Below are 115,343 nucleotides of genomic sequence, written 5' to 3' on the forward strand. Positions count from 1 at the left end.
CCACCGTCACTCTGTGCGCATCCACTGCTCCATCACCGTGAGGAGATGATCGGTGTCGACGGGCTTGGTGACATAGTCCGACGCGCCGGACTCGATGCTCTTCTCCCGGTCGCCCTTCATCGCCTTCGCGGTGAGCGCGATGATCGGCAGCCCCGCGAACTGCGGCATCCGGCGGATCGCCGCGGTCGTGGCGTAGCCGTCCATCTCCGGCATCATGATGTCCATCAGGACCAGCACCACATCGTCGTGCTGCTCCAGCACCTCGATGCCCTCCCGGCCGTTCTCGGCGTAGAGGACCTGCAGTCCGTGCTGTTCCAGGACGCTGGTGAGCGCGAAGACATTGCGGATGTCGTCATCGACGATGAGCACCTTCTCGCCATGGAACCCGCCACCGGGCTCGGTGGCCACCAGGTCCTGGCCGCCGACCAGCCACGGCTCGGCGGCCTGCTCGGCGGCCGCCCGCTGCCGCCGCCGGGAGAGGCCGGCGGCGCCGCGGGACCGGGGCAGGCTCGCGGGTCCGGCGCCGGGCGCCTGGGCCGCCGGCACGCCCTCGCCGGCCGGCTCCCCCATCTCCAGGCCGGGGCCGTGCCCCAGATCGCCGCCCAGGGCCGGCTCCGGGTAGCCCGGAGGCGGCAGCTCGCTGGGGTGCAGCGGCAGATACAGGGTGAACGTCGAGCCGCGACCCGGTTCGCTGGCCACGCTGATCTCACCGCCCAGCAGTCGGGCGATCTCCCGGCTGATGGACAGCCCAAGGCCCGTGCCGCCGTACTTGCGGCTGGTGGTGCCGTCGGCCTGCTTGAACGCCTCGAAGATCACCCGCATCTTGCTCGCCGCGATGCCGATACCGGTGTCGGTGACCGAGAAGGCGATCATCTGGTCGTCGGGGGCGCGCAGCGAGCCGTGCTCCAGGAGCTGTTCGCGGATCGTGTCCGGCACATCGGCGCCGGCCGGCCGGATGACCAGCTCCACGGCGCCGGTGTCGGTGAACTTCACCGCGTTCGACAACAGGTTGCGCAGCACCTGGAGCAGCCGCTGCTCGTCGGTGTGGAGCGTCGCGGGCAGCTCCGGGGAGACTCGCACCGAGAAGTCCAGGCCCTTCTCCGCGGTGAGCGGGCGGAAGGTCGCCTCGACGTAGTCGACCAGCTGGACCAGGGCGATCCGGGTCGGGCTGACGTCCATCTTGCCCGCCTCGACCTTGGACAGGTCGAGGATGTCGTTGATCAGCTGGAGCAGGTCCGAGCCCGCGCCGTGGATCGTCTCGGCGAACTCCACCTGCTTGGGCGAGAGATTGCCGGCGGCGTTGTCCGCGAGCAGCTTGGCCAGGATCAGCAGCGAGTTCAGCGGCGTCCGCAGCTCGTGCGACATGTTCGCCAGGAACTCGGACTTGTAGCGCATCGAGACCGCGAGCTGCTCGGCGCGCTCCTCCAGGACCTGCCGCGCCTCCTCGATCTCGGTGTTCTTCACCTCGATGTCGCGGTTCTGCCGGGCCAGCCGCTCGGACTTCTCCTCCAGCTCGGCGTTGGAGGACTGCAGCGCCTTCTGCCGGTTCTCCAGCTCCGCGGATCGCTCCCGCAGCTGCTCGGTCAGCTCCTGCGACTGCTTCAGCAGCACCTCGGTCTTGGTGTTGACGCTGATGGTGTTGACGCTGGTGCCGATCATCTCGGCGATCTGGTTGAGGAAGTCCTTCTGGATCTGCGCGAAGGGCTGGAAGGAGGCCAGCTCGATCACGCCGAGGACCTGTCCCTCGAAGAGCACCGGCAGCACGATCACATGGGCCGGGGCCGCCTCGCCCAGCCCGGAGGCGATCTTGAGGTAGCCCGGCGGCACGTTCTCCACCAGGATGGTGCGCTTCTCCTCCGCGGCGGTGCCGATCAGCGACTCGCCCGGCTTGAAGGAGGTCGGCATCGAGCCCTTGGAGTAGCCGTAGCTGCCGATGAGCCTGAGCTCGTAGTCGCCGGTCTCCGCGCCGTCCGCGCCCGCGCCCTGCTCCTCCTCGACCGCCGTGGCCAGGAAGAACGCGCCGTGCTGGGCGGAGACCACCGGGGTCAGCTCGCTCATGATCAGCCCGGCGACGTCCTCCAGCTCACGCCGCCCCTGCATCAGGCCGGAGATACGGGCCAGATTGCCCTTGAGCCAGTCCTGCTCCTTGTTGGCGAGGGTGGTCTCCCGCAGGTTGGTGATCATCGTGTTGATGTTGTCCTGGAGCTTGAGGATCTCGCCGGCCGCGTCCGCCTCGATCTTCAGGTTCAGATCGCCGCGGGTCACCGCGGTGGCCACCTCGGCGATGGCCCGCACCTGACGGGTCAGGTTGCCCGCCATCTCGTTCACCGATTCGGTCAGGTCCTGCCAGGTGCCGGCCACGTCCCGCACCCGGGCCTGACCGCCCAACTGGCCCTCCGTACCCACCTCGCGGGCCACCCGGGTGACCTCCTCGGCGAACGAGGACAGCTGGTCGACCATGGTGTTGATGGTGGTCTTCAGCTCCAGGATCTCGCCCCGGGCGTCGATGTCGATCTTCTTGGTCAGGTCGCCGTTGGCGATCGCGGTGGTGACCATCGCGATGTTCCGCACCTGGCCGGTGAGGTTGCTGGCCATCGAGTTCACCGACTCGGTGAGGTCCTTCCAGGTCCCCGCGACACCGGGCACCCGGGCCTGGCCGCCGAGGATCCCCTCGGTACCCACCTCGCGCGCCACCCGGGTGACCTCGTCCGCGAAGGACGACAGCGTGGTCACCATGGTGTTGACGGTGTCGGCGAGCTGCGCGACCTCGCCGCGCGCCTCGACGGTGACCTTCTTCGTCAGATCGCCGTTGGCCACCGCCGTCGCCACATGGGAGATGTTCCGCACCTGATTGGTCAGGTTGTTGGCCATCAGGTTGACGTTGCTGGTCAGGTCCTTCCAGATGCCGGTGACGCCCGGCACCCGCGCCTGACCACCCAACTGACCCTCGGTACCCACCTCGCGGGCCACCCGGGTCACCTGCTCGGCGAAGTCCGACAGCTGATCCACCATCGTGTTCACCGTGGTGACCAGCTCCAGGATCTCGCCCTTGGCGTCAACGGTGATCTTCTTCGACAGGTCGCCCTTGGCGACCGCCGTCGTCACCTCGGCGATGTTGCGCACCTGGGAGGTGAGGTTGTTCGCCATGCCGTTGACGGACTGGGTGAGGTCCTTCCAGGTGCCGGAGACCCCCTGCACCTCGGCCTGCCCGCCCAGGATCCCCTCGGTGCCCACCTGGCGGGCCACCCGCGTCACCTGCTCCGCGAAGGACGACAGCTGGTCGACCATGGTGTTCAGGGTGTTGCGCAGCTCCAGGATCTCGCCGCGCGCGTCCACGTCGATCTTCTGCGACAGGTCGCCGCGCGCCACCGCGGTCGCGACCTGCGCGATGTTGCGGACCTGAGCGGTGAGGTTGCCCGCCATGCCGTTCACCGAGTCGGTCAGATCACGCCACACGCCCGCGACCCCGGGCACCTGCGCCTGACCGCCCAGCCGCCCGTCCGTGCCCACCTCGCGGGCCACCCGGGTCACCTGCTCGGCGAAGTCCGACAGCTGGTCCACCATCGTGTTGATGGTGTTCTTCAACTCCAGGATCTCGCCGCGGGCGTCCACCTCGATCTTCTGCGACAGGTCACCGCGGGCCACCGCGGTGGTCACCTGGGCGATCTGCCGCACCTGCGAGGTCAGGTTTCCCGCCATGAAGTTGACGGAGTCGGTGAGGTCCTTCCAGGTGCCGGAGACGCCGTCCACCTTGGCCTGACCGCCCAGCCGGCCCTCGGTGCCCACGTCCCGCGCCATCCGCGTGACCTGGTCGGCGAAGGACGACAGCTGGTCGACCATGGTGTTCACGGTGTTCTTCAGCTGGAGCATCTCGCCGGAGACGTCGACGGTGACCTTCTGCGTCAGGTCTCCGTTGGCCACCGCGGTGGTCACCTGGGCGATGTTGCGGACCTGCCCGGTGAGGTTGCGGAAGGCGGTGTTCACCGAGTCGGTGAGGTCCTTCCACGTACCCGCCGCGCCCGGCACCTGGGCCTGACCGCCCAGTTCGCCCTCGACACCGATCTCCCGGGCCACCCGCGTCACTTCGGCACCGAAGGACTGGAGCTGGTCGACCATCGTGTTGACGGTGTTCTTCAACTCCAGCATCTCGCCGGCCACGTCGACGGTGACCTTCTGCGACAGATCACCGTTGGCCACCGCGGTGGTCACCTGCGCGATGTCCCGCACCTGGGCGGTGAGGTTGCGGAAGGCGGTGTTCACCGAATCGGTGAGGTCCTTCCACGTACCCGCGGCACCCGGCACCTGCGCCTGACCGCCCAGCAGACCCTCGGCACCCACCTCGCTGGCCACCCGCGTGACCTCGTCGGCGAAGGTACGCAGCGTCTCGGTCATGGTGTTGATGGTGTCGGCCAGCTGCGCGACCTCGCCGCGGGCGCTCACCGTGACCTTCTGCGACAGGTCGCCGCTGGCCACCGCCGTCGTCACCTGGGCGATTCCGCGCACCTGCGCGGTGAGGTTCCCGGCCATCAGGTTGACCGAGTCCGTCAGGTCCTTCCACACGCCCGCGACCCCGGGCACCTGCGCCTGGCCACCCAGTTCGCCCTCGGTGCCGACCTCCCGGGCGACCCGGGTCACCTCGGAGGCGAACGACGACAGCTGGTCCACCATCGTGTTCACGGTGTTCTTCAGCTCGAGCATCTCGCCGGCCACATGCACCGTGACCTTCCGCGAGAGATCACCCTTGGCCACCGCCGTCGTGACGAGGGCGATGTCACGCACCTGGGCGGTGAGCCGGGACGCCATCGTGTTGACGGAATCCGTGAGGTCCTTCCAAGAACCGGACATTCCGCGCACCCGCGCCTGCCCGCCGAGCTTCCCCTCGGTTCCGACCTCGCGGGCCACCCGCGTCACCTCGTCGGTGAACGCCGACAACTGGTCGACGAGCCCGTTGACGGTACGGCCGACCTTCAGGAACTCACCGCGCAGCGGATGCGGAGAAGAGGCGTCCGTTCCCTGCGCGCGCAGCTCCATCCGCTGCTCCAGGTCACCCTCGGCGACGGCCGACAGGACGCGGCCCACCTCGGAGACCGGCCGCACCAGATCGTCGACCAGCGCGTTCGACGCGTCGACGGCCGCGGCCCAGGCGCCCTCGCACGGCCCGATCTCCAGCCGCTCGGTCAGCTTGCCCTCGCGGCCGACCACCCGCCGGACCCGCGCGAGCTCCCCGGTGAGCTGGAGGTTACGCTCCGCGACCTCGTTGTAGACCTCGGCGATCTCGGCGAGCACATCGTCGCCGGACACCACCAGCCGCTTGCGGAAGTTCCCGTCCCGCATGGCCGTCATCGCGGTCAGCAACCGGTGCAGGGTCGCCGTCTCGACCTCGATCGTCGCACTGCGCTGTCTGCCCCGGGACTGTCCGCCCTTCGCGCGCGTGCTCTTGCCCCGCGCCGCTGCGCCAGACTCCACCGTGTCCCTCCCGCAGGGTCGACCATCCTCGTCGGGTTCTCTACTCAAGCTTTCCCAGTGTTTCACCCCGGCCCGGCCAGGCGATAACAGTTCGGCAGCATCGCACACCGGACAGTGCACTCTCAGGGTGGAAACACTCCCCACCGGCATTCGCGCGAGCGCTGGAGGTAAGTAACCTGGCATCCGGCTAGGGCATCGGAGGGGCGCTGCACATGGGTGATCGGATCGCCGAGACACAGCTGAGGAGACCAGTGATCACCGCACGGGCGGCCGCCACCTTCGAACCGATCGGGCGCTCCGTCGCCGCCGCCCGCGCCTTCGTCCGGGACACCCTGCAGGGCTGGGGGCTCACCGACATCGTCGATGACGCCGTGGTCCTCACCAGCGAGCTGGTCACCAACGCCGTGGTGCACGCCGGCACCGCCGCCGACGTCAGCTGTATCCGGGCGGAGAGCAGCGTACGGGTGGAGGTCGGCGACCGCTATCCGGAACGCGAGCTGCCGCTGGAGCACGCCGGGCGTAACTACGGCTCCCCCGATCGCGAGGGCGGCCGCGGTCTGCTTCTGTGCGCCGCACTCGCCTCCCGCTGGGGCGTGGAGTACAGCGCCGCGCACAAACAGGTCTGGTTCCAGCTGGACTTCCCCGACCGCCCGGCGGGCACCCGCTCGGCCGGCCCGGCCCTGCCGTCGGAGGCCCTGCCGCTGGCCGACACCCGTATCCATGTCGCGGTCATCCAGATCGACCGCACCGGCGCCGTCAGCGCCTGGAACGACGACGCCGCGGTGCTGTTCGGCTACGGACCGGAGCAGATCATCGGCAAGCCGCTGACCGACCTGGCGGCCTGGCCGCACACCCCCGGCACCGGCACCGGAATCGCCGAGGCACTCCAGCTCTCCCGCTGGGAGGGCAGCTACGGGATCCGCGGCGCCGACGGGCGCGTCGTCGCCGTCTACGCCTCCCATCTGCGGGTCCGCGACGCGGAGGGTGAGCCCTCCACTGTCTGTCTGCTGGTCCGCGACCACGAGCGGGCGGTGCTGCAGAGCCCGACCCGCGGCCCGGCCCCGGAGTCCGGCAGCAGCCCCGACCGCGGATCCCCCGCCGACGCCTTCGAGGTGTTCATCGGCTCTCCGGCCCCCGACGACCTGGACGGGCTGCTCCAGCGCACCGTCGAGCGCGCCCGGGACATGCTCGACGGCGACTCGGCCTATCTGCTGCTCGCCACCGACGACGAGACCGAGCTGGAGGTCCGCGCCTCCACCGGCCTGCCCTCCGCCCGCCAGCGCTTCGCCCGCGTCCCCGTCGAGGCCGGCACCGGACGCTACGGCTCCGCCCGGATGCCCGCGGTCCACGAGGACCTCAGCGTGGTGCCCGGCGCGGTGCCGCTGCTCGCCAACACCGGAATGCGCTCGGTCGTCACCGTGCCGCTGAAGGTGGAGGGACGGCTCACCGGTTCCATCGGCGTCGCCGCCGAGGCCCCCGGCCGCTACAGCAACGAGGAGGCGCTGCGGCTGCAGTTCGCCGCCGACCGCATCGCGCTCGCCGTCGAATCGGCCCGGCTGACCGAGCTGGAGCGGCTGCGCCGCGGCTCCCTGTCCTTCCTGGTGGAGGCGTCCGACCTGCTGGCCGGCACCCTGGACCGCGACCAGACGCTGGCCCTGATGGCGCAGATGACCGTGCCCACGCTGGCCACCTGGTGTGCCGTCTACACCATCGCCGACCCCGCCTCCGATCCGGAGCTGAGCTACGTCCTGCACGAGGACGAGGACCGCATCGACGGCCTCAAGGCGCTGCTGGCGAAGGTCGATCCGCCGGATCCGGTGCCCACTCCCGGCGCCCGGGTCTGGTCCGCGCCGGGCGACGCCGCGCACGCCGCGGCGCTCCGCACCACCCTGCGCAGCCTCAACCTGGGCGATGCCGCCCGTCCTTCGTCCGGCCCGGGTGCCACGCTGGCCACGGCTTCCGCGGTCGGCGGCGAGACGGTCGTCCTGCCGTTGGTGGCGCGTAACCGGGTCATCGGCATGCTGACCCTCGGCAAGCCCGCCGACGAGCACTTCCGCCAGGAGATCCTGGAGCTGGCCGAGGACCTGTCCCGCCGGGCCGCGCTCGCCCTGGACAACGCCCGGCTCTACTCCGAGCGCACCGCCATCAGCCAGTCGCTCCAGCGCAGCCTGCTGCCGCCGGAGCTGCCCGAGGTCCCGGGCGTGGAGGTCGAGGTCATCTACCGCGCCGCCGGCGAGGGCAACGAGGTCGGCGGTGACTTCTACGACCTCTTCCCCATCCGCGATGGCGCATACGGCTTCGCCATCGGAGACGTCTGCGGCACCGGGCCGGAGGCCGCCGCCGTCACCGGCCTCGCCCGGCACGCACTGCGGCTGCTGGCCCGTGAGGGCTTCGGCGGCCCCGCCGTGCTGGAGCGGCTCAACGCCGCCATCCTGGACGAGGGCGCCCGCAGCCGTTTCCTCACCCTGCTCTACGGCGAACTGTGGCCCCAGCCCGATGGCAGCGCGATCCTCAAGGTGGTGTGCGCCGGGCATCCGCTGCCGCTGCGTCTGCGCCCGGACGGCCGCGTGGAGGCGGCCGCCGAACCCCAGCCGCTGCTCGGTGTGATGGACGACCTGGAGTTGTACGAGCAGACGGTGACGCTCGATCCGGGCGACGTTCTGCTGTGTGTCACCGACGGGGTGACCGAGCGGCGCGAGGGCACCCGAATGCTCGGCGACGACGGCCTGATGGACGTCCTCACCACGTGCACCGGGCTGACCGCCGGCGCGGTCGCGGCCCGGGTGCTGCGGGCCGTGGAGCGCTTCGCGGCCGATCCGCCCTCCGACGACATGGCGATTCTCGCGATGCGGGTGCCCGAGCCGCAGATCCAGGAATCCTGAACACGAAGAAGGCCCCCGCCATATGGCGGGGGCCTTCTTCTTTTACCAGAGCCCCAATACGGAATCGAACCGTAGACCTTCTCCTTACCATGGAGACGCTCTGCCGACTGAGCTATTGGGGCGGGCCAACGGAGTAAATACTACCCGAACTTTCGAGCGCTCAGAACCAGCCTCCCCGCCCTCCCAGCAGCCCTTCCGTCTCCTGCCGCCGTCCTTGCCGTCCGGGTCGGTTCAGGCAGCGTGCTGCAACAGTCCGCCCAGCGCGTTGCACGCCGATACGACCCGCTGCAACTCCCGCCGCGACATGACTCCGTCGACGGGCAGGGCCAGGCATTCGTCCGCGGCCCGCTCGGTCGCCGCCAGCCACACATCGCGCTGGAAGCGCTGTGTCCGGTGCACCGGTGTCTGCACCGGGACGTGGCACACGACGCCACGGGATCGCAGCGCCCTGGCGAACGCGTCCCGGTCGGGGCGTCCGTTGCCGGGCACCCGGACCACGTACTGCTGATAACTGTGTTCGACGCCTCGGGCGACCTGGGGCGGGATCACGCCGCGCAGCTTGCTGTCCAGTACGGCGGCGTGGGCCTGGCGGCGGGAAATCTCGTCGGCCGGCTCCTCCAGCGCGCCGTGGCCGATGATGTTCAGGCCGTGCCGGGCGCCTACCTGGTGGATGCGGGGCATGTCCGCCGGATGGCCGAAGGTGTGCACGGCGATCACGGCGACGGTCCGCGGAGTGACCGCCGCGGCGACGGCATCCGGGTCTATGCAGTACGTGGTGGCGTCTATGTCCACGAACACCGGCCGGGCGCCGGCCAGCAGCACGGCTTCGGCGGCGTCGGAGGTGCCGTAGGACGGCACGATCACCTCGTCGCCGGGACGCACGCCCGACTCTGTCAACTCGCGTCGCAGTTCATCCGCAGGAGTCCCCATGGGCGGCATCGTGCCCAGGCAACGTGAACACCGGGTGACCCGCAGCGCAACGCGAGTAAGCCCTGCCAGGAACCAAAGGTCCCCGACAGGGCTTACTCTCACAATTTGTTCGGCGGCGTCCTACTCTCCCACAGGGTCCCCCCTGCAGTACCATCGGCGCTGAAAGGCTTAGCTTCCGGGTTCGGAATGTAACCGGGCGTTTCCCTAACGCAATGACCACCGAAACACTATGAAGATATCGAACTCCAGCCAGCAAAGGCGAATTCGTTACTTCAGAACTAACACAGTGGACGCGAGCAACTGAGGACAAGCCCTCGGCCTATTAGTACCAGTCAACTCCACCGGTTACCCGGCTTCCATATCTGGCCTATCAACCCAGTCGTCTACTGGGAGCCTTACCCTCTCTAGGAGGTGGGAGTCCTCATCTCGAAGCAGGCTTCCCGCTTAGATGCTTTCAGCGGTTATCCCTCCCGAACGTAGCCAACCAGCCATGCCCTTGGCAGAACAACTGGCACACCAGAGGTTCGTCCGTCCCGGTCCTCTCGTACTAGGGACAGCCCTTCTCAAGACTCCTACGCGCACAGCGGATAGGGACCGAACTGTCTCACGACGTTCTAAACCCAGCTCGCGTACCGCTTTAATGGGCGAACAGCCCAACCCTTGGGACCGACTCCAGCCCCAGGATGCGACGAGCCGACATCGAGGTGCCAAACCATCCCGTCGATATGGACTCTTGGGGAAGATCAGCCTGTTATCCCCGGGGTACCTTTTATCCGTTGAGCGACGGCGCTTCCACAAGCCACCGCCGGATCACTAGTCCCGACTTTCGTCCCTGCTCGACCCGTCGGTCTCACAGTCAAGCTCCCTTGTGCACTTACACTCAACACCTGATTGCCAACCAGGCTGAGGGAACCTTTGGGCGCCTCCGTTACCCTTTAGGAGGCAACCGCCCCAGTTAAACTACCCACCAGACACTGTCCCTGATCCGGATCACGGACCCAGGTTAGACATCCAGCACGACCAGAGTGGTATTTCAACGACGACTCCACACACACTGGCGTGCATGCTTCACAGTCTCCCACCTATCCTACACAAGCCGAACCGAACACCAATATCAAGCTATAGTAAAGGTCCCGGGGTCTTTCCGTCCTGCTGCGCGAAACGAGCATCTTTACTCGTAATGCAATTTCACCGGGCCTATGGTTGAGACAGTCGAGAAGTCGTTACGCCATTCGTGCAGGTCGGAACTTACCCGACAAGGAATTTCGCTACCTTAGGATGGTTATAGTTACCACCGCCGTTTACTGGCGCTTAAGTTCTCAGCTTCGCCCCGTCGAAACAGAGCTAACCGGTCCCCTTAACGTTCCAGCACCGGGCAGGCGTCAGTCCGTATACATCGCCTTACGGCTTCGCACGGACCTGTGTTTTTAGTAAACAGTCGCTTCTCGCTGGTCTCTGCGGCCACCCCCAGCTCAGGAAGTAAATTCCATCACCGGAAATGGCCCCCCTTCTCCCGAAGTTACGGGGGCATTTTGCCGAGTTCCTTAACCATAGTTCACCCGAACGCCTCGGTATTCTCTACCTGACCACCTGAGTCGGTTTAGGGTACGGGCCGCCATGAAACTCGCTAGAGGCTTTTCTCGACAGCATAGGATCATCCACTTCACCACAATCGGCTCGGCATCAGGTCTCAGCCTTAACGTGTGACGGATTTGCCTACCACACGGCCTACACCCTTACCCCGGGACAACCACCGCCCGGGCTGGACTACCTTCCTGCGTCACCCCATCGCTTACCTACTACCACCTTGGGTCAGCGGCTCCACCACTCCCCCTCACTCCGAAGAGATCAGAGGCGGCTTCACGGCCTTAGCATTAATGGGCTCGATATTGGGCGTTTCAAAGCGGGTACCGGAATATCAACCGGTTGTCCATCGACTACGCCTGTCGGCCTCGCCTTAGGTCCCGACTTACCCTGGGCAGATCAGCTTGACCCAGGAACCCTTAGTCAATCGGCGCACACGTTTCTCACGTGTGAATCGCTACTCATGCCTGCATTCTCACTCGTGAACCGTCCACAACTACCTTCCGGCGCTGCTTCACCCGGCACACGACGCTCCCCTACCCATCACAGTCCCCGTTGGGGGTATGTACTGCAATGACACGACTTCGGCGGTACGCTTGAGCCCCGCTACATTGTCGGCGCGGAATCACTTGACCAGTGAGCTATTACGCACTCTTTCAAGGGTGGCTGCTTCTAAGCCAACCTCCTGGTTGTCTCTGCGACTCCACATCCTTTCCCACTTAGCGTACGCTTAGGGGCCTTAGTCGATGCTCTGGGCTGTTTCCCTCTCGACCATGGAGCTTATCCCCCACAGTCTCACTGCCGCGCTCTCACTTACCGGCATTCGGAGTTTGGCTAAGGTCAGTAACCCGGTAGGGCCCATCGCCTATCCAGTGCTCTACCTCCGGCAAGAAACACACGACGCTGCACCTAAATGCATTTCGGGGAGAACCAGCTATCACGGAGTTTGATTGGCCTTTCACCCCTAACCACAGGTCATCCCCCAGGTTTTCAACCCTGGTGGGTTCGGTCCTCCACGAAGTCTTACCTCCGCTTCAACCTGCCCATGGCTAGATCACTCCGCTTCGGGTCTTGAGCGCGCTACTACATCGCCCTATTCGGACTCGCTTTCGCTACGGCTTCCCCACACGGGTTAACCTCGCAACACACCGCAAACTCGCAGGCTCATTCTTCAAAAGGCACGCAGTCACGACATACAAGCAAGCTTGCATGCGACGCTCCCACGGCTTGTAGGCACACGGTTTCAGGTACTATTTCACTCCGCTCCCGCGGTACTTTTCACCATTCCCTCACGGTACTATCCGCTATCGGTCACCAGGGAATATTTAGGCTTAGCGGGTGGTCCCGCCAGATTCACACGGGATTTCTCGGGCCCCGTGCTACTTGGGAAATAAGCAAGCAAGCCGTACAGATTTCAGCTACGGGGGTCTTACCCTCTACGCCGGACCTTTCGCATGTCCTTCGCCTATCCATACGGTTTCTGACTCGCCCAGCCGCCGGCAGACGACTGAAGCTCACTCCCACAACCCCGCATGCGCAACCCCTGCCGGGTATCACACACATACGGTTTAGCCTCATCCAGTTTCGCTCGCCACTACTCCCGGAATCACGGTTGTTTTCTCTTCCTGCGGGTACTGAGATGTTTCACTTCCCCGCGTTCCCTCCACATACCCTATGTGTTCAGGTATGGGTGACAGCCCATGACGACTGCCGGGTTTCCCCATTCGGACACCCCCGGATCAAAGCTCGGTTGACAGCTCCCCGGGGCCTATCGCGGCCTCCCACGTCCTTCATCGGTTCCTGGTGCCAAGGCATCCACCGTGCGCCCTTAAAAACTTGGCCACAGATGCTCGCGTCCACTGTGCAGTTCTCAAGCAACGACCAGCCACCCGTCACACACCACAAAACTTGCGATGCTTTACCGGGGCCGGCGTTTGAAGGGCAAGCAAACGCTCGCACCCTCAGACACCCAACAGCGTGCCCGACACGATCCCCCTCCCCGCGTCCCGTTCCACGCCCCGAAGAGCAGTACTAGGAAGACGGATCAGACGATCCTGCCGAGTAGTCAACGTTCCACCCATGAGCTGACCGTGCGAGACATTCGCTCGCAGACGGTGCTGTGCTCCTTAGAAAGGAGGTGATCCAGCCGCACCTTCCGGTACGGCTACCTTGTTACGACTTCGTCCCAATCGCCAGTCCCACCTTCGACGACTCCCTCCCACAAGGGGTTGGGCCACCGGCTTCGGGTGTTACCGACTTTCGTGACGTGACGGGCGGTGTGTACAAGGCCCGGGAACGTATTCACCGCAGCAATGCTGATCTGCGATTACTAGCGACTCCGACTTCATGGGGTCGAGTTGCAGACCCCAATCCGAACTGAGACCGGCTTTTTGAGATTCGCTCCACCTCGCGGTATCGCAGCTCATTGTACCGGCCATTGTAGCACGTGTGCAGCCCAAGACATAAGGGGCATGATGACTTGACGTCGTCCCCACCTTCCTCCGAGTTGACCCCGGCAGTCTCCTGTGAGTCCCCATCACCCCGAAGGGCATGCTGGCAACACAGAACAAGGGTTGCGCTCGTTGCGGGACTTAACCCAACATCTCACGACACGAGCTGACGACAGCCATGCACCACCTGTACACCGACCACAAGGGGGCACCCATCTCTGGATGTTTCCGGTGTATGTCAAGCCTTGGTAAGGTTCTTCGCGTTGCGTCGAATTAAGCCACATGCTCCGCCGCTTGTGCGGGCCCCCGTCAATTCCTTTGAGTTTTAGCCTTGCGGCCGTACTCCCCAGGCGGGGAACTTAATGCGTTAGCTGCGGCACGGACAACGTGGAATGTCGCCCACACCTAGTTCCCAACGTTTACGGCGTGGACTACCAGGGTATCTAATCCTGTTCGCTCCCCACGCTTTCGCTCCTCAGCGTCAGTATCGGCCCAGAGATCCGCCTTCGCCACCGGTGTTCCTCCTGATATCTGCGCATTTCACCGCTACACCAGGAATTCCGATCTCCCCTACCGAACTCTAGCCTGCCCGTATCGAATGCAGACCCGGGGTTAAGCCCCGGGCTTTCACATCCGACGCGACAAGCCGCCTACGAGCTCTTTACGCCCAATAATTCCGGACAACGCTCGCGCCCTACGTATTACCGCGGCTGCTGGCACGTAGTTAGCCGGCGCTTCTTCTGCAGGTACCGTCACTTTCGCTTCTTCCCTGCTGAAAGAGGTTTACAACCCGAAGGCCGTCATCCCTCACGCGGCGTCGCTGCATCAGGCTTTCGCCCATTGTGCAATATTCCCCACTGCTGCCTCCCGTAGGAGTCTGGGCCGTGTCTCAGTCCCAGTGTGGCCGGTCGCCCTCTCAGGCCGGCTACCCGTCGTCGCCTTGGTAGGCCATCACCCCACCAACAAGCTGATAGGCCGCGGGCTCATCCTGCACCGCCGGAGCTTTCCACCACCAACCATGCGGTCAGTGGTCATATCCGGTATTAGACCCCGTTTCCAGGGCTTGTCCCAGAGTGCAGGGCAGATTGCCCACGTGTTACTCACCCGTTCGCCACTAATCCCCCACCGAAGCGGGTTCATCGTTCGACTTGCATGTGTTAAGCACGCCGCCAGCGTTCGTCCTGAGCCAGGATCAAACTCTCCGTGAATGTCTACCGGTAATCCGGTTGCACACTCGCGTTGAGCGGAACCAAGGAGAGGAATAGTCCCCTCGGTTCACAGCGTCCTCGCTGTGTTTTTTCTTCAAAGGAACCTCGTCCCAGACCATCAGGCCCGGAGACGGGGTATCAACATATCTGGCGTTGACTTTTGGCACGCTGTTGAGTTCTCAAGGAACGGACGCTTCCTTCGTACTCACCCTCTCGGGCTTTCCTCCGGGCGCTTCCCTTCGGTGTTTCCAACCTTACCAGATCCGTTTTCCGTTCCCCTGCTTCTCGAAAGTTGCAGTCGGTCGGAATTCATTTCCGGTGGCCGTTGGAGGGCCTTTGCCTTTCGGCTGTTCCGACTTTATCAGAATTCTCTGAGCCGGATTTCCATCCCCACCGGGGGCGAGCGAGACGCCAGCAGGCGTCCGCCGTTCCCTGTGAGGTGGAGCCGTAAACGTAACGGAGCGGGGCGCCCGATGCAAATCGAGCGCCCCGCTACCTGAGCCGTCGTCAGACCTCTACGACGACAGGGAGGATCATCGGGCGTCGCCGGTAGGTGTCGGAGACCCACTTGCCGATGGAACGGCGTACCAGCTGCTGCAGCTGGTGGGGGTCGACGACGCCGTCGGAAGCGCTCTTGGCCAGGGCCTCCTCGACCTTCGGCATCACCTCCGCGAATGCCGCGTCGTCAATGCCGGAGCCCCGGGCCTGGATGTGCGGGCCGCCCACGATCTTGCCGGTCGTGCTGTCGACGACGACGAAGACGGAGATGATGCCTTCCTCGCCGAGGATGCGCCGGTCCTTCAGCGAGCTCTCGGTGACATCGCCGACCGAGAGCCCGTCGACGTAGACGTAACCGGCCTGGACCTTGCCGACGATCTTGGCGATGCCGTCGACCAGGTCGACGACCACGCCGTCCTCGGCGATGACACAGCGGTTCTTGGGCACACCCGTGAGGGCTCCCAGCTCGGCGTTGGCGCGCAGGTGCCGCCACTCGCCGTGCACCGGCATCAGGTTCCTGGGCTTGCAGATGTTGTAGAAGTACAGCAGCTCGCCGGCCGAGGCGTGGCCGGAGACGTGCACCTTGGCGTTGCCCTTGTGGACGACGTTCGCGCCCCAACGGGTGAGGCCGTTGATCACCCGGTAGACGGCGGTCTCGTTGCCGGGGATGAGCGAGGACGCGAGGATCACGGTGTCGCCCTGGACGATCCGGATCTGGTGATCGCGGTTGGCCATCCGGGACAGCGCCGCCATCGGCTCGCCCTGGGAGCCGGTGCAGACGAGCACGATCTCGTCGTCCGGCAAGTCGTCGAGGGTCTTCACGTCCACCACGAGCCCGGCGGGGACACGCAGGTAACCCAGATCGCGGGCGATGCCCATGTTGCGGACCATCGAGCGGCCGACGAAGGCGACCCGGCGCCCGTACTCGTGCGCGGCGTCGAGGATCTGCTGGATGCGGTGCACATGGCTGGCGAAGCTGGCCACGATGATGCGCTTCTGCGCACCCGCGAAGACCTGGCGGAGCACCCCGGAGATGTCGCGCTCGGGCGGTACGAAGCCCGGGACCTCGGCGTTGGTCGAGTCCGACAGCAGCAGGTCGATGCCCTCCTCACCGAGCCTGGCGAAGGCCGGGAGGTCGGTGAGCCGGCGGTCCAGCGGCAGCTGGTCCATCTTGAAGTCGCCGGTGTGCACGGCCATGCCCGCCGGGGTGCGGATGGCGACCGCGAGGGCGTCCGGGATGGAGTGGTTGACCGCGATGAATTCGCAGTCGAAGGGGCCGATGCGCTCGCGGTGCCCTTCGACGACCTCGAGGGTGTACGGGCGGATGCGGTGTTCCTGGAGCTTCGCCTCGATCAGTGCGAGGGTCAGCTTGGAGCCGATCAGCGGGATGTCCGGCTTCTCGCGCAGCAGGAACGGGACGCCACCGATGTGGTCCTCGTGGCCGTGCGTGAGCACGATGCCGTCGATGTCGTCCAGACGGTCCCGGATGGACGTGAAGTCCGGCAGGATCAGGTCGACTCCGGGCTGCTCCTCCTCGGGGAAGAGCACTCCGCAGTCGACGATCAGCAGCCGGCCGCCGTATTCGAAGACCGTCATGTTGCGGCCGATCTCGCCCAGGCCACCGAGCGGGGTGACGCGGAGGCCGCCCTCGGGAAGCTTCGGCGGGGGTCCGAGCTCAGGATGCGGATGACTCAAAAGACTCTCCTCACCACACACGCCACATGCCCGGTGGGCACATGGCGCGCGTGACATTCGTGCACTTGCTGATATTTCTGTATGCAGTTGTGAAGTCTGATTACAGCTGTACCCCGCCGGCGGCAAGATCGCGCTTGAGCTGTTCGGTTTCCTCGTCGGACAGCTCGATGAGCGGCAGACGCAGCGGGCCGGCGGGCAGCCCCTGGAGGGCGAGCGCGGCCTTGGTGGTGATGACGCCCTGGGTGCGGAACATCCCGGTGAAGACGGGGAGCAGCTTCTGGTGGATCTCCGTCGCCTTGGCGACATCGCCGGCGAGGTGTGCTTCGAGCAGGGCGCGCAGCTCCGGGGCGACGAGGTGGCCGACGACCGAGACGAAGCCGATCGCGCCGACCGACAGCAGCGGAAGGTTCAGCATGTCGTCGCCGGAGTACCAGGCCAGGCGCGAGCGGGCGATGGCCCAGCTGGCGCGGCCGAGGTCGCCCTTGGCGTCCTTGTTGGCGACGATGCGCGGGTGCTCGGCCAGCCGGACCAGGGTCTCGGTGTTGATCGGCACACCGCTGCGGCCGGGGATGTCGTAGAGCATCACCGGCAGCTCGGTGGCGTCGGCGATGGCCGTGAAGTGGCGGAAGAGACCTTCCTGCGGCGGCTTGCTGTAGTACGGGGTGACGGCGAGCAGGCCGTGCGCGCCCGCCTGCTCGGCGGCACGCGCGAGCTCCAGGCTGTGCTGGGTGTTGTTGGTGCCGGCTCCGGCCACGACGTGGGCGCGGTCGCCGACCGCTTCGACCACGGCTCGTACGAGCTGGGCTTTCTCCGCGTCGCTGGTGGTGGGGGACTCGCCAGTGGTGCCGTTGACGATCAGACCGTCGTTGCCGGCGTCCACGAGGTGGGCGGCGAGCCGCTGGGCGCCGTCGAGATCGAGTGCGCCGTCAGCGGTGAAAGGCGTGACCATGGCGGTCAGCACCCGCCCGAAGGGGGTCTGCGGAGTGGATGTCGGAGCCATGGGTCCAACGCTACTCGTAGCGTGCCCCGGAGCGCTCCCTCGGGGCGGCGAGATGGGACCCGGCACTGCCTGCTCGGGGGTTCAAGCAGTGCCGGATCCGTATGGTCAGCCTAGATGAACTCCGCGAAATGCCGCAATACGGACACCTCTTGCTACTGACCCGTACGCTCCGGGCCCCGGACAGGGCCCGGAGCGGCGCGTCCTTCGGCTACGGGGCGACGCGTCCGTTGGCGTTGAACGCGGCGTAGGTGAGCGGCATGAGCTTCGCCCACTCGGCCTCCATCCGCTCCCCCACCATCTCGATCTCGCGCTGCGGGAAGGAGGGCACCTTCGCCTGCTCGTGCTGGGTGCGCAGGCCCAGGAAGTGCATCAGCGAGCGAGCGTTGCAGGTGGCGTACATCGAGGAGAACAGGCCGACCGGCAGCACCGAGCGGGCCACCTCGCGGGCCACTCCGGCGGCCAGCATCTCCTGGTAGGCCGCGTACGCCTGGCGGTAGGCGTCCTCCATCTGTTCGGTCACGACCTGGTGCTGCTTGTCCGTGCCGGGGACGAACTCGTACTTGCCCGGGCGGCCCTGCTGGACCAGCTTGCGGTCCTGGCCGGGCACGTAGAACACCGGCTGCAGCTCGCGGTAGCGGCCGGACTCCTCGTTGTACGACCAGCCGACGCGGTGCCGCATGAACTCGCGGAAGACGAAGATCGGCGCGCTGATGAAGAAGGTCATCGAGTTGTGCTCGAAGGGGCTGCCGTGCCGGTCCCGCATCAGGAAGTTGATCAGTCCCTTGGAGCGCTCCGGGTCCTTCCCGAGCTCGTCGAGCGACTGCTCGCCCGCGGTGGAGACCCGCGCAGCCCACAGCACGTCGGTGTCGGCCGCGCTGTGCTTGACCAGCTCCACGGTCACATCGCTGCGGAAACTGGCTTGAGTGCTCTCGGCGGGGAGCTCGGTCACTGCAGGGTCCTTCCGGTCACTTCGGTGGGGCGGCGACCAAGCTTACGGTCCACGGCCCCGGGCGCCGCTCGGGGCCGTCGCGGGTGGCCGGTCCACGACAAAATTTCGAATCTCAACGAAAAGTCGATGGAAACGGGCACCGATCCGGGCATTCCGCCGTCTTCCCCTGCGACAGCCCCCACCGACGCCCCAGGAGTAGCACCCCCATGTTCAGCAGGCGCGAGCCCGTGCCGTTCGCCTTCCTTGCCGAGAACGAGCAGTTCCGCAGCAATGTCACGCCGCCGCCCCGGCCGCGCGCCAGCGGGTCGGAGATCGCCGGGCGGGTGCTGATCGGGCTGACGATCACCGCCGGGTTCGTCGGCGCGCTGCTGTTCGGCCTGCCGGCGATGGAATCGGGGCCGCAGAACACCCATCAGGTGCAGCAGTCGGAGGCGTCGGACGGCCGCTGACGACGGCTGGGATAGCCTCACCCAGCACAGCCAGTCGACCGTGCGTGTGAGTGAGGCCAGCCTTGTCCCTGCCGTTCCTGACAGCCGATCGCTCCCTTGACGACCCCGCGGCCGACACCGAACCGCTGCCCTACGACGAGCGCGACCGCTGGCGCCGCCCCTACCGCCCGGGCCCCTGGCGGGTGGGCGGCGCCGCGCTGCTTCTGCTGCTCGCCTCGTACGTGCTGTTCTCGTCGCTGATCATCGCCATGGCCGGGGCGCTGCCCGGGGCGGGGGTCTGCGTGGCCGTCGCGACGGTGATCGTCGCCCTGGCGGTGCGGCTGGTGCGGGTCGGGGTGTGGGTGAGCGGGCAGGGACTGCGCCAGATCGCCCTGTTCTCCACTTCCACCGTCGGTTGGGACCGCGTCGGCGCGGTGCGTACGGTGCAGCAGCCGGTGAGGCTCCTCGGCCTGCCCCACACGGTGCAGGGCCAGGGCCTGGTGGTCGCGGTGACCGGCGGCGATCCGCTGCGCGTGGTGATCACCGACCGCAACGCCGACTTCCTCGGCCGCCCGGAGGCCTTCGACATGGCCGCCGACGCCATCGAGGGCTGGGCGGCCGGGCACCGCACTCCGGCCGCACCGGCCGACTACGACACCGACACCGACTCCGGCACCGACACCGACTCCGCTCACGACTCCGACTCCGCGGACGCCTAGCAGCGCCCCAGGCCCCGGCCGCGGCGGTCACGGAACGCCTAGGGGGCGTCCTGGCGGGTTCCGCCGCCGTGCAGCGCAATGGCGCGCTGCATGGCCTTGCGGGCGCGCGGGGTGTCCCGGGCGTCGTGGTAGGCGACGGCCAGCCTGAACCAGGAACGCCAGTCCCCCGGCGCCTGCTCCGTCTCCGCCCGCCGCTTGGCGAACACCGCGTCCGCCGAGGCGGGGTCGATCCGGCCCGAGGGCGTACGGACCAGTTCGTCGACCGGGAGCCCGCCTTCCGCCTCCAGTTCGCGGGCCAGCCGGTCGGCGTTGCGGGCGAACCGCGTGGTCTGCCACAGGAACCAGGCACCGATGAACGGCAGCACCAGCACCGCCGCTCCGAAGGCGACCGTGATCACGGTGCCCTGCTGGATCAGCAGCACGCCTCGGCTGCCGACCAGGACGAAGTAGACGACCAGGACGGCGGCGAGGCCGAAGTAAGTGATCTTTGCGCGCACGGCACTCAGTCCAGATCCAGGAAGTGTTCGAGGCCGAAGGTCAGGCCGGGCGTGGACACCACGCGGCGCGCGCCCAGCAGGATGCCGGGCATGAAGCAGCTGTGGTGCGTCGAGTCGTGCCGGATGGTGAGCGTCTCGCCCTGGTCGCCCAGCAGCACCTCCTGGTGGGCGAGGAGCCCGCGCAGCCGCACCGAGTGCACCGGCACTCCGTCCACGTCCGCGCCCCGGGCCCCGTCCAGCGCGGTGGTGGTGGCGTCCGGCTGCGGGGCGCAGCCCGCCTCGGCGCGCGCGGCCGCGATCAGCTGGGCGGTGCGGGTGGCGGTGCCGGAGGGGGCGTCGGCCTTGTTCGGGTGGTGCAGCTCGATGACCTCGACGGACTCGAAGTAGCGCGCGGCCTGCTGTGCGAACCGCATGGTCAGCACCGCTCCGATGGAGAAGTTGGGAGCGATCAGCACACCGGTCTCCGGGGAGGCCGCCAGCCAGGCGCGCAGCTGGGTGAGGCGCTCCTCGGTCCAGCCGGTGGTGCCGACGACGCCGTGGATGCCGTGCCGGACCAGGAAGTCGAGGTTGCCCATGACGGCGCCCGGATTGGTCAGCTCGACGGCGACCTGGGCACCGGTCTCGACCAGGGTCTCCAGCTTGTCCCCCCGGCCGAGGGCGGCGACCAGCTCCATGTCGTCGGCGGCTGACACCGCCCGCACGGCCTCGGAGCCGATACGGCCCTGGGCGCCGATGACGGCCACTCGCAGCTTGCTCATTGCTCGTTTCCTTCGGGTCGGGCCTCGGGCGGGCCTTCGGTTCGGGCCTTGTGGGGGGCTCGGGGTGGTGCCGTGGGGGTACCGGACGCCGGCCGCCCGGCGCTCGGGGCGCAGGGCGACCGGTGTCCGGTCAGGCGACCGCTTCGTGCAGCCGGGCCGCCTGCTTGTCCTTGAGCGGGCCGATGACGGACAGCGAGGGACGCTGGGCCAGCACGTCGGCGGCGACCTCGCGCACCTCGTCCGGGGTGACGGCGGCCATCCGGGCGAGCATGTCGTCGACCGACATCTGCTCGCCCCAGCAGAGCTCACTCTTGCCGATGCGGTTCATCAGCGCGCCGGTGTCCTCCAGGCCGAGGACGGTGGAGCCGGACAGCTGGCCGATGGCGCGCCGCAGTTCCTCGTCGGACAGACCGTGCTGCGCGACCTTGTCCAGCTCGTCCCGGCAGATCCTCAGCACGTCGTGGACCTGGCTGGGGCGGCAGCCGGCGTAGACGCCGAACAGGCCGCAGTCGGCGAACGAGGAGGTGTAGGAGTAGACGCTGTAGGCGAGCCCGCGCTTCTCCCGGACCTCCTGGAAGAGCCGGGAGCTCATGCCGCCGCCGAGCGCGGTGTTGAGCACCGCGAGGGCCCAGCGCCGGTCGTCGGTTCGGGCGATGCCCGGCATGCCGAGGACGACGTGCGCCTGCTCGGTCTTGCGGCCGAGCAGTTCGACCCGGCCGGCGGTGCGGATGGTGCGGGAGCCGTCGCGCGGGGCGACCGGGACGGCGTCGGTGCGGGTCAGTGCCCCGGCCCGATCGAACGCCTTGCGGACCAGCCGCACCACCTTGGCGTGGTCGACGTTGCCCGCGGCGGCGACGACCAGGTGGGTGGGGTCGTAGTGCTTGCGGTAGAAGCGGGCGATGCGGTCGCGGGTGAGGGCGTTGACCGTGTCCACGGTGCCCAGCACGGGGCGGCCGAGGGGGGTGTCGCCGAACATGGTGTGCGCGAACAGGTCGTGCACGCAGTCGCCCGGGTCGTCCTCGGTCATCGCGATCTCTTCGAGGATGACGCCGCGCTCCGCGTCCACGTCCGCCGCCTCGATCAGCGAGCCGGTCAGCATGTCGCAGACGACGTCGATGGCCAGCGGCAGGTCCGTGTCGAGCACCCGCGCGTAGTAGCAGGTGTACTCCTTGGCCGTGAAGGCGTTCATCTCGCCGCCGACCGCGTCGATGGCGGCGGAGATGTCGAGCGCGCTGCGCCGCTGGGTGCCCTTGAAGAGCAGGTGCTCCAGGTAATGGGTGGCTCCGCCCAGCGCCGGGGTCTCGTCGCGGGAGCCGACGTGCGCCCAGATGCCGAAGGTGGCGGAGCGCACGGACGGCAGGGTCTCGGTGACGACCCGCAGGCCCCCCGGGAGGGTCGTCCTACGGACCGTGCCGATGCCGTTCTCGCCCTTGAGAAGCGTTTGGGTACGGGCGACGGCCCGCCCCTCCGTGGAGGTGCGGGCCGTCGCCTGACGCGTACGGGACGTCACTTGGCAGCTTCGTCCTTCTCGTCCGCGGCGCCCTCTTCGCCCTCGATCACGGGGATCAGGGAGAGCTTGCCGCGCTGGTCGATCTCGGCGATCTCGACCTGGACCTTGGCGCCGACCGCGAGCACGTCCTCGACGTTCTCCACGCGCTTGCCACCGGCGAGCTTGCGGATCTGCGAGATGTGCAGCAGGCCGTCCTTGCCGGGCAGCAGCGAGACGAAGGCACCGAAGGTGGTGGTCTTCACGACCGTGCCCAGGTAGCGCTCGCCGACCTCGGGCATCGTCGGGTTGGCGATGCCGTTGATGGTGGCGCGGGCGGCCTCGGCGGCCGGGCCGTCGGCGGCACCGATGTAGATGGTGCCGTCGTCCTCGATGGTGATGTCGGCGCCGGTGTCCTCCTGGATCTGGTTGATCATCTTGCCCTTGGGGCCGATGACCTCACCGATCTTGTCCACCGGGATCTTGACGGTGATGATCCGCGGCGCGTTCGGGGACATCTCGTCCGGAACGTCGATCGCCTCGTTCATCACGTCGAGGATGTGCAGACGGGCGTCGCGGGCCTGCTTGAGGGCCGCGGCCAGCACGGAGGCCGGGATGCCGTCCAGCTTGGTGTCGAGCTGGAGGGCGGTCACGAAGGTCTTCGTACCGGCGACCTTGAAGTCCATGTCACCGAACGCGTCCTCCGCACCGAGGATGTCGGTGAGGGTGACGTAGTGGGTCTCGCCGTCGATCTCCTGCGAGATCAGGCCCATGGCGATACCGGCGACCGGGGCCTTCAGCGGCACACCCGCGTTCATCAGGGACATGGTCGAGGCGCAGACCGAGCCCATGGAGGTGGAGCCGTTGGAGCCGAGCGCCTCGGAGACCTGGCGGATGGCGTACGGGAACTCCTCGCGCGTCGGCAGCACCGGGATCAGCGCCCGCTCGGCCAGCGCGCCGTGGCCGATCTCGCGGCGCTTGGGGGAGCCGACGCGGCCGGTCTCACCGGTGGAGTACGGCGGGAAGTTGTAGTTGTGCATGTAGCGCTTGCGCGTCTCGGGCGCCAGCGTGTCCAGCTGCTGCTCCATGCGGAGCATGTTCAGCGTGGTGACGCCCAGGATCTGGGTCTCACCGCGCTCGAACAGCGCCGAGCCGTGCACCCGCGGGATGGCCTCGACCTCGGCGGCGAGCGTACGGATGTCCGTGACGCCACGGCCGTCGATGCGGACCTTGTCCTTGATGACGCGCTCGCGGACCAGGGTCTTGGTCAGCGAACGGTAGGCCGCGGAGATCTCCTTCTCACGGCCCTCGAACTGCGGCAGCAGCTTCTCGGCGGCGACGGCCTTGATGCGGTCCAGCTCGCCCTCGCGCTCCTGCTTGCCCGCGATGGTGAGGGCCTGGGCCAGCTCGTCGCGGACGGCGGCGGTCAGCGCCTCCAGGACGTCGTCCTGGTAGTCGAGGAAGATCGGGAACTCGGCGGTCGGCTTGGCGGCCTTGGCGGCCAGGTCGGCCTGCGCCTTGCACAGCACCTTGATGAAGGGCTTGGCGGCCTCCAGGCCGGCGGCGACGATCTCCTCGGTCGGCGCCTCGGCGCCGTCCTTGACCAGCTGGATCGTCTTGGCGGTGGCCTCGGCCTCGACCATCATGATCGCGACATCGCCGTCGTCCAGGGTGCGGCCGGCCACCACCATGTCGAAGACGGCGTCCTCGAGCTCGGTGTGGGTCGGGAAGGCCACCCACTGGCCCTTGATCAGCGCGACGCGGACGCCGCCGATCGGGCCGGAGAACGGCAGCCCCGCCAGCTGGGTGGAGGCGGAGGCGGCGTTGATCGCGACCACGTCGTAGAGGTGGTCGGGGTTGAGCGCCATGATCGTGGCGACGACCTGGATCTCGTTGCGCAGGCCCTTCTTGAAGGACGGGCGCAGCGGGCGGTCGATGAGGCGGCAGGTGAGGATCGCGTCCTCGGACGGGCGGCCCTCACGGCGGAAGAACGAGCCCGGGATGCGCCCGGCCGCGTACATCCGCTCCTCGACGTCCACCGTCAGGGGGAAGAAGTCGAGCTGGTCCTTGGGGTTCTTGGAAGCGGTGGTGGCCGACAGCACCATGGTGTCGTCGTCCAGGTAGGCCACGGCGGAGCCGGCGGCCTGACGGGCCAGGCGGCCCGTCTCGAAACGGATGGTGCGGGTGCCGAAGGCGCCGTTGTCGATGACGGCCTCGGCGTAGTGGGTCTCGTTCTCCACCAGGGAATTCTCCTCGTCTGCGTCCCCTCGTCCGTGTGACGGGGAACTTGGCGGCGGAGCGCCCCTGGCCGGATTGCGGCGGCCGGGCCGGTCTTCGATCGAAGCCACCGGAATTGCCAGTTCCGGGAGCCACTACCGAGGACCGGCGCCTGCGGCGCCGACGCGGCGGGGAAAGAGGCGCTCCTCCTCGTTTTCGTTATGGCGTTGTTGGGACCAGACTACAAAGCTTCGGCCGACCTCACGACGGCTGAAGCCGTGGTCCGGGCGTACGGCAGGGTGCGCGGCGCGCGTCGGGCGCCATCACGCCCTGTCGTACGTACGGCGAAGGGAGCGGCCCCTGGCGCGGGAACCGCTCCCTTCACGACGTCTTACTTGGCGCCCGCCGCACCGCGGCGGATGCCCAGGCGCTCGACCAGCGCACGGAAGCGCGTGATGTCCTTCTTCGCCAGGTACTGCAGCAGGCGGCGGCGCTGGCCGACCAGGAGCAGCAGACCACGGCGGGAGTGGTGGTCGTGCTTGTGGGTCTTGAGGTGCTCGGTCAGGTCGGAGATGCGGCGGGTGAGCAGCGCGACCTGGACCTCGGGGGAACCGGTGTCGCCCTCCTTGGTGGCGAACTCGGCCATGATCTGCTTCTTGGTGGCGGCGTCGAGCGACACTCGGTACTCCTTGGGTTCTTCGTTTCAGCCACCGAGTGCCCCTGGTCTTGGTCTCAGGGGAGCTTCCGTTACTCGGGAGGCGGGGCGCGCTGGGCGCTGTCTCCAGAGCCATCCGATGAGGGCTCCGGGGGCGCGTACACAAACGGCCGTCACACAGCGTACCAGGGTCGCGGCTCGGCCCCGGCGGGGTGGGGGTCACCGGGGCCCGGCGGGGTGGGGCCGGCTGGGGCACGGGCGGCTTCCGGGAGCCGCGCGGCATCGCCCAGACGTCCGGGCCGGCGCCCGGCTCGCGCGCCCCGCGGTCGCGGCCGGTGGCTGCTGTGTGTCCACGGGTGAGGCGACGGCCCACAGCGACCGGCGGCCGGTCAAGCCGATGGCACGCAGCTCACCCTTACGGCTGAGCGGGTAGCCGGCGTGGGCGTCACGCCAACCAGGTCCAGTCGCCCGATGCCCCGGTACGACCCCGGCGTGCGCGGCCATCTGGGGTCAGCGGTTCCATCCGCTTCCCCCGGTCGCCTGGTCAGTCTGGAGCGGCCGTCAACCGCTGGTCATGCTGCGCGCCGAGTCGTAGACGTCGAGCACGGCCAGGCACAGCGGTACCAGCGACAGCAGGAAGGCGCCCTCGGCGAGGTCGGAGACGCGGCCCCAGAAGGGGGTGAGGCCCTTCTTCGGGACGATGAGCGCGATGGCGGTGATCAGCGCGGCTCCGGCGGCGACGGCCGCGGCCAGCCACACGGTCCGGATGTCCATGTCGGCCCGGTTGCCGCGCAGCAGCTCCCGCACGTCGGCGACCGGCGGATGGAGGGACAGGCCCAGGATCAGCAGTCCGATGGCGACGATCCCGGCGACCAGCACGCACGCCACCTGCGAGGTGTAGCGGAAGAGGCGGGCGCGCAGCAGCATCGCCAGGCCGGTGGCGAGTGCGAGCAGCTGCCCCCAGCCGGAGCCGGAGAAGCCGAGGACCGCGGCGGAGCCGATGACCACGGCCGAGCAGCCGCCGACGAGTCCGAGCAGCATCTCGTGGCCGCGGCGGGCCTGGGCGGCGATGCGCTCGCCGTCGACCGGATCGGCGGTCGGCGGCAGGTCCGGCTCGGCGTCGAAGTCGATGCGGGCCGGGGTCTGGGGCGCGGCGTAGCCGATCGGGAGCCGGGCGAAGCGGGCCGACAGGCCGGGCAGGAAGGCGAGCACGCCGATCGCGAAGGGGGCGGTGACGGCGGCGGTGTCGGTGGCGGACGCCTCGGTCAGGATGGCCAGGAAGGTGGCGAGGGTGCCGACGGTGGCGAGGAAGGCGGCCGCGACGAAGGGGGCATCGCCGCTGGGGGTGAGCGCGATCAGCGCGACAGAGGCGACCAGCACGGTCACGCAGCCGAGCAGGAACTGCAGTTTGCCGGGGTCCTCCCCGGCGTCGGCCGCGATGATCCCGGAGCCGGCGATCAGCAGGTGAGGCAGGGCGCCGAGGCCGAGGGCGACGGCGGAGGCGCGGTCGTCGTAGACCCGGGCGCGCACCCCGGCGAGGACGGTGAGCAGGAATCCGGCGGTGCCGGCGATGACGCCCGGCAGGCTGTGCATGTCGTGGTGTACCGGGTCGGCGTACCACAGGAGGAATCCCATCAGGCCGAGCAGCAGCACTCCGCCGACCAGTCCGGCGGCGCGCAGCAGTTCGTCGCTCCACAGGTGCCGGTCGCGGGCGACGGCGGTGGCCACGGCGTCCGACACGTCGTCGAAGACCGCCGGCGGCAGCGATTCGGCGAACGGGCGCAGGCTCAGCAGCTCGCCGTCGAGGACGCGTTGGGCCAGCAGGGAGCGCGAGGCGTCCAGGACGGTCCCGTCACGCCGGACCAGGTGGTAGCCGACCGGGGCGCCGGCCGGCTGGGTCTGGCCGGTCAGGCGGAGGATCTCCGGGTAGAGGTCGGCGACCGCGAGGTCCTCGGGGAGTGCCACGTCGACGCGGCTGTCGGGTGCGACGACGGTGACGCGGCAGAAGCCGGTCGCTGCTGTCGGACTCACCTGCGGATACCCCCTGCTCCCCACGGACGCGTGTTCCTGCCCGCACTCATGCGTGTACGTGCCCGCGACACCCTACCCACCTCGATGTCGGAGCGTGTCGGTAGGCTCACCTGATGTGCGGTTGGCCCCGCCGTAAGGGGGTGGTGGCCTGAAGTTCCGCCATCGATAGGGGGATTGGTCGTCCGGTGAGCCATATCGTCGTCAAGCGTCCGCCGAGGGCGCTTCCGCCCGATGTGCCCACGGAGGAAGTGCGGCTGGAAGCGCCTCCCGAGCTGCCGCGCGGGCAGCAGGAGGGCGTGCTGATGCAGGTCCTGCCGATGCTGGGCATGGGCTCGTCGGTCGTCTTCTTCTTCATCAGCCCGGTGCCGTTCATGCGCGTGATGGGCGCCCTGATGCTGGTGTCCACCGTCGGCATGATGATCGCTCAGATGGTGCGGTACCGGCGGGGCACGCAGGGGCAGATGGCGGACGTGCGCCGGGACTATCTGAAGTACCTGGCGCAGACCCGCCGGGTGATCCGCCGCACCGCGCGGGCGCAGCGCGACGCGCAGTTGTATCTGCACCCGGCCCCCGAGCAGCTGTGGGCGCTGGTCGCGGAAGGCGGCCGGGTGTGGGAGCGGCGGGTCGGCGACGAGGACTTCGCCCAGGCTCGGGTCGGTCTGGGCGCCCAGCAGCTGTCGACCCCGCTGGTCGCCCCGGACACCGCCCCGGTGGATGAGCTGGAGCCGCTGACGGCGGGGGCGATGCAGCAGTTCCTGGCGGTGCACGGCGCGCTGGACGGACTGCCGATGGCGGTGGCGCTGCGCCGCTTCTACCACCTGACGGTCTCGGGCGACCCGGCGACGGCTCAGGGCGCCGCGCGTTCGCTCATCGCCCAGCTGGTGACGCTGCACTCCCCGGAAGACCTGATGGTGGCGGTGGTGGCCGCCCGCGGCGCGGACGCGCGGTGGGACTGGACGAAGTGGCTGCCGCACACCCAGCTGCCCGGCACCGCGGACGGGGCCGGCAGCAGGCGGCTCTTCGGTGACGACCTCGGCGAGTTGGAGCAGCTGCTGGACGGCCGGCTGGACGAGCGGCCGCGGTTCAGCCGTGACGGCCAGCCGGTGCTCGACCAGCCGCACGTGGTGGTCGTGCTGGACGGTGGCATCGTGCCGCCGGACTCGGTGTTCGCGGCCGCCGAGGGCCTGCAGGGCGTCACCATCATCGAGGTGGTCTCGGGCGAGCTCGACGAGCCGCGCGGTGGCCTGTCCATCGAGGCGTACCCCGGGCAGTTGCTGCTCCGCGCCGCCGACGGCATCGTCTACGAGGGCCGGCCGGACACGCTGTCCCCGGAGGCCGCCGAGGCGCTGGCCCGGCAGCTGGCACCGCTGCGCGTCGGCGGTGGGGACGACGACGAACCGCTGCTGGCCAACCTGGACTTCACCGAGCTGCTGGGCCTGGGTGACGCCGGCTCGGTCGACGTCGCGCGCACCTGGCGTCCCCGGTCCCAGTCGGAGCGCCTGCGCGTGCCGATCGGGGTCGGCGAGGACGGCCAGCCGGTGATGCTCGACCTCAAGGAGGCGGCACAGGACGGCATGGGGCCGCACGGTCTGTGCGTGGGCGCGACCGGCTCCGGCAAGTCGGAGCTGCTGCGCACCCTGGTGCTGGGCCTGGCGGTCACCCACACCTCCGAGACGCTGAACTTCGTGCTGGCGGACTTCAAGGGTGGCGCGACCTTCACCGGCATGGCCCAGCTGCCCCACGTCTCCGCGGTCATCACCAACCTCGCGGACGACCTGACGCTGGTCGACCGCATGGGTGACTCCATCCGCGGCGAGCTTCAGCGCCGGCAGGAACTGCTGCGCTCCGCGGGCAACTACGCCAACATCCACGACTACGAGAAGGCGCGGGCCGCCGGGGCCCCGCTGGAGCCGCTGCCCTCCCTCGTCCTGGTCATCGACGAGTTCAGCGAGCTGCTGACCGCGAAGCCGGACTTCATCGACATGTTCATCCAGATCGGCCGCATCGGCCGTTCGCTGGGTGTGCACCTGCTGCTGGCGTCGCAGCGCCTGGAGGAGGGCCGGCTGCGCGGGCTGGACACCTACCTGTCGTACCGCATCGGTCTGCGCACCTTCTCGGCCGCCGAGTCCCGAACCGCGCTCGGTGTCCCCGACGCGTACCACCTGCCGCCCGTCCCCGGCTCCGGGTATCTGAAGTTCGGCACCGACGAGATGACCCGTTTCAAGGCGGCGTACGTCTCCGGGCCCTACCGCACCAACACCTCGGCCCCGGAGGGCGGGCCGCTGCCGATCGAGCGCCGCCCGGTGGTCTTCACCGCCGCCCCGGTCCCGGTGACCTACGCGGTGCCTGATCCGGCGGCGCTGACGGCCGCGGCCCGGCGCGGTGAGGACCCCCTCGCCGACACCGTCCTCGACGTGGTCGTCCGGCGCCTGGAGGGCCAGGGCCACCCCGCCCACCAGGTGTGGCTGCCGCCGCTGGACGAGGCTCCCCCGCTGGACCAGCTGCTCCCGCCGCTGACCACCAGCGCCGAGCGCGGCCTGAACTCGGCGGACTACGCCCGCCCCGGCGGCCTGGTGGTGCCGCTCGGCCTCATCGACAAGCCCTTCGAGCAGCGCCGCGAGATCCTCTACCGGGACTTCTCCGGCGCGGCCGGGCACATGCTGATCGTGGGCGGCCCGCAGGCCGGCAAGTCCACCCTGCTGCGCACCCTGATCTCGTCCTTCGCGCTCACCCACACACCGCACGAAGTGCAGTTCTACGGGCTGGACTTCGGTGGCGGCGGAATGAGCGCGATCGCGGACCTGCCGCATGTGGGTGGCGTCGCCTCCCGTCTCGATCCGGAGCGGGTGCGCCGTACCGTCGCGGAGGTCGCCGGCGTCCTGGGCCGCCGCGAGGAGTACTTCCGCGCCAACGGCATCGACTCCATCGCCACCTACCGCCGGCAGCGGGCGTCCGGCCAACTCCCGGACCAGCCCTGGGGCGATGTCTTCCTGGTCATCGACGGTTGGGGCTCCTTCAAACAGGACTACGACATGCTCGAGCCGGTCGTCGCCGACATCGCCGCCCGGGGTCTGGGGTACGGCGTCCACGTCATCCTCACCGCCTCCCGCTACATGGAGGTGCGCGCCGCGCTCAAGGACCAGCTGCTGGGCCGCCTGGAGCTCCGCCTGGGCGATCCGCTGGACTCCGAGTTCGACCGCAAGGTCGCCGCCAACATCCCGGCCGGCGTCCCCGGCCGCGGCCAGGTCCCGGAGAAGCTGCACTTCATGACGGCCCTGCCGCGCACCGACGGCGTCTCGGGCGCCGCTGACTCCCTCGCCGACGCCACCGCCGCCATGGTCCAGGCCGCGGCCGCCCACTGGTCCGGCCCGCACGCCCCGCGCGTCCGCCTCTTGCCGCGCAAGCTCCGCGCGGACCAGTTGCCCAAGGGCTTCGAGTTCCCGCAGCACGGCGTCGCGATCGGCATCGACGAGACCAATCTGGAGCCGGTGTTCGTCGACTTCGAGTCCGATCCGTTCTTCCTCGTCTTCGGCGAAAGCGAATCGGGCAAGACGGCGCTGCTGCGGATGCTCGCCAAGCAGATCTCCGAGCGGTACACCCCGGACGAGGCCAAGATCGTCGTCGGCGACTACCGAAGGTCCCTGCTGGAGGCGGTCCCGGAGTCCCATCTGCTGGAGTACGCGCCGATGGCCAACTCCCTCGAGGTGCACATGTCGGCGCTCCAGGGGCTGATGAACCGGCGGGCCCCCTCGCCGGATGTCACCCCGCAGCAACTGCGCGAACGCAGCTGGTGGGCCGGCCCCAAGATCTTCATCATGGTCGACGACTACGAGCTGGTGGCCACCTCGAACGGCAATCCGCTCGCGCTGCTCACGGAGAACCTGCCCTTCGCCCGCGACATCGGCGTCCGCTTCATCATCGCCCGCAGCTCCGCGGGCGCCTCCCGGGCTCTGTATGAGCCGTTCATGCAACGCATCAAGGAGCTCGGCGCCCAGGGCATCATCCTCTCCGGAGACCCCGGCGAGGGAGACATCCTCGGCCGGGTGCGCCCACGGCCGATGCCGCCGGGACGAGGCGTCTTCGTCTCCCGCCGCCGAGGGGCTCCGCTGGTTCAGATCGGCTGGTTGCCCGAGCAATAGGAGGAACGGTGTCGTTCGATCAGGAGTGGGCCTCGCTCAAGGCTGAGGCGAAGCAGTCCGTCACGAGTATGCGGCTCAACGAGGCCGGAGGCAGAGCCGGCGCCAAGAACTTGAAGGTGTCCGGTTCGACGCTTCGGGCCAAGGCGCAGAAGGCGGAGGGCATCGCCAAGACCGTCCGGGATCTGGACAACGAGGCGATGAAAGAGACCGGCGAGATCAAGGCCGGTCTCAAAGGCTTCGACTCGGCGTCCGCTTTCGATGACTTCCAGGAGCGCTGGCGGGATCAGATGCGGTACCTCGGAGGGCTTCTGGACCAGAAGCTCGCCCCCGCACTCAGGTCGACGGCCACACTCTTCGAAACGACGGACAAGCAGACCGGGGAGAGGGCCAAGAGGGAAGGCGAGAACGTGAAACAAGGGGACAAGAAGGGAAAGAAGGACAGCGACTAGCAGGTCGCACGTTTACGGTCCCGCACACGACACGCCTGCTGTCCAGCGACGAATTGAGGTTCTGTGGTCACCTATAACGACATCCTCAAAGCCAACCTCACCCCTCTCAACGAAGCCGTCCAGAAATGGAAGATCCTGCCTGGCAAGATCAGGCAGGTGGGCACGAACTTCAAGGACCAGGTCGAGACACCGCTGAAAAATGCCGACTGGCAGGGGCACTCAGGAGAGGCCGCACAGAAGAAGGCGAACAGCGTCTCACAGCAGATTGAGCAATGGGCCTGCGAAGCGGAAGACATCCACTTGCTGCTCAGCGACGCCTACGCCAAGTTCAAAAGCGCACGGGACACTGTCAAGAAATACAAGAAGCTCGCCGAAGACGACAAGAACCTCCTGATCGACAAGGAGGGCAACGTCAGCTACAGCCTGAACAAGAGCGATGCGGACGAATACACCGGCGAAGAGAAGGCGGCTCACGCCAAGCAATACGTGGAGGCTGTACAGAGCTACAACAAGTCCATCCGGACGGCGGTGGGGGACGCCACGACGGCCGACGAAGCCCTCGCCTGGATCCTGTCACAGGATGTCAACGGCCGCGACAGGGGCTTCACTGAGAATGCCTACCTCAGCATCCAGCAAGGAGTGTGGGGCAAGGAGGATGCCCTCAAGGATCTCGCTACGGTGACCGAACTGGCACAGTCGGGAGACCGTCTATCCCCTGAGCAGATCAAGGAGGCGAACGCGCTCCTGGCCCGACACGAAGGGGATCCCTTCTTCGCAGAGAAGTTCGCCACCAAGCTGAAAGCCAGAGGGACACTGGAATTCTGGGAAGCGGTCACGGACGATACGACACCCGGAAATGAAGAACGAGTACGGTACCTGAAAAGGCTTCAGAAGTCCCTGGGGTTCACACTTGCGACTGCCTCGCATTCCGACTCGGATGCGATGATTCAATGGAAGCGAGACATTGTCGAGCTCGGGCCGGAGCGCGTTTCGAAGGAGGGCTCATTCGGAAAGCCGTACGGCTTCCATCTCATGAGTTCGCTCCTCAAGTACGGCGAGTATGACAAGGACTTCCTGGTCGATTACGGGAAGGGGATCAAGGATCCCGATAGCAAGGACGGGCGCGCAGACGGCCTGCTCGAGTTCGACCGGAAGCACAAGCGCAACCTGAAGGACTTCTGGGAATCGGACTGGGAGAAGCCGTATCTCGACTTCGACAAGGACGCCGACCAGGGAGTGGACCCCATGGGCGGGTACATGCAGGCCCTGGGGAACAACCCAGAGGCGGCACAGGCGGTGTTCCACCAGGACGGATTCCAGAGTTCAGGTGTTTCAGCGGAACCAAATGCCGATCTTACCTACTTGTTGAAGGATCGCGACTGGCCCGACGAAAACGGACGCGACAAGCTTGGCCATGCCCTTGAGGCTGCGTCTCTCGGGCATCCGTACGGACACCCTGAAATGGGCCTGCACCGCGACGGAGCCAGCGCCAATGTGGCAAGTCAAGTGATTTCAATAGTCGGCGATCCCGAAAACACTGGCCGCATCCTGGATGACAAGTCGACACTGAATAAAAGCGTCGCGAAAATCGGCGCAGGCTACATCGATGACCTAGATTACGGCCTCAATTTCGGTGAAACCGAATACAACAAACCACTCCGCGCAAGGGCCTTCCATCATGAGGGCTCGGGCCACATCGACCTTTCGAATGAACTGACTCTTGGGTTCCTGCGAGAGGCCGGTTCCACCGAGGACGGCTACAAAGTCCTCTCGGCCGCACAACACCAGTACACCACTAGTGCACTTGTGGCCCATGGCGAGCCGAACAGCCAACTGTCGGAGATAATCCAAACCGGAGCCGGAGTCCAGGGCGCACTCAACGAAGCATATGCTCACACTATCCAGGAAGGCATCAACGACAAGAAGGAAGAAGAAGGGAGGAACATTGAGGAGGACGGGGAGTGGAACAAGGCAGCCATCAGTCAAACCCTTGCGGTCACGGCTGGCGCGGCATCGACACCCTTCGCAGGTCCGCAAACAGGCGCGGCAGTGGCCTTCGCTGTGCCGACCCTGATGGAAACCACCGCGGGAATCGTCGAGACATTCACCGGTCTCTCGATCGACGAGGATGTCGAAAAGAAGATCAAGGAAATGGAAGACGAGATTGATGCGAAGTCGGTGAAAACCCGAGCAGACTTCAATTCTACGTCCGAAATTCGAGCCGCCAATCCGCTTGATATTTACGATCGCCTGCATCCTGAGTTTTCAGGTGATCCATGGTACGAGAGCACAAAGCGTAAACTCGAATTCTCTTACCGAAGCGGCGTTCAAGCCATCCAGAGCCGGAATCCGGGCTGACCATGTCAATCACTCGTAGGTCTCGTGCCGTCTTCATGGCCTCACTGGCATGTGCATCACTTCTCCTGACGGCATGCCAGGGCGAGCACGACAAAGCCTCTGAAGAAACACAGCGTGTAGTCAAATTGAAGTCGCTGACAGATGCCTGCGAAGGCATTTTCGACAAGGGCCCAGCGACAGAGTTCCGTCAGCGGCATGGAATCAGTCAGGTGGACGTCATCCGCGACGACCTCCTGTTCTTCGCCGGCGGTGGAAGATATCTTGACTCGGCGATGGACATGAAGGAAGGCGACGCCGTTCCGTGCGGGTTCAATGACAAAACAGGGAAGAAGCGGCTTCTTGAGATCCATTTTGCATGGGGGCCTGCCGTCTTCCCCGAAAGCTCCAGACGGGCCGGAAAATCCACCGTATGGTCTTCCCCGCGTACCCAATTGATGGTCGACTGCCAACGCCCTGATCTCGCGCGGAAGGCCAAACTGAAGAAGCCGCTGGCGCTGACGGGCACGCTGACCGACAACCTGGGCCTGACTCAGGAGACCCGGCAGAGGGTCATGACAGCGGCCACCAAGGGACTCCTCGAGAACATGCGCTGCGACAACAAGATCTCCTTCTCCTGACGCAGCAAAGGTGGGGTCCAGCCGCACAAGCGGCGGACCCCACCTCGTTGTCCCAGCGCTCGAGCCGCGCCGGCGGGCTCAGATGTCGAAGTACGTGGCGGCCTTCTTGTCCGTGGTCTGGTAGTCGCTGCTCGCCTGCTCGACCAGGCCGGCGATTTTGATCAGCGTGTTGTACAGGCCGTCGGCCTGACGGTCCCAGTTCGCGTGCACCTGGGCGTAACGCGTGTGCGCTTCACCCTCCCACGCCTCTGCCACACGGGCCACCTCGCCCTGCAGCGTCTCGATGTCGCCGCGGAGGCGCTTGGCGGAATTCCTGATGCTCTCCGCTGCGTTCGTCAGGGAGCCATACTGAACGGCAATCTCGCCCAAGTTGTCGGCACTCATCGACAATTCCTTTCAAAAGAGGTGATGATGGCTGTACTCCGTCCGTGACAAGAGGATCAGAGATCGCTCAGCTTGGAGTACTGCTTGAACTCCCCGCCGGTCTCGCCATAGGACCCAGCAGAAACCATCCCGCTTCCGGACGCGTTGCCGTTCACGTCCACGCCCTTCATGGCCGCGGCCACCCCTTCGTCGTTCGCGCCACCGCTCTTCCGCGTCATCTCGACGGCTTCGCGCACCTGACCCATCAGGTTGCTCAGATTCCGCTGGTAGTTGTTGATGTCCCGCTGCGCGGTACGGAACTGGCCCCCACCCTGCCCCTGCCAATGGGCGGCTAGCATCTCGATCACGCTCTCGAGGTCGTTGACCTGACCGTTCATGCTGGAGATCACACCGTCGATCTGCTGCTCCAGCTTCAGCATCTGCTCACTGGTGAGCTTCAGACTCATCGTTCCTCATTCCTTGTCACTTATGGGATCGCCGCCCTCAGAGAGCGGACGAGAGCGCCAAGTCGGCGTCGGTCAGGGAGAACTCGCGCGTCCTCGCCTGCAACCGCTGGGAACGGGCCGCCTACCCCGTATGGATCTCGTCGTATCCACGACCGCTACTCCGCTCTCCCCCGGCGGTGTAGATGACTTCACAAGCCACTCTAGACCTCCCAGGGTGACGACCCAACTACGTTGACCGCTCAGCCGATTTGGCGATTCTCGGACATAGGCGGCAGAAAGTTGCGTGGGCCATCTGACGACGCCGCAGTTCATGGACGACGTCGGCGGCGCCAGTCGCGGGCCACGATGGAGACGCCCGCGATGACGGCGACCAGGAGGGCGGCGGCGCCCACCGTGTAGGTGGCAAGCCGCTCTCTGCGCTCCTGTGGCGTTTCGCCGAAGGTCAGGGCGGCGGGCTCGGGCAGGGCGACGTCCTCACCGGGGCCGGGGTCGAGGGTCACCTCCTTGATCGGGCGGCCGTCGTTCTCCTTCAGGGCTCGGACGGGGTCGACGACCCCCCAGCCGACATACGGATCACGGCCGTTGACGACACGATCCGCGGTCTGCTCGATCTGCGCGATGACCTCGTCCGCGCTCCAATTGGGGTACCTGGCTCGCAGGAGGGCGGCGACGCCGGCGACGTACGGGGCGGAGAAGCTGGTTCCGTTGTCCGCGCACTGGCCGAAGCCGGGCACGGTGGAGACCATGTCGACGCCGGGCGCCGCGACATCGACGAAGTGGCCGCTCTGCGAGAAGGGCGCGCGTTCGTTGTTGCGGTCCGAGGCCGCGACCGCGAGCACACCGGGGAACGACGCGGGGTAGGTCTTCCTGAGCTTGCCGTCCGCGCCGTCGTTCCCGGCTGAGGCGACGATAACGATGCCCGCCTCATGCGCCTCCCGGATCGCTTGAGCGAGCTTGGAGTCATCGGAGAGGGGCTTCACGGTGTCCTGCGAGATGTTGATGACTCTCGCCTTTTGGGCGATGGCGTGGCGGATAGCCTGCGCCATGGTGTTGGTGTCGCCCTTACTCTTGTCGTCGTTCTGCCGGATGGGGATGATCGTCGCCTTGGGCGCAAGGCCCACGACGCCGGTGCCCTTGTAGGGCCGGGCAGCGATCAGGCCAGCGGCTTTGGTGCCGTGGCCCACCTCGTCATGGGTCGGGTCCTTGTCCTTGCCCTTGCCGATCAGGTCCAGGCCACTGGCCTTGTCGACGGCGCCACGCAGCTGCGGATTGCGGTCGTCCACTCCGGTGTCGATGACGGCGACGCGGATGCCCTCTCCCTTGGTCTCCCGCCACAGCTCGTCGAGGGCGACGCGCTGCAGTGCCCAGGGACGCGGCTTGTACTGCTCCTTCATGGGATAGGTGCATTCGCCCACGCCGGACAGGGTGGTATGGGCGGCGGCCTCGGAGGTAAAGGAGGGGGCAGAGGCTCCGGAGACTGCTGCGAGCAAGGCGGCCACGGTGACTGCCGCTGCCTGCTTTATGCGTGGCATTGTCATCGTCACTCTTCCCGGCCGTGCTACGAAGCCTGTGGCTGCAGGGCGCTGTTGCGATCCAGCCGCGGACCTCTGGACAGGAACTGTGACCATTCCTTGGGCACGCGCACCGGCTCGACATCCTTGTAGCCGAGGCGGATGCGAGCCTCACCCGCCTGTTGCTGGTCACTGGTGGTCTGGTCGCCGGGCTGGGCGGTGGCGTTCGGTCCGTCCTTCGTTCCGGTGTCGATCTTCGACTTACCGGTACTGCCGTCGGTGTTGTTCTGCACGGCGTATCGCAGACCGGTGTCGGTCACAAGGAAGTGCGAACCGGATCGGGACTGGTTGCCGCTGATCTCTCGATACAGCAGGCCGGTGCCCGGGGTGACATACGTGCTGCTGCCGCCCTCGACGATGGTCGCGGGAAAGTCCCTGCCAGCCCAGGTGCTCAGCCGGGGTGTGTTGTTGCCGCTGACGTCTCGCAGCACGCTGCACACCGTGTCCCGGGCGCGGCCGCTACCCGTGAAGTTGACCTGGTCGGTGCGCTGGCGCGGCCAGGTGCGGTCTCCGTAGAAGACCGTTCCGGTGGAGCGGATTCCGGGCGCCACTCCGCTGGGGTGCCCCGTCTGCCCGAGCGGGACCGCCGCCTTCGAACCGAGCAGCAGCCGGGCGGTGAAGTCAGTGACCGGGGCGATCCGGCCGGGCAGCACGACGTAGTGCTGGGGGCCGGAGCCGGTCTCTGCCAGGAGCACCATGCCGACCTTGTCCTTCCCCGCGGTGAGGCCCTCGACGCCCGCCCGGGAGCCGATGCCTGGTACTTCGGGGAAAGTGATGGGGGTGCCGTCGTGCAGGGTGCCGAGCCACTCCTTGGTGACACGCTGCGGCTTCCGGTTCTCCCCCACCACGGCCTTCAACAGAAGGTCGTTGTCGTCGGCCGTGCTCGCTGGCGAGTGTTCACGCCACTGCGCACCGCCGACCAGGTATTTGGTGCCCTTGGCATCGACAAGGTAGCGGGCTCCGCTGTCGGGTTCCTCCACGTAGAGCACCTGGCCGCCGTGCAGCCGCTCGCTGCCGTCGGTGCGCTCCTCCGCCTCGCGCTCGGCGAAGACGAACGTCGCCGTCTGTACGTTCCTGCCCTTGCCGCCCGGCTGTTCGCAGACGGCCCACCGCTTGGCCTTGCCGGCTTCCTCGGCGCTGGGGAGGCGGTCGGGGGCGTACGGGATGCCGATGGTGGGGCCGTGCGGGAGGTCGCCGTTGTCCAGCACCTTCTCGTCGACCTTGATGACCTTGGCCTTGCCGGGGTCGAGCACCAGCTTGGCGGAGGCGAGGTTGAGGACCGGGTGGAGTTGCGCCTTCCCCTTGGTCTCCAGGACCACATAGCGGGTGGTGGACTCACTGCCGATGATGATGTTGGCCTTGGGCTCGTCCCAGCCCTTGGGGGCCTTGGGCCGGAACATGCCCCAGGCGCCGAAGCCCGCCAGGATCAGCGCTCCGATGATGACTCCGGGGAGGATCGCGCGCAGCGGGCGCGGAGCGCCTTCCTCCGTGCCGGTGGGCGAGGGCTGGAGGAAGGCGGCGACCAGTCGTTTCTTTGCGTAGGTGTACGCGTTGAGCTCATCCCGCCGTGATGCCATCGGTGTCTGCTACTCCCCCGGGCCGTCGTTTTGTCAGACCGGCCCCCTACTATGCCGTGTACGGATCGACACGTTGCGTGCGGGTCGGTCACCGCGCGTTCCGCGTGGGGTTCGCAGCGTCATGCGCCGGACTCCGGGCGCGAGTTCGCGGTGTGTGCCGGGCGTCGTCAAGCGCGGCGGCCGGTGGTGGAGTTCGGAATTCGAGGGGGTATGGGGGATGGTCAGGGGCTCGGGTACGGCCGCGCCGCCGGCGGCTCCGGCTCCGGGCGGTTTCGCCGCGTCCGGGGCGCCGGAGGCGTCGGGCGGGCCTGCGGGGCCTGCCTCCGTGGCTCCTGCCGCTGCCGCCGCTCCTGCGCCGGCCGCCGCCGCGGTGATGCGGGTCGCGTCCCGTCCGGGCCGTTCCGGGGCTTTCCCGCTCCAGCAGCTCGTGCTGCTGGAGGCGGCCGCCGCGGTGGTGCTGGTGGCGTGGGTGGCCGACACGCTCCTGCTGGTACCCGCGTCCGTGGTCGCGGCGGCGCTGGTGGCGCTCGCGCTGGTGCGGCGGCACCGGCGGTCGCTGCCCGAGTGGCTGACCACCGCGTTCGCCCTGCGACGACGGAAGCGGCGGGCGGCCGGGCTGGTCGTGCCGCCGGACACCGATGCGGGGCTGGTGCCGGTCGTCGAGTGCGAGCCCGCCCTGCGGACGTACGGCTTCACCGACCGGGAGCGGCGGCCTGTCGGCCTGATCGGTGACGGGACCTTTCTCACCGCTGTGATCCAGGTCGACCCCCGTGACCCGGCGCTGCGGCCGCGCGGCGGCGAACGGGCCCTTCCGCTGGGGCTGGTGCACGACGCTCTGGAGGTCGACGGGATACGGCTGGAGTCGGCGCAGATCGTCCAGCAGACGCAGCCGGCCCCGGCCGCGCACCTTCCCGCGCAGGCGGTGGCCACCCGCAACTACGGCCCGCTGCAGGCGCAGACGGGTGCTCCGGCGATCCGGCTGACCTGGATCGCCCTCAAGTTGGATCCGGAGCTGTGCGCGGAAGCGGTGGAGGCGCGGGGCGGCGGGCTCGAGGGGGCTCAGCGCTGCCTGCTGCGGGTGGCCGACCAGTTGGCGAGCCGCCTTGCGGGCGCGGGCTTCCGGGCGACGGTGCTGAGTGAGGACGGGCTGGTCGCGGCGGTCGCGGCCGCTGCCTGCGCCGACCCGATAGCGGCCGCGGCCCAGTCCGGGGCGGCCGGGCGCGCCGGTGGCGCCGCACGGCGCACGGTGGAGTCGGCCCGCACCTGGCGCTGCGACGACCGGCGCCACACGACGTACTGGCTGGGCCGCTGGCCGCAGTTGGGCGCGGGGGCGTCCGGGGCGGCGACACTGGCGCGGCTGGTGACGCAGCTGACGTCGGTGCGCGCGCTGGCCACCACTTTCAGTCTGACGCTGAGCCGAGGGGGCAGGCAGGAGGCCGTGGTCAGCGGGCACCTGCGGGTCACCACCCGAAGTGACGACGAGCTGGTCGCGGCGCGACGGGAGTTGGAGCAGGTGGCGAGGGGCGCCAGGGCCGGGCTGGTGCGGCTGGATCGTGAGCAGGTGCCGGGCGTGCTGGCCACGCTTCCGCTGGGAGGGACGCGCTGATGTCCGTACCGACGCAGCGGGGTTCGCTGCCGCAGACGATGCCAGGTGGGTACGCCCCGGCGGCGCCGGGTGCGGTGGGGGCACCAGGTTCACTGGGGGCACAGGGTTCACCGGGGGCACACGGTTCACCGGGGGCGCCGGGGTCCGCTGGTGACGCGGGGGATCCGCGGTCGGCTCGATCGCGCGCCACGGGTCGCTCTTCCCGGTTCGGGTTCGGGCTGCTCGGGCCGCGCCGGGACCGGCACAGCATCAGCGTGGACCAGTTGTCCGGCCTCGCTCTCCCGGTCGGCGATGACGGCGTGGTCGCCGGCGTCGACCAGGGTGGCGAACCGGTGCTGCTCGGGCTGAACCGGCCCGCGCCCTTCGATGTGGTCCTGGTGGGCGGACTGTGGACGGCGCAGGTGCTCGCGCTGCGGACGGCCGGCACCGGCACCCGTGTCGCGGTGGAGACCGGGCGGGCTCAGGCATGGGCGCATCTGGTGCAGGCGGCGGGCGGCGGCCATCCGTGCATGGTGACGCACGAGGTGGGCCGGGTCGCGCCGCAGGGCGCCTCGGTGCGCGGGCCCGTCCTCGTCGTCCGGGACTGCGGGATGCGTCCGCCTCGTGGACGCGTGACGGCCGCGCCCTGGCAGGCGGTACTGACGCTGCTGCCCTATCTGAGTCCGGTGGCACCGCGGTTCCTGGAGCACGCCGGACTGGTCGGCGTGCAGCGGGTGTCTCCTGACGAGGCCGAGGAGATAGGTCGCATCATGGCGCTGCCGCGGGCGGATGTCGAAGCGCTGCCCACGCTGCCCGACTGGGTCACCCTGTGGTGCACCCGGGGCTGGCGCCAGTACGTGACATTGCAGGCGACCGACGCCGAATCCGGACTGCTGGGCGCGCCGCGTCGGGTGGATTGACGCGGGTTGACGGGTATTGACCCGTCCCTTGGTCAGAGTTCCCTGCTCGCACTGTATGGGCGAGATGGGTGTGGGTACCGGTCGTGGGACAGGGCGGGGGCGGGCCTGCCGTCGCGCCGCCGTCGGTGATTAGTCTTGTTGTGCACGGTGGAGAACCTGTTCGCGGGGTCCCGGCGTCACACAAGGGGAAAGCCGAGCGGTCGGACGCACGACGGCAACGATCGGCCTCGCCAAGAAATACAAGGTGCTCGACCACACCAGGAGGCATTGTGAGCAGCGATCGGGACGAGATCCGCACGGGCGGAACCACACCCGGCGATGATCGGTCCGACGCGGATCCCGAGCACACGGGCGAGTTCACCATCGACTACAGCACGCCGTCCTGGTACACGCAGGACGCCGCGTCGTCGTCGGCCGCGTCGTCGCCTGCCGCGTCGCCGTCTGCCGCGTCGTCGGAGGGTGCCACGGGCGCCGCCGGCGGCCCGGGGGCCGCCACCGGCCCGGCAGCGCAGTCGGCCATGGGCGGGCCCACGGGGCTGATTCCGCCGCCGCCGACGGGAAGCCCGCTGGTGGGCCCCAGCGCGACGGATTCGGGCGGCTTCACGACGGATTGGGCGCCTCCGGCCGCCGCTCCGCAGGCTGGGACCTCGACGGACGAAGAGGCGGGGAAGGACTTCGAACTGCCCGCCGCGTCGCCCGCGGATACCGGGTCGTACGGGGATGATTCGCTCGGCGATGAGCCTGCCGGGTCCGGTGACGCGGGTGCCTGGTCCGCGACGTCGCTGCCTGTTCCGCCGGTTGTCGGAGTGGGCACGGATGTCGCCGATGTCACCGATGCCGCCGATGCGACGGACGCAAGCGATGCCGACGCGCCGGACGCCGCATCGGAGATGGAACCGGAGACGGAACCAAACCCGAGCGCGGAGTCTGCGATGTCGGGCGAGGCCGCCGGAGACGACGACTGGGGCACCGGGCTGGATTCTCGTGAGGATTCCGGCGTATCGGACGCCGCCGATGACGCGGAGTCGGATTCCGCTTCCGCTTCCGCGGAGGAAGCCGGGCAGGACGTCGATGGCGATTCCGGCGACAGCGCCGCCGATGAGCGCGATGCGGCGTCCGATGACGGCGCCGCGGCCTCCGAGGAGGGGACTGCGGAGGACGCCGCCGGCGGTGAGCCGGTCTCCGAGGATGACCAGGATGACGAGGACGCGCCTGAGGACGACACGGAGGCCGAGCCGGAGCCGCTGAGCGCGGATTCCTTCTCCTTCGGCGCGCCTGCCGATGATGCCGGGGGCGACGGCGACAGCGACGGCGGGAATGTCGGCAGCAGTGCCACGATGCGCTTCTCGACCGCCGCCCTGCGCCGCGAGATCCAGGAGCGCGCGGCCGCGGAAGCGGAGCACACCTCGGGTACGGACACCGGTGCGGGGGCCGCCGGGCCGGATTCCGGTTCTGCCGGGGGCGCGGCTCCGGCCGCGGCTGCGGACGGAACGCTGGGCAGCGCCGGCACGATGCAGTTCTCCAGCGCCGCGCTGCGTCGCAAGGTCGCCGCAGACCGTCCTGCGTCCCCCACGGGCGCCGTCCCGTCCACCGGGGCTGACGCCTCCTCGGCGGCGGCCGAGCCGGAGGACACTCCCCCGCCGCTGTACGCCTCCCGTGAGAAGCCGGCCGCCGCCTGGACTCCGCCGCCCGTCCCGCAGGGTGGGCTGCCGCCGCTGCCGCCGGACTTCGAGCCCGCCGCGCCGCAGAGCACGACGCCTCAGAGCACCCATGGCGACCTCACCTCTTCCGCCAGCCCGTCCGCCACCTCCGGTGTGGTCGGCGGCTCGGTGACCCCGACGTCGGACAGCCCGTGGCCGTCGCCGGTCGACGGTGCGGCGGCGTCGGCCGAGCCGCAGGGCGGAGCCGTGGGCCAGGCGGCCGGAGGTGCCGGTTTCGGTGTCGCCCCGGCTGCGTCCTTCGGGCAGCCGGCCGCCTCCTGGCCGGCTCCGGCCGGTACGCAGGGCCAGGCAGCACCGGCCACGGGGCCGGGTCATGCGCCCTTCGCCGGCCAGGGTCCGGTTCCGGCCGCGGCCTCGAACACCGCCGGCGCGCCCGGCGGTTATGGCTTCCCGCAGCCGGAGCCCAGCGACGCCGTACCGTCCTACGGCCCCGGTGCGGGCGCTCAGCCGCTCCCCGGATCGGCCTCCGCCGTTCCCGGCGCGGCCGGTGGCTATGGCTACCCGGTCCCCGCAGACGGCGTCCCGGGTGCCGGCGGTGGCCTGAACGCGCCCGTGGCGCAGGACGGTTCCGCTGCCGCGGGTGGCTACGGATATCCGCGATCGGAGCCGGCCGACGCCGCTCCGGGCGTGGGGGCGGTTCCTGGTCAGGTCTCGCCCGCGTCGGACGCCGCCGGGCCGGGCTTCGCGGGCCATGGTGCGCCGGCTCCGCAGGGCGCCGGCGCGCCGAGCGGGTACGGCTTCCCGCAGCCGGGAGTCGGTGGGCAGCAGCCTGCCGCGTTCGTCCCGGCTCAGCAGAGCGGTCCCGCGCAGCCTGGTCCGGTAGCCGGTGGCCAGGGCTTCCCGCAGGCAGGGGCGGACGGGCCGGTGCCGGACCAGGGCACGCCCGGCTCCGGGCCCGCGACACCGTCCGCTTCGGCGCCCGCTCCGGCGCCCGCTCCGGGGGTCCCGAACCCGGCCTTCCCGAACGCAGCCGTTCCGCAGGGCGGTTACGGTTTCCCACAGGGCGGTTACGGTTTCCCGCAGGGCGGCTACGGCTTTCCGCAGCCCGCCGCCGGGGCGCAGGTGCCCGGTCAGCAGCAGGGTCCGGTGGCGCCGCAGGCCGGCGCCGCGCAGCCCGGCTACGGATACGCCCAGGCAGGCACGGCAGCCGCGGGCCCGGAACAGGGCCGGCAGGGCGGCGGTCAGGTCGCCGGCGCGCACCCCGGTGCGTTCGCCGCCCAGGCCCCGGGTGCGGCCCAGGGTGCCGATGCCGCCCAGGCACCTGGTGCGGGCCAGACGCCTGGTGTCGGCCAGTTCCCTGGTGCGGACCAGACCCCCGGCTCGGGCCAGTTCCCAGGCGCCGGGCAGTTCCCCGGTGCCGGTGCGGCGCAGGGGCCGGTCGGCGCGTCTCCGGTCACCGGTCAGCCCGGGCCGGCCGGTTACGGTGCCCCGGTCACCGGTCAGCCCGGCCCCGCCGGACCCATCGGCGCGGGTGCGCCGGATGCGGCTGCCGCGGCCGCCGGGCTTGCCGCCGCGGGCGGTTACGGATACCCGCAGCAGGCGAGCGACCCGCAGGCCGGTGCCTCGCAGCCGGCCGGCCCGTCCGATCCCCGAGCCGGTGGCTGGCCCGCCGTCTCGCCGGAGCAGCGGCAGCGGCCGGGGCACGGCGCGGGCGCCCCGCTGGGTTACACCGCCGCGGTGGAGCTGTCCTCGGACCGTCTGCTCCGCAACAAGCCGAAGCCCAAGAAGCAGGGGAATCCGGCCGGTTCGCGGTTCAAGATCGGCGGCAAGAAGGAAGAGGCCGAGCGGCAGCGGAAGCTGGAGCTCATCCGCACTCCGGTGCTGTCCTGCTACCGCATCGCGGTGATCAGCCTCAAGGGCGGTGTCGGCAAGACCACCACGACCACCGCGCTGGGTGCCACGCTCGCCAGCGAGCGGCAGGACAAGGTCATCGCCATCGACGCCAACCCGGACGCCGGCACCCTCGGCCGCCGGGTGCGGCGCGAGACGGGTGCGACCATCCGCGACCTGGTGACCGCGATCCCGTACCTCAACAGCTACATGGACATCCGGCGGTTCACCTCGCAGGCGCCGTCCGGGCTGGAGATCCTCGCCAACGACGTGGACCCGGCCGTGTCGACGACGTTCAACGACGAGGACTACCGGCGGGTCATCGACGTGCTGGGCAAGCAGTACCCGATCATCCTCACCGACTCGGGCACCGGCCTGCTCTACAGCGCGATGCGCGGGGTTCTCGACCTCGCCGACCAGCTGATCATCATCTCCACTCCGTCCGTGGACGGTGCCAGCAGTGCGAGCACCACGCTGGACTGGCTCTCCGCGCACGGCTACGCCGATCTGGTCTCGCGGAGCATCACCGTCATCTCCGGGGTGCGCGAGACCGGCAAGATGATCAAGGTCGAGGACATCGTGTCGCACTTCGAGACCCGCTGCCGCGGGGTGGTCGTCGTGCCGTTCGACGAGCACCTGGCAGCGGGCGCCGAGGTGGACCTGGAGATGATGCGGCCGAAGACCCGCGAGGCGTACTTCAACCTCTCCGCCATGGTCGCCGAGGACTTCACCCGGGCTCAGCAGGCGCAGGGGCTGTGGACGGCGGACGGCAGCAGCCAGCCGCCGCACATGGCGCCGCCGATGCCGGGCCAGGAGCAGGCGCCGGGCCAGCCGGGCGCGTTCCTGCCGGGGCAGGCCCAGCCGGGCCAGCCTCAGCCGGGCGCGGCGGGCCAGCAGCCCGGGCAGGCAGGGCCGTACGCCCAGCCGGGCCCGTACGCCCAGCCCGGGCAGCAGCCTGGACAGCCCGGGCAGCCTGGTCAGCCCGGAGCACAGCCGGTGCAGCCCGGGGCGCAGCAATTCCTGCCGGGGCAGCCGTTCCAGCCCGGACAGGCCGGGCCGGCCGGCCAGCAGCCGCAGGGGTACGGGCAGCCGCAGCAGCCAGCCGGGCCGCAGGGTGGCTGGCAGCAGCCGCAGCCGGGCGCGGCGGCCCCCGCTCCGGCGCCGATGCCGATCCCGGGTCAGCCGTACGCCCCGCAGCCGGGGCAGGCATGGCCGCAGCCGGGGCAGGCCGGGCAGCCGGGCGCGCCTGGGGCCGAGACGGCTCAGCCCCCGGCCGCCGGCCAGGGTGAGGGGTACGGCTTCCCGCAGCCGCCCGCCGCGCCGCAGCAGTGACGCCCAGCCGGGCGTGGTCCCACGACCCCGTCCGGCCACCGGCCCCGCCCGGGCTGCGGTCCCGCCCGGCCACCGGCCCCGTCCACGCTCCGGCCCTCGGGGCGGACGGCCTGTCCGGGTGCGGGCCTGCCCGGTAGCGAGCCTGTCCGGTAACGGGCAGGCCCGGTAAGGGACCTGTCCACTCAGTGGACAGGCGCGGCAGGCCGGCGGCGAAGGCGCACCGCGGAACGGCCGTGCCCGCCACAGACAAGACAGGGGCAGGCCCCGGGCACGATGCCCGGGGCCTGCCCCTTTGTCCTGTGGTGCGCCGCTTGTCCCGTTGTGCGCCGCCGTCAGGCCCGCGCGGTGTGCTCCTCGACCAGCTCGCGGGCCCGCTTCACATCGATGGCCATGCGGTCCAGCAGCGCCTCGATGGACGCGAACTTCTCCTGTCCGCGCAGGTAGGCGAGGAAGTCCACCTGGACGTGGAGCCCGTACAGCTCCAGCCCGACGCGGTCGATCGCGTACGCCTCGACGGTCCGCTCCGTGCCGTCGAACTGCGGGTTGGTACCGACCGAGATGGCGGCGGGCATGACCTCGCCGTCCGCGGTCAGCCACCCGGCGTAGACCCCGTCGGCGGGGATCGCGGTGTGCGGCAGTGTCTCGACGTTGGCGGTGGGGTAACCCAACTCGCGGCCGCGCTGGGCGCCGCGCACCACGATGCCCTCCACGCGGTGCGGCCGCCCCAGGACCTCCATCGCTCCCGCGACGTCGCCTTCCGCGACCAGCCTGCGGGCCAGGGTGGAGGAGAACGGCTCGCCGCCGCCCGCGTCGCCGCGCTCGTACAGGTCGATGACCTCGACCTCGTAGTCGTAGGTGGCGCCCAGCTCCTGGAGGAAGGCGACATCTCCGGCGGCCTTGTGGCCGAAGCGGAAGTTGGGTCCTTCCACCACGAGCCGCGCGTGCAACTTGTCGACCAGCACCTTCACCACGAAATCGGCGGGCGCGAGCCGCGAGAACTCCGCGGTGAACGGCAGCACCAGCACCGCGTCCACGCCCAGCTCGGCCATCAGCTCCGCGCGCCGGTGGTGCGGGGCCAGCAGCGGCGGATGGCTGCCGGGGCGTACGACCTCGCTGGGGTGCGGGTCGAAGGTGACCACGACCGTCGGCACGCCGAGCTCGCGGGCCCGCTGCACGGCCCGGCCGATGATCAGCTGGTGCCCACGGTGCACCCCGTCGTAGGAGCCGATGGTGACGACGCTGCGTCCCCAGTCCTCGGGGATGTCCTCCAAGCCACGCCAGCGCTGCACTGTGCCCGCTCCTCGCCCGAACTCATGTCTGTTGACTTCGCAGGTCTAAGACTGCCATGCCCGGGCCCCGGGCATGGCATCGACCAGTGTCGTAACGGTGCGACGAGCGTCTCACCCGGCCGGTCAGCTGCCGCTCGGCCGGCCCTGGAACGGCTCGTCGGCCCAGGAGACCACTTCGCCGACCGCCTCGCCGACCGCTTCGCCGACCGCTTCGCCGACCGCTTCGCCGACGGGCTCGTCAGCCCGTCCGCCGACCGCTTCATCAGCCGGTTCGCCGTACGGCTCGCCTAACCTTTCGCCGAACGGTTCGCCGGCAGCCTCGCCGTCCGGCCCGTCGGCCGGTTCTCCCGTCGCTTCGTCAAGCGGTCCTCCGAGCGGTGTGTCCAGCGGTGCGGCCGGCGATGCGTCCAAAGACGCGTCCAGCGGTCCGCGCGGTGCCTCGTGTGCCAGCCGTTCGCACTGCTGCCGCGCGCTCGCTCCCACGACCGCCGCCCACTCCCTCGGCGACGCTTCCAGCCAGCCGAGGACCAGCTTGGCGAAGCCGGGCACCTGTCGGGCCAGCTGCACCAGGCGCCGCTCGAACCAGTCGGCGCCCTCCGGCGTGCGGCCCAGCAGCATGCCGGTGCGGTGCACCAGGTCCCGGGTACGTGCCTCGCCGCGTTCCGCCGCGCCCTCCGCCGCCGCGCGCAGCAGTTCGGCCAGCACGGCGGCGTTGCCGCAGCCTCCCGCCGGCTGGGCGCAGGAGCCGTACTGCTCGCGCTCCAGCAGTGCGTCCAGCAGCTCCTCCCGGAGCGGCCAGGACACCGGGCTGCCCGGGGCGGCCAGCACCGGGACCAGCGCCCGCCGCACCTGGGCGGGGTGCTCCCGGAGCATGTCCAGGACGAGCGGGAAGAGGACGGCCCGTGCGGCACGGCCCTGCTCCAGCCGCCGATCGACGAACTCCGCGACATACCTGGCCGTCTGCGGGCGCCGCTCGACCAGCTCCCGCACCAGGGTGGCGGCTCGGCGGGCCAGCGCGGGGGTGGTCACCTCGGCGAGCGCGCGCAGCACCTCGCCCGCTGCCCCGCCCGGTTCGGACATCCGGGCCCGCAGCGCCGCGAGCACCGGCTCGGGGTGCGTGGACACCGCGCCCACCAGGGCGTGGGGCGGCAACTCCGGATCTCCGGCGCTGAAACGCTCCAGCGCCTGAGGCAGATACCGGGGCCGTGTCACCGGGTCGCGGATCAGCAGGGCGAGCGCCACCCCGCGCGCGGAGCGGTCGGTGGAGTGTTCGGTAGAGCGGTCGGCGGGGTGGTCCGGGTGGTTCAGCAGGGCGAGCGCGGCCCGGCGCAGCAGCAGCCGGTCGGCTTCGGTACGGGCCCGTTCGGCGGCGAGCGGGCCGTAGATGGCGGCGGCGGCCTGACGGTCGGGTTGTCCGTCGTACGCCCAGCGCTCGACAGCCCGGCAGAGCGCGGCGGGCTCGTCCTCGACGAGCGCGGTGAGGAGTTCCGCGGCGCGCGGATGGTCGGTGGCCACCAGCGCCTCGACGAGATCGTCCACCGCACGGCGGCGGTGGGTGTAGAGCAGGGCCTGCGCGGCCGACGCGACGGTCGGCCGGGGCAGCGGGGCCCTGACAGGGGCGGCCACGGGCAGCGGACGATCATCGGCGAACCAGGCACAGAGCAGTGGCTGCACGACGCGGGGCTCGGCGCTCAGCAGCGCCCCGGCCGCGGTCAGGAAACGGCCGGGCAGGCGGTCGGCGCGGTCGGCGGCGCCGGGGGGCACGCTCCCGGGCGATTCGGAGGCCGGCTCGCTCCCGGAGTGCTCCGGCCCGTGCGGTGGCGGCGGGAGCAGGGACGATTCCGGGGATGGCGGGGGTGGACCGTCCGCGGGGACAAGGCGACGCAGCAGGTCGAGACGGTCGGCGGTGCCGAGCGGCAACCGCAGCCAGAACCAGGGCCCGAACTCGCCCAGCAGCCCGGGCTCATCGGGCAGGGACCCACCCGGACGGTCGGGGACGGCGAATCCGCCGCCCGCCAGCGACCGCTGGGTGATCTGATCGGCCAGCCGCCGGAGCACCGGGAGGTACGGACCGGCGTCGGGCACCCGGAGCAGGGTCTCGGCCAGCAGGTGCGCGGCCCACCACGCGGTGTGGGCTCGCTGTTCCGTCTCCCGCGGGGTGTCCGCCGGGCAGAGCCGCGTGGCCCGGTCCACCACCCCGGCCAGGTCGCCGAGGTGGGGCGCGAGTCCGCCCGGACCCTGACGCCGGCCGACCAGCAGCAGCGCCTGGACCACCGGGCCGATCCGATGGCGCGGCACGGGCAGGAAGCGTGGACGGGGCTCCGCCTCCACCAGCCCTGCCTGCGCGGCCCCTGCCCGCACCGGTCCTGGCGGCACCGGTCCTACCGCCGCCGGCTCGGCATCGGCGGGGCGGTCGTCGGTTCCTGCGGCGTCGGTTCCTGCGGCGTCGGTTCCTGCGGCGTCGGCCCAGAGGGCATGAGTCCCAGGAGCATCGGTCCCGGGGGCGACTGAATCGTCCTGGCTGTCCACGCCCGGGGGCGCGCAGCGGCGGTAGACCAGGGCGTGCAGCGCCGCCTCCAGGTCGAGGTGGAGGCCCTGGAGCCAGTCGGCGAGCTCCTCATGGGCGAAGCGGTATCCGGAGCCGGCGGGCACCAGGAGTCCCTCGGCGAGGACCGCCGAGGCCCATCCGGTGCCCCGGGGAAAGATCTCCTCGAAGGACTCCCGGTCCAGCTCCCCCTGGCCCGGTCCGAGGCAGCGTCGCGCCGCCTCATGGACCTGCCCGGCCACGTTCGCCGCGAGCCGCCGCACGGCGGTGCCACGCACCGGCGGGTTCGCGGCCTCCGCCAGCCGGACGGCGATCCGCAGACACATCAGATCGAGGTGGGCGGCGAAGATCTCCCACCGGTCGGGGGATCCGGCGCGCCCCGCGCGAGAACTCCCGGCGGCTCCCGGCAGCGGCCCGGCTGTCGGGGTCCGCTCCGCGGCGGCGTCAGTCGTCCCGGGCACAGGCCAGGGACCGGCCTCGCCGGTCAGATCCGGCCAGACCACGCCCGGCGGTCTGGCGCCCGTGGGTCCGAGGAGCGCCGCCGCACCGAGCGGACCCTCCCCTGGGCCCACCAGCGCCGCGCGCACCTCGGCGAGGAGTCGGAGCGCCAGGGGGTGGTAGGCGTCCCGGGCCGCCACGGCTCCCGAGGGCAGGCCGTACCGTGCCCGGGCGTGCTCCGCCTGGCGCGGGGAGAGGTCACCCAGGCGCAGGCAGTCGGGGAGGGGACCGGCCGGGGCGCCCGGTGGGGCGATGCCCGGCCACCGGGGCCGGTGGAGCGCGCCGGGCGGGAAGAGTGCGCCGGCCTGCTCCCAGTGCTCCGGGCCGCAGCCGATGACCAGCCGGGCGCCGCTCTGACGCAGCCAGGCAGCGGTGCTCCAGGTCCATGCGGCCAGTCGCAGGGCCAGCGGCGGAGGCATCTCCTCGGGGCCGTCGAGCAGGACGAACAGCGGGCGGGCCGCACCCGTGACCCGGCCGGCGCCCGGCCCCGCGCCGACGCCTGGGCCGCGATCGGTACCCGGTCCCGGTCCGACCATGGCCAGGGCCCGGTCCACCGCGTCCCTGAGGCTCCCGTCGTCCGCTCGCAGGTCCGCACCGCGCAGCCAGATGGTGGGCGCGGGCTCGTCGCCGCGCGCCCGGCGGACGGCGAGCGCGGCCAGTTCGGTCGTACGGCCGGTGCCCGGGTGGCCGACCAGAGCGAAGACGACGGCGTCGCCCTGCTCGGCGAACCTGTCGAACTCCTTGCCGACCGCGGGCCGTTCGACCGGGCCGTTGTCCGGATCGCTGTCCGGATCGCTGCGCAGGCCGCTGTGCGGGCCGCTGCTCGGGCCACCGCCAAGGCCGACGTCAGGGCCGCCGTCCGGGCACCGCTCCGGGCCACCGAGCCGGCTGCCGGGCGGGCTGCCGGCAGGCGCGCCATACGGACCGCCTGCCGGGGCCACCGCCGGCGACACCATCGGTGACGTGGCCTGGGCCATTGCCGGGAGAATTGGTGGGGAAAGTGGCGGGGAAATGGGCGGGGACATCGCCGCCCAGGTGCGGGACGCGGCCGGCCCCACCCTTGTCAGCCCGGTGGCCGACCGGTCCTCGGCAGGGGAAGCGCAGCCGCGAGGCGGCTCGACCGGGTCGCGGATCAGCACCAGCGCCCGCTCGATGTCGTCCGGCTCCGTCGCCATCTGGCGCCTGTCCTCGCTCCGTGACGCCGCACGGTTTCGCACCCTCGCGCCCCCTCGCACCCCTTGACCGGCCTTACGTTGAGCCGACCGTAGGCAGCGGGTGATCAGCCGCACAGTGCTCCCGCCGAACGCGCCCCCCTGCGCTCCCGCGGTTCACCTCGAGCGCCTGCCCGATGGGGTGAAAGCCGCGCTCCGGTGGCGTGAACAGGGGCGCAGAGGTGAACGTATGGCCGGACGGGCGCGCGGGCCGGCGCCGCGGCGAAATCCGCGGCACCCGCCCCCACCTGGCGAAACGTGGTGCCCTGGCGCGGACAGCGCCCGGCCAGGCCCCGTAGACGGGCCCGGCCGGGCGCGGCGGTGATGCGAAGACGGCCAGGCTGGTGATGCGAAGACAGCCAGGCTGGTTACGCGAAGACGGCCAGGCTCTTGGCCTTGCCTCCGTGCTCCTCGATCAGTGCCAGGAACCGGCCGTCCGGCCCGAAGACGGCGATCGGGCCGCCGGATGGTGTCGACCCGGCCTCCGCACCCTCCGCGCCTGCCGCGGCCGCCCCGAAGCCCGGCGTCTTGATCCGGACGCCGTTGCTGAGCAGACGGGCCTGCTCCTCGTCGACGTCCCAGCGCGGGAACGCGGCCGCGGCCGCCTCGGCGATCGGCATGATCTGGAGCGCCTCCTGGTGCTCCTCCAGCGTCCGGGCGGTGTCGATCCCGTAGGGGCCGACCCGGGTGCGGCGCAGGGCTGTCAGGTGCCCGCCGGTGCCGAGCCCGGCGCCGAGGTCGCGGGCCAGCGCCCGGATGTAGGTGCCCGAGGAGCAGACGACGGTGACGTCGAGGTCGAGGACCGGGGTGCCGTCCTCGGCCACCGCCTCCCGGCTGCCGTGCAGCTCGAAGGAGGAGACGGTCACCGGGCGGGCCGGGATCTCGAAGTCCTCGCCCTCGCGGACCCGGGAGTAGGACCGCTTACCGTCGATCTTGATGGCGCTCACCTTGGAGGGAACCTGCTGGATCTCGCCGGTGAGCCGGGCGATGCCCTCCTGGACGGCCTCGATCCGGACATCGACCGCGCCGGCCGAACCGGTGACCTCGCCCTCGGCGTCATCGGTCACGGTCGTCTGGCCGAGCCGGATGGTCGCCTCGTACTCCTTCTCCGTGAGTGCGAGGTGCCCGAGCAGCCGGGTGGCCTTCTCGACCCCGATGACCAGCACGCCGGTCGCCATCGGATCGAGGGTGCCCGCGTGCCCGACCCTGCGGGTCCGTGCGATGCCGCGCATCTTGGCGACCACGTCATGCGAAGTGAAGCCGGACGGCTTGTCGACGACGACAAGACCGTCCGGCCCGGTGTGCTTGCGCTTCATTCGGCGGCTGCGCCATCCTCGTCGTCGCCCGGCTTGCGGTACGGGTCCGCCTCGCCGGCGTACGCGGCGCCCGAGGACGCCTCGCGCACCTTGGCGTCGGAGGCCCGCGCCTTGTCGAGCAGGTCCTCGATGGTCCGGGCGTTCTCCGGCAGGGCGTCGGCCACGAAGGTCAGCGTCGGCGTGAACTTGGTGCCCGCCGCGCGCCCGACCTCGGAGCGCAGGATGCCCTTGGCGCTCTCCAGGCCGGCGGCCGCGCTGGCCCGCTCCTCGTCGTCGCCGTAGACCGTGTAGAAGACGGTCGCCTCCCGCAGGTCACCGGTCACCCGGGTGTCGGTGATGGTCACGTGCGAGCCGAGCCGCGGGTCCTTGATGCCGCGCTGCAGCTTCTGGGCGACCACCTCACGGATGAGGTCCGCCAGCCTCTTCGCCCGCGCATTGTCGGCCACTGGTCCGTCTCCTTCTTCTCTTCCAGCATGGTGCTTCCGGCGCCCTGACGCCTGGGATCAGTCGTCATGGTCGCCGTGGAGCCGCCGCCGCACCGACAGCAGCTCCACTTCCGGACGGGCGGCGACGAGGCGCTCGCACCGGTCCAGTACGTCTGTGAGGTGCCCCGTGTCCCCGGACACCGCCGCGAGGCCGATCCTGACCCTGCGGTAGACGTCCTGGTCGCCCACCTCCGCCGCGCTCACCGCGTACTTGCGCTGGAGCTCGGCGACGATGGGGCGGACAACGGAGCGCTTCTCCTTCAGCGACCGCACGTCGCCGAGGAGGATGTCGAAGGACAGCGTCCCTACATACATGTGAGCCGGGTAAAGCCACCCGTGGGGCCTCGTCTGTGTCCGCTGCCGCTTGGCGGGGACATCAGAAACCGTACACGCAACGGCCGGGGCCGATCGACGGGATTTCCCCGCCGACCGGCCCCGACCGACGCTGCACGGATCAGCCGCGGGGCTTCTCGCGCATCTCGTAGGTGGCGATGATGTCGTCGACCTTGATGTCGTTGAAGTTTCCGAGGTTGATACCGCCCTCGAAGCCTTCGCGGATCTCGGTGACGTCGTCCTTGAAGCGGCGCAGACCCTCGATGTTGAGGTTCTCCGCGACCACCTTGCCGTCGCGGATGAGGCGCGCCTTGGTGTTCCGCTTGACCTCGCCGGAGCGGATGATGACACCCGCGATGTTGCCCAGCTTGGAGGAGCGGAAGACCTCGCGGATCTCCGCCGTGCCCAGCTCGACCTCTTCGTACTCCGGCTTCAGCATGCCCTTCAGGGCCGCCTCGATCTCCTCGATCACCTGGTAGATGACCGAGTAGTAGCGGACGTCCACGCCCTCGCGCTCGGCCATCTGCGTGGCACGCCCCTCGGCGCGCACGTTGAAGCCGATGACGATGGCGTCGGAGCCGGTCGCCAGGTCGATGTCGGTCTCGGTGACCGCACCCACACCGCGGTGCAGGACGCGCAGGTCGACCTCGTCGCCGACGTCGAGCTGGAGCAGCGAGGACTCCAGGGCCTCGACCGAACCGGACGCGTCGCCCTTGATGATGAGGTTGAGCTGCTGGACCTCGCCGGCCTTGAGCACCTTGTCGAGGTCCTCCAGGGACACCCGGCGGGTGCGCTTGGCGAAGGCGGCGTTGCGCTCGCGCGCGGCGCGCTTCTCGGCGATCTGGCGGGCGGTGCGGTCCTCGTCGACGACGAGGAAGTTGTCGCCCGCGCCGGGCACGTTGGTGAGACCGAGCACCAGGACCGGGGTCGAGGGGCCTGCCTCCTCCAGCGCGTTGCCGTTGTCGTCGAGCATCGCCCGGACGCGGCCGTACGCGTCGCCGGCGACCATGGTGTCGCCGACCCGCAGGGTGCCGCGCTGGACGAGCACGGTGGCCACGGCGCCGCGGCCGCGGTCGAGGTGGGCCTCGATCGCGATGCCCTGCGCGTCCTGCTCGGCGTTGGCCCGCAGGTCGAGCGAGGCGTCGGCGGTGAGGACCACGGCCTCCAGCAGTCCGTCGATGTTCAGACCCTGCTTGGCGGAGATGTCGACGAACATCGTGTCGCCGCCGTACTCCTCGGCCACCAGGCCGTACTCGGTCAGCTGACCGCGCACCTTGGTCGGGTCCGCGCCCTCGACGTCGATCTTGTTGACCGCGACCACGATCGGCACATCGGCCGCCTTGGCGTGGTTCAGCGCCTCGATCGTCTGGGGCATCACACCGTCGTTGGCCGCCACCACGAGGATCGCGATGTCGGTCGACTTCGCACCACGGGCACGCATGGCGGTGAACGCCTCGTGACCCGGGGTGTCGATGAAGGTGATCCTGCGCTCTTCGTCGTTGACCTCGGTGGAGACCTGGTAGGCACCGATGTGCTGGGTGATGCCGCCGGCCTCGCCCGCGATGACGTTCGTCTTGCGGATCGCGTCGAGCAGTCGGGTCTTACCGTGGTCGACGTGACCCATGACGGTCACCACCGGCGGACGCGCGACGAGCATCTCCTCGCCGCCCTCGTCCTCGCCGAACTCGATGTCGAAGGACTCGAGAAGCTCGCGGTCCTCCTCCTCCGGGCTGACGATCTGGACGGTGTAGTTCATCTCGTCGCCGAGCAGCTGCAGCGTCTCGTCGGAGACCGACTGGGTCGCGGTGACCATCTCGCCCAGGTTGAACATCACCTGGACCAGCGACGCCGGGTTGGCGTTGATCTTCTCCGCGAAGTCGGTGAGCGAGGCACCGCGCGACAGCCGGACCGTCTGGCCGTTGCCGCGAGGCAGCATCACGCCGCCGATGGACGGGGCCTGCATGGCCTCGTACTCCTGGCGCCGCTGCCGCTTGGACTTGCGGCCACGACGCGCCGGACCACCGGGACGACCGAAGGCGCCCTGCGTGCCACCACGGCCACCGGGACCACCCGGACGACCGCCGAAGCCGGGACGACCGCCGAAGCCGCCGCCACCGCCACCGCCGCCGGGGCCACCGCCACCGGGACGACCGGCGAAGCCGCCGCCACCACCGGGACGACCGCCGCCACCGGGACCGGCCGGACGGCCGGCGAAGCCGCCGCCGGGACGGCCGCCGCCACCGGGACGACCGGCACCGCCGGGACCGCGGCCGCCGCCACCGGGACCGGGGCGCGGGCCGGCAGCCGGACGCTGCGGCATCATGCCCGGGTTCGGACGCGGACCGCCGGGGCCGCCGCCGGGACGCGGAGCGCCCTGGCCGCCCTGCGGACGGGGCATGCCGCCCGGGGTCGGACGGGGACCGCCCGGACCCTGCGGACGGGGACCGCCCTGGCCGGCACCCTGCGGACGCGGGGCACCGGGGCCTGCCTGGCCACCGGGGCGCGGAGCGCCACCCGGACGGGGCGCCTGCGGGCGCGCCATGCCGGTGGAGCCACCGGAGGTGAAGGGGTTGTTGCCCGGACGCGGGCCGGCCGGACGCGCACCGGGGCGCGGAGCCTGGCCACCGGGACGCGGCGCGCCGGGACGGCCGCCGGCCTGGTCACGGCCCTGGCCGGAAGCACCCGGACGGGCGCCGGGGCGCGGGCCGGGGGTGGCACCGGGCTTGGCCGGACCGCCGCCCGGCTTGGCGGCGGCGGGCCGGGGGGCCTGCGGAGCCGCCGGCGGGGCGGTGAACTCGGGCTGCGCCGGAGCCGGTGCGGCGGGCGCGGCCGGAGCCGGCTTCGGGCCGGGCGCCGGGGCCTTGGGGCCGGGCGTCGGGCGCGGGCCGGGGGCGGGAGCCGCGGACGGGGTGCTCTTGGGGGCCTCGGCGGCAGCCGGCCGGGGGGCCGGGGCGCCGGGCTTGGGAGCAGCCGGACGAGCCGCCTGCGCCGGGGAGGGCGCGGCGGGCTTGGGGGCAGCCTTCTTCGGGGCTGCGGGCTTACCTGCGGCGCGGCCGGAGCCGCCACCCTGGAAAGCGTCAGTCAACTTGCGCACCACCGGCGCCTCGATCGTCGAGGACGCCGAACGGACGAATTCACCGAGTTCCTGGAGCTTGGCCATGACGACCTTGCTCTCCACACCGAACTCCTTGGCGAGTTCGTATACCCGGACCTTAGCCACTTCGCTCCTTTTAGGTCCGGTTACCGCCGGACCGTCGCTACTTCATGGGCGTACTCATCGCGTACTCATCGAGTGCTCATCGCAATCTCGACCTACTTCCGACTCGCGAGGTACCTGACCGCACGGTGTCCCGTGCCGTTCTTCTTCCTGCTTCTTACGGTGCTGTCTGCTCTGCTCGCGCAGACTGTTCGATGTGGCGGCGCAGGGCCGCGGTGTCGAACGGTCCCGGGCCCCTGAAGGCCCGGGGGAACGCCCGGCGGCGGACCGCCAGGTCGAGGCAGACCACGGTGGGGTGCACGTAGGCACCCCGGCCGGGCAGCGTACCGCGCCGGTCGGGGACACAGTCGCCCTCGACCGCCACGATGCGCAGCAGATCGCCTTTGGCCGCTCGTTCCCGGCATCCCACACAGGTTCGCTCAGGGCATACGCGGGCACACGTCCGGCCAGACACTGCTTAAGTCTACCTCCCCGCGCCGACCTCACCCCTTCGGGGGAGTGATCGTACGGTTACTCGTTACCGCTTCGCCGCCGAATTATTTCGGCGTGATCTGGCTGGATTCAGCCTTGTTCCGAGGGGTGCTCGGTGTCCGGCCGGATGTCGATCCGCCACCCGGTGAGCCGGGCGGCGAGCCGGGCGTTCTGCCCCTCCTTGCCGATGGCCAGCGACAGCTGGTAGTCCGGCACGGTGACCCGGGCGGAGCGCGCCGCGAGGTCCACGACCTCGACCTTGCTCACCCGGGCGGGGGACAGCGCGTTGGCCACCAGGTCGGCCGGGTGGTCCGACCAGTCGACGATGTCGATCTTCTCGCCGTGCAGTTCGGCCATGACGTTGCGGACCCGGCCGCCCATCGGGCCGATGCAGGCGCCCTTGGCGTTCAGGCCCGACCGGGTGGAACGCACGGCGATCTTGGTGCGGTGACCGGCCTCGCGGGCGATCGCCGCGATCTCCACCGAGCCGTCCGCGATCTCCGGCACCTCCAGGGCGAAGAGCTTCTTCACCAGATTGGGATGGGTGCGGGAGAGGGTCACGGACGGGCCGCGCACGCCCTTGACCACCCGGACGACGTAGCACCGCAGACGGGTGCCGTGGCTGTAGTCCTCGCCGGGCACCTGCTCCTGCACCGGAAGGATGGCTTCCAGCTTGCCGATGTCGACCAGGACGTTCTTCGGGTCCTTGCCCTGCTGGACGATGCCGGAGACGACATCGCCCTCCCGGCCCGCGTACTCGCCGAAGGTGATCTCCTCCTCGGCGTCCCGCAGCCGCTGCAGGATGACCTGCTTGGCGGTGGTGGCCGCGATCCGGCCGAATCCGGACGGGGTGTCGTCGAACTCCCGCGGCTCCTCGCCCTCCGGCAGGTCCTCGAGGTCCTCCGGGTTCTCCTTCGCCCACACCGTGACGTGGCCGGTGGCCCGGTCCAGCTCCACCCGGGCCCGCCGGCGGCTTCCCTCGGTGCGGTGGTAGGCGATGAGGAGGGCCGACTCGATCGCTTCGACCAGCAGGTCGAACGAGATCTCCTTCTCCCGAACCAGACCCCGCAGGGCACTCATGTCGATGTCCACGGCTACGCCTCCTCCTTGCTCTCGTCGTTGCTCTCGTCGTTCATGTCGTTCGGCTCGGCTGCCTTGCGGCTGAATTCGATCTCCACCCGGGCCTTGGAGATCTCGCCGAAGGCCAGCCGCCGGGCGGTGGGCTTACGCCCCTTCACGCCCGGCACTTCGAGGTCGACGCCCTCGTCGTCCACTGCGATGATCCGCGCGACCAGTTCCCCGCCCTCGGCGAGCCGCGCGTTGATGAGCCGCCCGGTGGCGCGGCGGTAGTGCCGCGGTTCGGTCAGCGGGCGGTCCGCGCCGGGCGAGGTGACCTCCAGGACGTACGGGGTGGACCCCATCGCGTCCGTGGCATCGAGCTTCTCGGAGACGGCGCGGCTGAGCTCCGCACAGGCGTCCAGCTGCACGCCCTCGTCGGAGTCGACCACGATCCGGAGCACGCGCCGCTTCCCGGCCGGTGTCACCTCGACCTCTTCCAGATCCAGCTCTCGCGCGCTGACCAGCGGTTCGAGCAGTCCGCGCAGCCTCTCGCTCTGGGTGGTGCTCATCCGGGTGACTCCTCGGCCGCGTGTGCTGTTGTGGGAAGGTCGCGTGTCGGACCAAAGCCTATCCGTTCCCGTGGGCGGCTGACGATTCGGTACTCCGGGGGCGCGTATCGGGTCGCGAACGGCGCACGGCAGCCCACACGGGGCGCATGGGGGATTGCAGGGGCTTGCGGCGGGGGCGACGCACCACATGCGCCTGACCTGGGTACGCTCGCCTGCGGTGATCACCGCACCGGAAACCCAGCACCGAAATGAGGACCGTGCCGCTCTCCACGAATCCGCCGCGGGACCCTGACGGCCCGCGCAGACGAGAACTGCTGCTGGCCGGCGGCGCGGCCGGCGCCGTCGTCCTGCTGGGCGGCTGCTCCTCCGGCGCGTCGGAGCCGGGGGCGGACGAGGCCGGGCGGGGGTCCGACCTCACGCGGCTGCGCGCCCGCGCGCGACGGGAGAGCACCGCGCTGCTGGCCCGCTACGACGCCACGCTCGCCGCCCACCCGGCGCTCGGGACGCGGCTGCGTCCGCTGCGCGAGGAGACCGCACGGCACCTGGCGGCGTTCACTGCCGGCCGCGCGGCGTCCGGCACCCCCGCGCCCTCCCCCGCCGCCCGGAAACCGGAAACCAAGCCCTCGGTGCCCCGGGAGGCCCAGGCCGCGCTCGCCGCGCTCGCCCAGGCCGAGCGCGACACCGCCGACGCCCGCACCGCCGCCCTGGCCGACGCCCCCGGCGAGTTCGCCCGGCTGCTGGCCTCGGTCGCGGCCTGCGGCGCCGCGCACGCGTATCTGCTCTCCGGGAGCGGCTCATGACCACGCCCAGAGGCCGCGGCCCGCGGCTGGAAAGCACCGACCCGCGGCTCGAAGGCACCGAAGGGACGCGCATATGACGACCGGAGGGTTCTTCGCCGCCCGCGGCGAAGACGGCAAGGACCAGGGCGGCGCGGATGTCGTCAAGGCCGCCCAGGCGGCCCTCGCGGCCGAGCACGCCGCGGTCTACGGCTATGGCGTGGTCGGCGGCCGGATCGGCGACGACCGGCTCCGCGAGGCCCGGGACGGCTATGCGGCACACCGCGCGCGGCGGGACGCGATGCGGCGCGCGGTACGCGACCTGGGCGGCACACCCGCCGCCGCGGCCGCGGCCTACGCGCTGCCGTTCCCGGTGCCGGACGCGGCCGCCGCGGTGCGGCTCGCCGCCGAGCTGGAGAACCGGGTCGCCGCCGTCTACGCCGACCTGGTCCGGGCCGCGGACGGCCCGCTGCGCCGCGAGGCGGCGGGCGCGCTGCGGGAAGCGGCGGTCCGGGCGGTGCGCTGGCGGGGCACCGGCGTAGCCTTCCCTGGGCTCACCGAACGCGCCGCGTCCGCCGATCCCTCCGCGACGCCCGAGAGTCCGGCGGGCAGGCTCTGAACAGTGGCCCGGCAGCCTGTCGCTGACCACTGATCAGGTTGTCGCTGACCACTGATCCGGGTGCGACGGCCGCAGCGCCGGGGAAGCCCGCGCCAACGAGACCGACGACGAGAAACCACAAGAGGACAGCTCAGGAATGACAGCAGGACCGCAGCCCGGCGGCCGTCCCACGGCCCCGCTCGACCCGCCGCAGCGGCTGCTGAACGCACTGAGCGAGGAGCCCGGCGGGCCGGTCCGGGACTGGCTCGCGGCCGTCCCCGCCACGCTCCGGCGGCTGCTGGACGACTGGGAGTTGACGCCGGAGCGGGTGCAGATGCCGGGCGGCATGAGCAGCGTGGTGGTGCTCGTGACACAGGCGGACGGCAGCCCGGCGGCACTGAAGCTCCCGGTGCCCGGCCCGGCCGCCGGGCATGAGCGGGCGGCGCTCGAACTCTGGAACGGCTGGGGGGCGGTGCGGCTGCTGCGCGCCGACCCCGGCACCGGGGCGCTGCTGCTGGAGCGGCTGCACGCCACGGTGTCGCTGCGCTCGCTACCGGAGGCGAAGGCGCTGCTGGAGGCGGCGGGCACGGTCCGGCGGCTGTGGGTGGAGGTCCCCGAGGGCCATCCCTTCCGCACGGTCGCGCAGCTCACCGAGGAAGCGGCCGGGACCCTGCGGGCGGTCGGCGCGGGCCGCTGGGCCGCGGACGCGCGACCGCTGCTGGACGAGGCGCTGGAGCTGGGCGCGGAACTCACCGCCGACTCGCCCGAACAGCTGCTGCTGCACGGTGACTTCCGGCAGGGCAAGGTGCTGGCCGGGGAGCGCGCGCCGTGGCTGGCGGTCGGCCCCGACCCGCTGGTCGGCGAGCGCGCGTACGACCTGGCCCGGCTGGTGCTGGACCGGTTCGAGGACGTGGCCGCCGGCTCCGGCGCCGCCGCGGTCGCCCGCCGACGGGTCGTCAAGCTGGCCGACTCGCTCGACGTCGATCGGGACCGGCTGCGCGGCTGGACCGTGTACCGGGCGGTGGCGGCGGGACTGCGGCAGGTGGCGACCGGGGAGCACCGGCGCGGTGAACTGCTGCTGGAGTTCGCGGGCTGGCTGTGAGGTACCGCCTCCCGGCGAGGGGCCGTCAAACTTCGGCGGTTGGCCGAACCGGCGCGCAGGTCCCAGACCTGGCTGGGGAACAGGGTCAGTCGCCGGCCCGCGGGAGGGGCCGTGTCGGGGCGTTCCCGCAGAAGGCGCGGACAACCAGCCGTCACCCGCGAAGAGGCAGTAGTCGCGCCGCCGTGGGGGCACCTCCTGGGGGTCCCCCGGACGGAGTCTGGGGGAGGTAGCTGGGGGAGACACGCCCCGGCGCGGCACCGACCCACACGGCAAAGGCGCCCCAGCCCGGCGGGCTCAAGCCCCCGGGCGGGCGCCGCGCACTCCAGAGCGCGCCGCCCGCCACGGTCCCTCGCCGGGAGGCGCGACGTTACGCCGTGGCCAGTGCGGTGAGGCGGGCCACCGCCTCGTCGACGGTCAGCTCCTCGCGCTCGCCGGTGCGCCGGTCCTTCAGCTCGACCACGCCGTCCTTCGCGCCGCGCCCCACGACGAGGATCGTCGGGACACCGATCAGCTCCGCGTCGGTGAACTTCACGCCCGGGGAGACCCCGGCCCGGTCGTCGACAAGGGTGCGGACTCCGGCCGCGGCCAGCTTCTCCCCCACCTCCAGGGCGAGTTCGGTCTGCAGCGCCTTGCCCGCGGCGACCACCTGGACGTCGGCCGGGGCGACCTCGCGCGGCCAGCACAGGCCGGACTCGTCATGGGTCTGCTCGGCGAGCGCGGCCACGGCACGCGAGACGCCGATGCCGTACGAGCCCATGGTGACCCGGACCGGCTTGCCGTGCTGCCCGAGCACGTCCAGCTGGAAGGTGTCGGCGTACTTCCGGCCGAGCTGGAAGATGTGGCCGATCTCGATCGCCCGGTCCAGCTCGATGCCCGCGCCGCACTGGGGGCACGGGTCGCCCGGCTCCACAACGACCACGTCGAGGTACTGGTCGACCTCGAAGTCCCGCCCGCAGACGACGTTCGACGCGTGCTTGTCGGGCTTGTTGGCACCGGTCACCCAGGCGGTGCCGGGTGCCACGCGAGGGTCGGCGAGGTAGCGGAAGGACTTGCCGGCCAGGCCCTGCGGGCCGACGTAGCCGCGGACCAGGTCGGGGCGGTCGGCGAAGTCCTCGGCCGTCACCAGCTCCACCTCGGCCGGCGCCAGGTGCTCGGCCAGCTTGCCGAGGTCGACCTCGCGGTCGCCGGGCACGCCCACCGCGGTGATCTCGCCGTCCACCTTGACCAGCAGGTTCTTCAGCGTGGCGGAGGCCGGGACGCCGAGGTGCTCGGCGAGGGTCTCGATGGTCGGGGTGTCGGGCGTGTCCAGCTCCTCGACCGGGCCGTGCTCGACCCCCTCGACCGGCGGCACGGTCACCGTGACCGCCTCGGTGTTCGCCGCGTAGTCGCACTTCGGGCAGTCGACGAAGGTGTCCTCACCGGCCGCCGCCGGGGCGAGGAACTCCTCCGAGGCCGAGCCGCCCATGGCGCCCGAGACGGCGGAGACGATGCGGTAGTCGAGGCCGAGGCGGGCGAAGATCCGCTGGTACGCCTCGCGGTGCAGCCGGTAGGACTCGGCCAGGCCCTCGTCGGTGGTGTCGAAGGAGTACGAGTCCTTCATCTGGAACTCGCGGCCGCGCAGCACGCCGGAGCGGGGCCGCGCCTCGTCCCGGTACTTGGTCTGGATCTGGTAGAGGATCACCGGCAGGTCCTTGTAGGACGTGCACTGGTCCTTGACCGTCTGGGTGAAGATCTCCTCGTGGGTGGGGCCGAGGAGGTAGTCCGCGCCCTTGCGGTCCTTGAGCCGGAAGAGCAGGTCACCGTACTCGTCCCAGCGGCCGCTGGCCTCGTACGCCTCGCGGGGCAGCAGCGCGGGCAGCAGCACCTCCTGGGCGCCGATGGCGTCCATCTCCTCGCGCACGATCCGGGAGACGTTCTCCAGGACCTTCTTGCCGAGCGGCAGCCAGGTCCACACGCCGGCGGAGGAGCGGCGCACATACCCGGCGCGGACGAGCAGCTTGTGACTCGCGGTCTCGGCGTCGGCCGGGTCGTCGCGCAGCGTCTTCAGCATCATCCGGGACATGCGCTGGGCGTGGACGGCTTGGGCCATGGGGCGTCTCCTGCGTGCGAGATGGGATGGCAGGAGGTTAGCCGCCGCAGGGGGGAACCGGAAAACGCATTCGCCCGATCCTGAGCGGGTCGGCGTTCACCCCCGCAGCAGCGGCAGTGGGGCGCCCATCACCGCGTACGGGCTTGAGGCGCTTGGGAAGAGGACGCGGCGGGCGAGGTCGTGGTAGCCCAGGGCGCGGTAGAGGCAGCGGGCCGGGCTGTCGGTGTCGATGGCGGAGAGGATGCTGCGCGGCTGGCCGGCGCCGTCGGTGAGGGTGGTGATCAGGGTCCGGCCGATGCCGCGGTTCTGGTAGGCGGGGTGCACATGCAGTTCGGTGACGACGAAGGAGTCGTCCAGCCAGTGTTCCCGGCCGGTGGCGCGCAGGTAGGGCTCGACGACCGTGGACCACCACTGGGTGCGGTCGTTGGGCATGCCGTAGACGAAGCCGACGAGACGGCCGGTGGGCGTGGTCGCGCCGAGTGCGCGGGCTCCTGGGCTGGTGAGGTGCCGGAGCACGATGTGGCGCCGTACGCCGATCTCCTCATCGGTGAGGCCGAACGCGACCGCCTGTACGGCGAGCGCGTCGTCCACCCGGGCGGCGAGGTCGAGTGGTCCGACGACGACGTCATCCATGGCGGCACCCTACTGGGCGGCGGGCGGCGGCGCGGCGGATCAGGACACCGCGGCGCATCGGGGCAGGGCGGGCCTGGGCGGTCAGAAGAGCACGCTCATGAAGGCGCCGACCTCCTGGAAGCCGACGCGGCGGTAGGTGGCGCGCGCCGCGGTGTTGTAGTCGTTGACGTAGAGGCTGACGACCGGGGCGACCTCGCGCAGCGCGAAGTCGAGGACGGCTGCCATGCCGGTCGCCGCCAGTCCGCGGCCGCGGTACTCGGGGGCCACCCAGACGCCCTGGATCTGGCAGGCGAGCGCGGTGGCGGCGCCGATCTCGGCCTTGAAGACGACCCGGCCGTCCTCGATGCGGGCGAAGGATCTGCCGGTGCTGACGAGTTCGGCGACGCGGGCCTGGTAGAGCAGGCCGCCGTCGCCGGCCAGGGGCGAGACGCCGACCTCCTCGGTGAACATCGCCACGCAGGCCGGGAGGATGACGTCCATCTCGTCCTTGCGGACGCGGCGCACCAGCGGGTCGGGGGTTATCCCGGTGGGCATGGTGTTGGTGACCATCAGGGGCTGGTGGGCCCGCACCTCGCGAGCCGGGCCCCAGCTGGGTTCGAGGAGCGACCAGAGTTCGGCGGTGGTGCCGGCCGGGCCGACGATGGAGGAGCAGCGGCGGCCGGAGCGGCGGGCCCGCTCGGCGAAGCCGCGGACCGCCTCGGGGGTGGCGCAGACCGGGACGAGGTTGGCGCCGGCGTAGCAGAGGGATTCCAGGCGCCCACCGCTGTACCAGCCCCACATCTCGCCGCCGAGCCGCCAGGGATCCAGGCCGGCGGCTTGGACCCGGGCGGTGACGAAGGCGTTGGAGACGGGGTCTCGGTTGAGCACGGCGAGCGCGTCGTCCAGCTCGGCGGGCTCGAGAACCCTGGTGGTGGTGGTCGTGAGCACGTGTCGGTCTGCCTCACCGTTGCGGGCCTGCCGGCCAGGGGGACTCGATTTCCGCACTGTACCCCGCCGCCTCGGCGGGTGACCTCCCGCCGAGGACGTGCTGGCCGGGAAGCGGCCCGGGGGGCCGGTCAGCCGACGCTGACCTGTGGTTCTCCGGATGCGATGCCGTCCTTCTCCATCTGTTCGGCGATCTTCAGGGCCTCCTCGATGAGGGTCTCGACGATCTTCGACTCCGGAACCGTCTTGATCACCTCACCCTTCACGAAGATCTGCCCCTTGCCGTTACCCGAAGCGACACCGAGATCCGCCTCGCGGGCCTCGCCGGGACCGTTGACCACACAGCCCATCACCGCCACCCGCAGCGGCACCTCCATACCCTCCAGACCGGCCGTCACCTGATCCGCGAGCTTGTACACATCCACCTGCGCACGACCACACGACGGACACGAGACGATCTCCAGCCGACGCTGGCGCAGGTTCAGCGACTCCAGAATCTGGATACCGACCTTCACCTCCTCCGCCGGCGGCGCCGAGAGCGAGACCCGGATGGTGTCGCCGATGCCCTCACTGAGCAGCGCGCCGAACGCCACGGCCGACTTGATCGTGCCCTGGAACGCCGGCCCCGCCTCCGTCACCCCCAGGTGCAGCGGGTAGTCACATTGCGCGGCCAGCTGCCGGTACGCCTGGACCATCACCACCGGATCGTTGTGCTTCACCGAGATCTTGATGTCCCGGAACCCGTGCTCCTCGAACAGCGAGCACTCCCACAACGCCGACTCCACCAGCGCCTCGGGCGTGGCCTTGCCGTACTTCTCCAGCAGCCGCTTGTCCAGCGACCCGGCGTTCACCCCGATCCGGATCGGCACCCCCGCGTCCGAGGCCGCCTTCGCGATCTCCTTGACCTTGTCATCGAACTGCCGGATGTTCCCCGGGTTCACCCGCACCGCCGCACACCCAGCGTCGATCGCCGCGAACACGTACTTCGGCTGGAAGTGGATATCGGCGATCACCGGAATCTGCGACTTCTTCGCGATGACCGGCAGCGCCTCGGCATCGTCCTGGGAAGGGCACGCCACCCGCACGATCTGGCAGCCCGACGCCGTCAGCTCCGCGATCTGCTGCAACGTCGCACCGACATCCGCCGTCACCGTCGTCGTCATCGACTGCACCGACACCGGCGCGTCCCCACCCACCGCGACCGACCCCACCTGGATCCTCCGGCTCACCCGGCGTTCGGCGAGCTTGGTCGGTACGGACGGCATTCCGAGCGAGATGGCAGTCATCTGGCGAGCAACCCCAAGGTGTGGATCATGGTCCCGAGATCGGCGGGCTCCGGGATTCGAGATTACGGCACCGGGGCGGTGCCCGGCACATCGCTCCCCGTGCGTCACCCGCACGACGACGGCCGGGCGTGGATCACGCCCGGCCGTCGCGGCAGACCTCCGAAGATCAGCTGGTTCAGGTGATGCGTACTGGATTGACCAGGTCCGCGATGAGCACCAGCAGGGTGAAGCAGATGAAGATGCCCGCGACCACGTAGGCGAACGGCATGAGCTTGGCCACGTCGAACGGGCCCGGGTCCGGCTTGCGGAAGATCCGTGCCGCGTGGCGGCGCACCGACTCCCACACCGCGCCCGCGATGTGGCCGCCGTCCAGGGGCAGCAGCGGCAGCATGTTGAACAGGAAGAGGGAGAGGTTGAAGCCCGCGACGAGGAAGAGCATCGTGGCGACCTGCTGGGACGGCGGGATGTCCAGGTTGGGGATCTCGCCGCCGACGCGGGCCGCGCCGACCACGCCCATCGGGGAGTCGGCCTTGCGCTCGCCGTCCCCGAAGGTCGCGTCCCACAGGTCGGGGACCTTCGAGGGCAGGTCGATCAGCGAGTCGACGCCGTCCTGGACCATGTTGCCCATGCGGTCCACCGAGTCGGTGAAGGACTGCTTGACGACTCCGGTGGCCGGGGTGAAGCCCAGGAATCCGGCGTCGACGAACTTGCCCTCGACGTAGCCACCGCGCCCGTCGGTCTTGGCGACCTGGTTCTGTATCAGGGTGGGGTGCAGGTCCAGGCGCTTGCCGTCCCGCTCGATGGTGACGGTGGCCTTGCCGACGGTGTCCCGGATGTGCTTCTGGAGGGTGCTCCAGTCGGGGGTGGCGTGGCCGTCGATGGCGACGATCTTGTCGCCGGCGCGGAGTCCGGACTTGTTGGCCGGGGTGTCCTCGGCGCCCTTGGGGCACTTGTCGGTGTCCTTGGCCGAGGCCGGGACCACGCACTTCTGGACCGTGCCGACGGTGGTGGTCTGGGTGTTCAGGCCGAAGGTCATCATGACGCCGAGGAAGATCACCACGGCGAGGACCAGGTTCATGAACGGGCCGGCGAACATCACGATGACGCGCTTCCACGGCTTGCGCGTGTAGAACAGCCGCTTCTCGTCGCCGGGCTGGAGCTCCTCGAAGGCCGCCGACCGGGCGTCCTCGATCATCCCGCGCCAGGGCGAGGTGGAGCGCGCCGTGATCTTCCCGTCGTCGCCGGGCGGGAACATCCCGATCATGCGGATGTAGCCGCCGAGCGGGACCGCCTTGACGCCGTACTCCGTCTCGCCCTTCTTGCGCGAGAAGATCGTCGGCCCGAAGCCGACCATGTACTGCGGCACCCGGATGCCGAAGAGTTTGGCGGTCGACAGGTGGCCCAGCTCGTGCCAGGCGATGGAGAACAGAAGTCCGAGGACGAAAACGACTATGCCGAGGACCGTCATCAGTGCCGTCATACGCGAGCCTCCGGGGTTGCTGTCGCCTTCGCCGCGCGTGCGGCCAGTTCACGGGCGCGGGCGCGAGCCCATGCCTCCGCTTCGAGGACGTCCGCGACGGTGAGCCGGGTTCCCCGGGCGGGGGTGCCATGTTCGCGCACCACCTCGGCGACCGTATCGACAATGCCGGTGAAGGGCAGCTCGCCGGCGAGGAAGGCGTCCACGCACTCCTCGTTCGCCGCGTTGAAGACGGCCGGGGCGGTGCCGCCGAGGCCACCGACGTGCCGGGCCAGCGAGACCGAGGGGAACGCCTCGCTGTCGAGCGGGAAGAACTCCCAGGTCGCCGCCTTGGTCCAGTCGCAGCCGGGCGCGGCGTCGGGGACCCGCTCCGGCCAGCCCAGGCCCAGCGAGATCGGCATCCGCATGTCGGGCGGGCTGACCTGGGCGAGGGTCGACCCGTCGACGAACTCCACCATCGAGTGAATGTAGGACTGGGGGTGGACGACCACCTCGATCCGCTCGAAGGGGATGTCGAAGAGCAGGTGCGCCTCGATGACCTCCAGGCCCTTGTTGACCAGGGTGGCGGAGTTGATGGTGACGACCGGGCCCATGTCCCAGGTGGGGTGGGCCAGCGCCTGCTCGGGTGTGACCTCGGTCAGCTCCGCTCTGCCGCGTCCCCGGAACGGGCCGCCGGACGCGGTGACCACGAGCTTTCTGACCTCCGGGCGGGCGCCGCCCAGCAGCGCCTGGAAGAGCGCGGAGTGCTCGGAGTCGACCGGCACGATCTGGCCGGGCTTGGCCACCGCCTTGACCAGCGGGCCGCCGACGATCAGCGATTCCTTGTTGGCCAGGATGAGGACCCGGCCGGCTTCCAGGGCGGCGAGGGTGGGCGCGAGGCCGATCGAGCCGGTGATGCCGTTGAGCACGGAGTGGCAGGGGGAGCCGGCCAGCTCGGTGGCCGCGTCCGGCCCCGCCAGGATCTCCGGGAGCGGCTCGCCGGCCCCGTACCGCTGGGCCAGCGCCTCGCGCAGCGCGGGCACCTTGTCGGCCTGGGCGACCGCGACCGTCCGCACCCGCAGGGTGTGGGCCTGCTCCGCGAGCAGCGCCACCCGCCCGCCGGCGGCGGACAGGGCGGTCACCCGGAAGCGGTCGGGGTTGCGCAGCACCACGTCGATGGCCTGGGTGCCGATCGATCCGGTGGAGCCCAGGATCACGATGTCGCGCCGGTCTCCGGGGGCGGCGGTGGCCGCGAAGCGGAGGTGCGGGTCAGCGAGGGAGTCCGTCATCCCCCCATTGTGTCCGGTCGCCCGGGCGCGTGAGCCAGGTGCCCCGGGGCGCCGGATCACCCGGTGCCGCGCCCGGGGCGCAGGTCACCGGGGGCGGGCGGCGGGGCGCGGTCACCGGAAGGGCCGGCGGGCGTTGTCCTGGGTGGTGGGCCCGGGTGTGGCGTCGGCGATCCACGGACCGTCGCCGCTGGGGTCGAGCACGCCCTCCTCCAGCCAGGTGTACGAGCCGTCCATGACCTTGGCGACGACGGCGCGGTCGAGGTTGTCGGTGTTGGTCCACAGCCGGCCGAAGAGCTCGTCGATACGGATCCGGGCCTGCCGGCAGAAGGCGTCGGCGAGCTGGTACGCCTCCGGCCCGTGGTCGCCGGAGGCGCGCAGCATCTCGGCGCGTACGCAGGCGGCGCTCATCGCGAACAGCTCCGCGCCGATGTCCACGATCCGGCCGAGGAACCCCTGCTTGGTCTCCATCCGGCCCTGCCAGCGCGACATGCCGTAGAAGGTGGAGCGGGCGAGCTTGCGGGCCGACCGCTCGACGTAGCGCAGATGGCCGGAGAGGTCGAGGTGACCGGGGGGCGCGAATTCCGCGTAGGCGCGGGGCAGGTGGCCGGGGCCGGTGACCAGGCCGGGCAACCAGCGGGCGTAGAAGCCGCCGGCCTTGGCGGCCGCCTTGCCCTTGGCGGTCAGCGAGGTGTCCGGGTCGATGAGGTCGCCGGCCACCGACAGGTGCGCGTCGACGGCCTCGCGGGCGATCAGCAGGTGCATGATCTCGGTCGAGCCCTCGAAGATCCGGTTGATGCGCAGGTCCCGCAGGAGCTGTTCGGTGGGGACGGCGCGCTCGCCGCGCGCGGCGAGGGACTCGGCGGTCTCGAAGCCCCGGCCACCGCGGATCTGGACCAGTTCGTCGGCCATCCGCCAGGACATCTCGCTGCCGTACAGCTTGGCCAGGGCGGCCTCGATGCGGATGTCGTTGCGGTCCTCGTCGGCCATCTGGGAGGCCAGGTCGAGCACGGCCTCCAGGGCGAAGGTGGTGGCGGCGATGAAGGAGATCTTGGCGCCGACGGCCTCGTGCCGGGCGATCGACTTCCCCCACTGCTCGCGGGCCGCCGACCACTCGCGGGCGATTTTCAGACACCACTTGCCGGCGCCCGCGCACATCGCGGGCAGCGAGAGCCGGCCGGTGTTGAGGGTGGTCAGCGCGATCTTCAGGCCGGCGCCCTCCGGGCCGATGCGGTTGGCGGCGGGCACCCGCACCTGGTGGAAGCGGGTGACGCCGTTCTCGATGCCGCGCAGCCCCATGAAGGCGTTGCGGTGCTCGACGGTGATGCCCTCGGAGTCGGCCTCGACGACGAACGCGGTGATGCCGCCGGGGTGGCCCTCCGAGGCGGGCACCCGGGCCATCACGACGAGCAGGTCGGCGACCACACCGTTGGTGGTCCACAGCTTGACGCCGTCCAGCACGTATTGGTCGCCCTCGGGCACGGCGGTGGTGGCCAGCCGGGCGGGGTCCGAGCCGACGTCCGGCTCGGTGAGCAGGAAGGCGGAGATGTCGGTGCGGGCGCAGCGCGGCAGATAGGTGTCCTTCTGCGCCTGGGTGCCGAACTTCTTGACCGGCTGCGGCACGCCGATGGACTGGTGGGCGGAGAGCAGCGCGCCGATGGCGGGGCTGACCGAGCCGACCAGGGCCAGCGCCTTGTTGTAGTAGACCTGGGTGAGACCGAGTCCGCCGTAGGCGGTGTCGATCTTCATGCCGAGGGCGCCGATCTCCTTGAGACCGCGGATGGTCTCGTCCGGGATGCGGGCCTCGCGCTCGATCCGGGCGGCGTCGACCTTCGTCTCCAGGAAGTGCCGCAGCCGGGTGAGGAACGCCTCGCCGCGCCGCAGGTCGTCCGGTTCCGGGACCGGATGAGGGTGGATCAGGTCGAGCCGGAAGCGGCCGAGGAACAGCTCCTTGGCGAAGCTGGGCTTGCGCCAGTGCTGGTCCCGGGCCGCCTCGGCCACCTGGCGTGCCTCGCGCTCGGAGACGGACCGCGCGGGGTCGCGTTCGGGCACGGTCTGAGCGGTCATGAGGGCTCACCTCGCCGCGGAGTCGGGGGAGTTGTCCGGTCGGTCACCGACCGGTGCTACTGCTGCGTATGTACCCGATGTGTGCGGTGTGTACCAGACCCGAGGCGCTTGTCATCCCCTCGGGTCACGGCGGGCGGCGGTGCGGAGGGAGGGGCGCCGGGGCCGCCGCCGCCGTGCGGCGGAGCGCGTCCGGGGCGGTTCGCCGACGGTGTCCCGGGACGCTTCGGAAGGGTGTCCGGAACGCTACTGTGCGTGGCCGAGAACATCGATTCGCGTACTGTGCCGGTCCTCTGCTGTCACACTCGGCCACGGGGGGTACGAGCCGCGCTGGGGGGTGATTCGCATGTCCGGACGCTGGCCCTTCGGCCCGTCACGTGGCAGGCGGGGCAGGGGTACCAGGCGAGCGGGGCGTGCCGTCGCCGCTGCCGGCGCGGTGAGTCCACTGGGTGGCGGGGGCGCGTCGGAGGACGAGCAGGCCGTCGGGCGGACCGGCGATCCGGTCACCCCCGGGTCGGCCCAGGGTGCCGGCCCCGTCTGGGAACCGGTGTTTGAGCCATTCTTCGACCCGTTCCTCGACCCGCTCCCGGAGCCGACGTTCGCGACCCCCTTCGACACGGGCTTCGACACGGGCTTCGACACGGGCTTCGACGCCCCCCGCGGCTCGGCCTGCGAAGCGGCCTTCGCCCCGGCTTTCGATCTGGCGGCGGTGCTGAGCGGTCCGGCCCATCCGCCGGCCGGCGGCCACGCCCCGCCGGGCACCCGGCCCGCGGCGTGCGCCGCGGAGGCGGGGTACGCCGCCTGGCCGCGGCCGGAGCCGCCGTGCCCGGCCGGTCCGGCGCCCGCGGCTCCCGGGTCCCCCGCGGACCCGCTCGCCGCGGCCGACCGGGCACGGCTGGCGTACGCCCGCACCGGCGATCCCGCGCTGCTCGCGCGGGCGCTGGAGGCCTGCTGGTCGGCGGTGAACCAGTACGGGCGGCGGCCGGCGGGCGACCCGTACCGGGTGCTCAGCCTCTCCACGCTCGGCGTGCTGCTGCGGCTCAGCTACGAACTCGACCAGTCGGGCGGCACCCTCGCCGAGGCCGTGCGGGCCGGACGCACCGCCGTCGCCGAGACCTCGCCCGAGGACCCGGAGTTCTGCCGCCATCTGTGCGGTCTGGCGGTCTCCCTGCGGGAGCTGTTCGGCCGGACCTGCGACCTCGCCGCGCTGGACGAGGCGATCGCGCTCTACCGCCGCTGTCTGGCGGTCTGCCCCTCCAGCCACCCGGAGTACGCCGGGATGCAGTCCAGCCTGGGCAACGCCCTGCTGCGCCGCGCCCAGTACGAGCCGGACCCAGAAGTGCTTCAGGACGCGGTGCGGCTGGGCAGGGCGGGGGTGCGCGGCACGCCGCCCGGACACCCGCAGCAGCCGGCCCGGCTGGCGGAGCTCGGCGCGGCGCTGCTGCAGTACGCCATCAGCACGGCCAGCCTGAGTGCGCTGGAGGAGGCGATCGCCAGCTACCAGCGGGCGCTGGTGACGCTGCCGGACGGGCATCCGGCGCACGACCGGGTGCACACCGCGTTGGACAGCTGCCTGCGCTCGCGCCGGGTGATCCTCGCGGCCCGGGAGCGGACCCGGCGGCCCGGCTCGGCGGGCAGTTCCTGGGCCGAGGAGCTGCGCCGCGCCTCTGGGCTGCACGCCACGTATCTGCAGACCGGTGGCCTGCCGGAGCTGGAGCGGGCCATCGGCGGGTTCGCGAAGGCGTGGCGGGGCGCGGCCGACCCGTCGGTGCGCGAGCGGGCCGGGGTCCGGCTGGCCACCGCGCTGTGGTCCCGGTACGAGCACAACGGTGACCGGCGGGACCTGGACCAGTCGATCGACCTGTTCCGGGAATCCCTCGCCTCGGGCCGGGAGCGGGGCCAGGGGGCGTCGGAGGATCCGGCGGCGGTCCGGGCGAGCCTGTCCGGGGTGCTGCGGCTGCGCTGGCTGCGCACCGGCGAAGGGGCCGATCTGACCGCCGCGGTGGACCTGGCACGGACCGCCGTGGCCGCGACCGCGCCGCACGACCCCGGCCGGTGCGGGCGGCTGCTGGGCCTGGGGGCCTGCCTGTCCGCGCTGCACGCGCACTCCGGTGACCCGTCGGTGTCCGAGGAGGCCGTCGGCGTGCTGCGGGAGGCGGTGGCGCTGGCCGCGCGGGACGAGGAACGGGCGTGGGCGCGCACCGGCCTCAGCGCGGCGCTGCGCGGCCGCGCGGGCTGGGGCGGGCCGGACGCCCCGGCCGCCCTGGACGCCGCGATCGAGCTCGCCCACGAGGCGCTGGCCGCCGTCCCGGCAGGCCATGTGCTGCGCCCGCGGCTCCACGCGGATCTGGGCCACAGCCTGCTCCAGCGCTATGCCGCGCGCCGTGATCCGGACGACCTGGCGGCCGCGGCGGTGGCCGTGCGGTTCGCGGCGGCCGCGACCTTGGACGGCCACCCCGACCAGCCCCGGCGGCTGCGCGCCCTGAGCCGGGTCGCGCGCCTGGAGTACGAGCTGCGGGGCACCGACGACGCGCTCGACGCGCTGGTCCACACCGCCGGCGAGGCCGCCGTGGCGATGCCGGGCGGACACCCGCTGCGCGCCGGGGCGGTGACCGAGTACGCCCGGGGGTTGAGCCTGCGCGGCGCCGCGCGGACGGATCCGGCCGACCTGCTGGCCGCGGAGTGCGGCTACCGGCAGGTCGCCGAGGACCCCACGGCGGCCGTGCGGACCCGGATCCACGCCGCCCGGCACTGGGCGCGGCTCGCGCACCGGGCGGGCGGGGCGGAGCGCGCGATGACGGGCGCGGCGCTGGTGGTGGAGTTGCTGGCGCGCACCGCCCCCCGCCGGTCCCTGCGGCCCGGTGGTGCCCCGCGCCCCGCCGGCAGCGCCGTGCCGAGGCCGCCGGCGCGGCCGGCCGACCCGTGCGCGGCCGGTTCGGACGGACCCGCCGGGTGCGAGCCCTCGCTGTACGCGGGCGTGACGTACGCGGCGGCGTGCGCGCTGGAACTGGGCGACCCGCACCGGGCGCTGCGCCTGCTGGAGCAGGGCCGGGGGGTGCTGCTGGCCCAGGCGCTGGACGCCCGTACCGAGCTGGCCGAGCTGCGCGAGTCGCACCCGGGGCCGGCCGACCGGTTCGCCCGCCTCCGGGAGCTGCTGGATTGGCCGGAGGACGAGGAACCGGCCGCCGGGTCCGCCGCCGCGCCCGGCCCGTCCGGCCGGTTGGGGGCCTGGCCGCCGGCGGATCCGCCCGGCGAGGACCGGTACGCGCTCGCCGAGGAGTGGGAGCTGCTGACCGACCGGATCCGACGGCAGCCCGGCTTCGAGGGCTTTCTGCGGGCGCCCGGGGTGTCCGAGCTGCTGACCGCCGCCCGCGGGCACGGTCCGGTGGTCGTGATCAACACCGACCCGCTGCGCTGCGACGCGCTGCTGCTGACCGATGAGGCGCTGCGGGCCGTCCCGCTGCCCGCCCTGGACCACCGGGAACTGCTGCGCCGCGCCGAGCGCTTCCAGGACGCGGTGCGCGTCGCGCGCGACCCGGGCGCCCCCGCGCGCGCCCGGCACACCGCCGCCGGCGAGGTCGACGAGGTGCTCGGCTGGCTGTGGGACGCCGTGGCCGAACCGGTGCTCGCAGCCCTGCGGCTGACCGGGAAGCAGCGCCGCGACCGGCCGATGCCGCGCCTGTGGTGGGTGCCCACCGGCCCGCTGGCCGCCCTGCCGCTGCACGCCGCCCAGCGCCGCTCCCCCGCGGGCGTCGTCACCGATGCCGTGCTGGACCGGGTGGTCTCCTCGTACGCGCTGACCGTCCGCGACCTCATCCGGGCCCGCGCCCGCCGGACCGCCACCGGGGCCGGGCCGGCGGGGCCGCTGGTGGTCACGGTGCCGGCGACGCTCGGCGCGGCCGAGCCTGGCGGGGTGCGGCGGGAGGCCGCGGCGCTGACCGGGCGGGTGCCGGGCGGCCGGACGCTGAGCGGTGAGCGGGCCCGCCGGGACGTGGTCCTGGAACTCCTCCCCCGGCACCGCTGGGTGTACTTCGGCTGCCCGACGGCCGCCGCCCGCGACGAGCTCTCATCCGGCCTGCTGCTCCTGGACGACCAGGGCACCGGGCCGCTGACGGTCGCGGACATCGCGCGGCTCGATCTGCCGGAGGCCGAGCTGGCCTGTCTCTCCGCCTGCCTGCCCGCCCCGGCCCCGGGCACGCCCGCCGGGGAGCCGCCGCGGCCCGCGGGCGCGTTCCAGGTCGCCGGGGCGCTTCAGGTGGCCGGATTCGCGCAGGTCATCGGCGCGTTGTGGACCGTGGAAGACGACGCGGCGGTGCGGATCGCGCAGGACTTCCACGCCGCCCTCACCGAGGGCGCCCCGGGCCCGGCCTCCGCGGCCGGGGACGCGGCGGGGCGGCAGCCGGAGCCGTCCGCGGTGGCGGAAAGCGCAGCGCACGCCCTGCACCGGGCGGTGCGGGGCGTGCGCGAGGCGTATCCGACGGCTCCCTGGCTCTGGGCCGGCCATATCCACTTGGGCGTCTGACCAGGCCGCGGGGCATCCGCGGGACGGGCCGTGCCCGGAGATCTTCCGGGCTGCCCTGCCGGGCTTCCGGCTCCTTACAGGGCGAGCCCGGTGAGCACCAGGACGCGCTCGTAGGTGTAGTCGTCCATGGCGTAGGCCACGCCCTCGCGGCCCACACCGGACTGCTTGGCACCGCCGTACGGCATCTGGTCGGCGCGGTAGGACGGGACGTCGCCGATGACCACGCCACCGACCTCCAGCGCCCGGTGGGCGCGGAAGGCGGTCTGCAGGTCGCGGGTGAACACGCCCGCCTGGAGCCCGTACTTGGAGTCGTTGACCGCGGCGAACGCGGCGGCCTCGCCGTCCACCTTCTGCACGGTCAGGACCGGCCCGAAGACCTCCTCGCAGGCCAGGGTGGTCCCGGCCGGGACGTCGACCAGCACGGTCGGCGCGTAGGACGCCCCGTCCCGCTTGCCGCCGGTGAGCAGCTGGGCGCCCGCCTCGACGGCCTCGTCCACCCACGCCTCGACACGCTTGGCGGCGTCCTCGTTGACCAGCGGACCGACGTCGGTGGTGGCGTCGGAGGGGTCTCCGGTCACCTGCGCCTCGACCGCGGCGACGATCTTCGGCAGCAGCCGGTCGTAGACGGACGCGTCCGCGATGACCCGCTGCACCGAGATGCAGGACTGGCCGCCCTGGTAGTTGGAGAAGGTGGCGATGCGGGTCGCCGCCCAGTCCAGGTCCTCCTCGGAGGAGAAGTCCGGCAGCACGACGGCGGCGCCGTTGCCGCCCAGCTCCAGGGTGCAGTGCTTGCGCGGCACCGAGTCCATGATCGCGTAGCCGACCTTGTCGGAGCCGGTGAAGGAGATGACCGGCAGCCGCTCGTCCTGGACCAGGGCGGGCATCCGGTCGTTCGGCACCGGCAGCACGGACCAGGAACCGGCCGGCAGCTCGGTCTCGGCCAGCAGCTCGCCGAGGATCAGCCCGGACAGCGGGGTCGCGGGCGCGGGCTTGAGGATGATCGGCGCGCCGACCGCGATGGCCGGGGCGATCTTGTGGGCGCACAGGTTCAGCGGGAAGTTGAACGGCGCGATGCCCAGCACGGTGCCGCGCGGGAAGCGGCGGGTGAGGGCGAGGCGCCCGGCGCCGCCGGCGTCGGTGTCCAGCCGCTGCGCCTCGCCGCCGTTGAAGCGGCGGGCCTCCTCGGCCGCGAACCGGAAGACCGACACGGCGCGGCCGACCTCACCGCGGGCCCACTTGATGGGCTTGCCGTTCTCCGCGGAGATCAGCTGGGCGATCTCCTCGGTGCGCTCCACGAGCCGCTTGGAGACGTGGTCGAGCGCGGCGGCCCGGACGTGCGCCGGAGTGGCGGCGAACTCGTCCCGCACCGCATGGGCGGCGGCCACGGCCTCCTCGACCTGCGCCTCGGTGGGGACGCTCACCGTGCCGACGACACGGCCGTCCCAGGGAGAGGTGACGTCGAAGGTGTCCTCGCCGGTCGCCTTGCGGCCGGCGAGCCAGAACGCGTGAGGAGCTACGCGGGAGGATGTCACAGCGGATCCCGGCCCTTCCGAAGTGGTGGGATGGTGCGGTTGGTTCAGGGTGGATTTCCCCTCCCCACCGTAGGGGCGGGCAGGCCTAAGAGCCTTTGTCCTACACGGAGCAGTCGCCTGTCGGCCCACACCGGATTGGCGTGGGCCGCCCGTCCGGCGGGTCAGGCATCGGTGAGGGGGCCGTCGGCGGAGCCGGCCGAGGTGGCCTTGAGGGCCAGCCACAGCTCCATCCGGACGTCCGGGTCGTCCAGCGACCGGCCCAGGATCTCCTCGACCCGGCGCATCCGGTAGCGCAGGGTGTGGCGGTGGACCCCGAGGTCCGCGGCGGCCGCGTCCCACTGGCCGTGCCGGGACAGCCAGGCCCGGAGGGAGGCCACCAGATCGCCGCGCCCGGTGGCGTCGTGTTCGTAGAGGGCGCGCAGCATGCCGTCCGCGAAGGCCCGGACGGCGTCGTCCGCCAGCAGCGGCAGCACCGAGCCCGCGGCAACCTCCTCGTGTTCCACCAGCACCCGGCCGCGGCGCCGCGCCACCGACAGGGCCTGCTCGGCCTGGCGGTAGGCGGCCGCGGCGGCGATCGGTCCGGCCGGCGCGGACAGTCCGATCACCAGGTCGTCGGCGGGGGCCGCCGCTCCCGCTCGCTCCCGGGGGCGGGTGGCGGTGCCGCGCCGGGCGTCGACCGCCGCCGCGTACTCGGCGCAGGCGGCCACCGCGGCGCCGCCGTCCGAGGCGAGCACGACCAGCCGCTCGCCGTCCGGCACCACGAGCACGGCCTCGCCGGTACGGGCCGCGGCGGTCTCCAGGGCGTCGGCGAGCGCGCCGAGCGGATCGGGCGCGGCCTCCCCGGCCGGTGCGGCCCCCGCTGCCCGGCCCGCCTGCCCGGGCTGCGCCGCCTGCGGTGCGGTCCTCTCGGCCTGGCCGGCGGCGGCCGCGCCGGGACCGGGCGGCGCGGGCGGCGGGGACGCGGGGCCTTCGGCGGCGGACTGGTCCACCCCTGCCGCCTGCTGCGCCCCGGCTCCCGGTGCCGCCTCCGCGACGAGCATCCGGAACGGGGCGTCGAGCAGCCCACCGTAGAGCCGGCCGGCCACGGCGCGGGCGTGATCGGGCTGGCCGGCCAGCAGCATGCGCAGCACCGCCGCGCCGAGCCGCTGCTCGGCGGCCTGCAGCGACCGGGAGCGCTCGGTGGTGAGGGTCAGCAGGGCCACCGCGGAGTTCACGGCGTACCGCTCCGCGGTGCCGAGCGGGGCTCCGGTGCCGACCGCGAGCACGCCGCGGGCCCGGCGTCCGGTGCCCAGCGACTGGAGTTCGACGCGGTCCGCCGTCTCCTCCCCCGGCTCCTCGCCGTCCCCGCCGATCACGGCACTGGCCGGCGCCGGGCGGGCCCGCAGCCGGTCCACGTCGTCGCCGAGCCGGGCGGCGCGCCGGGCCGCCCAGTCGGGGGCGGTGGCCACCACCGCGCCGGAGGCGTCGTACAGCGCGGCCCAGCCGTCGAGGTGCGCGGCAAGCCGGGCGAGCAGCGCCGCGGGGCCCTCCGCGCCGATCGCGGCCCGGGTCAGCTCGCGCTGCGCCTCGAATCCGGCGGTCACCGCGCGGTACTGGTCGGCGGCTATGGCCGCTGACACCGCCTTGCTGATGGCGATGAACGGCGTGCGGCGCGGCACCTCCAGCAGCGGCAGGTGCTCCTCGCGGGCGGCGGTGATCAGCGCGTCCGGGACCTTCTCGTAGTTCACGCCGACCGCGAAGCCGAGCCCGACCACCCCGGCGCCGACGAGCCTGCGGACGTAGGCGCGCATCGCCTCCGGGTCCTCGGCGTCCAGCTTCATCGCGGTGATGAGCAGCAGCTCGCCGCCGTCCATGTACGGCACCGGGTCGGTCAGCTCGCTGACGTGCGCCCAGCGCACCGGGGTGTCCAGCCGGTCCTCGCCCGCGAGCACGGCCAGCTTGAGCGTGGAGTGGTGGACGAGTGAGGCGAGCGTGGGAGGAGGCATGGCACCTTCGATGAGGCTTCGGCGGCGGGCTGGGCGTCGGAGCGCGGGCTCGTCGGACCGGTCGGGCATCGCCGGGACACGACGCGCGATCCACACTCCGCCCTGCCGCCCTGTATGAACGGCTGCCGCCAATTCTGCCTCAGTGGAGGATTTCACGTCATCCGCGCAGGTCGACCAGGACCGGCGGCGCGCTCTCCCCCCGGACGGAGGTGACCGAGAGCACCGCGTGGCCCGGAGGTACGGAGTTCGCCAGCTCCGAGGCCGACCAGCGTTCGCGCTCCACCTTCCGCACGGTCACCGACTGGATGGTCGCGTGCCGGCCGGTGACCACCTTGCGGATGAAGTGCAGCACCTTGGTCATCGGCTCGTCGGAGATGATCTGCCGGTCGGTGACGTCCCGGGTCTCCACCCATGCGGTGCCCCACACCTCGGCGAACCGGGCGCCGTCCCAGGTGGTCACCCCGGCGTACGCCATCCGGCAGCCGACCGCGCCCAGCAGCGCGCTGCGCAGCGCCTCCGGCACGTCGTCCAGGGTGCGCAGGGTCAGCACGGCCCCGGCGTTGGCGGCCCGCAGCCGCTGGATGCCGCGCAGCGCCTCGGGGGTGACGGTGTGCGAGGCGTCGTCCAGCACCAGGCAGGCGAAGAGCGAACGGTCCGCCCGGCCGACCGCGCACTCGGTGAACTGCGCGAGCACCAGCCGCGCCAGCATCCGCGACGCCTCGGCGTGACCGCGCTCGGGAAGGTCGATACGGACCCGCAGCGGGTGCTCCAGGGCGCGCAGCGAGAACGGCTTGCGGTCCCCGCGGGTGTCGAAGAAGTCCGCGAAGACCGGCCTGTCCAGGAGCGCGATCCGGTCGGCGAGGAGTGCCCCGGCGTCCCCGGCCGCCGCCGACTGGCGGACCCGGGCGTCCAGCTCCCGGGCCTGCGCCGACTCCCCCGCCTCGTCCAGGGCGGCCCGCAGCGCGCTGATCGCGGTCTTCGAACCCTCCAGCAGCTCGCGCAGCTCGGAGACCGAGGGGAAGCGGTGGTGGGCGGCGCGGAACGGGCCCAGCAGCTGGGCGAGCGCGGTCGCGGCGCGGCGGCTGTCCCCGCCGGGCAGCACGTGCGTGAGGTCGCCGACCAGCGCCTCGGCGAGCACGCCCGCGGCTTCGTCGGGGTCGGTGGTGCCGCCGTAGAGGTCGAGGTCGTAGGCGGACTCGGGGCGGCCGATCTTCACCACGACGTCGAAGGCGTCGTCCGGCCCGATCCCGGCGCCGGCGGGCCCCACGGCCACCACGGCCACCCGGCCGGCGAGCGCCTGCAGGCACAGCGACTCCACGACCGGCCGCACCAGCCGCCCGGTCTTCCCGGCCCCGGGCGGGCCGACGGCCAGCAGCGAGGTGCCGAGCACGGACGGGTCCAGCGCGAGGCTCACCCCGCGGTGCTCGTAGGGGTTCCGGAGGTCCTCGGTGGCGGCGCCGATGCGCACCTGGTGGGCGAGGAGGTCGTGCTGGGCGGTGCGCACCGGCAGGTCGCGCGCGCCGGAGGGGTGCGCGCAGGCTGCGGCGCCGTGCCGCAGCACGGTGTCGGTGAAGGCCGCCAGGCGGCTGGGCTGGGCGCGTACGGACTGCCAGGCGCGGTCGATCCGGGAGTGGTCGACGTCGTTCATCCGGCCGCTGCGGGCCTCGGCGGCCAGCCGGTCAGCCGCGCCATGCGCCCCGGCGGCGCGCAGCTCGGGCCATTCGGCGGGGTCGGTGTGGGGGGCGAGGGGTGCGTGGGCGGGCGCGGTCCGCAGGCTGCGGAAGACTGGGGCGACGTAGCGGCGAAGGATTTCTCCCCAGCCACTGACTCTCCAAAAGAGAGCCGCGATACCCAGGAACCAAGCAGTCTTGTAAGAGGCCTCGATGGTCTCGATGGTGTCTGCGTTGCCCTTCGCGCTGCTGAACATGTCCTCGGCTCCGAAGAGATCGAGCAGCACTTCCAGCGGCCACACCCAGTACCCGCCAAGGTAGTCGTGCGTAATCAGCGACCACAGCAGCCAGGTACACAGCAAGGCGATCAACGCCCCACTGAACAGTCGGCGCGTGGGCACCCGGTCCGGATCCTCCGGCGGCTTCGGCTTGTGGCCGTACGTCCAGACACCAGGCGAGCCAGTGGATCGCGGCGCCCGGAGCCAGTCCAGGAAGGGCGCGGGAGTCCCCGCGACGAGGTCCGGTGTTCGAGGAGGAGGGGGCACCGGGAGCGGGGCGGCGAAGCCCGGCGGAGCAGCGCTGGGCGCGGCCGGGCCCGAGGGTGGCAGCGGCGGCATCGCCGGAGGCGGGCCAGGAGAGGGGGTCGGCGGGCCGGGAGGGGTCGGGGGTGGTGGCGGGGTGGCCGGGCGGGGTACCGCGTCCCGTCGCATGCCACGTGAGTCGTGCGTGCCCTCGGTGTCCATGTACCGCCCCTTGCCCCCTGACAGCCAGGTCCTGCGTATGCCTCGATGCGTGCGCCGACGCTCAGTGCCGACGTTCAATCTAGTGGGCCGGAGCGGGGAGTTCAGCGACCTGGCGGGATGCCGCCTCGGTGCGGGGCGGCGCCGGGCCGGTGTGCGGCGTGGCCGGGTCGGTCGTGCGCTATGTCCGTGACGGACAACGCAACACGCCCAGTGCTCCCGAACGGAACATGCCCGTTGCCTTCCCGCGCCCCTAGCCTGCCGTCTAAAACCCTGTTCTTTCCCCTCTCAGCCCCTTATGACCCTGGAGTACCTCATGACCGAACTGTCCGGAGGCCCGACCCTCCCGCAGGAGCGCCGCGTCGTCACCGCGATCCCCGGCCCGAAGTCCCAGGAGCTGCAGGCGCGCCGTAGCGCCGCGGTGGCGGGTGGCGTCGGATCCGTGCTGCCGGTGTTCACGGTGCGCGCGGGCGGCGGCGTGATCGAGGACGTGGACGGCAACTCGCTGATCGACTTCGGCTCCGGCATCGCCGTGACCTCGGTCGGCTCCAGCGCCGAGGCCGTGGTGCGCCGCGCTTCCGCGCAGCTCGCGGACTTCACGCACACCTGTTTCATGGTGACCCCGTACGAGGGCTACGTGGAGGTGTGCGAGGAGCTGGCGAAGCTGACGCCGGGCGACCACGCGAAGAAGTCGGCGCTGTTCAACTCGGGCGCCGAGGCCGTGGAGAACGCGGTCAAGATCGCCCGTGCGCACACCAAGCGCCAGGCCGTCGTGGTCTTCGACCACGGCTACCACGGCCGCACCAACCTCACCATGGCGCTCACCGCCAAGAACATGCCGTACAAGCACGGCTTCGGCCCGTTCGCGCCCGAGGTCTACCGGGTGCCGGTGGCCTACGGCTACCGCTGGCCGACCGGCCCGGAGAACTGCGGCCCGGAGGCCGCGGCCCAGGCCATCGACCAGATCACCAAGCAGATCGGCGCCGAGAACGTCGCCGCGATCATCATCGAGCCGGTGCTCGGTGAGGGTGGCTTCATCGAGCCGGCCAAGGGCTTCCTGCCGGCGATCGTGAAGTTCGCCAACGACAACGGCATCGTGTTCGTGGCGGACGAGATCCAGTCCGGCTTCTGCCGCACCGGCCAGTGGTTCGCCTGTGAGGACGAGGGCATCGTCCCGGACCTGATCACCACCGCCAAGGGCATCGCCGGCGGTCTGCCGCTGGCCGCGGTGACCGGCCGCGCCGAGATCATGGACGCCGCGCACGCGGGCGGCCTCGGCGGCACCTACGGTGGCAACCCGGTCGCCTGCGCCGCCGCGCTCGGCGCCATCGAGACCATGCGTGAGCTGGACCTGAACGCGAAGGCCAAGCGCATCGAGGAGGTCATGAAGGGCCGCCTCGCCGCGATGCAGGAGAAGTACGGCATCATCGGCGACGTGCGCGGCCGCGGCGCGATGATCGCCATCGAGCTGGTGAAGGACCCGGCCACCAAGGAGCCGAACGCGGAGGCCGCCGGTGCGCTGGCGAAGGCCTGCCACGCGGAGGGTCTGCTGGTGCTCACCTGCGGTACGTACGGGAACGTGCTGCGCTTCCTGCCGCCGCTGGTGATCGGCGAGGACCTGCTCAACGAGGGCCTGGACATCATCGAGGGCGCGTTCGCCCAGCTGTGACCGGCGCCGTTCCCCGACCCGTGGCCGCCGCCGACCTCCGCCGCGACACCCCGTCAGGTGACGGTCTGTCATCCTCGGCGGAGGGGCCGGCGGCGGCCCGGGAGGACGGCGTGAAGAAGATGTGGGGGGCCGATGTCGGACGGGTGATCCGCCTGTCCGCCCGGCCTTCCCTGCCGTACGGTTTCTGCAGATGAGAGAAACACCCCGCTCGCAGGGGACTGCGAGCGATGCCGTGCCGGCGCTTCCCCGGCTCCGACGCGGCCGTGCCCTCGCGCACACCACTGGAGCCTCTGGCTCCGGATCTCCTCACCGATCGGACGGCCGCCCGCCCCAAACCCCCCGGGGCGCGCGGCGCACCGATCGCCTCGGCGGCCCCGGAACCTCCCCCCCTGTTCCGGGGTCGCCCGCTTTGCTCCTCACCCTCGGTGCGTCTCTGTGCGTCCTGCTGTTCGCGGTCGTGACCTGGCAGGTGGCGGCGGGCGGACCGCTGCGCGGGGCTGATGAGCGGGTCGGCCGGGCGGCGCGCGGCCGGCTGCTGCCCGGACCGCTCGCCCAGTTCTTCGCCGATCTCGGCAATATGTCGGTGGCCCTGCCGGTGCTGGCGGTGGCCCTGGGGTACGCGGGGTGGCGGCTGCGCCGGGCCGGGCGCTCCTGGTGGCCCGCGCCACTGGCGGCCGTGGTCGCGATGGCGGCGGTGCCCGCGCTCATCGCCCCGGTGAAGACGCTGATCGACCGGCCCGCCCCGCCCGGCCCACTGGCCGGCACGGAGGGTTTCTACCCTTCGGGACACACCGCGACCGCCGCCGTCGCCTACGGCGCGGCGGCGATGCTGCTGCTGATGTCCGGCCGGGCCTGCCCGCCCCGGCGCTCCCCGGCCTCCGCCCCGCCCCGCCGCCGGATCCCCGTACCGCCCGGTGGCGCGGTGCCCGGTGCCGCGGTGCGCACCGGGCTGGTGTGCGCGGCGGTGGTACTGCTCGACGGGTGTGTGGCGCTGGGGCTGGTGCTGCGCGGCTACCACTGGCCGCTCGATGTCATCGGCAGCTGGTGCCTGTCCGGGGCGCTGCTGACCGGACTGTACGCGCTGTGCCGACGGTGCCTGCGCCCCGGCGGGCGAGACGCCACCAGCCCCTGCGAGCGAGACGCCATCAGCCCAGGCGGCTGAGACGTCCCCCGACTGAGACGCCCCCGACTGAGGCGCCGTCACCCCTCGCGGATGAGCCGGACCACCGCCTCGTGCATGGCCAGCTCCAGGACGGCCGGGTCGGTGAGGTGACCCGAGCCGTCGGGTGGCACCAGCCAGTGCACGCCGCCGGTGGCCCGGCCGGGGTACGGCACGACGACCCAGGTGCCGGAGCCGGCGCCCCGGACGTCGGTGCCGATCCAGTGGGTGGTGGTGCCGGGCGGGACGAAGAAGCCCACCCGGGCGTCCTGGATGTCGCCGAGCACCGGGCCCGGCGGCTCGGTGCGGCGGCGCAGCACGTCGAGGGTGACGGTGCCCAGCCCGCCGGGCAGGATCAGCACGTCCCACAGCCGCCCGGCGGGCAGCAGGACGACTCCGAGCGGATCACGCTCCCAGGTCCACCGGCAGGCGCCCGGGTCGGGTGCCACCGAGACCAGCCAGTCCACCGCGTTCCTCGCCCCCGCGCCGTTCATCCGCGGTCCCCCCTATGTCGGCTTCCGTGCGGCCGCCGCCGGTCGGCGGTGCCCTCACGGTTCAGAGAGGCACGGGGCCGTGGATTCTTACCCGGCTCCCGCCGGCGATCGGTGGTGAGGCGGCGGGCAGCGCCGCGCCCCGGCTCGCGCCCCGGCGCCGGTCAGGAGTCGAAGCCGAGCCCTGCCTTGTCCATGGCCTTCAGCCACAGGTTGCGGCGGCCGCCACGCCGGTCGGCGCGGGTCATCGACCACTGGGTGAGGCCGATGCCCGCCCAGCGCAGCGGCTCCGGCGGGAAGGGCAGCGGTTTGCTGCGCACCATGCGCAGCCGGGTGCGTGCCGTCCGCTCGCCGGCCAGCAGGTCGAGCATCACGTCGGCGCCGAAGCGGGTGGCGCCGACGCCGAGGCCGGTGTAGCCGAGGGCGTAGGCCAGGCGGCCGCCGTGGGCGGTGCCGAAGAAGGCGGAGAAGCGGGAGCAGGTGTCGATGGCCCCGCCCCAGGCGTGGCTGAAGCGGACGCCCTCCAGCTGCGGGAAGCAGTGGAAGAAGTGCTGGGCCAGGGTCCGGTAGGTGGCGGGGTGGTGGTCGTACTCGGCGCGCACCCGGCCGCCGAAGCGGTAGACGATGTCGTAGCCGCCCCACAGGATGCGGTGGTCGGGGGTGGTGCGGAAGTAGTGGAAGTGGTTGGCGCTGTCGCTCAGTCCCTGGCGGTTCCGCCAGCCGATGGCCGCGAGCTGGTCGGGGGTGAGCGGTTCGGTCATCAGCGCGTGGTCGTAGACGGGGACGACGTAGGGGCGCAGGCGGCGTACCGGGGAGGGGAAGGCGTTGGTGCCCAGGGCCACCTGCCGGGCGCGGACCGTGCCGTAGGGGGTGGTGACGGTGAGGTGGCCGCCGCGGCTGACCGGCCGCTGGGCGGGGGTGTGCTCGTAGATTCGCACGCCCAGGCCCAGGCAGGCGCGTTTGAGGCCCCAGGCGAGCTTGGCGGGGTGGAGCATCGCCACACCGGTGCGGTCCCACAGGCCGCCCAGGAAGGTGGGTGAGTCGACCTCGGCGCGGAGCGCGTCGCGGTCGAGGAGTTCGCCGGCGTCCAGGCCGTACCGGGCCGCCGCGCGGACGGTCTCGCGCAGTTCGTCGAGCTGGTGCGGGGCGGTGGCGACGTCGATCTCGCCGGTGCGTTCGAAGTGGCAGTCGATGTCGTAGCGGGCGAGGGTGGCCTCGATGTCGTCGAGGTTGCGGCGGCCGAGCCGGTCGAGGGTGATCAGTTCCTCGGGCCAGCGGGCGAGGCCGTTGCCGAGGCCGTGGGTGAGGGAGGCGGCGCAGAAGCCGCCGTTGCGGCCGGAGGCGGCCCATCCGGTCTCATGTCCTTCGACGAGGACGACGTCACGCTGCGGGTCGCGTTCCTTGGCGCGCAGCGCGGTCCACAGGCCGGTGTAGCCGCCGCCGACGACGAGCAGGTCGCAGCTCTCGTCGCCGACGAGGGCGGGTTGCGCCTTGGGGCGGCCGGGGTCGTCGAGCCAGTAGGGCCGTGGCTCGGCGTCGGAGAGGGATCGAAGGGCACTTTCAGGGGTCATGGCGCGTGTGGCCATGATTCTCAGCTCCTTTTGCGGCGGGTGCCGGCCAGTCGGCCGGCGAGGACGCAGAGCACGGCGATGGCGAACATGGCCGTGCCGATCACGTTGATCTGGACAGGTGTGCCACGCTGCGCTGATCCCCACACGAACATGGGGAAGGTCACGGTGGACCCGGCGTTGAAGTTGGTGATGATGAAGTCGTCGAAGGAGAGCGCGAAGGACAGCAGTGCGCCGGCCACGATGCCGGGTGCGGCGATCGGCAGGGTGACGCGCAGGAAGGTCTGGGCCGGGGTGGCGTAGAGGTCCTGGGCGGCCTGTTCCAGCCGGGGGTCCATGCTGAGGACGCGTGCCTTGACGGCGGTGACGACGAAGCTCAGGCAGAACATGATGTGCGCGATGAGGATCGTCCAGAAGCCGAAGTCGATGCCCATGTTGAGGAAGAGGGTGGCCAGCGAGGCGGCCATCACCACCTCGGGCATGGCCATCGGCAGGAAGATCAGGCTGCTGACCGCACCGCGCGCCCGGAAGCGGTAGCGGGCGAGCGCGAAGGCGATCAGGGTGCCCAGCACGGTCGCCCCGATGGTGGCCCACAGGGCGATCTTCAGGCTGAGGGCGAGCGAGCCGCACAGGTCGGCGACGCCGCAGGGGTCGGTCCACGCCTCGGTGGAGAAGCGCTGCCAGCTGTAGTTGAAGCGTCCGTTGGGCTTGTTGAAGGAGAAGACCAGGACGACGACGTTGGGCAGCAGGAGGTAGCCGAGGGTGGTGAGGCCGGCCAGCACCACCAGGTTTCTGCGGAGCCAGCCCAGCGGCCGGCCCAGGGGGCGGCCCTGCGGCCGGCTCGGCGGGGTGAGGGAGCTCATCAGACCAGGTCCTCCGTCCCGGACTTGCGGATGTAGACGGTGACCATGGCGAGGATCGCCGCCATCAGGATGAAGGAGAGCGCGGCCGCGGTCGGATAGTCCAGGACCCGCAGGAACTGCGACTGGATGACGTTGCCGACCATCTTCTTGTCGGCGGAGCCCAGTAGTTCGGCGTTGATGTAGTCGCCGGTGGCCGGGATGAAGGTGAGCAGGGTGCCTGCCACGACGCCGGGCATGGACAGCGGGAAGGTCACCTTGCGGAAGGTGGTGAAGGGGCGCGCGTACAGGTCGCCGGCCGCCTCGTGCAGTCTGCCGTCGATGCGCTCCAGGGAGGTGTAGAGCGGCAGGATCATGAACGGCAGGAAGTTGTAGGTGAGTCCGCAGACGACGGCGAGCGGGGTGGCCAGCACCCGCTCCCCCTCGGTGACGCCGAGCCAGCTGGTCACGTCCAGTACGTGCAGCGAGTTGAGGGCGGAGACCACGGTGCCGCTGTCGGACAGGATGGTCTTCCAGGCGAGGGTGCGGATCAGGAAGCTGGTGAAGAACGGCGCGATGACCAGGATCATCAGCAGGTTGCGCCAGCGGCCGGCTTTGAAGGCGATGAGGTACGCCAGCGGGTAGCCCAGCAGCAGGCACAGGCCGGTGGCGGTGGCGGCGTACACCACCGAGCGCAGGAACTGCGGGTAGTACTCGGTCAGCGCGTCGGCGTAGGTCCGTACGTGCCAGGTGACCTCGAAGCCCTTCTCCAGCGACCCGGTCTGCAGCGAGGTGGACGCCTGGTAGACGAGCGGGGCGACGAAGAAGACCAGCAGCCACAGGATGCCGGGGAGCAGCAGCCAGTACGGCACGAGCCGCTTGCGGAGGGCGGGCCCGCGCACCTTGCCGGCGGCGGCCGGGGGCGGGGGTCCGGGCAGGGCCGGGGGTGTCTCGAGGGCGGTCATCAGGCCACCGCCTCGGCTTCGGTGCCGGCCAGCGGGGACTGCTCGGCGTCGAGTCCGAAGGTGTGGGCCGGGTTCCAGTGCAGGACGACCTCGGCGCCGGGGACCAGGCGGGCGTCGCGTTCGATGTTCTGCTCGTAGACGGAGAGCGCGGTGCCCGCCGGGCTGTCGATGACGTACTGGGTGGAGACGCCGATGAAGCTGGAGTCGGCGATGCGGCCGGTCAGCCGGTTGCGGCCGTCGGGGATGGTGTCGGCGTCGTCGGCGTGGGTGAGGGAGATCTTCTCCGGCCGTACGCCCAGCAGCACCTGGCCGCCGGTGGGCGTGGGGGCGGTACATCGGCCGGCGGGCAGGGCGAGGCGGCCGCCCGCGGCGCGGACCAGCAGGTCGTCGCCGTCGGTGCCGGTGACCTCGGCGGTGATGAGGTTGGAGGTGCCGAGGAAGTTGGCGACGAAGGTGGTGCTCGGGTTCTCGTACAGCTCGGCGGGGGCGCCCAGCTGTTCGACCCGGCCGCCGTTCATCACCGCGACCGTGTCGGCCATGGTCATGGCCTCCTCCTGGTCGTGGGTGACGTGCACGAAGGTGATGCCGACCTCGGTCTGGATGCGCTTGAGTTCCAGCTGCATCTGGCGGCGGAGTTTGAGGTCGAGCGCGCCCAGCGGCTCGTCGAGCAGCAGCACCTGGGGGTGGTTGATGAGGGCGCGGGCGACGGCGACCCGCTGCTGCTGGCCGCCGGAGAGCTGCTGCGGCTTGCGGCGGGCGAAGTCGCCCAGCTGCACCAGGTCGAGCATCTCGCCGACCTGCTTCTTCACGGATTTGACGCCGCGGCGGCGCAGTCCGAAGGCAATGTTCTCGTAGATGTCCAGGTGCGGGAAGAGCGCATAGCTCTGGAAGACGGTGTTGACCGGGCGCTTGTAGGGCGGGAGGGCAGTGACGTCCCGCCCGGCGAGTTCGACCGTGCCGGTGGTGGGCTCCTCCAGGCCGGCGATCATGCGCAGGGTGGTGGTCTTGCCGCAGCCGGACGCGCCGAGGAGGGCGAAGAAGGAGCCGGCGGGGATGGTCAGGTCGAGGGGGTGGACGGCGGTGAAGGAGCCGTAGGTCTTGCTGATCCCGGTGAGGCGTACGTCCCCGCCGGAGGCGGCGCGAGCGGTGTCGCCGGTGGGCTGCTGGGTCATGATCGGTGGCTTCTTCCGGTTCAGGCGCCGATGAGCTTGGTGAACTTGTCCTCGAACGCGGTCTCTTCCTTGCCGGTCAGCGAGCGGAAGGCGTGGGACTTCGCGGCCATGTCCTCGTCCGGGAGGATGAACGGGTTCGCGGCCAGCTCCTTGTCGATCCTGGCGAGCTCGGCGCGTACGCCGTCGACCGGACACACGTAGTTGATCCAGGCGGCGAGCTGCGCCGCGACCTTGGGCTCGTAGTAGTAGTCGATGAGCCGCTCGGCGTTCTTCTGGTGCCGGGCGCCGCTGGGTACCAGCAGGTTGTCGGTGGAGATCATGTAGCCGCTGTCGGGGATGGCGAAGTCGATCGCGGGGTTGTCGGCCTGGAGCTGCATCAGGTCGCCGGCCCAGGCGACGCAGGCGGCGAGGTCGCCCTTGTCCAGGTCGGTGGTGTAGTCGTTGCCGGTGAAGCGGCGGATCTGGCCCTTGTCGACGGCCCTCTGGAGCCGGGCGATGGCGGCGTCGTAGTCGTCGGCGGTGAAGTCCTCCGGCCGCTTGCCCATGTCGAGGAGGGTGAGGCCGACGGTGTCGCGCATCTCGGTGAGCATGCCGACCCGGCCTTTGAGCTTGGGGTCGTCCAGGAGCTGGCTGATGGAGTCGACCTTGCGGCCGCCGGTGGCCTTCTTGTTGTAGGCGATGACGGCGGGGATGCCGGTCCAGGGGTAGGAGTGGGCGCGGCCGGGGTCCCAGTCGGGGTTGCGGAACTGGGCGGAGAGGTTGGTGTAGGCGTGCGGGAGGTTGGCCGAGTCCAGCTTCTGCATCCAGCCCAGCCGGATCATCCGGCCCGCCATCCAGTCGGTGACGCAGATCAGGTCGCGGCCGATGTCCTTGCCGGCGGCCAGCTGGGGCTTGACCTTGCCGAAGAACTCGACGTTGTCGTTGATGTCCTCGGTGTACTTGACCGTGATGCCGGTGCGTCGGCGGAAGGCGTCCAGCGTGGGGTGGTGCTTGCCGTCGTCGGTGACGTCCATGTACTCGGTCCAGTTGGAGAAGTTGAGGCGCTTCTCCTCGTCCGAGTGGTCGTCGGAGGGACCGGACTCCTGGCGGGCCGCGGGCGGGATGCCGCACGAGGTGAGCGTGGAGAGCCCACCGGTGGCCAGCGCCCCGACGCCGCCCGCGCGCAGCAGGGATCGGCGGGTGAGTGCCATCCGGCCGCTGGTGACGCTGCGCCGGATGGCGGCGAGCTGCGGCGGGGACAGGCTCTCGGGCTCGTGGTGCGCCATGCTGTGGCCTTCCTTGATCGTTCCGGTGGTCGGCCGGTGAGGTGGTCTGCGGTCCCCCGGGGCAGTGGTCAGCGGTCTGCGAAGACCGTACGGTGCCAGCCCTTCCGGGGCACCGCCGTATTGTCGTACATGACGTGCTTGACCTGCGTGTACTCCTCGAACGAGTACGCGGACATGTCCTTGCCGAAGCCGGATGCCCGAACGCCGCCGTGCGGCATCTCACTGATGATCGGGATGTGGTCGTTGATCCAGACGCAGCCGGCGCGCAGCTCGCGGGTGGCGCGGCCGGCGCGGTAGACGTCGCGGGTCCAGGCGGAGGCGGCCAGCCCGTAGGGGGTGTCGGCCGCGAGGGCGAGTCCCTCGTCGTCGCTGTCGAAGGGGAGGACGACCAGGACCGGGCCGAAGATCTCGGACTGGACGATCTCGCTGTCCTGGGCGGCGCCGGTGATCAGCGTCGGCCGGTAGTAGGCGCCGCGGGCCAGGTCACCGGCGGGTGCGGCGCCGCCGGTGACGACGGTGGCGTACGCCCGGGCGCGCTCCACGAATCCGGCGACCCGGTCGCGCTGGGCGTGCGTCACCAGCGGGCCGAGGTCGGTGGCCGGGTCGAAGGGGTCCCCCAGCCGCACGGTCGCCATCAGGTCGGCGACGGCGGTGACGAACGCCTCGTACAGCGGCCGCTGCACATAGGCGCGGGTGGCGGCGGTGCAGTCCTGGCCGGTGTTGATCAGGGCTCCGGCGACCGCGCCGTGCACGGCGGCCTCCAGGTCCGCGTCGTCGAAGACCACGAAGGGGGCCTTGCCGCCCAGCTCCAGATGGAGCCGCTTGACGGTGCCGGTGGCGATCTCGGCGACGCGCCGGCCGACCGCCGTGGATCCGGTGAAGGAGGTCATGGCGACGCCCGCGTGGCCGACGAGGTGTTCACCGGCGTCCGGGCCCGCCCCGCAGACCACGTTGACGACGCCGTCCGGGATGCCCGCCTCGGTGGCGGCCTCGGCGAACATCAGCGAGGTCAGCGGGGTGATCTCGGCTGGCTTGAGGACGATGGTGTTCCCCGCGGCGATGGCCGGCAGGACCTTCCAGGCGGCCATCTGGAGGGGGTAGTTCCAGGGGGCGATGGACCCGATGACGCCGATCGGCTCGCGGCGCACATAGGAGGTGTGGTCGGCGCTGTACTCGGCGGCGGCCTTGCCCTCCAGATGGCGGGCGGCCCCGGCGAAGAAGGCGGTGTTGTCCACGGTGCCGGGCACGTCGAACTCACTGCTGAGCTTCAGCGGCTTGCCGCACTGCGCCGACTCCGCGGCGGCGAGGTCGCCCGCCTGCGCGGCCAGGACCGCGGCGAAGCGGTGCAGGGCGTCCGACCGCTCACCGGGGGTGGCGCCCGCCCAGCCGGGGAAGGCCGCGGTGGCGGCGGCGACGGCGGCGTCCACGTCGGCCGGGCCCGCCGGCTCGTACTCCAGCACCCGCGCGCCGGTGGCCGGGTCGGTCACCGACTGGGTCCGCCCCGAGGTGCCCGGGGTCAGCCGGCCCGCGATGTACTGCGCGCCCTTGGCGAACCGTGCCGCCCCATCGAATCGCTGGTCCATCGCGCTGGCTCTCCTCCGCCTGAAGGACTTCAGTTCCGACGCTCCGCCGAACGCCGCTCCATGAAGGTGGCGGCGTGGCTCCGACCGGAATTGAACGCTGATCCTGGCAGCTGAACCACGCTTGAACAAGGGATTCCGTCGTTGATTTTTAGTTTCTCGACGGATTCGGTCTTCGAGCGGTCGCCGCACCACGGCCGCCGACCCAGCCGTCCGGGCGGCCCTGAGCGGCCCCGGCCGGAGACGTTCCGCCGGAGCTTCCGGCGGATATTCCGGTGGAGATGTCCGAGGTGACTGCCAGAATCACGCCATGGACGAGGTGGTGAAGCACGGCGCCGTGCCGGGGAATCCGGCGGGGCCGAGGTCGGTGGCGGAGCTGGTCGAGCGGACGGCGGCCGGCGAGCGCGTGAAGTACGTGTGGTTCTGGGGGCACCGGCCGCGCCGGGACGGCAGTGTCGGGCCGAGCTGTTTCAGCCAGTGGTGGCCGGCGCCGTTCACGATCGACGGCGTCCGGTACGAGACCGCCGAGCACTGGATGATGGCGGCGAAGGCGCGGCTGTTCGGCGACGAGGAGGCCGAACGGCGGGCGATAGCCGCGACCCACCCCAAGCAGGCCAAGGACGCGGGGCGGTCGGTGCGCGGCTTCGACGAGTCGGTGTGGGCGGCGCACCGCTTCGATCTGGTGGTGCGCGGCAGTGTGCACAAGTTCGGTGCCCACCCCGAGCTGCGCGACTATCTGCTGGGCACCGGCGAGCGGGTGCTCGTGGAGGCCAGCCCGCTGGACCGCGTGTGGGGCATCGGGCTGGCCGCCGACGACGAGCGGGCGGCGGACCCGGCCCGCTGGCTTGGCCTCAATCTGCTGGGATTCGCGCTGATGGAGGCGCGTCAGCAGCTGGCCGCGGGCGCCCCGTCCAGCCCCTGGGACCCGTCAGGCTCGGGGCTTGCGTCCGGTGCGGCGGCCCCGTCCGGGGAGACCACGAGCACCACGGCGGTCCGGGAATAGGAGTCGTCGTCGTCATCGTCGTCGTTCCGCTCGTCGATGATGACGGCGACGAGCACGATGACGCTGGCGATCAGCGCCAGGACGCCGAGGATGAGCCCGGCGATCGCCTGGCCGTCGTTGGTGGCCTGGCCCCGGGCCACCCGGCCCCGGCCGAGGACGCCGAAGATGACCGCCAGGACGCCGAGGATGATCCCCAGGACCATGGTGAAGCAGAGCACCAGGCCGACGATGCCGAGCACCAGCGCGGCGATGCCGTGGCCGTTGTTGGGGACGTATCCGCCCTGCCAGCCGTACGGCGCGCCGGGGTGGCCATAGGGCGGTCCGTAGGGGGCGGCGCCGGGGTAGGCGCCCGGCTGGGGGTGGCCCGGGTAGCCGTATCCGGGATGCCCGTACGGCACCTGTCCGTAGCCGCCCTGGCCGGGGTGCGCGCCCGGGTAGGCGCTGGGCGTGCCCGGGCCGGTGGGCGCGATCGGCGGCGGTGGCACCGGGGCATGCGGGCCGGCGGCCGGCGCGGGCGGGCCGGGCGGCCACCCACCGGCCTGCGGACCGCCGGGCGGGGTCCCGGGGTGCCCGGGGGCCAGGGGGGTGCCCGGCAGCGTCGGCATGCTCGGTATCGCGTCCGGGGACGGGGCCGGGGTCGCGGACTGGTTACGGTCCGCCGGCGGCTTGTCCAGCGGCACCCGGTCCTCCGGCGGTGCCCAGGGATCGCGCTCGCGCTCCTGCGGCGGCCGGGACTCGGCTCCCGGAGCTTCGGGCCGCTGCTCGGACTCTTCGCCCATCTGTTGTCTCCCCCATACGCTGCGTCGCCCGGCCATGCTATGCCCGGATCCGGCTGCCGGAGTACGCCCGATTACGATGGCGAGATCTGCCGCCGGGCCGAAGACGGCCCGCCCACCGGGAGGATCCGATGACCGATCTCAGCAGCTTCATCGCCGGCCTGCCCAAGGCCGAGCTGCATGTCCATCACGTGGGATCGGCGTCGCCGCGGATCGTGGCGGAGCTGGCCGCCCGCCACCCCGACTCGCGGGTGCCGACCGACCCCGAGGCGCTCGCGGACTACTTCGTCTTCCGCGACTTCGCGCACTTCGTCGAGATCTACCTCTCGGTGGTGGACCTCATCCGCGACGCCGAGGACGTGCGGCTGCTGACCTACGAGGTCGCCCGGGACATGGCGCGGCAGAACATCCGGTACTCCGAGCTGACGGTCACCCCCTTCAGCTCCACCCGGCGCGGCATCCCCGACGTCGCCTTCGTGGAGGCGATCGAGGACGCCCGCAAGGCGGCCGAGGCGGAGCTGGGCGTCGTGCTGCGCTGGTGCTTCGACATACCCGGCGAGGCGGGCCTGGAGGCTGCCGAGGAGACGACCCGGATCGCCACCGAGCTGCGGCCCGAGGGCCTGGTCAGCTTCGGTCTGGGCGGCCCGGAGATCGGTGTTCCGCGCCCGCAGTTCAAGCCGTACTTCGACCGCGCGATCGCCGCGGGCCTGCACAGCGTCCCGCACGCGGGCGAGACCACCGGGCCGCAGACGGTCTGGGACGCGCTCACCGAGCTGCGGGCGGAGCGCATCGGCCACGGCACCAGCAGCGCCCAGGACCCCAAGCTGCTGGCGCACCTGGCCGAGCACCGGATCCCGCTGGAGGTCTGCCCGACCTCCAACATCGCCACCCGCGCGGTCGCCACGCTGGACGAGCACCCGATCAAGGAGATGGTGGCGGCGGGGGTGCTGGTCACCATCAACAGCGACGACCCGCCGATGTTCGGCACCGACCTGAACTCCGAGTACGCGGTGGCCGCCCGGCTGCTGGGGCTCGACGCGGCAGGCGTCGCGGCGCTGGCGAAGAACGCGGTCGAGGCCTCCTTCATGGACGCGGCGGGCAAGGCGCGGCTGAGCGCGGAGATCGACGCCTACACCGCGGCGGCGGGCCGCTGACCCGCCGGGAGCCTGCCATGTCCCGGGCCATGAACCGCGCGTTCACCGCCGTCGCCCACCGCGGTGATCCCTTCGCCCACCGCGAGAACACCCTGCCGTCGATCCGCTCGGCGGTCGGGGCCGGTGCCGACGCGGTGGAGATCGACGTGCGGCTCACCCGGGACGGCGTTCCGGTGGTCCTGCATGACGCCACCCTCAAGCGGCTGTGGGAGCACGACCGCCCGCTGGCGCTGCTGACGGCGGCGGAGGTGGCCGGGGTGACGGGCGGCGGGGTGCCGACGCTGCGCGCCGCGCTGGGCGAGTGCGGCGCGTGCCGGGTCATGGTCGATCTGCCGGATGTCTCGGCGGTGCCCGCCGCCCTGGACGAGGTCCGCGCGTCTGGTGCGGCCGACCGGGCGTACTACAGCGGGTCTCTGGCCGCGCTGTGGGCGGTGCGGCGCGCGGATCCGGCGGCGGAGATCGCGCTGACGTGGACCACGTCGGCCCCGCCCAGCCCCGCTCTGCTGTCCGAGCTGCGGCCCCGCTGGCTCAACTACCGCTGGGGGTTGGTCTCCCCGCGCCTCGTGGACCGCGCCCACGCCGACGGCCTGCTGGTCTCCGCGTGGACGGCGGACACACGGTGGTCGATGGGGCGGCTGATGCGGGCGGGCGTGGACTCGATCACGACCAACCGCATTGGCGCGCTGCGGGGGCTGGTGGTCAGTCGTGGGGGAAGCGCTTGGTGGAGAGCGTCAGGTCGATGACCGTACCCGTGAGATCGATCGGGTCGCCGAAGTCGATCACGCGCCTGTTTCGGTACTCCTCGTTCTTCGGCTCCGTGAACAGATGGCACTGCCGGGAGTAGGGGTCGGCAATCAGGTAGACGGGTACGCCCGCTGCGGCATACGTGTCCTTCTTCTTGCCGTAGTCGTTGGTGTCCGTCCCCCGGGAGATGACCTCCAGCACGAACTCGACGTCGTGGTAGGACCAGCGTCCCTTCTCATCCCGCTTCGCTCCGTCGGCCACCTTGGCCAGGTCGGGGCAGAATCCGTTCTCGTATCCGGGGAAGTCGATGCGCACATCGGACGTGATCTCGGCGTCCTCACCGAAGTGATCCTCCAGCTGCCGCAGCACCCTTCGGATGACGTCCCAATGCGTCGTGCGCTGCGGTGTCATGAAGATAGCCCCCTCGACGATCTCGGCCCTGAAGCCTTCGGGGGTGATGCGCTCCAGCAGCTCGAACTTCCTGTCCAAGCCCTGCGTGTCGCTGTCGGCCATCTCGATCCTGTCGGTCAGTACGACGGTCATCGTGCCGCTCCTCCCCTCCCAGCGCGAACGCGCAGCCGCACGGTTAAACGATAAGCAGGGCCCCGGGACACGGCCATGTGTCCCGGGGCCCGAACATCTCAGCGACTATCAGCCGTCCAGCGACGTCATCACGTGCTTGATGCGCGTGTAGTCCTCGAACCCGTACGCCGACAGGTCCTTGCCGTAGCCGGACTTCTTGAAGCCGCCGTGCGGCATCTCGGCGACCAGCGGGATGTGGGTGTTGATCCACACGCAGCCGAAGTCCAGCGCCTTGGACATGCGCATCGCGCGGGCGTGGTCCTTGGTCCACACCGAGGAGGCCAGCGCGTACTCGACGCCGTTGGCGTACTCCACGGCCTGCGCCTCGTCGGAGAAGGACTGGACGGTGATGACCGGGCCGAAGACCTCGTTCTGGACGATCTCGTCGTCCTGCTTGAGGCCGGAGACGACGGTGGGGGCGTAGAAGTAGCCCTTGTCGCCGACCCGGTGGCCGCCCGCCTCGACCTTGGCGTGCGCCGGCAGGCGGTCGATGAAGCCGCTGACCTGGGCGAGCTGGTTGGCGTTGTTGAGCGGGCCGTAGAGCACGTCCTCGTCGTCCGGCTGGCCGGTCTTGGTCTCGGCGGCGGCCTTGGCCAGCGCGGTCACGAACTCGTCGTGGATGGACTCGTGCACCAGCACGCGGGTGGCGGCGGTGCAGTCCTGGCCGGCGTTGAAGAAGCCCGCGACCGAGATGTCCTCGACGGCCTTGGCGATGTCGGTGTCCCCGAAGACCACGACCGGGGCCTTGCCGCCGAGCTCCAGGTGGACGCGCTTGAGGTCCTTGGAGGCGCTCTCGGCGACCTGCATGCCGGCGCGTACCGAGCCGGTGATGGAGGCCATCGCCGGCACGGAGTGCTCGACCATCAGGCGGCCGGTCTCGCGGTCACCGCAGATGACGTTGAAGACGCCCTTGGGGTGGCCGAGCTCGGCCAGCACGCCACCGATGATCTCGGCGATCAGCACGGTGGAGGCCGGGGTGGTGTCGGAGGGCTTGAGGACGACGGTGTTGCCCGCGGCGAGCGCCGGGGCGAACTTCCACACGGCCATCATCATGGGGTAGTTCCACGGGGCGACCTGCGCACAGACGCCGACCGGCTCGCGGCGGATGATGGAGGTCAGGCCGTCCATGTACTCGCCGGCCGAGCGGCCCTCCAGCATGCGGGCGGCGCCCGCGAAGAAGCGGATCTGGTCGATCATCGGCGGGACCTCCTCGTCCCGCGTCAGCACGATCGGCTTGCCGGTGTTCTCCGACTCGGCGGCGATCAGCTCCTCGGCCCGCGCCTCGAAGGCGTCGGCGATCTTGAGCAGTGCCTTCTGGCGCTCGGCGGGGACCAGGTCGCGCCAGGCCGGGAATGCCTTGGCCGCGGCCTCCATGGCGGCGTCGACGTCGGTCGCGCCGGAGAGCGGGGCGGTGGCGTATGCCTCGCCCGTGGCCGGGTTGACCACCTCCGTGGTCCGCCCGTCGGTGGCGTCCCGGAACTCCCCGTCGATGTAGTTACGCAGACGACGCAGTTCGGTGGTCACGTGCGACCCCTCCTGTCAGATGTCCAATGGGTGAGACACCCCACCCTAGTCTCCGTTGCGACGTTTTCAACATACCCGCCCGGCGACAACTACGGAATCCGTGAGATTCGATCCCCGGAACAACGAATTTCATCGGTTTGGGGTTGCCAGACTGTCGAGTCCTCGTGCAGAGTGAGGAACGTGGCCACTGACAAGAACGGCACGCCGTCGATCGACTCCGTCTCCCTGGCGATCATCGAGCAGCTCCAGGAGGACGGACGCCGTCCGTACGCCGCCATCGGCAAGGCCGTGGGCCTGTCCGAGGCGGCCGTCCGGCAACGCGTACAGAAACTGCTCGACCAGGGCGTGATGCAGATCGTCGCCGTCACCGACCCGCTCACGGTGGGTCTGCGGCGGCAGGCGATGGTCGGCATCAACGTCGAGGGCGACCTCGACCCGGTGGCCGACGCGCTGACGGCCATGGAAGAGGTCGAGTACGTGGTGATGACCGCCGGCTCCTTCGATCTCATCATCGAGATCGTCTGCGAGGACGACGACCACCTGCTGCAAATGATCAACAAGCGGATCCGCACGCTGCCCGGCGTGCGCTCCACCGAGAGCTTCGTCTACCTCAAGCTCCGCAAGCAGACCTACACCTGGGGAACGAGATAGCAATGAGCGCCGACCTCTCCAAGAAGGCGTACGACCACCTGTGGATGCACTTCACCCGCATGTCGTCGTACGAGAACGCCCCCGTGCCGACCATCGTGCGCGGCGAGGGCACCTACATCTACGACGACAAGGGCAAGCGCTACCTCGACGGTCTGGCGGGCCTGTTCGTGGTCCAGGCCGGCCACGGCCGGCGGGAGCTGGCCGAGGTCGCCGCCAAGCAGGCCGAGGAGCTGGCCTTCTTCCCGGTGTGGTCCTACGCCCACCCCATGGCCGTCGAGCTGGCCGAGCGCCTGGCGCACGAGGCTCCCGGCGATCTCAACAAGGTCTTCTTCACCACCGGTGGCGGTGAGGCGGTCGAGACCGCCTGGAAGCTCGCCAAGCAGTACTTCAAGCTGGTGGGCAAGCCGACCAAGTACAAGGTCATATCCCGCGCGGTGGCCTACCACGGCACCCCGCAGGGCGCGCTGTCCATCACCGGGCTGCCGGCCTTGAAGGCCCCGTTCGAGCCGCTGGTGCCGGGCGCGCACAAGGTGCCCAACACCAACATCTACCGCGCCCCGATCCACGGCGACGACCCGGAGGCGTTCGGCCGCTGGGCCGCCGACCAGATCGAGCAGCAGATCCTCTTCGAGGGTCCGGACACCGTCGCCGCGGTCTTCCTGGAGCCGGTGCAGAACGCCGGTGGCTGCTTCCCGCCGCCGCCCGGGTACTTCCAGCGGGTCCGCGAGATCTGCGACCAGTACGACGTCCTGCTCGTCTCCGACGAGGTCATCTGCGCCTTCGGCCGCCTCGGCACGACGTTCGCCTGTGACAAGTTCGGCTACGTGCCCGACATGATCACCTGCGCCAAGGGCATGACCTCGGGCTACTCCCCGATCGGCGCCTGCGTCATCTCCGACCGCATCGCCGAGCCGTTCTACCGCGGCGGCAACACCTTCCTGCACGGCTACACCTTCGGCGGCCACCCGGTCTCCGCGGCCGTCGGCCTGGCCAACCTCGACCTCTTCGAGCGCGAGCAGCTCAACCAGCACGTGCTCGACAACGAGGGGGCGTTCCTGAAGACGCTGCAGAAGCTGCACGACCTGCCGATCGTCGGCGACGTCCGCGGCAACGGCTTCTTCTACGGCATCGAGCTGGTGAAGGACAAGACCACCAAGGCCTCCTTCGACGAGGAGGAGACCGAGCGCGTCCTGTACGGCTTCCTGTCCAAGGCGCTGTTCGACGCCGGCCTGTACTGCCGCGCCGACGACCGCGGCGACCCGGTCGTCCAGCTCGCCCCGCCGCTGATCTCCACCCAGGAGACCTTCGACGAGATCGAGCAGATCCTGCGGTCGGTCCTCACCGAGGCGTGGACCAAGCTCTGACCCTTCGGGCCGAAATTGATCGAACTTGACCGATTTGGGCGAAAGTCGATCGACCTGAACGAGGGCTGATCGGAGGAAACGGGCCCCGCCCGCGACGAGCCTGGGCGGGATCCGCCGGTGCGAGTCCTTACCGTGCCAGTGACCGATTGGCCTTGTCCTCGTTCACCCATCCAGGGGAGCGGACAATCGTTAGGTAAGCCGAGGTGCTTGGGATGGTGGCTCCACCGGACGACGACATGTTGTGGGCGCGCACGGTGGCGTACGCGTACAGCGGCTCGCCCGCGCTCGTCGGCGTCTCCGTCGGCGTGCGCGAGGGCGAGGTCATGGCCGTCACCGGGCCGCGCGGATCCGGCAAGACCACCCTGCTCAAGTGCCTCTCCGGCCAGCTGCTGCCGGACCAGGGCGAGGTCTGGTTCAACAGCGCCCCGGTGCACACCCTCACCCGGCTCGGCCGCGAGCGGCTGCGCCGGGAGCGCTTCGGCTGGATCGACACCGAGCCGCAGCTGGTGCCCGAGCTGACGGTCTGGGAGAACGTCGCACTCCCCCTGATGCTCCGCGGCACCCCGCGCCGCGCCGCCCGCACCGCCGCGCGCGAGTGGCTTGACCGGCTCGACGTCGGCGACCTGGAGCGCGAGCGCCCGGCCGCGCTGCTGCAGTCGCAGCGCCAGCGCGTGGCCATCGCCCGCGCGCTGGCCGTCAAGCCCAAGGTGCTCTTCGCCGACGAGCCCACCGCGCCGCTGCACCGCGCCGACCGCGGCCAGGTGCTGCGCACCCTCACCGCGGCGGCCCGCTCGCACCGCATCACCGTCGTCCTCGCCACCCACGACAGCGAAGCGGCCCCGCACGCCGACCAGACCGTCACCCTCCTCGACGGGCGCCGGGTCGGCCCGCTCGTTCCCGCTCCGGACGCAGAAGGCCAAGGCGCGTGCTCAGTCTCCGCCTAGCCCGCGGCGCCCATCCCCTCGTCCTGCTCCGGCGGCTGCTGGTCACCGCCGCCTCGGCGGGCACGGGATTCCTGCTGCTGTGCAGCCTGGGGTATGCCGCCGCGCACCCCGGGGAGTCCGGCGGCTCCCAGCAGCGGCTGCTGTGGTGCGCCGTGCCGCTGGCCGCCACGGTCCAGCTCGCGGTGGCCATCGCCCGGATCGACCGCGGCACCGAAGGCGGCCCCGGGCTCACCGCCGCGGGATTCGGGCCGGCCCGCAGCGCCCGGCTGGCGGCCGCCTCGACCACGCTCTTCTGCGGGCTGGGCAGCGCCCTGGCGCTGGCGGCCTTCGTCTGCGCCCGCCGGTACCAGGCCGAGCTGCCGACCGCGGCACTCACCGGATACCTGGGCCGCGGGACGCATCTGCCACTGGGCGCGGTGCTGCTGCTGCCCGCCGCGGTCCCCGCGGTGGCTGGCGTGACCAGCACGATCTTCTTGTGGCCGCGTCAGGAACGGTCGCGCCGCCCCGAGCCGCCCGCCGCGGCGGTAGCGGTTCCGGCGGAGCGGTCGGCGCCCGACCAACCCACGGAGGGACGAGCAGAGCGGGCGGAGGGTGACGGACCGGCGGATTCCGCCCCGGCCGCCCGGTCCGGATCCGCGCCCGCGCCCACCGCCGGTCCGGTCGACACCGGGCTGCCCTGGGGGGTCGCGCTGATCGCCGCCGGGCTCGCCCTGGAGAGCTACGCCTGCCGGGGCGCGGGCGCTGCCGCCGGCGAGCTGCTGCCGCTCCCCGACCGCACCGTGCAGAGCCCGCCGGGTGTCTTCGTCGGCTGGGTGCTGGCCGTCATCGGGCTGATGCTCGCCGGGACGGGCCTGGCCCAGCTGTGCGGCAGGGTGCTGGCGGCCGGGCGCCCGGGCCCGCTGCGGCTGCTGGCCGGCCGGGCGCTGGAGGTGGACGCGAAGCGGCTGGGCCGGCCGCTGGGTGTGCTGTGCGCCGTCGCCACCAGCGCGTACGCCATCGTCGACCTCTACGGCCGGGCGCTCCGCTCCGCCGGTGCGGTCGCCGGGCTGGGCGCGGCGCTGGTGATGGCGTGCGCCACCGCCACCGCTCTCACCGCGGCGATGGAGGTCCGCGGCATCCGCGAGGGGACGACCAGCACCCTGATCCGGATCGGGGCGTCCACCCGGCTGCTGCGCGCGGCCGTCGCCCTGCGCGGCACCGTGCTCCTCACCGTCCTGGCCGGCCTGACCTGCGCGGTCGCCGAGCTGCTCACCGTGCCGCTGCCCGGCTGACCCGCTGACCCGCCGCCTGCCGGGCCGGGCCGGGCCGACGAAACGGGCGCGGCCGCCGGGCGGATTCCAGGCGGCCCCGGCCCGTCGTCACGTTGTCGCTCCGCCAGGCGCGGCCACCCGGTCACCGGCCGGCGGGGAGCACCACCACTTCCTCGGCGGCGAACGCCACGCCCACCCGCTGCCCGGCCTCCGGAGCCTCCCGCAGCCCGCAGGCGGCCTCCAGCCGTGGCGCGTCCCGCGGCTGGAGGATCAGCGCCACATGGTCGCCGCGGAAGGTGCGGCCGGCCACCTCGCACTCCAAGCCCTCCCGCTCGTCCACGAGCCGGACACCGGCCGGGCGGACCAGCAGCCGGCAGGGGCCCTGCGGGGAGGACCCCGGCACCGGCACCTTGCCCCAGGGGGTGTCGGCGGCGGTGCCGTGCACGCTCGCCCGGACCACGTTGCCGAAGCCCAGGAAGCGGGCCACGAATTCGGAGGCCGGCCGCTGCCACACCTCAAGCGGGGTGCCGGTCTGCGCTATCCGCCCGCGCTCCATCACCACCACCCGGTCGGCGAGCGCGAACGCCTCACCCTGGTCGTGGGTGACCGCGAGCACCGTGGTGCCCAGCCGGTCGAACAGCTGGCGGAGCTCGACCACCAGCCGCTCCCGCAGGCTCCGGTCGAGCTGCCCGAGCGGCTCGTCCAGCATCAGCACCTTGGGGCTGGGGGCCAGCGCGCGGGCGAGCGCGACGCGCTGCTGTTCGCCGCCGGACAGGGCCGCGACGGCGCGGCGCTGCGCGCCCGGCAGCCCGACCAGGTCCAGCAGTCCGGCGACGGTGTCGTTCCGCTCGGCGCGGGCGATGCCGCGCATCCGCAGTCCGAAGGCGACGTTGGCGCCGACGTCGCGCTGCGGGAAGAGCTGGTGGTCCTGGAACATCAGCCCCACGCCGCGGCGGTGGGTGGGCACCCCGGCCTGGTCGCGGCCGGCCAGCCACACCCGGCCGGCGTCCGCGCGTTGCAGCCCGGCCACCACCCGCAGCAGGGTGGACTTGCCGCTGCCGCTGGGCCCCAGCACGCACACCGTCTCGTGCTCGGCGACCTCCAGGTCCACGCCGTCCAGCGCCGCCCGCTCACCGAAGCGGACGGTCACCTTCTCCAGGCGCAGCATGGCCATCTACAACTCCCCCGCCCGGTCGGCTCTGATCTTCTCCAGCACCAGCAGCGCGCAGGCGCACACCAGCATCAGCACGGTGCTGAGCGCCATCGCCTGCCCGTAGTTGAGGTCGCCGGGGCGGCCCAGGAAGCGGGCCACCGCCACCGGCAGCGTCGGGTTGTCGGGCCGGGCGATGAAGATCGTGGCGCCGAACTCGCCCAGCGAGACGGCGAACGCGAACCCCGCCGAGATCCCCAGCGCCCGCCCGACCAGGGGGAGGTCCACCTCGCGCCAGACCCGCAGCGGGGAGGCGCCGAGGACGGCGGCGGCCTCCCGCAGCCGGTGGTCGACGGCCCGCAGCACCGGCAGCATGGTGCGCACCACGAACGGCACCCCGACCAGGGCCTGGGCCAGCGGCACCAGGATCCAGGAGGCGCGCAGGTCCAGCGGCGGTTCGTCGAGCGCGATCAGGAAGCCGAAGCCGACGGTGACGGCCGACACGCCCAGCGGCAGCATCAGCAGCGCGTCGAACCCGCGCACCAGGCGGCCGGCCCGCCTGGTGAGGGCGGTGGCCGCGAGCCCGCCGATGAGCAGGGCGATGAGGGTGGCGACGGCGGCGTACCGCAGGGAGTTCCCCACCGCCTCGATCGGCGCCACCAGGAAGACCCCGCCGCTGCCGTCGATCGAGCCCAGGGCGCGGTAGTAGGCCAGGCCGTAACCCTGCGGCGTGTCGAGGCTGCGCTCCACCAGGACGCCGAGCGGCAGCAGGATCAGCAGCGCGATCTGGACCAGCACCACGCCCAGCAGCGCCCACTGCCCGGCGCCGCGCGGGCGGCGGGCGGTCCGCGCCGGGTCGACCAGGCGCAGGGTGCTCTCCCGGCGGCGTACGGTCCAGGCGTGCACCGTGAGCAGCGCGGCGGCGACGGCGAACTGGATCAGGGTGAGGACGGCGGCGGTCGGCAGGTCCAGCAGTTGCGCGGTCTGCCGGTAGATCTCCACCTCCAGCGTGGCGTAGTGCGGACCGCCGAGGATCTGGACGACGCCGAAGGAGCTGAAGGTGAAGAGGAACACCATGAGCGCGGCGGCGGCCACGGCGGGCCCCAGCGCGGGCAGGGTGACCTTCCGCCAGGCCGCGAGGCGGCTCGCGCCGAGCACCCGGGCGGCCTCCTCCTGGCCGGGGTCGAGCTGGGCCCACAGCCCGCCGACGGTCCGGACCACCACCGCGTAGTTGAAGAAGACGTGTGCCAGCAGGATGGCCCAGACGGTGGTGTCCAGCCGCACGCCCCACAGCTCATCGAGGAGTCCGCCGCGGCCGAGCAGGGCCAGGAAGGCGGTGCCGGCGACGACGGTCGGCAGGACGAACGGCACCGTCACCACGGCGCGCAGCAGTTGCTTGCCGGGGAAGGCGAAGCGGGCGAAGACGTAGGCGCCGGGCAGCGCGACCGCCAGCGTCAGGGCAGTGGAGGCGGCCGCCTGCCAGGTGGTGAACCACAGCACGTCCCGGATGTGCGGGTCGGTGAGCACCTCACCGACCCGGCCGAACCGCCACCTCCCGTCGGTCTTCAGCCCCCGGGTGACGATGGCGGACACCGGATAGGCGAAGAACACCGCGAGGAAGGCGAGTGGCAAGGCCATCAGGCCGAACCGCACCGCGGCGCCGCGCGGGTCGCGTGGGCGCCGCGCGGCGGGCGGACGAGCGGGGGTCTTTACAGGACCAGGGAGGACCATGACGTGACCCACGGCTCACGGTTCTCGGCGATCTTCTGGGGAGCCATGGTCTCGGGGGACTCCACCTTCGCGCCGAACTCGGTGAAGACCTCCGGCAGCTTCACGCCCTTGACGGCCGGGTTGACGAACATGGTCAGCGGCACGTCCTCCTGGAACCGCTTGCTGATCAGGAAGTCCAGCAGGGCCTTGCCGCCGGCCTCGTTCCGCGCGCCGCTGAGCAGTCCGGCGAACTCGGTCTGCCGGAAGCAGGTGCCGGTGGCCACACCGGTCGGGGCCTGCTTGGGCTGCGGCTTGGCGAAGTACACCTCGGCGGGCGGGCTGGAGGCGTAGCTGACGACCAGCGGCCGGTCGCCGCCGGCCTTCCTGCCGGCGGAGGAGCCGGAGAAGCGGCCGTTGTACGCCTGCTCCCAGCCGTCGACCACCTCGACGCCGTTGGCCTTGAGCTTCTTCCAGTAGCCCTCCCAGCCGTCGTCCCCGTACTTGGCCGCCGTGGCCAGCAGGAAGGCGAGGCCGGGCGAGGAGGTCGCGGCGTTCTCGGTGACCAGCAGGTCCTTGTAGGCGGGCTTGACCAGATCGTCGAAGGTCTTCGGCGGCGCCAGCTTCTTCTCCGCGAAGTACTTCTTGTCGTAGTTGACGCAGATCTCGCCGGTGTCGACGGGGGTGACGCGGTGCTTGTCCCCGTCCAGCCGGAGGTACTCGGGGATCCCCTCCAGGCCCTTGGCCTCGTACGCCGTGAACACGTCGTTGTCCAGGGCGCGGGAGAGCAGGGTGTTGTCGACACCGAAGAACACATCGCCTTCGGGGTGGCTCTTGGAGAGCACCGCCTTGTTGACGGCGAGACCGGCGTCCCCGTTCGAGAGGATCCGCAGCCGGTAGCCGCTCTCCTTCTCGAACTCCTGCCGCACGGCCTTGGAGATCTTGAAGGACTCGTGGGTGACCAGGGTGACGGTCTTGGACTTCGAGCCGCCGCCGCTGTCGTCGGAGTCGCCGCAGGCGGCGAGGGTGGTGGCGGCGAGCGTGCCGACCAGGGCGGCCCCGAGGGCACGCCGAAGGCTGGTGTTCATGGTGCGAAGACTCCCTACGCCGGTATGACCCGGATCAGGTCCGAGGGTCTGCGGCCTTGCCGCACTCTCAGCGCTGTGCGCGCTCCCCTGTCGGAATGTTCATTTGTGCGAAGGCACAGTATCAGCGCTCCGCGGCGGCCAGCTGACCGCAGGCCCCGTCGATCTCCTGCCCGCGGGTGTCCCGGACCGTGACAGGGACGCCGTGCGACTCCAGGGCCGCGACGAACGCCCGCTCGTCCTCGGGGCGGGAGGCGGTCCACTTCGAGCCGGGGGTCGGGTTGAGCGGGATGAGGTTGACGTGCACCCGGCGGCCCTTGAGGAGCCGGCCCAGCAGGTCGCCCCGCCATGCCTGGTCGTTGATGTCCCGGATGAGGGCGTACTCGATGGAGACACGGCGGCCGGACTTGGCGGCGTACTCCCAGGCGGCGTCGAGCACCTCGCGGACCTTCCAGCGGGTGTTGACCGGCACCAGGGTGTCGCGCAGCTCGTCGTCCGGGGCGTGCAGCGAGACGGCCAGCCGGCACTTGAAGCCCTCGTCGGCGAAGCGCAGCATCGCCGGGACCAGGCCCACCGTGGAGACGGTGATGCCGCGCTGGGAGAGGCCGAGGCCGTCCGGCTCGGGGTCGGTGAGCCGACGGATGGCGCCGATCACACGGTTGTAGTTGGCCAGCGGCTCGCCCATGCCCATGAAGACGATGTTCGACAGCCGCGCCGGTCCCCCGGGGATCTCGCCGTCCCGCAGCGCCCGCATCCCGTCCACGATCTGGTGCACGATCTCGGCGGTGGACAGGTTGCGGTCCAGCCCGGCCTGGCCGGTGGCGCAGAACGGGCAGTTCATGCCGCAGCCGGCCTGCGAGCTGATGCACATGGTGACCCGGTCCGGGTAGCGCATCAGCACGGACTCCACGAGGGTGCCGTCGAAGAGCCGCCACAGGGTCTTGCGGGTGGTGTCGTCGTCACAGGAGATGTGCCGGACGACGCTCATCAGCTCGGGCAGCAGCTCGCTCGCCAGCTTCTCGCGGGCGGCGGCCGGGATGTCGGTCCACTGGGCCGGGTCGTGGGCGTACCGGGCGAAGTAGTGCTGCGACAGCTGCTTGGCGCGGAAGGGCTTCTCACCGATGGCGGCTACGGCCTCGCGGCGCTGGGCGGGGTCGAGATCGGCGAGGTGCCGCGGGGGCTTCTTGGCTCCGCGCGGGGCGACGAAAGTGAGTTCTCCGGGCTTCGGCATGGTTCCACCAGTGTCGCAGACGCGAGCGTGGGGCCCGGCCATCGAAGTCGACGGCGGGGCCCCACGTCCCGTTTGCGCAGCTCAGCGGTGATCTAGCCCTGGCCGACGAAGACCACCAGCAGCACACCACCGGCGCCGTCGGCAGCAGCGAGTCGGGCCGGTCCATACGGCGACCGATGTGCGGCTACCGCCGCGTGGCGCCATGCCCCGCTCATCCCTGCCCCACGAAGACCACCAGCAGCAGCCACACCACCGGCGCCGTCGGCAGCAGCGAGTCGAGCCGGTCCATGATGCCGCCATGGCCTGGCAGGAGCTTGCCCATGTCCTTGATGCCGAGGTCCCGCTTGATCATGGACTCGCCGAGGTCGCCGAGGGTGGCGCTGATCGCGACAGCGAGGCCGAGCAGCACGCCCTGCCACCAGGCGCCGCCGTCGATGGCGTACCGCATGCACAGCGCGCCCGCGATCATGGCGAAGGCGATGGCGCCCAGCAGTCCCTCGCGGGTCTTGCCGGGGCTGATGCGCGGGGCGAGCTTGTGCTTGCCGAAGCGCCAGCCGACCGCGTACGCGCCGGTGTCGCTGACCACGGTGAGCAGCAGGAAGGTCAGCACCCGCCACGGCCCGTCGTCGGCGGCGAGCATCAGCGCCACGAAGGTGGCCAGGAACGGCACGTAGAACGCGGCGAAGACACCGGCCGTGACGTCCCGGAGGTAGTTCTCCGGCGGCTCGGTCATGCGCCAGACCAGCACCGCGAGGGCGGTGAGGGCCACGGCCACCCATGCGCCCTCCGAGCCGCGCACGAACCCCGCGATCACCATGGCGACACCGCCGACGGCCAGCGGGATCAGCGGGACGCGGATGTCCTTGCGCTCGGCCAGCCGGGAGGTCAGCTCCCACAGCCCGACCACCACGGCGATCGCTATCACACCGAGGAAGACGGGCTTGTAGACGAAGAGGGACGCCACGATCACCGCGCCCAGCGCGACGCCGACCCCTATCGCGGCCCGCAGATCGCGGCCCGCGCTCTTCTTGGCGGGTGCGGCCGCGGGTGCCGGCGTGGGGGTGGAGTCGGGCCGGGAGGCCGGCGCGGCGGGCCGCTGAGACGACCCACGCGGCGGTTCCTGCCCGTCACGGAAGGGGGAGCCACTCGGCCGAGCGGCCCCCCGATCACGGTCGTCCTGGTTTCCGCCTGCGTCGGGCACGGTGGGCATGGGCCGAGTCTGCGCCGCCTCGCCCACCTTGTGCGCGGGACCCGCCGATACGGCAGGCCCCCGGTCGGTCGGACCCCGGTATCCGGCGCGTGCCGGGGCCCCCCAGGAAGAGTCGTTCATCAGACCTCAAGCAGCTCGGCTTCCTTGTGCTTGAGCAGCTCATCCACCTGCGCCACGTACTTGGCGGTGGTGTCGTCGAGCTCCTTCTCGGCGCGGCGGACCTCGTCCTCGCCGGACTCCTTGTCCTTGACGAGCTTGTCGAGGGACTCCTTGGCCTTGCGGCGGACGGAGCGGATCGAGATCTTCGCGTCCTCGCCCTTGCCCTTGGCGACCTTGATGAACTCCCGGCGGCGCTGCTCGGTGAGCTCGGGGAAGGTCACCCGGATGATGTTGCCGTCGTTGCTGGGGTTGACGCCCAGGTCGGAGTTGCGGATCGCCTCTTCGATGTTGCGCAGCGCGCTCTTGTCGAAGGGGGTGACCACGGCCATGCGCGGCTCCGGCACCGAGAAGGACGCCAGCTGGTTGATCGGCGTCATCGCACCGTAGTAGTCCGCCACGATCTTGTTGAACATCGCCGGATGCGCACGCCCGGTGCGGATCGCGGCGAAGTCCTCCTTGGCGACCACAACGGCCTTCTCCATCTTCTCCTCGGCCTCGAGGAGGATCTCTTCGATCACCACTTGCTCCTGGTGTTATCAGTAAGCAGAGCCTCGCCCCTGCGTGCGTCTTCTCCTGCACGGTGTACGACCGGCAGGCCGTTGTCCATCCCCGTAACGAGCTGTCGACAGACCGGCTGACGGCCTGTCAGGATCGGGTGCCCTGATCGCTCACGAGCGTGCCGATCTTCTCACCCTTCACCGCGCGCGCGATATTGCCCTCGGCGAGCAGCTCGAAGACCAGGATCGGCAGCTTGTTGTCCCGGCACAGGGTGATGGCGGTGGCGTCGGCGACCTTGAGGTCGCGGGCGATCACCTCGCCGTACTCCAGGGCGTCGAACTTCACCGCGTCCGGGTTGGTCTTCGGGTCGGAGTCGTAGACCCCGTCCACGCCGTTCTTGCCCAGCAGCAGCGCCTCGGCGTCGATCTCCAGGGCCCGCTGTGCGGCGGTGGTGTCGGTGGAGAAGTACGGCATGCCCATGCCGGCGCCGAAGATGACGACGCGGCCCTTCTCCAGGTGGCGAACGGCCCGCAGCGGGATGTACGGCTCCGCGACCTGGCCCATGGTGATGGCGGTCTGGACGCGGGAGTCGATGCCCTCCTTCTCCAGGAAGTCCTGGAGGGCGAGGCAGTTCATGACGGTTCCGAGCATGCCCATGTAGTCGGACCGGGCCCGGTCCATGCCGCGCTGCTGGAGCTCGGCGCCGCGGAAGAAGTTGCCGCCGCCGATCACGATGGCGATCTCGGCGCCGTCGCGGACGACGGCCGCGATCTCGCGGGCGATGGCGTGCACGACGTCGGGGTCGACGCCGAGGCCGCCGCCGCCGGCGAATGCCTCCCCGGACAGCTTCAGCAGGAACCTGCGGGTCTTGCCGGTGCCGTCGGCGGGGTTGTCGTCGGCGGCTCGTGTGGCGTCCGCGCCCTGATTCATTGGAGATCTCCTCGTGCACATACGAAGAAGGCCACTGCCGGATGGGTCTTCGACCTCTGCGGCAATGGCCTCCTCGTCACATCTGCGGCCGGCCGGTGGACGGCTGGCTGCGTACGACCCTAGCGGGGCCGCACCTTATTCGCTGCCCGACCGGGCTCAGGCGCCGACGCGGATGCGTGCGAAACGCTTCAGCGAGACGCCGGCCTCGGCCAGCACCTTCTCGACGGTCTTCTTGTTGTCCTTGGCGAAGGGCTGGTCCAGCAGGACCTGCTCCTTGAAGAAGCCGGTGACGCGACCCTCGACGATCTTCGGCAGGGCGGCCTCGGGCTTGCCCTCCTCGCGCGCGGTGGCCTCGGCGACGCGGCGCTCGTTCTCCACGACCTCGGCCGGGATGGCGTCGCGGGAGAGGAACTTCGGCGCGAAGGCGGCGATGTGCTGCGCGACGTCCTTGGCGACCTCGGCGTCGGCCTTGTCCAGCTCGACCAGGACGCCGACCTGCGGGGGCAGGTCCGCGGCGGTGCGGTGCATGTAGGCGAAGACCAGGCCGTCGGCGAAGTGCGCGAAGCGGTCGACGACGATCTTCTCGCCGAGGGTGGCGTTGGCCTCGTCCACGAACGCCTGGACGGTCTTGCCGGCCTCGATCTCGGAGGCCATGAGGGCCTCGACGTCGGCCGGGGCGGCCTTGGCGATGTGCGCGGCCAGGGCGTCGGCGACGGCGATGAACTTCTCACCCTTGGCGACGAAGTCCGTCTCGCACTTCAGCTCGACGATGACGCCGGAGGTGTTGTCCTCGGCGATGCGGGAGGCGACCGCGCCGTTCTCGGTGGTGCGGCTCTCGCGCTTGGCGACGCCCTTCAGGCCCTTGACGCGGACGATCTCGATGGCCTTCTCGAGGTTGCCCTCGGCCTCGTCGAGCGCCTTCTTGCAGTCCATCATGCCGGCGCCGGTCTGCTCGCGGAGCTTCTTGACGTCAGCGGCGGTGTAGTTCGCCATCCTTGAATCCTTCTTGTGGCTTGTCCGTCATGAGGTCACCACGACGGCCGAGTGAGAAGCCCTCGCCTCCAGTGTGAGGGACGAGTCACGGTCCGTGAGTCGCTTCTCAGACGAGATCCGTCGGTGGATCTACCGGGGAACGGCGGGGGGTTCTCCCCCGCCGTTCGGTGCGTCAGCCCTGCTCGGCGTCGGCGGCCGGAGCCTCAGCGGCAGGGGCCTCAGCGGCGGCCTCAGCCGGCTTCTCGGCGGCCTCGTCAGCCTTCTTGTCGCCCTCGAGGAGGTCGCGCTCCCACTCGGCCAGCGGCTCGCCGGCGGCCTTCTCGCCCTTGCCCTCGGCAGCGGCGCCGGAGCGGGCGATGAGGCCCTCGGCGACGGCGTCGGCGATCACACGGGTGAGGAGGGTGACGGAGCGGATCGCGTCGTCGTTGCCCGGGATCTTGTAGTCGACCTCGTCCGGGTCACAGTTGGTGTCGAGGATCGCGACGACCGGGATGCGGAGCTTGCGCGCCTCACCGACCGCGATGTGCTCCTTCTTGGTGTCCACGATCCAGACGGCGCTGGGCACCTTCTGCATCTCGCGGATACCACCGAGGGTCTTCTCCAGCTTGGCCTTCTCACGCGAGAGGACCAGGAGCTCCTTCTTGGTGAGGCCGGAGGCGGCCACGTCCTCGAAGTCGATCTGCTCGAGCTCCTTCAGGCGCTGCAGGCGCTTGTAGACGGTCGAGAAGTTGGTGAGCATGCCGCCCAGCCAGCGCTGGTTGACGTAGGGCATGCCGACGCGGGTGGCCTGCTCGGCGATGGCCTCCTGCGCCTGCTTCTTGGTGCCGACGAACATGATGGAGCCGCCGTGCGCGACGGTCTCCTTGACGAACTCGTAGGCGCGGTCGATGTACGACAGCGACTGGAGCAGGTCGATGATGTAGATGCCGTTGCGCTCGGTGAAGATGAAGCGCTTCATCTTCGGGTTCCAGCGGCGGGTCTGGTGCCCGAAGTGGACGCCGCTCTCCAGCAGCTCCCGCATCGTGACGACGGCCATGGCCGTACTCCTTGAGGTACTCGGTTCCGCGGTGACCGGTCGGCCGCCGCGCCTGACGCCCCGGCGCGTCTTGCCACGGGAAGCCTTGCGGGACTTTCCGAGGACCGAGGGACACGGCCACCGCGCTGCCCGGAAAAGGCTGAAGCACAGGTGGCGGGGCGTGCGAAGTCGACCCGGTGACCCGGATCGCCATAAGAAGTGTACGGGACCGGTGCGGTGCCGGGTGACGGCGATGTCCACAACCCGGGAGTACTCCACAGATCCCGGGCAAGATCCCCGTGCCTCGTCACCCGACGTCACCGTAGCCCCATGGGACTTCTGGGACGACGACAGGGAACGCGCACGCGCCACGGTGGCGGACGGCGGGGCGGTGGGGACGGACGGCTGCCCGGTGGGGGCGGAGGGCACGTCGGTGGGGACGGGCAGCTGCCCGGTGGGGACGGGCGTCGGAACCGTGAGGGCGGGCGTCCGACCGCGCTGCTGGTCGCGGTGCTGGTGGGGGCGCTCGTGTCTGGGGCGTCGGCCACGATCTCGGCGGCCGACGCCGGGCCGACGACGATCTCTGCGCCGGACAGCGGGCCGACGACGATCTCGGCGGCGGAAGCCGGGCCGCCAGGGACTGAGCCCGCGGAGGCTCCGGCCGGGCCGCAGCGCCCGGCGCGCCCCGCACCGGGCGGCGCTGCGCCGGAGTGGGTGTGGCCGGTGGCGGGCGCGGCGGGTGCCGCGCGGCCCGTCGTGCTGCGCGGCTGGGAGCCGCCGCCCGCGCCCTGGGCGGCCGGCCACCGCGGCGTGGATCTGGCGGCTCGCCGCGGGCAGCCGGTGCGGGCCGCGGCTGCGGGGCGGGTGGTCTTCGCCGGGCCGGTGGCCGGGCGTGGCGTGATCTCGATCGAGCTCGACGGGACCGGCCGGCCGCCGCTGCGGATCACCTATGAGCCGGTGCGCCCGACGGTGCGCAAGGGGGACCGGGTGGCGGCCGGGCAGGTGGTGGGCGCACTGGCGGCCGACCCCGGCGCCCCGCACTGCCGGAACGGCACGGGAGGTTCCGCCGGCACCGGAGCTTCCTCCGGCCCGCCCGGTTGTCTGCACTGGGGGCTGCGGCGCGGGGACCGCTACCTCGACCCGCTGTCGCTGCTGCCGCCGTCGATGCTGCGGCGAGGCCCCTCCCGACTGCTCCCGGTCTTCGGCATCCCCGAACCGCCGGGGAACCAGAGCTGACCCTGGGCGGGGGCGGGGGCGAGGCACGGGTGGGGGTGGGGCACGGGTGGGGGTGGGTGGGGGTGGGTGGGGCGGGGGGGGAGGGAGGGGGAAGCGGGGGGCGGGTCAGCCCCGGACGCCGCGCAGGGCCATGGCGACGGCCGCTTCGGTGATGTGCTCCGGCTCCTCCGCCGCGCCGAGCTCGATGCGGCGCACCGCGGCGTCCACCACGCCCTGGAGCAGCATCGCGGCCAGCCGGGGCTGCTCGTGTCCCAGGCCGCGGAGGGCTTCGACGACCATGGCGATCAGGCCGCCGTGGGCGGCGCGGATCTTCTCCCGTGCCCCGGCGTCCAGCTCGCCGGCCGAGATCGCCACGACGGCGCGGTGGCGCCGGTCGCCGACGAGGGCGAGCTGCTGCCGCACATATGCCTCGATCTTCGCCTCGGGCGTGTCGGCCTGCTCCATGGCGGCCTCGACCTCGGCCGCCCAGACCGGGAAGTCGACGGCGCACAGCTCTTCGACGACCGCCGCCCGGGAGCGGAAGTACTCATAGACGGAGGACCGCGCGAGACCGGTGCGCTCGGCGAGTGCGGGGAAGGTCAGCGCCTCCGTGCCGCCCTCGGACAGCAGGGATCGGGCGGCGTCCAGCAGGGCGCCGCGCTGCATCGTCCGGTGCTCGGCCACTGAGGCCGCTCGAATCCTGGGCACCTGAACACTGTACGAAAGACGCTCGGGCCGTGGTTGGTGGAGGGACGATTCAGCGACCGACGTCGGCCAGTTTGGCCCGCAACTGGAGCACCGACTTGGTGTGGATCTGGCTGACCCGGCTCTCGGTGACGCCCAGGACCTGGCCGATTTCGGCCAAGGTGAGGCCCTCGTAGTAGTAGAGGGTGACGACCGTCTTCTCCCGCTCCGGGAGGGTGTTGATCGCGCGCGCCAGCAGCCGGCGCAGTTCGCGGTCCTCGGCCACCTCGACGGGGTTGTCGGCGGCCGTGTCCTCGAGGGTGTCCATCAGGCTCAGGCGGTCGCCGCCCTCGCCGCCGACGTGCAGCAGCTCCTCCAGGGCGACCACGTTGGCCAGCGACAACTGGCTGAAGACGCTGTGCAGTTCGTCCAGCCCGATGTTCATCTCCGCCGCCACCTCGGCTTCCGAGGGGGTGCGGCGCAGCGCGGCTTCCAGCGTGGCGTACGCGCGCTCCACCTCGCGGGCCTTCTGCCGGACGGACCGCGGGATCCAGTCCAGCGCCCGCAACTCGTCGATCATGGCGCCGCGGATCCGGGTGATCGCGTATGTCTCGAACTTGATGGCCCGCTCGGGCTCGAACTTCTCGATGGCGTCGATGAGCCCGAAGACTCCCGAGGACACGAAGTCGGCCTGCTCGACGTTGGACGGCAGGCCCACGCTGACCCGG

General features: G+C 71.1%; 80 protein-coding genes, 1 tRNA gene, 3 rRNA genes, 1 pseudogene and 1 riboswitch (1 of these 86 cut by a window edge). Of the genes and pseudogenes, 25 read left to right on the plus strand and 60 right to left on the minus strand.

Annotated elements, in window-relative coordinates:
* Nucleotides 1-6: 6 nt before the first annotated feature.
* Nucleotides 7-5,466, minus strand: a complete 5,460-nt coding sequence (locus AC4BDD_RS06950; RefSeq protein WP_490690094.1) for a HAMP domain-containing protein — start codon at nt 5,464-5,466, stop codon at nt 7-9.
* Between the two features lie 251 nt (nt 5,467-5,717).
* Between AC4BDD_RS06950 and AC4BDD_RS06955 the strand changes: the two genes are divergently transcribed.
* Nucleotides 5,718-8,348, plus strand: a complete 2,631-nt coding sequence (locus AC4BDD_RS06955) for a SpoIIE family protein phosphatase (RefSeq protein WP_490690095.1) — start codon at nt 5,718-5,720, stop codon at nt 8,346-8,348.
* Nucleotides 8,349-8,397: 49 nt separating this feature from the next.
* Here the strand turns inward: AC4BDD_RS06955 and AC4BDD_RS06960 are convergent.
* From AC4BDD_RS06960 to thyX, 8 genes are all read right to left on the minus strand, one after another.
* Nucleotides 8,398-8,470, minus strand: a tRNA-Thr gene (locus AC4BDD_RS06960).
* Between the two features lie 109 nt (nt 8,471-8,579).
* On the minus strand, nt 8,580-9,278 hold the full coding sequence (locus AC4BDD_RS06965) for a DegT/DnrJ/EryC1/StrS family aminotransferase (RefSeq protein ID WP_490690096.1): 699 nt from the start codon (nt 9,276-9,278) through the stop codon (nt 8,580-8,582).
* Nucleotides 9,279-9,385: 107 nt separating this feature from the next.
* Nucleotides 9,386-9,502, minus strand: a 5S ribosomal RNA gene (gene rrf, locus AC4BDD_RS06970).
* Nucleotides 9,503-9,580: 78 nt separating this feature from the next.
* Nucleotides 9,581-12,704, minus strand: a 23S ribosomal RNA gene (locus tag AC4BDD_RS06975).
* Between the two features lie 288 nt (nt 12,705-12,992).
* A 16S ribosomal RNA gene (locus AC4BDD_RS06980) occupies nt 12,993-14,520 on the minus strand.
* The 16S, 23S and 5S rRNA genes sit together here, the layout of an rRNA operon.
* A gap of 507 nt (nt 14,521-15,027) precedes the next feature.
* On the minus strand, nt 15,028-16,713 hold the full coding sequence (locus AC4BDD_RS06985; protein WP_490690097.1) for a ribonuclease J: 1,686 nt from the start codon (nt 16,711-16,713) through the stop codon (nt 15,028-15,030).
* A 100-nt stretch (nt 16,714-16,813) separates the two neighbouring features.
* A complete protein-coding gene (gene dapA / locus AC4BDD_RS06990) occupies nt 16,814-17,713 on the minus strand; it encodes a 4-hydroxy-tetrahydrodipicolinate synthase (protein ID WP_490690098.1) in 900 nt (299 codons plus the stop codon).
* A gap of 208 nt (nt 17,714-17,921) precedes the next feature.
* Entirely contained in the window at nt 17,922-18,662 is a 741-nt protein-coding gene (gene thyX, locus AC4BDD_RS06995; RefSeq protein ID WP_490690099.1) for an FAD-dependent thymidylate synthase, read from the minus strand.
* Between the two features lie 206 nt (nt 18,663-18,868).
* Between thyX and AC4BDD_RS07000 the strand changes: the two genes are divergently transcribed.
* Together AC4BDD_RS07000 and AC4BDD_RS07005 are read left to right on the plus strand one after the other, a co-directional pair.
* Nucleotides 18,869-19,111 (plus strand): hypothetical protein, encoded by a 243-nt coding sequence (locus AC4BDD_RS07000; RefSeq protein ID WP_490690100.1) that lies wholly within the window; start codon nt 18,869-18,871, stop codon nt 19,109-19,111.
* Between the two features lie 62 nt (nt 19,112-19,173).
* The gene (locus tag AC4BDD_RS07005; protein ID WP_490690101.1) at nt 19,174-19,809 is read left to right on the plus strand and encodes an SCO5741 family PH domain-containing membrane protein; all 636 of its coding nucleotides are present in this window, start codon (nt 19,174-19,176) and stop codon (nt 19,807-19,809) included.
* A 38-nt stretch (nt 19,810-19,847) separates the two neighbouring features.
* Here AC4BDD_RS07005 and AC4BDD_RS07010 read toward each other — a convergent pair whose 3' ends face one another.
* From AC4BDD_RS07010 to eccD, 6 genes are all read right to left on the minus strand, one after another.
* Nucleotides 19,848-20,306: a hypothetical protein gene (locus AC4BDD_RS07010; RefSeq protein ID WP_490690102.1), complete on the minus strand. Its 459-nt coding sequence runs from the start codon at nt 20,304-20,306 to the stop codon at nt 19,848-19,850.
* Between the two features lie 5 nt (nt 20,307-20,311).
* On the minus strand, nt 20,312-21,064 hold the full coding sequence (dapB, locus tag AC4BDD_RS07015; protein ID WP_490690103.1) for a 4-hydroxy-tetrahydrodipicolinate reductase: 753 nt from the start codon (nt 21,062-21,064) through the stop codon (nt 20,312-20,314).
* Between the two features lie 130 nt (nt 21,065-21,194).
* Nucleotides 21,195-22,574, minus strand: a complete 1,380-nt coding sequence (locus AC4BDD_RS07020; RefSeq protein WP_490690104.1) for a M16 family metallopeptidase — start codon at nt 22,572-22,574, stop codon at nt 21,195-21,197.
* Nucleotides 22,571-24,790 carry a polyribonucleotide nucleotidyltransferase gene (locus AC4BDD_RS07025; RefSeq protein WP_490690105.1) on the minus strand — a complete coding sequence of 740 codons (2,220 nt, stop codon included), beginning with the start codon at nt 24,788-24,790 and terminating at the stop codon, nt 22,571-22,573. The genes AC4BDD_RS07020 and AC4BDD_RS07025 overlap by 4 nt, the downstream gene beginning before the upstream one ends.
* A gap of 368 nt (nt 24,791-25,158) precedes the next feature.
* Nucleotides 25,159-25,446, minus strand: coding sequence for a 30S ribosomal protein S15 (rpsO, locus tag AC4BDD_RS07030; RefSeq protein ID WP_099201622.1), 288 nt, complete (start codon nt 25,444-25,446; stop codon nt 25,159-25,161).
* A 537-nt stretch (nt 25,447-25,983) separates the two neighbouring features.
* Nucleotides 25,984-27,453, minus strand: a complete 1,470-nt coding sequence (eccD, locus tag AC4BDD_RS07035; protein ID WP_490690106.1) for a type VII secretion integral membrane protein EccD — start codon at nt 27,451-27,453, stop codon at nt 25,984-25,986.
* A 185-nt stretch (nt 27,454-27,638) separates the two neighbouring features.
* Here eccD and eccCa point away from each other — a divergent pair, with 185 nt between their 5' ends.
* The 4 genes from eccCa (at nt 27,639) to AC4BDD_RS07055 (ending at nt 35,016) form a co-directional block, all read left to right on the plus strand.
* The gene (gene eccCa / locus AC4BDD_RS07040; RefSeq protein WP_490690107.1) at nt 27,639-31,592 is read left to right on the plus strand and encodes a type VII secretion protein EccCa; all 3,954 of its coding nucleotides are present in this window, start codon (nt 27,639-27,641) and stop codon (nt 31,590-31,592) included.
* A gap of 8 nt (nt 31,593-31,600) precedes the next feature.
* The gene (locus tag AC4BDD_RS07045; protein ID WP_490690108.1) at nt 31,601-32,041 is read left to right on the plus strand and encodes a WXG100 family type VII secretion target; all 441 of its coding nucleotides are present in this window, start codon (nt 31,601-31,603) and stop codon (nt 32,039-32,041) included.
* 63 nt (nt 32,042-32,104) lie between these two features.
* On the plus strand, nt 32,105-34,399 hold the full coding sequence (locus AC4BDD_RS07050; protein ID WP_490690109.1) for a DUF6571 family protein: 2,295 nt from the start codon (nt 32,105-32,107) through the stop codon (nt 34,397-34,399).
* A gap of 35 nt (nt 34,400-34,434) precedes the next feature.
* Entirely contained in the window at nt 34,435-35,016 is a 582-nt protein-coding gene (locus AC4BDD_RS07055) for a hypothetical protein (protein WP_490690110.1), read from the plus strand.
* A 78-nt stretch (nt 35,017-35,094) separates the two neighbouring features.
* Here AC4BDD_RS07055 and AC4BDD_RS07060 read toward each other — a convergent pair whose 3' ends face one another.
* From AC4BDD_RS07060 to eccB, 4 genes are all read right to left on the minus strand, one after another.
* Nucleotides 35,095-35,400 (minus strand): WXG100 family type VII secretion target, encoded by a 306-nt coding sequence (locus tag AC4BDD_RS07060; RefSeq protein ID WP_490690111.1) that lies wholly within the window; start codon nt 35,398-35,400, stop codon nt 35,095-35,097.
* A 56-nt stretch (nt 35,401-35,456) separates the two neighbouring features.
* The gene (locus AC4BDD_RS07065; protein ID WP_490690112.1) at nt 35,457-35,846 is read right to left on the minus strand and encodes a WXG100 family type VII secretion target; all 390 of its coding nucleotides are present in this window, start codon (nt 35,844-35,846) and stop codon (nt 35,457-35,459) included.
* A 308-nt stretch (nt 35,847-36,154) separates the two neighbouring features.
* Nucleotides 36,155-37,384: a type VII secretion-associated serine protease mycosin gene (mycP, locus tag AC4BDD_RS07070; protein ID WP_490690113.1), complete on the minus strand. Its 1,230-nt coding sequence runs from the start codon at nt 37,382-37,384 to the stop codon at nt 36,155-36,157.
* A 20-nt stretch (nt 37,385-37,404) separates the two neighbouring features.
* The gene (gene eccB / locus AC4BDD_RS07075) at nt 37,405-38,994 is read right to left on the minus strand and encodes a type VII secretion protein EccB (RefSeq protein ID WP_490690114.1); all 1,590 of its coding nucleotides are present in this window, start codon (nt 38,992-38,994) and stop codon (nt 37,405-37,407) included.
* Nucleotides 38,995-39,367: 373 nt separating this feature from the next.
* On the opposite strand from eccB, the gene eccE reads away from it, so the two are divergent.
* From eccE to AC4BDD_RS07090, 3 genes and pseudogenes are all read left to right on the plus strand, one after another.
* Nucleotides 39,368-40,600, plus strand: a complete 1,233-nt coding sequence (gene eccE, locus AC4BDD_RS07080) for a type VII secretion protein EccE (protein WP_490691694.1) — start codon at nt 39,368-39,370, stop codon at nt 40,598-40,600.
* A 38-nt stretch (nt 40,601-40,638) separates the two neighbouring features.
* Nucleotides 40,639-41,499 (plus strand): hypothetical protein, encoded by an 861-nt coding sequence (locus tag AC4BDD_RS07085; protein WP_490691695.1) that lies wholly within the window; start codon nt 40,639-40,641, stop codon nt 41,497-41,499.
* 269 nt (nt 41,500-41,768) lie between these two features.
* Nucleotides 41,769-41,843, plus strand: a pseudogene (locus AC4BDD_RS07090) (SCO5717 family growth-regulating ATPase); the annotation flags it as partial.
* Between the two features lie 23 nt (nt 41,844-41,866).
* On the opposite strand, the gene AC4BDD_RS07095 reads toward AC4BDD_RS07090, so the two are convergent.
* A complete protein-coding gene (locus AC4BDD_RS07095) occupies nt 41,867-42,103 on the minus strand; it encodes a hypothetical protein (protein ID WP_490692014.1) in 237 nt (78 codons plus the stop codon).
* Nucleotides 42,104-42,431: 328 nt separating this feature from the next.
* Here AC4BDD_RS07095 and AC4BDD_RS07100 point away from each other — a divergent pair, with 328 nt between their 5' ends.
* Nucleotides 42,432-46,382 (plus strand): nucleotide-binding protein, encoded by a 3,951-nt coding sequence (locus AC4BDD_RS07100; RefSeq protein WP_490691696.1) that lies wholly within the window; start codon nt 42,432-42,434, stop codon nt 46,380-46,382.
* Nucleotides 46,383-46,714: 332 nt separating this feature from the next.
* On the opposite strand, the gene AC4BDD_RS07105 is transcribed toward AC4BDD_RS07100, so the two are convergent.
* The 9 genes from AC4BDD_RS07105 to rimP all read right to left on the minus strand — a co-directional run bounded on the left by AC4BDD_RS07105 (nt 46,715) and on the right by rimP (nt 59,375).
* A complete protein-coding gene (locus AC4BDD_RS07105; RefSeq protein ID WP_490690115.1) occupies nt 46,715-47,671 on the minus strand; it encodes a bifunctional riboflavin kinase/FAD synthetase in 957 nt (318 codons plus the stop codon).
* A 123-nt stretch (nt 47,672-47,794) separates the two neighbouring features.
* A complete protein-coding gene (locus tag AC4BDD_RS07110) occupies nt 47,795-51,889 on the minus strand; it encodes a serine protease (RefSeq protein ID WP_490690116.1) in 4,095 nt (1,364 codons plus the stop codon).
* Between the two features lie 404 nt (nt 51,890-52,293).
* Nucleotides 52,294-53,241, minus strand: coding sequence for a tRNA pseudouridine(55) synthase TruB (gene truB, locus AC4BDD_RS07115; RefSeq protein WP_490690117.1), 948 nt, complete (start codon nt 53,239-53,241; stop codon nt 52,294-52,296).
* A complete protein-coding gene (rbfA, locus tag AC4BDD_RS07120; RefSeq protein ID WP_490690118.1) occupies nt 53,238-53,687 on the minus strand; it encodes a 30S ribosome-binding factor RbfA in 450 nt (149 codons plus the stop codon). Before rbfA ends, truB begins: the two co-directional genes overlap by 4 nt.
* Before the next feature lie 57 nt (nt 53,688-53,744).
* A complete protein-coding gene (locus tag AC4BDD_RS07125; RefSeq protein ID WP_490690119.1) occupies nt 53,745-54,041 on the minus strand; it encodes a DUF503 domain-containing protein in 297 nt (98 codons plus the stop codon).
* A 139-nt stretch (nt 54,042-54,180) separates the two neighbouring features.
* Nucleotides 54,181-57,279 (minus strand): translation initiation factor IF-2, encoded by a 3,099-nt coding sequence (gene infB, locus AC4BDD_RS07130; RefSeq protein ID WP_490690120.1) that lies wholly within the window; start codon nt 57,277-57,279, stop codon nt 54,181-54,183.
* Between the two features lie 154 nt (nt 57,280-57,433).
* Nucleotides 57,434-57,730: a YlxR family protein gene (locus AC4BDD_RS07135; RefSeq protein WP_490690121.1), complete on the minus strand. Its 297-nt coding sequence runs from the start codon at nt 57,728-57,730 to the stop codon at nt 57,434-57,436.
* Nucleotides 57,731-57,837: 107 nt separating this feature from the next.
* Nucleotides 57,838-58,839, minus strand: coding sequence for a transcription termination factor NusA (gene nusA / locus AC4BDD_RS07140; protein WP_490690122.1), 1,002 nt, complete (start codon nt 58,837-58,839; stop codon nt 57,838-57,840).
* A gap of 2 nt (nt 58,840-58,841) precedes the next feature.
* Nucleotides 58,842-59,375 (minus strand): ribosome maturation factor RimP, encoded by a 534-nt coding sequence (rimP, locus tag AC4BDD_RS07145; RefSeq protein WP_490690123.1) that lies wholly within the window; start codon nt 59,373-59,375, stop codon nt 58,842-58,844.
* A 248-nt stretch (nt 59,376-59,623) separates the two neighbouring features.
* Here rimP and AC4BDD_RS07150 point away from each other — a divergent pair, with 248 nt between their 5' ends.
* The 3 genes from AC4BDD_RS07150 to AC4BDD_RS07160 all read left to right on the plus strand — a co-directional run bounded on the left by AC4BDD_RS07150 (nt 59,624) and on the right by AC4BDD_RS07160 (nt 61,851).
* A complete protein-coding gene (locus tag AC4BDD_RS07150; protein WP_490690124.1) occupies nt 59,624-60,175 on the plus strand; it encodes a hypothetical protein in 552 nt (183 codons plus the stop codon).
* Between the two features lie 73 nt (nt 60,176-60,248).
* On the plus strand, nt 60,249-60,770 hold the full coding sequence (locus AC4BDD_RS07155; RefSeq protein WP_490690125.1) for a ferritin-like domain-containing protein: 522 nt from the start codon (nt 60,249-60,251) through the stop codon (nt 60,768-60,770).
* 136 nt (nt 60,771-60,906) lie between these two features.
* Entirely contained in the window at nt 60,907-61,851 is a 945-nt protein-coding gene (locus AC4BDD_RS07160) for an aminoglycoside phosphotransferase family protein (protein WP_490690126.1), read from the plus strand.
* Between the two features lie 367 nt (nt 61,852-62,218).
* Here the strand turns inward: AC4BDD_RS07160 and AC4BDD_RS07165 are convergent, their stop codons facing one another.
* The 7 genes from AC4BDD_RS07165 to AC4BDD_RS07195 form a co-directional block, all read right to left on the minus strand.
* Nucleotides 62,219-63,940, minus strand: a complete 1,722-nt coding sequence (locus tag AC4BDD_RS07165; protein ID WP_490690127.1) for a proline--tRNA ligase — start codon at nt 63,938-63,940, stop codon at nt 62,219-62,221.
* 96 nt (nt 63,941-64,036) lie between these two features.
* A complete protein-coding gene (locus AC4BDD_RS07170; RefSeq protein ID WP_490690128.1) occupies nt 64,037-64,573 on the minus strand; it encodes a GNAT family N-acetyltransferase in 537 nt (178 codons plus the stop codon).
* Between the two features lie 81 nt (nt 64,574-64,654).
* The gene (locus AC4BDD_RS07175; RefSeq protein ID WP_490690129.1) at nt 64,655-65,500 is read right to left on the minus strand and encodes a GNAT family N-acetyltransferase; all 846 of its coding nucleotides are present in this window, start codon (nt 65,498-65,500) and stop codon (nt 64,655-64,657) included.
* A gap of 128 nt (nt 65,501-65,628) precedes the next feature.
* Entirely contained in the window at nt 65,629-66,783 is a 1,155-nt protein-coding gene (ispG, locus tag AC4BDD_RS07180; RefSeq protein ID WP_490690130.1) for a flavodoxin-dependent (E)-4-hydroxy-3-methylbut-2-enyl-diphosphate synthase, read from the minus strand.
* A 175-nt stretch (nt 66,784-66,958) separates the two neighbouring features.
* Entirely contained in the window at nt 66,959-68,263 is a 1,305-nt protein-coding gene (locus AC4BDD_RS07185) for a M50 family metallopeptidase (protein WP_490690131.1), read from the minus strand.
* Complete coding sequence (gene dxr, locus AC4BDD_RS07190; RefSeq protein WP_490690132.1) at nt 68,260-69,528, minus strand: 1-deoxy-D-xylulose-5-phosphate reductoisomerase; 1,269 nt, start codon at nt 69,526-69,528, stop codon at nt 68,260-68,262. The genes AC4BDD_RS07185 and dxr overlap by 4 nt, the downstream gene beginning before the upstream one ends.
* 111 nt (nt 69,529-69,639) lie before the next feature.
* Nucleotides 69,640-71,592 (minus strand): acyl-CoA dehydrogenase family protein, encoded by a 1,953-nt coding sequence (locus AC4BDD_RS07195; protein WP_490690133.1) that lies wholly within the window; start codon nt 71,590-71,592, stop codon nt 69,640-69,642.
* A gap of 544 nt (nt 71,593-72,136) precedes the next feature.
* Between AC4BDD_RS07195 and AC4BDD_RS07200 the strand changes: the two genes are divergently transcribed.
* Entirely contained in the window at nt 72,137-76,111 is a 3,975-nt protein-coding gene (locus AC4BDD_RS07200; RefSeq protein WP_490690134.1) for a CHAT domain-containing protein, read from the plus strand.
* 74 nt (nt 76,112-76,185) lie between these two features.
* On the opposite strand, the gene AC4BDD_RS07205 is transcribed toward AC4BDD_RS07200, so the two are convergent.
* The 3 genes from AC4BDD_RS07205 to AC4BDD_RS07215 all read right to left on the minus strand — a co-directional run bounded on the left by AC4BDD_RS07205 (nt 76,186) and on the right by AC4BDD_RS07215 (nt 82,041).
* Entirely contained in the window at nt 76,186-77,643 is a 1,458-nt protein-coding gene (locus AC4BDD_RS07205) for an aldehyde dehydrogenase family protein (RefSeq protein WP_490690135.1), read from the minus strand.
* A 161-nt stretch (nt 77,644-77,804) separates the two neighbouring features.
* The gene (locus tag AC4BDD_RS07210) at nt 77,805-79,628 is read right to left on the minus strand and encodes a PucR family transcriptional regulator ligand-binding domain-containing protein (protein WP_490690136.1); all 1,824 of its coding nucleotides are present in this window, start codon (nt 79,626-79,628) and stop codon (nt 77,805-77,807) included.
* 157 nt (nt 79,629-79,785) lie between these two features.
* Entirely contained in the window at nt 79,786-82,041 is a 2,256-nt protein-coding gene (locus AC4BDD_RS07215) for an ATP-binding protein (RefSeq protein WP_490690137.1), read from the minus strand.
* A gap of 313 nt (nt 82,042-82,354) precedes the next feature.
* Here AC4BDD_RS07215 and gabT point away from each other — a divergent pair, with 313 nt between their 5' ends.
* On the plus strand, nt 82,355-83,707 hold the full coding sequence (gene gabT, locus AC4BDD_RS07220) for a 4-aminobutyrate--2-oxoglutarate transaminase (protein WP_490690138.1): 1,353 nt from the start codon (nt 82,355-82,357) through the stop codon (nt 83,705-83,707).
* Between the two features lie 409 nt (nt 83,708-84,116).
* Entirely contained in the window at nt 84,117-84,869 is a 753-nt protein-coding gene (locus AC4BDD_RS07225) for a phosphatase PAP2 family protein (RefSeq protein ID WP_490690139.1), read from the plus strand.
* Between the two features lie 38 nt (nt 84,870-84,907).
* Here AC4BDD_RS07225 and AC4BDD_RS07230 read toward each other — a convergent pair whose 3' ends face one another.
* The 7 genes from AC4BDD_RS07230 to AC4BDD_RS07260 form a co-directional block, all read right to left on the minus strand.
* On the minus strand, nt 84,908-85,360 hold the full coding sequence (locus AC4BDD_RS07230; RefSeq protein ID WP_490690140.1) for a hypothetical protein: 453 nt from the start codon (nt 85,358-85,360) through the stop codon (nt 84,908-84,910).
* Nucleotides 85,361-85,521: 161 nt separating this feature from the next.
* Nucleotides 85,522-86,943 (minus strand): NAD(P)/FAD-dependent oxidoreductase, encoded by a 1,422-nt coding sequence (locus tag AC4BDD_RS07235; RefSeq protein ID WP_490690141.1) that lies wholly within the window; start codon nt 86,941-86,943, stop codon nt 85,522-85,524.
* Nucleotides 86,944-86,948: 5 nt separating this feature from the next.
* Nucleotides 86,949-87,788, minus strand: a complete 840-nt coding sequence (locus AC4BDD_RS07240; protein WP_490690142.1) for an ABC transporter permease — start codon at nt 87,786-87,788, stop codon at nt 86,949-86,951.
* Nucleotides 87,788-88,729 carry an ABC transporter permease gene (locus AC4BDD_RS07245; RefSeq protein WP_490690143.1) on the minus strand — a complete coding sequence of 314 codons (942 nt, stop codon included), beginning with the start codon at nt 88,727-88,729 and terminating at the stop codon, nt 87,788-87,790. The genes AC4BDD_RS07240 and AC4BDD_RS07245 overlap by 1 nt, the downstream gene beginning before the upstream one ends.
* The gene (locus tag AC4BDD_RS07250; RefSeq protein ID WP_490690144.1) at nt 88,729-89,901 is read right to left on the minus strand and encodes an ABC transporter ATP-binding protein; all 1,173 of its coding nucleotides are present in this window, start codon (nt 89,899-89,901) and stop codon (nt 88,729-88,731) included. Before AC4BDD_RS07250 ends, AC4BDD_RS07245 begins: the two co-directional genes overlap by 1 nt.
* 20 nt (nt 89,902-89,921) lie before the next feature.
* Nucleotides 89,922-91,166, minus strand: coding sequence for a polyamine ABC transporter substrate-binding protein (locus AC4BDD_RS07255; RefSeq protein ID WP_490690145.1), 1,245 nt, complete (start codon nt 91,164-91,166; stop codon nt 89,922-89,924).
* Nucleotides 91,167-91,234: 68 nt separating this feature from the next.
* Complete coding sequence (locus AC4BDD_RS07260) at nt 91,235-92,749, minus strand: gamma-aminobutyraldehyde dehydrogenase (RefSeq protein WP_490690146.1); 1,515 nt, start codon at nt 92,747-92,749, stop codon at nt 91,235-91,237.
* 307 nt (nt 92,750-93,056) lie between these two features.
* Between AC4BDD_RS07260 and ybiA the strand changes: the two genes are divergently transcribed.
* Nucleotides 93,057-93,749, plus strand: a complete 693-nt coding sequence (ybiA, locus tag AC4BDD_RS07265) for a riboflavin biosynthesis intermediates N-glycosidase (RefSeq protein WP_490690147.1) — start codon at nt 93,057-93,059, stop codon at nt 93,747-93,749.
* Here the strand turns inward: ybiA and AC4BDD_RS07270 are convergent.
* Nucleotides 93,632-94,528, minus strand: coding sequence for a DUF4190 domain-containing protein (locus AC4BDD_RS07270; protein ID WP_490690148.1), 897 nt, complete (start codon nt 94,526-94,528; stop codon nt 93,632-93,634). The genes ybiA and AC4BDD_RS07270 overlap by 118 nt on opposite strands.
* 128 nt (nt 94,529-94,656) lie before the next feature.
* Between AC4BDD_RS07270 and AC4BDD_RS07275 the strand changes: the two genes are divergently transcribed.
* Together AC4BDD_RS07275 and AC4BDD_RS07280 are read left to right on the plus strand one after the other, a co-directional pair.
* Nucleotides 94,657-95,679, plus strand: coding sequence for an adenosine deaminase (locus AC4BDD_RS07275; RefSeq protein WP_490690149.1), 1,023 nt, complete (start codon nt 94,657-94,659; stop codon nt 95,677-95,679).
* Between the two features lie 17 nt (nt 95,680-95,696).
* Entirely contained in the window at nt 95,697-96,422 is a 726-nt protein-coding gene (locus AC4BDD_RS07280) for a glycerophosphodiester phosphodiesterase (protein WP_490690150.1), read from the plus strand.
* On the opposite strand, the gene AC4BDD_RS07285 is transcribed toward AC4BDD_RS07280, so the two are convergent.
* On the minus strand, nt 96,379-96,966 hold the full coding sequence (locus tag AC4BDD_RS07285; protein ID WP_490690151.1) for a Uma2 family endonuclease: 588 nt from the start codon (nt 96,964-96,966) through the stop codon (nt 96,379-96,381). The genes AC4BDD_RS07280 and AC4BDD_RS07285 overlap by 44 nt on opposite strands.
* Nucleotides 96,967-97,074: 108 nt before the next feature.
* Nucleotides 97,075-98,529, minus strand: a complete 1,455-nt coding sequence (locus AC4BDD_RS07290; RefSeq protein ID WP_490690152.1) for a gamma-aminobutyraldehyde dehydrogenase — start codon at nt 98,527-98,529, stop codon at nt 97,075-97,077.
* Nucleotides 98,530-98,709: 180 nt separating this feature from the next.
* On the opposite strand from AC4BDD_RS07290, the gene AC4BDD_RS07295 reads away from it, so the two are divergent.
* The 4 genes from AC4BDD_RS07295 to AC4BDD_RS07310 all read left to right on the plus strand — a co-directional run bounded on the left by AC4BDD_RS07295 (nt 98,710) and on the right by AC4BDD_RS07310 (nt 102,759).
* Nucleotides 98,710-99,180 (plus strand): Lrp/AsnC family transcriptional regulator, encoded by a 471-nt coding sequence (locus AC4BDD_RS07295; protein WP_197990565.1) that lies wholly within the window; start codon nt 98,710-98,712, stop codon nt 99,178-99,180.
* 2 nt (nt 99,181-99,182) lie between these two features.
* Nucleotides 99,183-100,544: an aspartate aminotransferase family protein gene (locus AC4BDD_RS07300; RefSeq protein WP_490690153.1), complete on the plus strand. Its 1,362-nt coding sequence runs from the start codon at nt 99,183-99,185 to the stop codon at nt 100,542-100,544.
* 212 nt (nt 100,545-100,756) lie between these two features.
* On the plus strand, nt 100,757-101,488 hold the full coding sequence (locus tag AC4BDD_RS07305) for an ABC transporter ATP-binding protein (RefSeq protein ID WP_490690154.1): 732 nt from the start codon (nt 100,757-100,759) through the stop codon (nt 101,486-101,488).
* Nucleotides 101,470-102,759 carry a hypothetical protein gene (locus AC4BDD_RS07310; RefSeq protein WP_490690155.1) on the plus strand — a complete coding sequence of 430 codons (1,290 nt, stop codon included), beginning with the start codon at nt 101,470-101,472 and terminating at the stop codon, nt 102,757-102,759. Before AC4BDD_RS07305 ends, AC4BDD_RS07310 begins: the two co-directional genes overlap by 19 nt.
* Before the next feature lie 121 nt (nt 102,760-102,880).
* On the opposite strand, the gene AC4BDD_RS07315 is transcribed toward AC4BDD_RS07310, so the two are convergent.
* The 9 genes from AC4BDD_RS07315 to rpsB form a co-directional block, all read right to left on the minus strand.
* Nucleotides 102,881-103,912, minus strand: coding sequence for an ABC transporter ATP-binding protein (locus AC4BDD_RS07315; RefSeq protein ID WP_490690156.1), 1,032 nt, complete (start codon nt 103,910-103,912; stop codon nt 102,881-102,883).
* On the minus strand, nt 103,913-105,526 hold the full coding sequence (locus tag AC4BDD_RS07320) for an ABC transporter permease (RefSeq protein WP_490690157.1): 1,614 nt from the start codon (nt 105,524-105,526) through the stop codon (nt 103,913-103,915).
* Nucleotides 105,527-105,597: 71 nt separating this feature from the next.
* Nucleotides 105,598-106,683, minus strand: coding sequence for a thiamine ABC transporter substrate-binding protein (locus tag AC4BDD_RS07325; RefSeq protein WP_490690158.1), 1,086 nt, complete (start codon nt 106,681-106,683; stop codon nt 105,598-105,600).
* Nucleotides 106,678-106,782, minus strand: a riboswitch (TPP riboswitch). (Overlaps the previous gene by 6 nt.)
* Before the next feature lie 22 nt (nt 106,783-106,804).
* Nucleotides 106,805-107,911 carry a dual-specificity RNA methyltransferase RlmN gene (gene rlmN / locus AC4BDD_RS07330; protein ID WP_490690159.1) on the minus strand — a complete coding sequence of 369 codons (1,107 nt, stop codon included), beginning with the start codon at nt 107,909-107,911 and terminating at the stop codon, nt 106,805-106,807.
* Between the two features lie 211 nt (nt 107,912-108,122).
* A complete protein-coding gene (locus tag AC4BDD_RS07335) occupies nt 108,123-109,241 on the minus strand; it encodes a phosphatidate cytidylyltransferase (RefSeq protein WP_490690160.1) in 1,119 nt (372 codons plus the stop codon).
* Entirely contained in the window at nt 109,241-109,798 is a 558-nt protein-coding gene (frr, locus tag AC4BDD_RS07340) for a ribosome recycling factor (protein WP_490690161.1), read from the minus strand. The genes AC4BDD_RS07335 and frr overlap by 1 nt, the downstream gene beginning before the upstream one ends.
* Nucleotides 109,799-109,925: 127 nt before the next feature.
* Complete coding sequence (gene pyrH, locus AC4BDD_RS07345; protein ID WP_490690162.1) at nt 109,926-110,708, minus strand: UMP kinase; 783 nt, start codon at nt 110,706-110,708, stop codon at nt 109,926-109,928.
* A 156-nt stretch (nt 110,709-110,864) separates the two neighbouring features.
* Complete coding sequence (gene tsf / locus AC4BDD_RS07350) at nt 110,865-111,701, minus strand: translation elongation factor Ts (protein WP_490690163.1); 837 nt, start codon at nt 111,699-111,701, stop codon at nt 110,865-110,867.
* Nucleotides 111,702-111,873: 172 nt separating this feature from the next.
* A complete protein-coding gene (gene rpsB / locus AC4BDD_RS07355; RefSeq protein WP_490690164.1) occupies nt 111,874-112,737 on the minus strand; it encodes a 30S ribosomal protein S2 in 864 nt (287 codons plus the stop codon).
* A gap of 507 nt (nt 112,738-113,244) precedes the next feature.
* Here rpsB and AC4BDD_RS07360 point away from each other — a divergent pair.
* Nucleotides 113,245-113,952, plus strand: coding sequence for a murein hydrolase activator EnvC family protein (locus tag AC4BDD_RS07360; RefSeq protein ID WP_490690165.1), 708 nt, complete (start codon nt 113,245-113,247; stop codon nt 113,950-113,952).
* 105 nt (nt 113,953-114,057) lie between these two features.
* On the opposite strand, the gene AC4BDD_RS07365 is transcribed toward AC4BDD_RS07360, so the two are convergent.
* Nucleotides 114,058-114,597 (minus strand): TetR/AcrR family transcriptional regulator, encoded by a 540-nt coding sequence (locus AC4BDD_RS07365; RefSeq protein ID WP_490691697.1) that lies wholly within the window; start codon nt 114,595-114,597, stop codon nt 114,058-114,060.
* A gap of 91 nt (nt 114,598-114,688) precedes the next feature.
* Nucleotides 114,689-115,343: the 3' portion of an RNA polymerase sigma factor WhiG gene (gene whiG / locus AC4BDD_RS07370; RefSeq protein WP_490690166.1), read on the minus strand. Its footprint extends 185 nt past the window's final position; the window shows 655 of its 840 coding nt (coding positions 186-840); its start codon lies beyond the right edge, outside the window — the gene reads right to left on this strand; it ends in the stop codon at nt 114,689-114,691.

This window comes from Streptomyces sp. JLBT605 (assembly GCF_058215555.1).

Bases quoted from the DNA above. Each gene is read 5' to 3' on its own strand.
- AC4BDD_RS06965 (WP_490690096.1), bottom strand. From the start codon at position 9,278: ATGGGGACTCCTGCGGATGAACTGCGACGCGAGTTGACAGAGTCGGGC.
- dapA (WP_490690098.1), bottom strand. From the start codon at position 17,713: ATGGCTCCGACATCCACTCCGCAGACCCCCTTCGGGCGGGTGCTGACC.
- AC4BDD_RS07000 (WP_490690100.1), top strand. From the start codon at position 18,869: ATGTTCAGCAGGCGCGAGCCCGTGCCGTTCGCCTTCCTTGCCGAGAAC.
- dapB (WP_490690103.1), bottom strand. From the start codon at position 21,064: ATGAGCAAGCTGCGAGTGGCCGTCATCGGCGCCCAGGGCCGTATCGGC.
- AC4BDD_RS07055 (WP_490690110.1), top strand. From the start codon at position 34,435: ATGGCCTCACTGGCATGTGCATCACTTCTCCTGACGGCATGCCAGGGC.
- AC4BDD_RS07060 (WP_490690111.1), bottom strand. From the start codon at position 35,400: ATGAGTGCCGACAACTTGGGCGAGATTGCCGTTCAGTATGGCTCCCTG.
- AC4BDD_RS07065 (WP_490690112.1), bottom strand. From the start codon at position 35,846: ATGAGTCTGAAGCTCACCAGTGAGCAGATGCTGAAGCTGGAGCAGCAG.
- mycP (WP_490690113.1), bottom strand. From the start codon at position 37,384: ATGACAATGCCACGCATAAAGCAGGCAGCGGCAGTCACCGTGGCCGCC.
- eccB (WP_490690114.1), bottom strand. From the start codon at position 38,994: ATGGCATCACGGCGGGATGAGCTCAACGCGTACACCTACGCAAAGAAA.
- eccE (WP_490691694.1), top strand. From the start codon at position 39,368: ATGCGGGTCGCGTCCCGTCCGGGCCGTTCCGGGGCTTTCCCGCTCCAG.
- AC4BDD_RS07085 (WP_490691695.1), top strand. From the start codon at position 40,639: ATGCCAGGTGGGTACGCCCCGGCGGCGCCGGGTGCGGTGGGGGCACCA.
- AC4BDD_RS07100 (WP_490691696.1), top strand. From the start codon at position 42,432: ATGTCGGGCGAGGCCGCCGGAGACGACGACTGGGGCACCGGGCTGGAT.
- AC4BDD_RS07110 (WP_490690116.1), bottom strand. From the start codon at position 51,889: ATGGCGACGGAGCCGGACGACATCGAGCGGGCGCTGGTGCTGATCCGC.
- truB (WP_490690117.1), bottom strand. From the start codon at position 53,241: ATGAAGCGCAAGCACACCGGGCCGGACGGTCTTGTCGTCGTCGACAAG.
- AC4BDD_RS07125 (WP_490690119.1), bottom strand. From the start codon at position 54,041: ATGTATGTAGGGACGCTGTCCTTCGACATCCTCCTCGGCGACGTGCGG.
- rimP (WP_490690123.1), bottom strand. From the start codon at position 59,375: ATGAGCACCACCCAGAGCGAGAGGCTGCGCGGACTGCTCGAACCGCTG.
- AC4BDD_RS07150 (WP_490690124.1), top strand. From the start codon at position 59,624: ATGAGGACCGTGCCGCTCTCCACGAATCCGCCGCGGGACCCTGACGGC.
- AC4BDD_RS07155 (WP_490690125.1), top strand. From the start codon at position 60,249: ATGACGACCGGAGGGTTCTTCGCCGCCCGCGGCGAAGACGGCAAGGAC.
- AC4BDD_RS07160 (WP_490690126.1), top strand. From the start codon at position 60,907: ATGACAGCAGGACCGCAGCCCGGCGGCCGTCCCACGGCCCCGCTCGAC.
- AC4BDD_RS07165 (WP_490690127.1), bottom strand. From the start codon at position 63,940: ATGGCCCAAGCCGTCCACGCCCAGCGCATGTCCCGGATGATGCTGAAG.
- AC4BDD_RS07170 (WP_490690128.1), bottom strand. From the start codon at position 64,573: ATGGATGACGTCGTCGTCGGACCACTCGACCTCGCCGCCCGGGTGGAC.
- ispG (WP_490690130.1), bottom strand. From the start codon at position 66,783: ATGACTGCCATCTCGCTCGGAATGCCGTCCGTACCGACCAAGCTCGCC.
- AC4BDD_RS07185 (WP_490690131.1), bottom strand. From the start codon at position 68,263: ATGACGGCACTGATGACGGTCCTCGGCATAGTCGTTTTCGTCCTCGGA.
- dxr (WP_490690132.1), bottom strand. From the start codon at position 69,528: ATGACGGACTCCCTCGCTGACCCGCACCTCCGCTTCGCGGCCACCGCC.
- AC4BDD_RS07195 (WP_490690133.1), bottom strand. From the start codon at position 71,592: ATGACCGCTCAGACCGTGCCCGAACGCGACCCCGCGCGGTCCGTCTCC.
- AC4BDD_RS07210 (WP_490690136.1), bottom strand. From the start codon at position 79,628: ATGCCTCCTCCCACGCTCGCCTCACTCGTCCACCACTCCACGCTCAAG.
- AC4BDD_RS07215 (WP_490690137.1), bottom strand. From the start codon at position 82,041: ATGGACACCGAGGGCACGCACGACTCACGTGGCATGCGACGGGACGCG.
- gabT (WP_490690138.1), top strand. From the start codon at position 82,355: ATGACCGAACTGTCCGGAGGCCCGACCCTCCCGCAGGAGCGCCGCGTC.
- AC4BDD_RS07230 (WP_490690140.1), bottom strand. From the start codon at position 85,360: ATGAACGGCGCGGGGGCGAGGAACGCGGTGGACTGGCTGGTCTCGGTG.
- AC4BDD_RS07235 (WP_490690141.1), bottom strand. From the start codon at position 86,943: ATGGCCACACGCGCCATGACCCCTGAAAGTGCCCTTCGATCCCTCTCC.
- AC4BDD_RS07240 (WP_490690142.1), bottom strand. From the start codon at position 87,788: ATGAGCTCCCTCACCCCGCCGAGCCGGCCGCAGGGCCGCCCCCTGGGC.
- AC4BDD_RS07245 (WP_490690143.1), bottom strand. From the start codon at position 88,729: ATGACCGCCCTCGAGACACCCCCGGCCCTGCCCGGACCCCCGCCCCCG.
- AC4BDD_RS07250 (WP_490690144.1), bottom strand. From the start codon at position 89,901: ATGACCCAGCAGCCCACCGGCGACACCGCTCGCGCCGCCTCCGGCGGG.
- AC4BDD_RS07255 (WP_490690145.1), bottom strand. From the start codon at position 91,166: ATGGCGCACCACGAGCCCGAGAGCCTGTCCCCGCCGCAGCTCGCCGCC.
- AC4BDD_RS07260 (WP_490690146.1), bottom strand. From the start codon at position 92,749: ATGGACCAGCGATTCGATGGGGCGGCACGGTTCGCCAAGGGCGCGCAG.
- ybiA (WP_490690147.1), top strand. From the start codon at position 93,057: ATGGACGAGGTGGTGAAGCACGGCGCCGTGCCGGGGAATCCGGCGGGG.
- AC4BDD_RS07270 (WP_490690148.1), bottom strand. From the start codon at position 94,528: ATGGGCGAAGAGTCCGAGCAGCGGCCCGAAGCTCCGGGAGCCGAGTCC.
- AC4BDD_RS07275 (WP_490690149.1), top strand. From the start codon at position 94,657: ATGACCGATCTCAGCAGCTTCATCGCCGGCCTGCCCAAGGCCGAGCTG.
- AC4BDD_RS07280 (WP_490690150.1), top strand. From the start codon at position 95,697: ATGTCCCGGGCCATGAACCGCGCGTTCACCGCCGTCGCCCACCGCGGT.
- AC4BDD_RS07285 (WP_490690151.1), bottom strand. From the start codon at position 96,966: ATGACCGTCGTACTGACCGACAGGATCGAGATGGCCGACAGCGACACG.
- AC4BDD_RS07300 (WP_490690153.1), top strand. From the start codon at position 99,183: ATGAGCGCCGACCTCTCCAAGAAGGCGTACGACCACCTGTGGATGCAC.
- AC4BDD_RS07305 (WP_490690154.1), top strand. From the start codon at position 100,757: ATGGTGGCTCCACCGGACGACGACATGTTGTGGGCGCGCACGGTGGCG.
- AC4BDD_RS07315 (WP_490690156.1), bottom strand. From the start codon at position 103,912: ATGGCCATGCTGCGCCTGGAGAAGGTGACCGTCCGCTTCGGTGAGCGG.
- AC4BDD_RS07320 (WP_490690157.1), bottom strand. From the start codon at position 105,526: ATGGCCTTGCCACTCGCCTTCCTCGCGGTGTTCTTCGCCTATCCGGTG.
- AC4BDD_RS07325 (WP_490690158.1), bottom strand. From the start codon at position 106,683: ATGAACACCAGCCTTCGGCGTGCCCTCGGGGCCGCCCTGGTCGGCACG.
- rlmN (WP_490690159.1), bottom strand. From the start codon at position 107,911: ATGCCGAAGCCCGGAGAACTCACTTTCGTCGCCCCGCGCGGAGCCAAG.
- AC4BDD_RS07335 (WP_490690160.1), bottom strand. From the start codon at position 109,241: ATGAACGACTCTTCCTGGGGGGCCCCGGCACGCGCCGGATACCGGGGT.
- pyrH (WP_490690162.1), bottom strand. From the start codon at position 110,708: ATGAATCAGGGCGCGGACGCCACACGAGCCGCCGACGACAACCCCGCC.
- tsf (WP_490690163.1), bottom strand. From the start codon at position 111,701: ATGGCGAACTACACCGCCGCTGACGTCAAGAAGCTCCGCGAGCAGACC.
- rpsB (WP_490690164.1), bottom strand. From the start codon at position 112,737: ATGGCCGTCGTCACGATGCGGGAGCTGCTGGAGAGCGGCGTCCACTTC.
- AC4BDD_RS07365 (WP_490691697.1), bottom strand. From the start codon at position 114,597: ATGCAGCGCGGCGCCCTGCTGGACGCCGCCCGATCCCTGCTGTCCGAG.